The sequence below is a fragment of the Alteromonas infernus genome, from assembly GCF_902705815.1.
Genome location: NZ_CACSIG010000008.1, coordinates 1 through 115343, shown reverse-complemented (window position 1 = coordinate 115343; position 115343 = coordinate 1). Strand labels below are relative to the sequence as shown.

General features: G+C 44.8%; 105 protein-coding genes and 8 pseudogenes (1 of these 113 running past the window's edge). 78 read left to right on the top strand and 35 right to left on the bottom strand.

All coding sequences use genetic code 11. The features are described 5' to 3' along the window. From ACX5J7_RS02430 to ACX5J7_RS02410, 5 genes are all read left to right on the top strand, one after another. Positions 1–145 carry the 3' portion of a hypothetical protein gene (locus ACX5J7_RS02430; protein WP_287149317.1) on the top strand. 68 nt of this gene lie to the left of the window's left edge, so the window shows 145 of its 213 coding nt (coding positions 69–213); its start codon lies off the left edge, out of view; the stop codon is at positions 143–145. A gap of 222 nt (positions 146–367) precedes the next feature. Further along, the gene (locus tag ACX5J7_RS02425) at positions 368–751 is read left to right on the top strand and encodes a MerR family transcriptional regulator (RefSeq protein ID WP_159120560.1); all 384 of its coding nucleotides are present in this window, start codon (positions 368–370) and stop codon (positions 749–751) included. 75 nt (positions 752–826) lie between these two features. After that, positions 827–1171 carry a mercuric transporter MerT family protein gene (locus tag ACX5J7_RS02420; protein WP_287149333.1) on the top strand — a complete coding sequence of 115 codons (345 nt, stop codon included), beginning with the start codon at positions 827–829 and terminating at the stop codon, positions 1169–1171. A 32-nt stretch (positions 1172–1203) separates the two neighbouring features. After that, positions 1204–1479: a mercury resistance system periplasmic binding protein MerP gene (gene merP, locus ACX5J7_RS02415; RefSeq protein WP_474376600.1), complete on the top strand. Its 276-nt coding sequence runs from the start codon at positions 1204–1206 to the stop codon at positions 1477–1479. Positions 1480–1511: 32 nt separating this feature from the next. Further along, the gene (locus ACX5J7_RS02410) at positions 1512–1739 is read left to right on the top strand and encodes a GDCCVxC domain-containing (seleno)protein (protein ID WP_498705966.1); all 228 of its coding nucleotides are present in this window, start codon (positions 1512–1514) and stop codon (positions 1737–1739) included. A 14-nt stretch (positions 1740–1753) separates the two neighbouring features. Here ACX5J7_RS02410 and ACX5J7_RS02405 read toward each other — a convergent pair whose 3' ends face one another. Continuing rightward, positions 1754–2176: a Cd(II)/Pb(II)-responsive transcriptional regulator gene (locus ACX5J7_RS02405; protein WP_024017201.1), complete on the bottom strand. Its 423-nt coding sequence runs from the start codon at positions 2174–2176 to the stop codon at positions 1754–1756. 79 nt (positions 2177–2255) lie between these two features. Between ACX5J7_RS02405 and ACX5J7_RS02400 the strand changes: the two are divergent. The 18 genes and pseudogenes from ACX5J7_RS02400 (at position 2256) to ACX5J7_RS02315 (ending at position 21565) form a co-directional block, all read left to right on the top strand. After that, a pseudogene (locus tag ACX5J7_RS02400) lies at positions 2256–2883 on the top strand (cation efflux transmembrane domain-containing protein). Continuing rightward, complete coding sequence (locus ACX5J7_RS02395; protein WP_024017199.1) at positions 2880–3245, top strand: DUF3703 domain-containing protein; 366 nt, start codon at positions 2880–2882, stop codon at positions 3243–3245. The pseudogene ACX5J7_RS02400 and the gene ACX5J7_RS02395 overlap by 4 nt, the downstream one beginning before the upstream one ends. Next, positions 3232–4133 (top strand): annotated as a pseudogene (locus ACX5J7_RS02390) (cation diffusion facilitator family transporter). The gene ACX5J7_RS02395 and the pseudogene ACX5J7_RS02390 overlap by 14 nt, the downstream one beginning before the upstream one ends. 19 nt (positions 4134–4152) lie before the next feature. After that, positions 4153–4530, top strand: a pseudogene (locus ACX5J7_RS02385) (hypothetical protein). Between the two features lie 71 nt (positions 4531–4601). Then, a complete protein-coding gene (locus tag ACX5J7_RS02380) occupies positions 4602–5999 on the top strand; it encodes a TolC family protein (RefSeq protein WP_498705963.1) in 1398 nt (465 codons plus the stop codon). Then, the gene (locus tag ACX5J7_RS02375) at positions 5992–6921 is read left to right on the top strand and encodes an efflux RND transporter periplasmic adaptor subunit (RefSeq protein WP_024017195.1); all 930 of its coding nucleotides are present in this window, start codon (positions 5992–5994) and stop codon (positions 6919–6921) included. The genes ACX5J7_RS02380 and ACX5J7_RS02375 overlap by 8 nt, the downstream gene beginning before the upstream one ends. A 60-nt stretch (positions 6922–6981) precedes the next feature. Next, positions 6982–10092 (top strand): efflux RND transporter permease subunit, encoded by a 3111-nt coding sequence (locus ACX5J7_RS02370; RefSeq protein WP_024017194.1) that lies wholly within the window; start codon positions 6982–6984, stop codon positions 10090–10092. A 108-nt stretch (positions 10093–10200) separates the two neighbouring features. Further along, complete coding sequence (locus ACX5J7_RS02365) at positions 10201–10833, top strand: cation diffusion facilitator family transporter (protein ID WP_024017193.1); 633 nt, start codon at positions 10201–10203, stop codon at positions 10831–10833. 255 nt (positions 10834–11088) lie between these two features. Then, a complete protein-coding gene (locus tag ACX5J7_RS02360) occupies positions 11089–11568 on the top strand; it encodes a permease (protein WP_498705962.1) in 480 nt (159 codons plus the stop codon). Continuing rightward, complete coding sequence (locus tag ACX5J7_RS02355; protein WP_498705961.1) at positions 11540–12301, top strand: permease; 762 nt, start codon at positions 11540–11542, stop codon at positions 12299–12301. The genes ACX5J7_RS02360 and ACX5J7_RS02355 overlap by 29 nt, the downstream gene beginning before the upstream one ends. A 187-nt stretch (positions 12302–12488) precedes the next feature. After that, positions 12489–12866 carry a hypothetical protein gene (locus ACX5J7_RS02350; RefSeq protein ID WP_024017191.1) on the top strand — a complete coding sequence of 126 codons (378 nt, stop codon included), beginning with the start codon at positions 12489–12491 and terminating at the stop codon, positions 12864–12866. A gap of 103 nt (positions 12867–12969) precedes the next feature. Then, complete coding sequence (locus ACX5J7_RS02345) at positions 12970–13467, top strand: DUF411 domain-containing protein (RefSeq protein ID WP_024017190.1); 498 nt, start codon at positions 12970–12972, stop codon at positions 13465–13467. After that, on the top strand, positions 13467–14852 hold the full coding sequence (locus tag ACX5J7_RS02340) for a TolC family protein (protein ID WP_474376596.1): 1386 nt from the start codon (positions 13467–13469) through the stop codon (positions 14850–14852). The genes ACX5J7_RS02345 and ACX5J7_RS02340 overlap by 1 nt, the downstream gene beginning before the upstream one ends. Next, positions 14852–16606, top strand: coding sequence for an efflux RND transporter periplasmic adaptor subunit (locus tag ACX5J7_RS02335; RefSeq protein WP_348681811.1), 1755 nt, complete (start codon positions 14852–14854; stop codon positions 16604–16606). Before ACX5J7_RS02340 ends, ACX5J7_RS02335 begins: the two co-directional genes overlap by 1 nt. A 15-nt stretch (positions 16607–16621) precedes the next feature. Continuing rightward, positions 16622–19783, top strand: coding sequence for an efflux RND transporter permease subunit (locus ACX5J7_RS02330; protein WP_024017187.1), 3162 nt, complete (start codon positions 16622–16624; stop codon positions 19781–19783). A 38-nt stretch (positions 19784–19821) separates the two neighbouring features. Continuing rightward, positions 19822–20169: a copper resistance CopC family protein gene (locus ACX5J7_RS02325; protein ID WP_009575238.1), complete on the top strand. Its 348-nt coding sequence runs from the start codon at positions 19822–19824 to the stop codon at positions 20167–20169. An 18-nt stretch (positions 20170–20187) separates the two neighbouring features. Continuing rightward, entirely contained in the window at positions 20188–21081 is an 894-nt protein-coding gene (locus tag ACX5J7_RS02320) for a CopD family protein (protein WP_498705958.1), read from the top strand. Positions 21082–21094: 13 nt separating this feature from the next. Then, a complete protein-coding gene (locus tag ACX5J7_RS02315; protein ID WP_040816290.1) occupies positions 21095–21565 on the top strand; it encodes a YybH family protein in 471 nt (156 codons plus the stop codon). A gap of 168 nt (positions 21566–21733) precedes the next feature. Here ACX5J7_RS02315 and ACX5J7_RS02310 read toward each other — a convergent pair whose 3' ends face one another. After that, a complete protein-coding gene (locus ACX5J7_RS02310; protein ID WP_147402509.1) occupies positions 21734–22171 on the bottom strand; it encodes an ion channel in 438 nt (145 codons plus the stop codon). A gap of 147 nt (positions 22172–22318) precedes the next feature. Here ACX5J7_RS02310 and ACX5J7_RS02305 point away from each other — a divergent pair, with 147 nt between their 5' ends. The 7 genes and pseudogenes from ACX5J7_RS02305 to ACX5J7_RS02275 all read left to right on the top strand — a co-directional run bounded on the left by ACX5J7_RS02305 (position 22319) and on the right by ACX5J7_RS02275 (position 28521). Continuing rightward, entirely contained in the window at positions 22319–22849 is a 531-nt protein-coding gene (locus ACX5J7_RS02305; protein ID WP_024017182.1) for a DUF305 domain-containing protein, read from the top strand. A gap of 52 nt (positions 22850–22901) precedes the next feature. Beyond that, positions 22902–23129 (top strand): annotated as a pseudogene (locus ACX5J7_RS02300) (glutaredoxin family protein); the annotation flags it as partial. 176 nt (positions 23130–23305) lie between these two features. After that, positions 23306–24292: an LLM class flavin-dependent oxidoreductase gene (locus ACX5J7_RS02295; RefSeq protein ID WP_012520010.1), complete on the top strand. Its 987-nt coding sequence runs from the start codon at positions 23306–23308 to the stop codon at positions 24290–24292. A gap of 123 nt (positions 24293–24415) precedes the next feature. Then, a complete protein-coding gene (locus ACX5J7_RS02290) occupies positions 24416–25438 on the top strand; it encodes an ABC transporter substrate-binding protein (RefSeq protein ID WP_023559972.1) in 1023 nt (340 codons plus the stop codon). Between the two features lie 19 nt (positions 25439–25457). Continuing rightward, positions 25458–26735 carry a histidine kinase dimerization/phospho-acceptor domain-containing protein gene (locus tag ACX5J7_RS02285; RefSeq protein WP_498705954.1) on the top strand — a complete coding sequence of 426 codons (1278 nt, stop codon included), beginning with the start codon at positions 25458–25460 and terminating at the stop codon, positions 26733–26735. Next, positions 26701–27384 carry an ATP-binding response regulator gene (locus ACX5J7_RS02280; protein ID WP_498706145.1) on the top strand — a complete coding sequence of 228 codons (684 nt, stop codon included), beginning with the start codon at positions 26701–26703 and terminating at the stop codon, positions 27382–27384. Before ACX5J7_RS02285 ends, ACX5J7_RS02280 begins: the two co-directional genes overlap by 35 nt. A 72-nt stretch (positions 27385–27456) precedes the next feature. Next, the gene (locus tag ACX5J7_RS02275) at positions 27457–28521 is read left to right on the top strand and encodes a GGDEF domain-containing protein (protein ID WP_024017179.1); all 1065 of its coding nucleotides are present in this window, start codon (positions 27457–27459) and stop codon (positions 28519–28521) included. 78 nt (positions 28522–28599) lie between these two features. On the opposite strand, the gene ACX5J7_RS02270 is transcribed toward ACX5J7_RS02275, so the two are convergent. Continuing rightward, positions 28600–29598, bottom strand: a complete 999-nt coding sequence (locus ACX5J7_RS02270) for an NADP-dependent oxidoreductase (RefSeq protein WP_020746774.1) — start codon at positions 29596–29598, stop codon at positions 28600–28602. Positions 29599–29986: 388 nt separating this feature from the next. Here ACX5J7_RS02270 and ACX5J7_RS02265 point away from each other — a divergent pair, with 388 nt between their 5' ends. After that, a complete protein-coding gene (locus tag ACX5J7_RS02265; protein WP_015068403.1) occupies positions 29987–31342 on the top strand; it encodes an OmpP1/FadL family transporter in 1356 nt (451 codons plus the stop codon). A gap of 126 nt (positions 31343–31468) precedes the next feature. On the opposite strand, the gene ACX5J7_RS02260 is transcribed toward ACX5J7_RS02265, so the two are convergent. Further along, positions 31469–32353, bottom strand: a complete 885-nt coding sequence (locus ACX5J7_RS02260; RefSeq protein WP_020744503.1) for a LysR family transcriptional regulator — start codon at positions 32351–32353, stop codon at positions 31469–31471. Positions 32354–32561: 208 nt separating this feature from the next. Next, complete coding sequence (locus tag ACX5J7_RS02255) at positions 32562–33005, bottom strand: DUF2721 domain-containing protein (protein ID WP_012520003.1); 444 nt, start codon at positions 33003–33005, stop codon at positions 32562–32564. 279 nt (positions 33006–33284) lie between these two features. On the opposite strand from ACX5J7_RS02255, the gene ACX5J7_RS02250 reads away from it, so the two are divergent. Both ACX5J7_RS02250 and ACX5J7_RS02245 read left to right on the top strand, forming a co-directional pair. After that, positions 33285–35171, top strand: coding sequence for a TonB-dependent receptor (locus ACX5J7_RS02250; RefSeq protein WP_498705949.1), 1887 nt, complete (start codon positions 33285–33287; stop codon positions 35169–35171). Positions 35172–35351: 180 nt separating this feature from the next. After that, a complete protein-coding gene (locus ACX5J7_RS02245; protein ID WP_020744501.1) occupies positions 35352–36644 on the top strand; it encodes an NAD(P)/FAD-dependent oxidoreductase in 1293 nt (430 codons plus the stop codon). A gap of 66 nt (positions 36645–36710) precedes the next feature. On the opposite strand, the gene ACX5J7_RS02240 is transcribed toward ACX5J7_RS02245, so the two are convergent. Continuing rightward, the gene (locus ACX5J7_RS02240; RefSeq protein ID WP_012519999.1) at positions 36711–37277 is read right to left on the bottom strand and encodes a YceI family protein; all 567 of its coding nucleotides are present in this window, start codon (positions 37275–37277) and stop codon (positions 36711–36713) included. Between the two features lie 23 nt (positions 37278–37300). After that, complete coding sequence (locus ACX5J7_RS02235; protein WP_043959934.1) at positions 37301–37828, bottom strand: cytochrome b; 528 nt, start codon at positions 37826–37828, stop codon at positions 37301–37303. Positions 37829–38102: 274 nt separating this feature from the next. Here ACX5J7_RS02235 and ACX5J7_RS02230 point away from each other — a divergent pair, with 274 nt between their 5' ends. The 3 genes from ACX5J7_RS02230 to ACX5J7_RS02220 all read left to right on the top strand — a co-directional run bounded on the left by ACX5J7_RS02230 (position 38103) and on the right by ACX5J7_RS02220 (position 39711). Continuing rightward, on the top strand, positions 38103–38426 hold the full coding sequence (locus ACX5J7_RS02230; RefSeq protein ID WP_020744498.1) for a hypothetical protein: 324 nt from the start codon (positions 38103–38105) through the stop codon (positions 38424–38426). Between the two features lie 44 nt (positions 38427–38470). After that, a complete protein-coding gene (locus ACX5J7_RS02225) occupies positions 38471–39034 on the top strand; it encodes a CBS domain-containing protein (RefSeq protein ID WP_015068397.1) in 564 nt (187 codons plus the stop codon). Positions 39035–39276: 242 nt separating this feature from the next. Next, positions 39277–39711, top strand: coding sequence for a hypothetical protein (locus ACX5J7_RS02220; RefSeq protein WP_020744497.1), 435 nt, complete (start codon positions 39277–39279; stop codon positions 39709–39711). A 17-nt stretch (positions 39712–39728) separates the two neighbouring features. Here the strand turns inward: ACX5J7_RS02220 and ACX5J7_RS02215 are convergent, their stop codons facing one another. Next, positions 39729–40661, bottom strand: a complete 933-nt coding sequence (locus ACX5J7_RS02215; protein ID WP_498705940.1) for an alpha/beta fold hydrolase — start codon at positions 40659–40661, stop codon at positions 39729–39731. Between the two features lie 144 nt (positions 40662–40805). Here ACX5J7_RS02215 and arfB point away from each other — a divergent pair, with 144 nt between their 5' ends. The 6 genes from arfB to ACX5J7_RS02185 all read left to right on the top strand — a co-directional run bounded on the left by arfB (position 40806) and on the right by ACX5J7_RS02185 (position 44686). After that, positions 40806–41222, top strand: coding sequence for an alternative ribosome rescue aminoacyl-tRNA hydrolase ArfB (gene arfB, locus ACX5J7_RS02210; RefSeq protein WP_020744495.1), 417 nt, complete (start codon positions 40806–40808; stop codon positions 41220–41222). 126 nt (positions 41223–41348) lie between these two features. After that, complete coding sequence (locus tag ACX5J7_RS02205; protein ID WP_015068393.1) at positions 41349–42026, top strand: hypothetical protein; 678 nt, start codon at positions 41349–41351, stop codon at positions 42024–42026. 125 nt (positions 42027–42151) lie between these two features. Next, entirely contained in the window at positions 42152–42340 is a 189-nt protein-coding gene (locus tag ACX5J7_RS02200) for a hypothetical protein (protein ID WP_498705937.1), read from the top strand. Between the two features lie 39 nt (positions 42341–42379). Next, positions 42380–42940 (top strand): hypothetical protein, encoded by a 561-nt coding sequence (locus ACX5J7_RS02195; protein WP_498705935.1) that lies wholly within the window; start codon positions 42380–42382, stop codon positions 42938–42940. 233 nt (positions 42941–43173) lie between these two features. Further along, the gene (locus tag ACX5J7_RS02190; RefSeq protein WP_498705933.1) at positions 43174–44175 is read left to right on the top strand and encodes a hypothetical protein; all 1002 of its coding nucleotides are present in this window, start codon (positions 43174–43176) and stop codon (positions 44173–44175) included. Continuing rightward, the gene (locus ACX5J7_RS02185; RefSeq protein ID WP_024017167.1) at positions 44165–44686 is read left to right on the top strand and encodes a CC0125/CC1285 family lipoprotein; all 522 of its coding nucleotides are present in this window, start codon (positions 44165–44167) and stop codon (positions 44684–44686) included. Before ACX5J7_RS02190 ends, ACX5J7_RS02185 begins: the two co-directional genes overlap by 11 nt. 200 nt (positions 44687–44886) lie before the next feature. Here ACX5J7_RS02185 and ACX5J7_RS02180 read toward each other — a convergent pair whose 3' ends face one another. From ACX5J7_RS02180 to ACX5J7_RS02145, 8 genes are all read right to left on the bottom strand, one after another. Beyond that, positions 44887–45078 carry a CsbD family protein gene (locus ACX5J7_RS02180; protein ID WP_012519989.1) on the bottom strand — a complete coding sequence of 64 codons (192 nt, stop codon included), beginning with the start codon at positions 45076–45078 and terminating at the stop codon, positions 44887–44889. Positions 45079–45272: 194 nt separating this feature from the next. Further along, positions 45273–46046, bottom strand: coding sequence for a siderophore-interacting protein (locus tag ACX5J7_RS02175; RefSeq protein WP_024017166.1), 774 nt, complete (start codon positions 46044–46046; stop codon positions 45273–45275). Between the two features lie 371 nt (positions 46047–46417). Further along, a complete protein-coding gene (locus ACX5J7_RS02170) occupies positions 46418–47638 on the bottom strand; it encodes an MFS transporter (RefSeq protein ID WP_024017165.1) in 1221 nt (406 codons plus the stop codon). A gap of 800 nt (positions 47639–48438) precedes the next feature. Continuing rightward, on the bottom strand, positions 48439–49125 hold the full coding sequence (locus ACX5J7_RS02165) for a GGDEF domain-containing protein (protein ID WP_498705931.1): 687 nt from the start codon (positions 49123–49125) through the stop codon (positions 48439–48441). Between the two features lie 247 nt (positions 49126–49372). Next, positions 49373–50170, bottom strand: a complete 798-nt coding sequence (locus tag ACX5J7_RS02160) for an HAD family acid phosphatase (RefSeq protein ID WP_474371852.1) — start codon at positions 50168–50170, stop codon at positions 49373–49375. 63 nt (positions 50171–50233) lie between these two features. Then, a complete protein-coding gene (locus ACX5J7_RS02155) occupies positions 50234–50452 on the bottom strand; it encodes a GTP cyclohydrolase, FolE2/MptA family (RefSeq protein ID WP_278383470.1) in 219 nt (72 codons plus the stop codon). Further along, positions 50385–50792 (bottom strand): YybH family protein, encoded by a 408-nt coding sequence (locus ACX5J7_RS02150; RefSeq protein WP_024017163.1) that lies wholly within the window; start codon positions 50790–50792, stop codon positions 50385–50387. The genes ACX5J7_RS02155 and ACX5J7_RS02150 overlap by 68 nt, the downstream gene beginning before the upstream one ends. Before the next feature lie 320 nt (positions 50793–51112). Then, positions 51113–51289 (bottom strand): hypothetical protein, encoded by a 177-nt coding sequence (locus ACX5J7_RS02145; RefSeq protein ID WP_167539669.1) that lies wholly within the window; start codon positions 51287–51289, stop codon positions 51113–51115. A gap of 115 nt (positions 51290–51404) precedes the next feature. Between ACX5J7_RS02145 and ACX5J7_RS02140 the strand changes: the two genes are divergently transcribed. Next, a complete protein-coding gene (locus ACX5J7_RS02140; protein WP_333970010.1) occupies positions 51405–52175 on the top strand; it encodes a sulfite exporter TauE/SafE family protein in 771 nt (256 codons plus the stop codon). An 83-nt stretch (positions 52176–52258) separates the two neighbouring features. Here ACX5J7_RS02140 and ACX5J7_RS02135 read toward each other — a convergent pair whose 3' ends face one another. From ACX5J7_RS02135 to ACX5J7_RS02125, 3 genes are all read right to left on the bottom strand, one after another. Further along, positions 52259–54376 (bottom strand): TonB-dependent receptor, encoded by a 2118-nt coding sequence (locus tag ACX5J7_RS02135; RefSeq protein WP_498705929.1) that lies wholly within the window; start codon positions 54374–54376, stop codon positions 52259–52261. 70 nt (positions 54377–54446) lie between these two features. Further along, positions 54447–54857 carry a hypothetical protein gene (locus ACX5J7_RS02130; RefSeq protein ID WP_012519980.1) on the bottom strand — a complete coding sequence of 137 codons (411 nt, stop codon included), beginning with the start codon at positions 54855–54857 and terminating at the stop codon, positions 54447–54449. Positions 54858–54919: 62 nt separating this feature from the next. Then, positions 54920–56242: a sigma-54 interaction domain-containing protein gene (locus ACX5J7_RS02125; RefSeq protein WP_498706142.1), complete on the bottom strand. Its 1323-nt coding sequence runs from the start codon at positions 56240–56242 to the stop codon at positions 54920–54922. 151 nt (positions 56243–56393) lie between these two features. On the opposite strand from ACX5J7_RS02125, the gene ACX5J7_RS02120 reads away from it, so the two are divergent. The 6 genes and pseudogenes from ACX5J7_RS02120 (at position 56394) to ACX5J7_RS02095 (ending at position 63848) form a co-directional block, all read left to right on the top strand. Further along, positions 56394–56996: a Tll0287-like domain-containing protein gene (locus ACX5J7_RS02120; RefSeq protein ID WP_278384551.1), complete on the top strand. Its 603-nt coding sequence runs from the start codon at positions 56394–56396 to the stop codon at positions 56994–56996. Positions 56997–57364: 368 nt separating this feature from the next. Further along, on the top strand, positions 57365–58945 hold the full coding sequence (locus tag ACX5J7_RS02115) for a cytochrome ubiquinol oxidase subunit I (RefSeq protein WP_020744488.1): 1581 nt from the start codon (positions 57365–57367) through the stop codon (positions 58943–58945). Next, a complete protein-coding gene (cydB, locus tag ACX5J7_RS02110; protein ID WP_012519976.1) occupies positions 58942–60078 on the top strand; it encodes a cytochrome d ubiquinol oxidase subunit II in 1137 nt (378 codons plus the stop codon). The genes ACX5J7_RS02115 and cydB overlap by 4 nt, the downstream gene beginning before the upstream one ends. 10 nt (positions 60079–60088) lie before the next feature. Next, a complete protein-coding gene (cydX, locus tag ACX5J7_RS02105) occupies positions 60089–60202 on the top strand; it encodes a cytochrome bd-I oxidase subunit CydX (protein ID WP_012519975.1) in 114 nt (37 codons plus the stop codon). A 284-nt stretch (positions 60203–60486) separates the two neighbouring features. Beyond that, positions 60487–62188: pseudogene (locus ACX5J7_RS02100) on the top strand (ABC transporter transmembrane domain-containing protein). Further along, entirely contained in the window at positions 62181–63848 is a 1668-nt protein-coding gene (locus tag ACX5J7_RS02095) for an ATP-binding cassette domain-containing protein (RefSeq protein WP_498705927.1), read from the top strand. Before ACX5J7_RS02100 ends, ACX5J7_RS02095 begins: the two are co-directional and overlap by 8 nt. Here ACX5J7_RS02095 and ACX5J7_RS02090 read toward each other — a convergent pair. Genes ACX5J7_RS02090 through ACX5J7_RS02080 form a run of 3 tightly spaced genes read right to left on the bottom strand, consistent with a single transcriptional unit; the run spans position 63838 to position 67794 of the window. Next, the gene (locus tag ACX5J7_RS02090; protein ID WP_498705926.1) at positions 63838–65412 is read right to left on the bottom strand and encodes a sugar porter family MFS transporter; all 1575 of its coding nucleotides are present in this window, start codon (positions 65410–65412) and stop codon (positions 63838–63840) included. The two genes, ACX5J7_RS02095 and ACX5J7_RS02090, sit on opposite strands and share 11 nt — an antisense overlap. A 1-nt stretch (position 65413) precedes the next feature. Continuing rightward, complete coding sequence (locus tag ACX5J7_RS02085; protein WP_015068383.1) at positions 65414–66415, bottom strand: LacI family DNA-binding transcriptional regulator; 1002 nt, start codon at positions 66413–66415, stop codon at positions 65414–65416. A gap of 20 nt (positions 66416–66435) precedes the next feature. Next, entirely contained in the window at positions 66436–67794 is a 1359-nt protein-coding gene (locus ACX5J7_RS02080; RefSeq protein ID WP_015068382.1) for a GH1 family beta-glucosidase, read from the bottom strand. 206 nt (positions 67795–68000) lie between these two features. On the opposite strand from ACX5J7_RS02080, the gene ACX5J7_RS02075 reads away from it, so the two are divergent. From ACX5J7_RS02075 to ACX5J7_RS02065, 3 genes and pseudogenes are all read left to right on the top strand, one after another. Continuing rightward, positions 68001–69263, top strand: a complete 1263-nt coding sequence (locus ACX5J7_RS02075; RefSeq protein WP_498705925.1) for a sugar MFS transporter — start codon at positions 68001–68003, stop codon at positions 69261–69263. Between the two features lie 12 nt (positions 69264–69275). Further along, positions 69276–71828: a glycoside hydrolase family 3 protein gene (locus tag ACX5J7_RS02070; protein WP_498705924.1), complete on the top strand. Its 2553-nt coding sequence runs from the start codon at positions 69276–69278 to the stop codon at positions 71826–71828. Positions 71829–71947: 119 nt separating this feature from the next. Further along, a pseudogene (locus tag ACX5J7_RS02065) lies at positions 71948–72421 on the top strand (Na+/H+ antiporter NhaC family protein); the annotation flags it as partial. Positions 72422–72585: 164 nt separating this feature from the next. Here the strand turns inward: ACX5J7_RS02065 and ACX5J7_RS02060 are convergent. Next, on the bottom strand, positions 72586–75534 hold the full coding sequence (locus ACX5J7_RS02060; protein WP_024017147.1) for a TonB-dependent receptor: 2949 nt from the start codon (positions 75532–75534) through the stop codon (positions 72586–72588). A gap of 67 nt (positions 75535–75601) precedes the next feature. Next, positions 75602–78284 (bottom strand): annotated as a pseudogene (locus tag ACX5J7_RS02055) (family 16 glycosylhydrolase). Between the two features lie 393 nt (positions 78285–78677). On the opposite strand from ACX5J7_RS02055, the gene ACX5J7_RS02050 reads away from it, so the two are divergent. After that, on the top strand, positions 78678–79640 hold the full coding sequence (locus ACX5J7_RS02050; protein ID WP_024017145.1) for a cation diffusion facilitator family transporter: 963 nt from the start codon (positions 78678–78680) through the stop codon (positions 79638–79640). Positions 79641–79686: 46 nt separating this feature from the next. Here ACX5J7_RS02050 and ACX5J7_RS02045 read toward each other — a convergent pair whose 3' ends face one another. Next, complete coding sequence (locus ACX5J7_RS02045) at positions 79687–80439, bottom strand: sulfite exporter TauE/SafE family protein (RefSeq protein WP_015068376.1); 753 nt, start codon at positions 80437–80439, stop codon at positions 79687–79689. Positions 80440–80734: 295 nt separating this feature from the next. Between ACX5J7_RS02045 and ACX5J7_RS02040 the strand changes: the two genes are divergently transcribed. From ACX5J7_RS02040 to ACX5J7_RS02030, 3 genes are all read left to right on the top strand, one after another. Continuing rightward, the gene (locus tag ACX5J7_RS02040; RefSeq protein ID WP_012519962.1) at positions 80735–81817 is read left to right on the top strand and encodes a methyl-accepting chemotaxis protein; all 1083 of its coding nucleotides are present in this window, start codon (positions 80735–80737) and stop codon (positions 81815–81817) included. A 79-nt stretch (positions 81818–81896) separates the two neighbouring features. Then, positions 81897–83402, top strand: coding sequence for a sensor histidine kinase (locus tag ACX5J7_RS02035; RefSeq protein WP_498705921.1), 1506 nt, complete (start codon positions 81897–81899; stop codon positions 83400–83402). A 155-nt stretch (positions 83403–83557) separates the two neighbouring features. Continuing rightward, positions 83558–85141, top strand: a complete 1584-nt coding sequence (locus tag ACX5J7_RS02030; RefSeq protein ID WP_012519960.1) for a methyl-accepting chemotaxis protein — start codon at positions 83558–83560, stop codon at positions 85139–85141. Positions 85142–85164: 23 nt separating this feature from the next. Here the strand turns inward: ACX5J7_RS02030 and ACX5J7_RS02025 are convergent, their stop codons facing one another. The 3 genes from ACX5J7_RS02025 to ACX5J7_RS02015 all read right to left on the bottom strand — a co-directional run bounded on the left by ACX5J7_RS02025 (position 85165) and on the right by ACX5J7_RS02015 (position 87723). Beyond that, a complete protein-coding gene (locus ACX5J7_RS02025) occupies positions 85165–86475 on the bottom strand; it encodes an ABC transporter permease (RefSeq protein WP_498705919.1) in 1311 nt (436 codons plus the stop codon). After that, the gene (locus ACX5J7_RS02020; protein WP_474376174.1) at positions 86475–87239 is read right to left on the bottom strand and encodes an ABC transporter ATP-binding protein; all 765 of its coding nucleotides are present in this window, start codon (positions 87237–87239) and stop codon (positions 86475–86477) included. Before ACX5J7_RS02020 ends, ACX5J7_RS02025 begins: the two co-directional genes overlap by 1 nt. Positions 87240–87435: 196 nt before the next feature. Beyond that, complete coding sequence (locus tag ACX5J7_RS02015) at positions 87436–87723, bottom strand: YebG family protein (RefSeq protein WP_012519957.1); 288 nt, start codon at positions 87721–87723, stop codon at positions 87436–87438. A gap of 255 nt (positions 87724–87978) precedes the next feature. On the opposite strand from ACX5J7_RS02015, the gene ACX5J7_RS02010 reads away from it, so the two are divergent. From ACX5J7_RS02010 to ACX5J7_RS01990, 5 genes are all read left to right on the top strand, one after another. Beyond that, positions 87979–89205, top strand: coding sequence for a GAF domain-containing sensor histidine kinase (locus tag ACX5J7_RS02010; protein WP_498705917.1), 1227 nt, complete (start codon positions 87979–87981; stop codon positions 89203–89205). A 141-nt stretch (positions 89206–89346) separates the two neighbouring features. Beyond that, positions 89347–89748 carry a 30S ribosomal protein S6 gene (gene rpsF, locus ACX5J7_RS02005; protein ID WP_012519955.1) on the top strand — a complete coding sequence of 134 codons (402 nt, stop codon included), beginning with the start codon at positions 89347–89349 and terminating at the stop codon, positions 89746–89748. A gap of 11 nt (positions 89749–89759) precedes the next feature. Beyond that, on the top strand, positions 89760–89987 hold the full coding sequence (rpsR, locus tag ACX5J7_RS02000; protein WP_012519954.1) for a 30S ribosomal protein S18: 228 nt from the start codon (positions 89760–89762) through the stop codon (positions 89985–89987). A gap of 26 nt (positions 89988–90013) precedes the next feature. Then, entirely contained in the window at positions 90014–90466 is a 453-nt protein-coding gene (gene rplI, locus ACX5J7_RS01995) for a 50S ribosomal protein L9 (RefSeq protein ID WP_012519953.1), read from the top strand. 354 nt (positions 90467–90820) lie between these two features. Beyond that, positions 90821–91873, top strand: coding sequence for an MBL fold metallo-hydrolase (locus ACX5J7_RS01990; RefSeq protein ID WP_043960357.1), 1053 nt, complete (start codon positions 90821–90823; stop codon positions 91871–91873). A 513-nt stretch (positions 91874–92386) separates the two neighbouring features. Here the strand turns inward: ACX5J7_RS01990 and ACX5J7_RS01985 are convergent. Continuing rightward, positions 92387–93031 carry an MOSC domain-containing protein gene (locus ACX5J7_RS01985; protein WP_015068370.1) on the bottom strand — a complete coding sequence of 215 codons (645 nt, stop codon included), beginning with the start codon at positions 93029–93031 and terminating at the stop codon, positions 92387–92389. Between the two features lie 296 nt (positions 93032–93327). Here ACX5J7_RS01985 and ACX5J7_RS01980 point away from each other — a divergent pair, with 296 nt between their 5' ends. The 5 genes from ACX5J7_RS01980 to dnaB all read left to right on the top strand — a co-directional run bounded on the left by ACX5J7_RS01980 (position 93328) and on the right by dnaB (position 97671). After that, positions 93328–93903, top strand: coding sequence for an RNA polymerase sigma factor (locus ACX5J7_RS01980; protein WP_015068369.1), 576 nt, complete (start codon positions 93328–93330; stop codon positions 93901–93903). Beyond that, positions 93896–94408, top strand: coding sequence for a hypothetical protein (locus ACX5J7_RS01975; RefSeq protein WP_278385965.1), 513 nt, complete (start codon positions 93896–93898; stop codon positions 94406–94408). The genes ACX5J7_RS01980 and ACX5J7_RS01975 overlap by 8 nt, the downstream gene beginning before the upstream one ends. A gap of 13 nt (positions 94409–94421) precedes the next feature. Continuing rightward, entirely contained in the window at positions 94422–95432 is a 1011-nt protein-coding gene (locus ACX5J7_RS01970; RefSeq protein WP_498705913.1) for a DUF4097 family beta strand repeat-containing protein, read from the top strand. Between the two features lie 267 nt (positions 95433–95699). Next, positions 95700–96170, top strand: coding sequence for a hypothetical protein (locus ACX5J7_RS01965; RefSeq protein WP_015068366.1), 471 nt, complete (start codon positions 95700–95702; stop codon positions 96168–96170). 115 nt (positions 96171–96285) lie between these two features. Then, positions 96286–97671 carry a replicative DNA helicase gene (gene dnaB, locus ACX5J7_RS01960; RefSeq protein WP_015068365.1) on the top strand — a complete coding sequence of 462 codons (1386 nt, stop codon included), beginning with the start codon at positions 96286–96288 and terminating at the stop codon, positions 97669–97671. A gap of 151 nt (positions 97672–97822) precedes the next feature. On the opposite strand, the gene ACX5J7_RS01955 is transcribed toward dnaB, so the two are convergent. From ACX5J7_RS01955 to ACX5J7_RS01935, 5 genes are all read right to left on the bottom strand, one after another. After that, positions 97823–99019: an OmpA family protein gene (locus tag ACX5J7_RS01955; RefSeq protein WP_015068364.1), complete on the bottom strand. Its 1197-nt coding sequence runs from the start codon at positions 99017–99019 to the stop codon at positions 97823–97825. A 101-nt stretch (positions 99020–99120) separates the two neighbouring features. Then, positions 99121–99480, bottom strand: coding sequence for a secondary thiamine-phosphate synthase enzyme YjbQ (locus ACX5J7_RS01950; RefSeq protein ID WP_498705911.1), 360 nt, complete (start codon positions 99478–99480; stop codon positions 99121–99123). A 65-nt stretch (positions 99481–99545) separates the two neighbouring features. After that, the gene (locus ACX5J7_RS01945) at positions 99546–100010 is read right to left on the bottom strand and encodes a chemotaxis protein CheX (RefSeq protein ID WP_015068362.1); all 465 of its coding nucleotides are present in this window, start codon (positions 100008–100010) and stop codon (positions 99546–99548) included. Then, positions 100000–100473 (bottom strand): transcriptional repressor, encoded by a 474-nt coding sequence (locus ACX5J7_RS01940; protein WP_015068361.1) that lies wholly within the window; start codon positions 100471–100473, stop codon positions 100000–100002. The genes ACX5J7_RS01945 and ACX5J7_RS01940 overlap by 11 nt, the downstream gene beginning before the upstream one ends. Positions 100474–100508: 35 nt before the next feature. Then, positions 100509–100973 carry an Rsd/AlgQ family anti-sigma factor gene (locus ACX5J7_RS01935; protein ID WP_015068360.1) on the bottom strand — a complete coding sequence of 155 codons (465 nt, stop codon included), beginning with the start codon at positions 100971–100973 and terminating at the stop codon, positions 100509–100511. A gap of 163 nt (positions 100974–101136) precedes the next feature. Between ACX5J7_RS01935 and nudC the strand changes: the two genes are divergently transcribed. From nudC to ACX5J7_RS01920, 3 genes are all read left to right on the top strand, one after another. Beyond that, a complete protein-coding gene (gene nudC / locus ACX5J7_RS01930; protein ID WP_015068359.1) occupies positions 101137–101970 on the top strand; it encodes an NAD(+) diphosphatase in 834 nt (277 codons plus the stop codon). Between the two features lie 279 nt (positions 101971–102249). Next, entirely contained in the window at positions 102250–103341 is a 1092-nt protein-coding gene (gene hemE, locus ACX5J7_RS01925) for a uroporphyrinogen decarboxylase (RefSeq protein WP_015068358.1), read from the top strand. A 24-nt stretch (positions 103342–103365) separates the two neighbouring features. Further along, complete coding sequence (locus tag ACX5J7_RS01920; protein WP_498705909.1) at positions 103366–104010, top strand: hypothetical protein; 645 nt, start codon at positions 103366–103368, stop codon at positions 104008–104010. Positions 104011–104053: 43 nt separating this feature from the next. Here ACX5J7_RS01920 and queG read toward each other — a convergent pair. After that, positions 104054–105196: pseudogene (gene queG, locus ACX5J7_RS01915) on the bottom strand (tRNA epoxyqueuosine(34) reductase QueG). A 6-nt stretch (positions 105197–105202) separates the two neighbouring features. Here queG and ACX5J7_RS01910 point away from each other — a divergent pair. The 9 genes from ACX5J7_RS01910 to hflC all read left to right on the top strand — a co-directional run bounded on the left by ACX5J7_RS01910 (position 105203) and on the right by hflC (position 115281). Then, positions 105203–106702, top strand: a complete 1500-nt coding sequence (locus tag ACX5J7_RS01910; RefSeq protein ID WP_071952934.1) for a bifunctional ADP-dependent NAD(P)H-hydrate dehydratase/NAD(P)H-hydrate epimerase — start codon at positions 105203–105205, stop codon at positions 106700–106702. A 74-nt stretch (positions 106703–106776) separates the two neighbouring features. After that, positions 106777–107259 (top strand): tRNA (adenosine(37)-N6)-threonylcarbamoyltransferase complex ATPase subunit type 1 TsaE, encoded by a 483-nt coding sequence (gene tsaE / locus ACX5J7_RS01905; protein ID WP_015068354.1) that lies wholly within the window; start codon positions 106777–106779, stop codon positions 107257–107259. A 74-nt stretch (positions 107260–107333) separates the two neighbouring features. Next, complete coding sequence (locus tag ACX5J7_RS01900; protein ID WP_041703639.1) at positions 107334–108677, top strand: N-acetylmuramoyl-L-alanine amidase; 1344 nt, start codon at positions 107334–107336, stop codon at positions 108675–108677. Between the two features lie 100 nt (positions 108678–108777). Then, positions 108778–110604, top strand: coding sequence for a DNA mismatch repair endonuclease MutL (mutL, locus tag ACX5J7_RS01895; protein WP_020744469.1), 1827 nt, complete (start codon positions 108778–108780; stop codon positions 110602–110604). Next, on the top strand, positions 110588–111541 hold the full coding sequence (gene miaA, locus ACX5J7_RS01890) for a tRNA (adenosine(37)-N6)-dimethylallyltransferase MiaA (protein WP_278385961.1): 954 nt from the start codon (positions 110588–110590) through the stop codon (positions 111539–111541). The genes mutL and miaA overlap by 17 nt, the downstream gene beginning before the upstream one ends. Before the next feature lie 78 nt (positions 111542–111619). Further along, positions 111620–111868: an RNA chaperone Hfq gene (gene hfq, locus ACX5J7_RS01885; protein ID WP_014951092.1), complete on the top strand. Its 249-nt coding sequence runs from the start codon at positions 111620–111622 to the stop codon at positions 111866–111868. Between the two features lie 17 nt (positions 111869–111885). Further along, positions 111886–113175 carry a ribosome rescue GTPase HflX gene (gene hflX / locus ACX5J7_RS01880; protein ID WP_015068350.1) on the top strand — a complete coding sequence of 430 codons (1290 nt, stop codon included), beginning with the start codon at positions 111886–111888 and terminating at the stop codon, positions 113173–113175. Positions 113176–113242: 67 nt separating this feature from the next. Further along, on the top strand, positions 113243–114394 hold the full coding sequence (gene hflK, locus ACX5J7_RS01875) for an FtsH protease activity modulator HflK (RefSeq protein ID WP_020744468.1): 1152 nt from the start codon (positions 113243–113245) through the stop codon (positions 114392–114394). A 5-nt stretch (positions 114395–114399) separates the two neighbouring features. After that, positions 114400–115281, top strand: coding sequence for a protease modulator HflC (gene hflC, locus ACX5J7_RS01870; protein ID WP_015068348.1), 882 nt, complete (start codon positions 114400–114402; stop codon positions 115279–115281). The last annotated feature ends 62 nt before the right edge of the window (positions 115282–115343 follow it).

The window sequence follows — 115343 nt, the reverse complement described above, 5'->3', positions numbered from 1 at the left end:
GGCCGAACTTTTGAGTAATGGAAATGATTTGTATGAGCCTAGTCAGACAAGTAAGAAACTCAGGCGAATTACACCCAATGGTGAAATCTCCGAAGGCTATCTTAAGGAAAACCGATTCGTCGTCGAAAAAATCTTTACCGCTTAACGCGATAGTTGAGTTTTTTGCGCAAATGGCTAACACTCTCCTCAGATGTACTAGTGTGATCAGGAAGGGAAATTATCAGTCTAATTACCGAGCGAGTTTGTCGCATGAAACTTAGCAGTTACTGTTATTATCCGCCATGAATCAATGAAAACTTGCTTTAAAGTATGACTTAATGCCACTTTTTGCTTAATGAAGATAGACTCAGACTATGCGGGGCAATTAATGTACACAATAAGTAAACTTGCGAAAGAAGCAAATGTAGGTGTAGAAACCATTCGTTTCTATGAAAGGAAGGCCTTATTGGAACAACCGATAAAACCATTGCAAGGATACAGGCAATATACACAGCAGGCACTTACCAGAGTGTTATTTATAAAGCGTGCTCAGTATTTAGGTTTTACATTGGCTGAAATATCATCACTATTAGTCTTGAGTACCAGCAGCTGTGACGACGTCCAGTCCCTCGCTGAGCATAAACTGGATATTATTGAAGATAAGTTAAAAGATTTAAGTCGTCTTAAAGGCAGCCTTGAATCCCTCGTATCAGACTGTAAAAACAACCCGAAAAACAAAATCTGCCCCATCATTCAGTCACTCCAGCCGTAAAATAACACTACCACTTGACTCCGTACCTAGATACGGAGTGTATGCTTCAGATTGTTTAAAAAATTACGTCATAATATGGTAAAAAGTAGTCAACTATCTATCTTAGGCGGTCTTGTTGCCGCCATCGGTGCTAGTGCATGTTGTGCTGGGCCGCTGGTGCTTCTTTTAATGGGTATTAGCGGAACGTGGATCAGCCATCTAACGCTTTTAGACCCTTATCGCCCTATTTTTATTTTTGCCGTAGTAGTTTTATTTGGGTTTGCAGGGTGGCAAATCCATCGGCCCATAAACGACTGTGCAAAAAGTGAGTCATGTTCAATCTCTAAAGTAAGAGCGCGAAGAAAAGTAATTTTCTGGTCTACCGCGCTGTTGGCATTTCTTTTTGTCACCAGTAATTACTGGATTTTATGGCTAGTATAGCGACTATCACCTTAATTTTATCGGAGAAAAAAATGAAGAAAATTTTAATCACATCACTGTTGTTAATAAGCAGCACTGCAACATTCGCGAAAGATGTAACACTTACTTTAGAAGTGCCCTCAATGGATTGTGCTACATGCCCGATAACAGTAAAAAAAGCGCTTGAGCGTGTTGAAGGTGTAATGGAAGTGGATGTTACATTCGAAAATAAACTTGCTGTTGTAAAATTTGACGATGAAGTAACTAGCCCTGATGTACTAACGAAAGCGACAGAGAATGCTGGTTTCCCTACACGAGTAAAATCGTAACTTATTTTCGAATTGTTCTTTTTAACATACATGTGGAGCACCGCGCTTTGGCGAAAGTAGAGCTTTTATCGACAATTACATGTCCTCAATGCAATCATAGCCAGCAAGAGGAAATGTCAACCACTGCATGTCAATTTTTCTATGAATGCACTCACTGCAAAATAGTGTTGAAACCTCTTAGCGGAGACTGCTGTGTTTATTGCTCATATGGAACAGTTAAATGCCCCCCAATTCAAGAGGGTAGCGGTTGTTGCAGTTAGCAGATTAGCTGAGACTAATTATCCGTATTAGAAGAACACGCCTCTGCAATGCTATCTAACTGATGCAATACCCCGCACTCCTTAACCTTCTTATTATGATCACAAGCAGAACGAATGGAAACCAGTGTTTCTTGTAGTGATTTTAATTCAGCTATCCGATGTCCAATATCGTCAACATGCTTATCTATTGTGGTATTAACGTTTTCGCAGCTACTCTCTGGATTGGCTCGGGTTTCCAGTACTAACTTGATTTCCTTGATTGTCATATCTAGGGCGCGGCATTGCTTAATAAACAATAATTGTTTCAGTGCATCTTCAGAGTAGCTTCGATAATTCGATAGCGTTCTCTCAGGTGCAGCCAATAGTGATTTGCGCTCATAAAAACGAATTGTCTGAATACTTACTCCTGCTTTAGCCGCTAAAGCTCCAATTTTCATCTCAACTTACTCATTGCTTGACCCTATACCAAGTATAGAGTTTACACTTTTGTCATAAGTGAGCAAAGCGAGTGTTTTTATGAGTGGTTGTGGGTGCGAAATAGAGATAAAAGACCAAGAACAAAAGGCAGTTCTCTACTGGCTATTGGGCATCAATGCTGTGATGTTTATCATTGAAATGAGTGTAGGCTTTATCGCTGACTCAACAGCGCTTATTGCAGACTCCCTTGATATGCTGGCTGACGCAGTCGTTTACGGTGTTGGTATATATGCAGTAGGGAAAACAATTGTTCACAAAGCCAATGCTGCAAAGGTAAGTGGATATTTTCAATTGGCATTAGGTCTGTTAATTTTGTTTGACATAGCTCGTCGCGCAACCTTTGGAAGTGAGCCTGAATCTATGCTTATGATGAGCATGGGTTGTGTTGCACTTGTAGCCAACGTTATATGTTTGGCCATAATCAGGAAGCAAAAAAAATGGCGAGGTGCATATGCGAGCCAGTTGGATATTTTCTGCAAACGACGTCATCGCAAACATGGGAGTGATTTTAGCGGGTGCAATGGTTTATCTGTTTGATACTCGTTGGCCTGATTTGGTCATAGGTTTTATTGTTTCTATCGTTGTGTTACGCGGCGCAGTCTTAATTCTAAAAGATGCCAGACAGGAACTCCGTGAAAACAGCTCAAAGAAGGGAGAGATCGTATGAATTTCACTCAAGCAGCAAAGCCTTACATACTTCAAAAACTGAGCGCCGCGCATAAATCCTTCTCGACCAATGACAATGAAGCAGGATTTAAGGCCTTGGAGGATGCGCATGTTATCGGTCAGCACTCTACATACCACCACACACGAGTGCATTATGAGATGCTTAAGTTTGGAATAAAACGCCGCGACCTTAAAGAGGTATCTGGGCAAATTTTCAGAATGCTAGGTGCGCTCACTAAAACAGCAATTGGCTTGTTGCCTGAGGGCAATACTGGTGGGGCAAACGTGAGTCCATTCAAGCCAATGCCCATTTCGCCCGAAAATAAAGCCATACTGGAAAAAATTAGAAATGCACAGTCATAACCATTCACACTCGCATGGGAATTCAGCCGACGCGTCGAAACGTATCGGCTGGGCGTTTCTCTTGAATGTGGTGTTCACTGTTATTGAATTCATTGGTGGATGGCTTACCAACAGCACCGCTATTATGGCTGACGCAGTGCACGATTTGGGCGATAGTCTGTCAATTGGTACAGCGTGGGGATTAAATAAGCTTAGCGATAAAGATTCTAATCAAACATTCTCATACGGCTACAAACGGTTTTCCTTACTAGGTGCATTGATTAACGGTATTGTGCTGACGGTAGGCTCCATTTGGATATTGTTTGAAGCGATACCTCGTTTGGCTGAGCCTGAAATGCCCCAAGTTGAAGGGATGGTTTTATTGTCTATCTTTGGGATGGCAGTAAACGGCTTTGCGGCTTACAAACTGAGTGAGGGAGACTCATTAAATGAGCGAGTCCTCAACTGGCATTTGCTGGAAGACGTGCTTGGTTGGGTAGCAGTATTTATCGTGTCCATCGTCTTAATGTTTAAGCCTTGGCCTATTTTAGATCCAATCTTATCCATTGGCTTTACTTTGTTCATCCTTTTCAATGTGTTTCGCAATCTCAAAGAAACCCTAATGCTGTTTTTGCAAGCAACGCCCGATGAAGAACAGCTTTCAAAGATTCGAAGCGATTTACTGGCAAACGATAAGGTAAGTGATCTTCATCATTTTCATATTTGGTCTCTAGACGGTGAGCGTAACGTAATGACGGTCCATCTTGTTCTTGATGGAGATGTCAGTCTTGAGCACATCCAGTCACTCAAAGAGAGCATACACAGTTCGTTAGAAAAATATATAAATTCGAACATACGACTGTTGAGCTGGAGTTTGCTAATGAACAATGTCGTGACGAAGTGAATTAGGCTTGGTAGACTTTCATACATGAAAAATCTAAAACGCTTAGGTTACATCGTGATCTCGCTGATACTCTTTCAGTCGTTTTCTGCTGTGGCGAATTCGTTAGATTTTCATGCAATAGACACTCAGCCCCTGTAACACGAGCATAAGCATTCAGAACACAAGCAAGAGCAGTCTGAGCTGTCTGCCAATGAAACCAGTGATAAAGTAAGTACAGAGCACCACAATCCTGCTGATTGCCACCATTGCGGCCACTGCCATGGCACACATGCACAATGGGTCAGTCAGAGTCATATCAACAGTCTGAAAACAGTGGTTTCAGTCCACAATTTCAACTATTTAGATGCGGTAATTGACGCACCTATTAACCGATTACTTCGCCCACCCAAAATTACGTCCTAGTACTTTTTTCGATAGTGCCGCGCCGATAATACTCGCGACGCTAAACATTGATAAATTATTAGGATATTCCAATGAAAATGTTTCCTATTTTCGAGCATGCACCTGTCATTGTGTGCAGTTGCATACTGGGCTTATTACTCAGTCCACCGACCGCACATGCGGTGCAAGCTAACAGATTTGTAGACGAAAGTGTTCAAGCGCCCATACGAGAAACGCTGACTCTTGAAGACACTATTAGAATGACACTTGCCAACAATCCAAGTTTGTATGAATTTGAATTTAAACAACGTGTTATAGACGGAGAGTCAAAAACGGCAGCGCTTAAACCAGCACTGAGTGCCGGGGTTGAACTAGAGAACCTTTTGGGAACCGGCGAGGTATCGGGTATCAAAGAGCTTGAAGTTACCTTGACACTATCATCAGTATTACAGCTCAATGATAAGCCAGCAGCTAGGTTGAATGTACTCTCTGAACGGAGAATACAGCAAGATGTTGAAAAGCAAATACGCACCTTAGATATCCTCGGTGAGCTTAATCGTCGATACATCAAAGTACTCGTATTGCAGGCGAGCTTAGAGGTAATAAAAGATGCAGAGACACTTGCACTTTATACATTAAATGCCGTAACGAAACGCGTTGAAGCAGGCGCATCCCCCTTGTTAGAACAAAAACGCGCCCAAGCTGCGCTTGCCCAAGCAAAGCTCGATGTTAGTCTCGCTCAACAAGACCTTCGATTTGGCCTGCGCAGTTTATCCATCATGTGGGGTGAGCAGACACCAAGCTTTAAGCGTGTGGAAGGCGATCTTTTTGCTTTTAACAAAATTGCGTCGTTTGATGCGCTGGCAGTCGCAATCCAAAGTGGCCCTCATATTAATCTCTTCGCCAAACAAAGCCGTGTGCAAGCTGCGCAGCTTCGTCTAGCGCAAGCGAATAACCTCGCTGATATTGAGTGGTCAGCCGGGCTTCGCAGAATGCAAGGTATTGATGAAACCGCACTAGTTGCCGGAATAAGCGTTTCATTGTTTCAAAAAGAACGAAACCTTGGTGAATACGAAGCGCATAGGGCACGCCTTGACGCAATAGAGCTGCAAAAACAAAGCAACCTTCGCAGTCTATTACATTCAGTTAATCAAGCGTTAGGCGAACATACACGTGCATTGCTAGAGGTTGAAACTATTCAGCTCAACGTAATTCCCCCCTTAAAGGAAGCGTTAGATTTAGTAGAGAGCGCATATTTAGAGGGCCGTTTCAGCTACTTGGAATGGGTAACTACTCGACAAGAATTTCTGACAACCCGCCTGACATTAATAGAGGCTGCTTCTCAAGTTCATTTAAGCAAAACAGAAATTGAAACACTCACAGGTCTCGCGCTGAAGACTGAACACAATGATGACTCAATGCACTCAAGTCACCAAGACAATTTGCAGCAGTCATCTAACATTTCGATAAGAAGTCATGATTATGAATAAATTCACACTACAAAAAGTACTTATTTCCATCTTCACCCTTAGCCTTTATAGCTTCACCGCAATCGCAGGTGATAAACAAATTGATGCAAATTCCAACGATAGAGACAATCACGCAAGTGAAGTCGTAAGGATGAGCAATGAAATAGCAATTCAGAACGATATTTCCGCCACTCCCGTGCTCGCTAGTGAGATTGCGGTAAAAACTACACTTTATGGGCGAATTAGTGCAGACCCCGCCTCATTAAGTCATATAAGAGCACGGTTTGACGGTGTTATTAAGGATGTAAAAGTCAACATTGGAGACCCCGTTAATAAAGGCGATATTTTAGCGATTGTGGAGTCCAATGAGAGTTTGAAAAGTTATCCCATCACGTCACCTTTTGATGGCAATGTGATTGCGCGACATGCAAATAATGGTGAGCTATCAAACGGACAAGTACTCTTTTCGTTAGCTAATTATAAAAACGTATGGGCACAACTGACTGTATTTTCGCAGGTGCTTAGCAGCATCAAGGTTGGACAGTCAGTTGAACTAAGCCACGCAGGTTTCAATCAAACCTCCAAAATTGCCTACATTACGCCTTCTGCTGATGGCAATCCGCACTCTCTTGCCAATGTAAGTATCGACAATAGTACTGGATATTGGCCACTCGGTACGCTGGTCAAAGCACAGGTTACGACATCAACTAAGTCAGTCAATCATGCTGTTCCTCTATCTGCTGTGCAAGAGTATGAAGCCAAGCAAGTTGTGTTTGTGGTTGAGGGTGAAGAGTATAGGCCCAGAGCGGTCGAGCTTGGGGTCTCAGATGGTCGCTATATCGAGGTCATCAGTGGTCTTGAAACAGGCGAACGTGTCGTGGCTTCCAATAGTTACATGATTAAAGCAGATTTGGAAAAGTCGGAGGCAGGTCATGATCATTAACGCTTCACCCAATCAAATGTTTCCATGTCAATTGGCGTGCAGTTTTAAGGGAGGCTTAAGATGCTAGCTTCCATTATTCGCACCGCAATCGAAAAGCGCGGCATTTTTCTTATGCTTTGTTTTTTGATAATTGGCTTTGGCCTATTCAGCTATCAAAAGCTGCCTATTGATGCCGTACCCGATATCACTAATGTTCAGGTACAAATCAACACACAAGCAAAAGGCTATTCACCGCTTGAAACCGAACAGCGCATCACCTTTTTGGTAGAAAACGTCTTGGCAGGTTTACCAAACTTGGACTACACACGTTCACTATCGCGCTATGGCTTGTCACAAGTGACGGCCGTTTTTGAAGAAGGCACTGATCTCTTTTTTGCCAGAAATCTCATAAACGAACGGCTAGGCATTATCAAAAGCCAATTACCCGATGGTATTGAGCCTGAAATGGGGCCGATTGCCACAGGTTTGGGTGAAATTTACATGTACACGCTTAGCGCGAAGCCCGGCACAGTAACTGCCGATGGCAGAAAATTTGATGCGATGGCGCTTCGTGAGTTACACGATTGGGTGGTGAAACCTCAACTGGCCTTGGTGAAAGGGGTAACAGAGGTTAATGCTATTGGCGGTTTTACCAAACAATATCATGTAAAGCCTAACCCTCAACTCATGCTTAATTATGGCGTTAGTACTGACGATTTATTGCGGGCATTGGAGCGAAATAACGCTAATCAGGGCGCTGGGTACATTGAACGCAACGGCCAACAAATACTAGTACGTTCACAAGCGAGACTATCAAGCGTTGAGGACATCGGTAACGTGGTGGTAACGCTTACAAACCAATCTCCCGTTACGGTAAATGATATTGCAGAGGTCGCCATCGGTAAGGAGCTTAGAACGGGCGCTGCAACACTTGAAGGACAAGAGACTGTGCTTGGCACAGCGATGATGCTAATAGGCGAAAATAGCCGAGCTGTTGCGCTAGACGTGGCTGATAAAGTGGATGAAATCCAAGCAAGCTTGCCAGAGGGCGTGCTTATTCAAAGTGTTTATGATCGCACTGCGCTGGTAGATAAAGCCATCAACACAGTACGAAAAAACCTTATTGAAGGCGCATTGCTGGTTATTGTCGTCCTATTTTTACTATTGGGCAACATACGAGCTGCCATCATCACCGCTGCTGTCATCCCTCTTGCTATGCTTGCCACGATAACAGGTATGGTAAGAACGGGCGTAAGCGCGAACCTAATGAGCTTAGGCGCGTTAGACTTTGGACTGATTGTCGATGGTGCAGTTATTATTGTGGAGAACTGTATTAGACGGTTAAGTGAATCGCAGCGGCGAACGGGTGCAATACTGCCTCTTAAAGAACGGCTGGAAGTTGTATTTGAGGCAACGAATGAAGTGATAGGCCCAAGTCTTTTTGGCGTGATGATAATCACGATTGTGTACATTCCTATCTTTAGCTTAACAGGTGTCGAAGGGAAGATGTTTCACCCAATGGCGGCTACCGTAATATTGGCATTGTTAGCGGCAATGGTATTTTCAATCACCATCGTGCCCGCAGCCGTTGCTATGTTCATGTCAGGCAAGGTTAGTGAAAAAGAGAGTCCAATAATAACAGGGGCTAAATCAGTTTACCGCCCTGTATTGGAGTGGGCATTAAAATTACGATGGTTAGTCGTAGGTGCTGCGACATTGCTTGTTATCATCAGTGTTTGGTTTGGGATGCGTCTAGGCTCTGAATTCGTGCCGCAACTTGATGAGGGTGACATCGCCCTTCATGCAATGAGAGTGCCCGGCACGGGAATTGAGCAGGCTGTCGATATGCAAAAACGGCTTGAACAGGTCATTATGCAATACCCACAGGTAAGCACCGTGTTTGCTAAAACGGGTACTGCTGAGGTGGCTACTGATGCTATGCCACCCAATGTCACCGACACTTTTGTCATGTTAAAACCAATTGATCAATGGCCAAACCCTGCATTATCGAAAGCGAAGTTTGTCGAGCAATTAGAACGGGATCTTCAAAATGTGCCCGGCAATAACTATGAGTTTACGCAACCCATACAGATGCGCTTTAACGAATTGATTAGTGGCGTTAGAGCAGATTTAGGGATCAAAATTTATGGTGATGATCTGGATAAGCTGCGGGATTCAGCTGGTGATGTCTTAGCCGTATTACAAGGTATTCCGGGCGCTGCTGACGCACGAGTAGAACAAGTAGATGAGATCCCCATCTTCAAGGTGAACCCGAAACCTTATGCGCTGGCGCGTTACAACTTAGACGTAACTGACTTGCAAACATGGTTAAGTGCATCCATTGGCGGCAAAGTAGCAGGCTTAGTATTTGAAGGTGACAGACGTTTTGAGATTGTTGTTCGTTATTCTGAAGATATTCGCAATAACTTAGAAGCACTGGGAAATATACCCATCATGACCAATGATGGTGAGTATGTGCCAATCGCCGAGGTGGCTGAGCTTGAATATACCAATATACCCAGTCAAATAAGTCGAGAAAACGCAAAGCGCCGTATCGTAGTCACAGCAAATGTGAGAGATCGTGATTTAGGCTCTTTTGTGAATGATGCTAAAGAGCAGATCGCAGCCAATGTGGTACTGCCAAGTGGCTACTGGATAAGTTATGGCGGTACGTTTGAGCAATTGGAAAGCGCAAGTCAGCGACTGAATTTGGTTGTGCCCGCAACGCTTTTTCTGATCCTTACATTACTTGTGATTGCATTCGGCTCAGTCAAAGACGCCTTGATAATTTTTACAGGCGTCCCTTTGGCATTAACTGGCGGCATCTTTGCGCTTTGGATCAGAGATATGCCTCTTTCAATATCCGCAGGGATTGGTTTTATCGCGCTCTCTGGTATAGCTGTATTGAATGGTCTGGTGATGCTATCTTTTATCAGGCAGAGGATGGAAGAAACTGGCGAGTTAGTAAACTCGATTATTGATGGTGCAATGACACGTTTGCGGCCAGTGCTGATGACCGCGTTAGTGGCGAGTCTTGGTTTCGTGCCCATGGCGCTTAACGTAGGTACTGGCGCAGAGGTGCAGCGACCTCTGGCAACGGTGGTCATTGGTGGGATCATATCCTCTACCTTATTAACTCTGGTTGTACTACCTGTACTCTACAGACTCGTTCACAGCAAAACTGCGATCTAATGTTAAGGGCTTTCTGATTAATGACGAAAGCCCTTATTTCGAATTAACCAGAACGGCGAAACTAGAATATTGTCGTGTCGTTCATTTTTTGACGTTGCAGGAAAAAGTATGGAACCAACAATAAAAAGGGATTTAAAAAAGGCGAGAACGCTTCAAATATTAAATGTCATCTATGATGCAATTGAAGTAATAGTCGCCTTAGTAGCAGGGATAACTGCCAATAGTTCAGCGCTCATAGGGTGGGCATTGGACAGCACAATAGAGGTGGTAAGTGCTGCCACCCTTGGCTGGCGTCTACACGGTGAGCTTAAAGGAATTGATGAAGATCAGGTAAATAGACGGAAGAAAATTACTCTCTACGTGATTGCAGTATCATTTACTTTGGTCTGTATATTTATATCTTATGATTCAATTACAAAACTTCTTAGTCAGCAAACTTCAAGCTGGAGCACTATGGGGTTAATCATTTTAGTTACTTCTTTGCTTATCAACCCTATTCTTATTTATTTCAAAAGAAAATATGGTCGTAAGCTGGACAGCCCAGCGTTACTTGCCGATGCCAAAGATACCTTTATCTGTTTATACCAGACTATCGTTGTTCTTGCTGGTTTGCTATTGGTAAATTGGTTAGGTTGGTGGTGGGCAGATCCTGTGGCGGCGTTGCTCATTGTACCTTATGCAGCAAAAGAAGGTTGGGAGGCCTACACTAAAGCAAGAGAAATCAACGTTGATAAGAAGTAACTGGCGAATACAATACTTTCTCTCAAAACTGACTTAATTCATAGTATAGAAACTATAATCGTTTTTTAGTTACTTAGATTTTTATCAGGTAATGCTGTTAACTGAGCAGATAAAACGAAGCGCCTAGTCTTCGGAAGACTACACAGAGTGTACGAAGCCATTTAGCCAATGTTTAGGATATAAAAATCAACAGGAACCCATAAAGCTTTTAACTGAATCAGGGTTAGATTTACATCGTGCGAAAGGAGGGGAAACATGAGTGAGTTTTTAACGCAATGGCAAGAGGCCGCCCACACTACTTTGGGCCTATTTTGGATGGCTTTTTGGGCCTTCGCGCTTGGTTACCTAATAAGCTCAATGATCCAAGTTTTTGTCACCAAAGAGAGAATGCAAAAATCCATGGGAAAAACCGGACCCAAAAGTGTCGCATTGGGCACTTTCTTTGGTTTTATTTCCAGTTCCTGTTCCTTCGCAGCTTTATCTACAACGCGTGCTCTATTTGTAAAAGGTGCAGGCTTAATCCCTTCTCTTGCTTTCATGTTGGCGTCCACCAATTTGGTGGTGGAATTAGGCATAATCATTTCTATTTTTCTTGGGTGGCAGTTTGTTGTAGGAGAATATGTCGGTGGTATTCTACTTATCCTAGCCGTTTGGCTGTTGGTCAAACTGACGTGTAAAAAAGAGTTTGAGGAAAAGTCGCGAGAGCATGCAAAAAAAAGCAGAAGGTGGCGATAGCCAAGCGAATAGCAAGGAAAAAAGCTGGAAAGATAAAATAGTGAGTAAAGCGGGATGGCACCAAGTTGCTAGCCGCTACACGATGGAATGGAAGATGGTATGGAAAGATGTAACCATTGGATTCACTGTCGCCGGTATCATTGCGGTATTTGTTCCCACTGAATTTTTTCAATCACTTTTCATCGGAGCCGGGCAAGAATCGAATTCCTTTTTGCAAATTCTTGCGCAAACCATCGTTGGCCCCGTCGCGGCCTTTTTTACTTTTATCGGCTCCATGGGCAACATTCCGCTAGCGGCCGTGTTATTCGGGCAGGGGGTAAGTTTCGCTGGAGTAATGGCGTTTATCTTTAGTGATCTGGTGGTATTTCCAGTGTTGCGGATTCAGGCGCAGTACTATGGCTGGAAAATGGCCATTTATATACTGATTGTATTTCTATGTGCGCTTGTGGGCGTATCGCTCGTCATGCACTATGGACTCGATCTCTTGGGACACTTGCCTGATGCTTCAGGATTTCAGTCAATGACAGATCGTGAGTTTTTTAACATAGACTACACGTTTTTCTTGAACTTGCTCTTTCTCGCGCTAACCACTGCATTCATCGTTTGGCAGTACTATAAAAAAGAAAAATCGATGTCAACTAATCGAAGCCTTGGCGACTGGTTACTGCTGTCGCTTTCGATTGTCGCGTATGGATGGCTTGCAATTGGTGTGGCTGTGCTTCCATTTTTCTAATCTACAAGCGCATTTTTCTTAAATTGGGCGACTTGCATCGATCCTACTTCTAGCCTCGTCTATACAGTCACATCTGAATTGCTGATAACCGTTGTGCTCAGTTAGTTTTTTTGAGAGGGAACGCTCTGTATCATTTACACAAACACAAGTTTAGATTATCATGATAAGGTATTTTTAAGAGAACTGTATGTTTAAACCACTTTCAAAAGTCTTAGTTGTTGTTGCCATGCTTACTGCCTTTGTTGGGCAAGCATTGGCTTATACATCTATGTCTTGTGAAATGTCGGCAGATTCTCATCAATCTCATATGACTATGGAACACTCTTCAATGAAGTCTCATGAAGGTATGGAACATGGTGATATGAAGGCTAGTGCTTCAAGTTCAAAAGACTGCTGCGACGTAGACTGTATTTGTCCTGCAAATGCATGTACATCAGTCACATTTTTGAATTCAAACAATGGTTCACCTGATATTTTGGGCTTTACTGAAGCTATAGTGAACCAAGGCGCTGAACACCCAAAGTCAATGTCTACTTCCCTTTTCCGTCCACCAATATTTGCCTAACACAGGGTTAGTGCGTCCAAAATTTACGCACAGAATAACTTTTCTTGTTAATTAATTAAGCGCTATTGCGCCTATATTTTATCCAGCATTGTCTGGGGGCAAAATGATCAAATTATTTTTTAAGTTAGCGGTAGCTATACTGCTAATACCAGCGTTTACTCACGCTACCGAGCATAATCATGAAAGTCATGTCGAAGCAAAGCTAATCGAGTTATTAGTTTACAAAACTCCGACTTGTGGATGTTGCAAAAAGTGGATAACCCATATTGAAGATGAAGGGGTGATTGCGCACTCCAAAGATTACCGCAACATCTCCAATATAAAAACTAAGTACGGTATCAAACCTAATTATCGCTCTTGTCATACAGCCGTTACTAGAAATGGCTTTGCGTTTGAAGGGCATGTGCCTGCCAAATTCATAAAACAATTTTTAGCTGAAAAACACAACAACGCCATTGGTTTGTCAGTCCCAGCGATGCCTGTTGGCTCTCCGGGGATGGAAGTAGGTGAACGTTTTATGCCTTATAACGTGTTGATTCTATTTAAAGATGGTACTAGCGAAGTGTATGCAGAGGTGAAAACCTATGAGGAGCAATTCTAATGAAATTTGGAATTCCAAGTCTGTTAAAGATTACTGTTAGTTTAATGATCGGGTTTTCTGCATTTTATGCCCAAGCAGAAAAGATCATTTCACTTGATCAGGCGATAGCATTAGCACAGCAAAATGACCCTTGGCTGCACGGCAGCAAGTTGAAACAGCAAGCTGTTGAGTATAACAGTATAGCTTCTGGAACCTTGCCTGACCCTATTATGTCTGTGGGCATGATGAATTTACCAACAGATACATGGAACTTAGATCAGGAAGGTATGACTCAATTTAAAGTTGGAGTTTCTCAAATGTTTCCTAGAGGAGATAGTTTGGAACTCAAACGACAACAGCTAAAAATCGAATCAACTAAATACCCGCTGTTACGCGAAAATCGTAAGGCGAAATTGAAAAGTGAAGTTTCCCAACTTTGGTTAGACGCTTTTCTAGCGCAACAAACCATTAAGTTAATCGAGAACGATTGGGAACTATTTGAGCAGATGGCGGAGATAGCAAAAGCCAGTTACTCAAATGTGATTGGAAAAACAAGACAACAAGATGTCATTCGAGCACAACTAGAAATCGTTCAATTGGAAGATAGGTTGACAGTCCAGAGGCAAAAATTAGAAACCTCAATTGCTCGTCTAAACGAATGGCTTCATCTTTATGATGACAGTAACTATGAAAAAGCGTTTGATTTTGACGCGCCACCAATGGCATTCAATGTCTCAGAAACTCTACCTGAAATTCGATTGCAAACCCCCGCATTTTTAAAGAAGGCTCATTATTCGCGAAATGCTCTGGCATTAGAATTAGAAAATCACCCTGCGATTCGCTCAATTGATGTTCAGAAAAAAGTGACTGAAACAGCTGTTGATATAGCCAAACAACAATATAAGCCCCAGTGGGGAGTAAACGCCAGCTATGCCTATCGTGATGATATGCCATCAGGAGATAATAGAGCAGACTTGTTTTCTGTTGGTGTGACGTTTGATTTACCGTTATTCACTGAAAATAGACAAGATAAACAAGTTGCCGCATCAATCGCGGAAACAGAAGCTGTCAGAACAGAGAAATTGCTGTTAACAAAACAAATGATTAGCGAAATTGAAAAAGAGCTAAGGCAGCTGAAAAGACTATCAGAAAGGCAGTCAATATATAAAGAACAATTGCTTACGCAAACCCACGACCAAGCAGAAGCTTCGTTGACTGCTTATACCAACGATGATGGTGATTTTTCTGAAGTTGTTCGAGCTAGAATCGCAATGCTTAATGCCAGAATTTCCGCACTAAAAATAGATGTTGATGCATTGAAAACAGTAACTCGTATCAATTATTTCTTCGCACAGTCACATTCAAAATCAGCACCCGCACACACTGGTAAATTCGGAGAGAAATAATGTCATCTAATACAAAAATAATTATCGCGATCATCATTGGTGCAGCAATAGGTGCTGGGACATTGGGTTTATTCCTAAATCCTAACTCTGAAGGACCGAAAACAAATTCTGAAGAGAAAAAGCCGCTTTATTGGGTTGCCCCGATGGATTCTAACTACCGCCGGGACAAGCCCGGTAAATCTCCTATGGGGATGGACTTAATTCCTGTGTATGAAGATGAATCATCAACTGATGACTTCGGCCCCGGTGCTGTTAGGGTCGCTCCTCATGTGGTGAATAATCTTGGTGTTCGTACCGCACCTGTTGAGCTAGAAAATATGCACACTGAAATCTCTACGGTGGGTTATGTACAATATGACGAAGATAAACTAATTCATATCCACCCACGTGTTGATGGCTGGATCGAAAAACTATACGTTAAGGCTGAGGGTGACCCTGTAGAAAAAGGTCAACCCCTTTACAGCTTATATTCTCCCCAGTTAGTTAATGCTCAAGAAGAATTGTTAATCGCCTTAAAGCGCAATAACGGCTCGTTAGTTACGGCAGCTAAAGATCGTCTTAAAGCCTTACAACTTTCAGCAGGCTTGATTAAAGAACTAGAGCAAACAAAAAAAGTTCAACAAACAATTACCTTTTATTCGCCTCAAGCAGGTGTTGTAGATGGGTTAAAGATACGAGAAGGTTTCTATGTGAAACCGGGAGATACTTTGCTTAGTATCGGCAAACTTGACCAAGTATGGGTAGAGGCTGAAGTGTTTGAACGAGATGCAGCGCTTATCAAAGAAGGGTTGCCAGTATCGATGACTCTAGACTACTTGCCCGGAGAAGATTGGACAGGTGTGGTTGACTATGTTTACCCAGCATTAAACAGTAAAACTCGCACACTTAGAGTTCGCTTGAAATTTGGTAATCCTGATTTTCAATTAAAGCCCAATATGTTCGCACAAGTTTCGATCCATGCGAATCAAGCCGACAGTGCGATTATTGTTCCTAAAGAAGCGGTCATACGCACAGGCAAGCAAGACAGAGTCGTCCTCGCCTTAGGTGACGGACAGTTTAAATCAATTGAGGTAACTATTGGTCGAGTTGATAAAGATAGTATCGAGATTCTGAGCGGTTTAAATGAAGATGATGTTGTTGTTACGTCTGCTCAATTCCTAATTGATTCGGAATCAAGTAAGTCATCAGACTTTAAGCGTATGACACATGATGAGGTGCCGAACTCTATCTGGATGCAAGGTGAAGTAAACAGCGTCATGACAGGACATCGTATGGTCAATATTACACATGGCCCGGCTGAAGCTTGGGATTGGCCGGAAATGACAATGGACTTTAATGTGGCTGAGAATGTTGATGTTGACTCTTTAAAGTCAGGTCAATCTTTACACTTCGAGGTGTCTAAAACCGAAGATAGTGGATATGAAGTAACTGGTATTCATATCATGAGTCAGCCAGAAGTATCCTCTGCAACAGTCTCAGGTTTAATTAATGAAATAACCTTAGGCAATCGCACTTTCAATATTAGTCGAGGCCCAATAGAGAAGTGGGATAGACCTGCTGCGACGATGGATTTTATCGTCGCGGAAAATATAGAAATAGCTGACTTTAATGTTGGTGACAACGTCACTTTCACGTTTGAAGTGAGAGATGAATTGGTTATCACTGAAATTTCCCTTGAAGCAAATGAAAAAAACAGCGACGAACATGAGACAAATCATGAACAGAAAGCTGTTGTCGATCATTCGAACCATTAAATAGGGAGATTAGTAATGATTGAATCAATAATTAGATGGTCAGTGGGTAACCGTTTCTTTGTGTTATTAACCACGCTTATCATCGCATTTGGTGGAATATTTGCGTTAAAAAATACACCTGTCGATGCGCTTCCTGACTTGTCAGATGTTCAAGTAATTATCAAAACGAGTTATCCGGGACAAGCACCTCAGGTAGTACAAGATCAAGTAACTTTTCCTTTAACTACTGCGATGCTTTCAGTACCGGGAGCACAAACGGTTCGAGGTTATTCGTTCTTTGGCGACTCATATGTCTACATCATATTTGACGACGACACAGACCTTTATTGGGCAAGGAGTCGTGTGTTGGAGTATTTGAGTCAAGTTGCTTCGAGTTTACCAGATGCAGCAAAACCACAGCTAGGGCCTGATGCAACAGGTGTGGGCTGGGTTTATATATATGCGCTCACTGATAAATCTGGTAATCATGATCTTAGTCAGTTGCGAAGTATCCAAGACTGGTTTTTAAAATACGAGCTTCAAACGGTTCCGGGAGTTTCTGAGGTCGCTGCAATTGGTGGCATGGTTAAACAATACCAAGTTCAAGTTGATCCAGATAAGTTGCGAGCCTACGGCATACCATTGACTCACGTTCAAATGGCGCTGAAAAGAGGTAACCAAGAAACAGGTGCGTCTGTTGTTGAAATGGCCGAAGCTGAGTACATGGTAACTGCCACTGGCTATATTCAATCCGTTGGTGACATCGAAAAAATACCGTTAGGCGTTAATGAGCAGGGTACGCCATTGCGTATTGGCGATATAGCTGATGTTGGATTGGGTCCACAGATGCGCCGAGGGATAGCGGAGTTAAATGGTGAAGGCGAAGTTGTTGGTGGCGTCGTGGTAATGCGCTTTGGAGAAAACGCACAGCAAACAATTGACGGTGTAAAAGAAAAACTTGAATCATTAAAAGCCTCTTTGCCTGAAGGTGTTGAAGTTGTTCCTGTTTATGACAGATCTAAGTTAATTGAACGAGCGGTTAGCAATCTATCAGATAAATTGATTGAAGAGCTAATTGTGGTTGCACTAATTTGTGCGGCATTTTTGTTTCATCTACGTTCTTCCATTGTCGCAATTATTACCTTGCCTTTAGGAATTTTGGTGTCTTTTATCATCATGTACATGCAAGGTATCAATGCCAATATTATGTCATTAGGTGGGATTGCAATAGCGATAGGAGCCATGACGGACGGTGCAATTGTAATGATTGAAAATATGCACAAGCACATGGAAGCTCTTAATAAAAAGGGCGTGCCATTGACGGATGAAAACCGTTGGCAAATTGTTGCTAAAGCTGCAAGTGAAGTTGGTCCAGCATTGTTTTTCAGTCTACTTATTATCACAGTGTCATTCTTACCAGTCTTTATTCTAGAAGCTCAAGAAGGAAGAATGTTTGCCCCTCTTGCATACACTAAAACCTATGCGATGGCTGCATCCGCTGGATTGGCAATAACTCTGGTTCCCGTTCTTATGGGATATTTTATTCGTGGAAAGATTATATCGGAAAAGAAAAACCCATTGAACCGCGTACTGACCGCTCTGTATATGCCTGTGTTAAGACAGGTTATGAAATTCCCTAAATCAACCATTGTAATTGCGTTATTGGTTACCGCCGTGGGTTTTTGGCCTGTTAATAAGATTGGTAGTGAATTCATCCCGCCATTGGATGAAGGTGACCTGATGTATATGCCAACAACTTACCCCGGCATATCCATTGGTAAAGCTCGCGAATTATTACAACAAACGGACAAGTTACTTCGCACAGTGCCTGAAGTCGAGACCGTCTTTGGCAAAGTTGGTCGTGCTGAAACCGCCACTGACCCTGCCCCTTTAACGATGATTGAAACATTCATTCAGTTGAAACCACAAGAGCAGTGGCGAGACGGAGTAACCACTGAAAGTTTAAAAGCTGAATTTGATGAATTGGTTAAATTACCCGGCTTAACAAATGCTTGGGTGATGCCAATAAAAACCCGGATAGATATGCTAGCGACGGGTATCAAAACTCCTGTTGGAATAAAGGTAGCAGGACCTGACCTTGATAAGATTCAAGAAATAGGTCAGCAAATTGAACAATTGTTACCAGCGGTAGAGGGAACAGCATCGGTTTATTCCGAGCGTGTAGCTGGCGGCCGTTATATCAAGATAGATATTTCTCGTGAAAAGGCGAGTCGATTCGGGTTAAATATTGCTGATGTTCAGCAGGTGGTATCGACGGCTATTGGAGGCATGAATGTCACTCAAACTGTGGAGGGACAAGAGCGTTACCCTGTCAATTTAAGATATCCACAAGACTATAGAGATTCGCCTGAGCAACTCGCTAGATTGCCTGTTATTACTCCGAATGATCAGCGTATCGCATTGGGAGATGTAGCAGATATCCGTGTTGAGAATGGCGCTCCGGGAATAAAAAGTGAAGACGCTCGCATTAATGGCTGGTCATTCATTGATATCGAAGGCGTGGATGTCGGGACATATGTAGAGAATGCTAAAGAGTACCTTGAGCAAAATCTAGAAATTCCAACAGGTTACTCAATCTCTTGGGCTGGGCAGTATGAATATATGGAAAGAGCAAAAGAAAAATTGACATTTGTTTTGCCCTTAACGCTAGCCATTATTTTGATCTTGCTCTATTTGAATTTCCGCTCGTTTAGCGAAGTAGCCATTATTGTCGTGACATTACCTATGGCAATGATTGGTGGCTTATGGCTAATGTATTTGGAAGGATTTAACTTTTCCGTCGCTGTAGGTGTTGGTTTTATTGCGCTAGCAGGTGTTGCCGTAGAGATTGGAGTCATCATGCTGGTTTACTTGAATCAAGCTCTTACAGATCTCAAGGAAAAAGCGACCGAGCGAGCAGAACAGATTTCTGACGCAGATTATCAAGATGCCTTGTTACATGGCGCTGGTTTGCGTGTACGCCCTGTCATGATGACCGTGGCAACAATCATCATCGGTCTATTACCTATTTTATATGGAACAGGCACTGGTTCGGAGGTCATGAGTCGCATCGCAGCACCTATGGTCGGTGGGATGACGAGTGCAGTGTTACTAACTCTCATTGTACTGCCTGCTATTTATTCAATTGTTAAAAAGAGAGAAATAAATTTCTTTAATCAAGAGTTATCAAAAAGCTAAATTTAGTCGTCAAACCATAAATTTTAAAAGAGGTAAATATGAAAGCATTAATCAAAATCTTAGCGGTAATCAGCGTTGTTATTAGTAGCGCTGTGTTCGCACACGTAAATCTTGAAAAAAGTTCGCCTTCGGATAATGCAATGTTAATGACATCCCCAGAGGAACTTACACTTAAGTTCAGTAAAGAAGTGCGTTTAGTCAAAGTATCGTTAAAAAATAAGCAGGGAAAAAAAGTAAAGTTTGGCTTTCAACCTTCAAAAGAAGCGAGCAGTGAATTCTCATGGAAGCTACCTCAGTTGGCTCCAGCCAATTACATCGTAGATGTCACTTTCTTAGGTAAAGATGGTCACAAGATGAAGGACAACTTTGGCTTCATGGTTCATTAATTAAGTAGAGTAATTACTATGGAAATTTATATCTGGAATACGGTCATAGTGCTGACGAAAACTGCGTTCTACGTTGGCTTTGCCTGTATTGCTGGATATACATTTTTTGGCAATGTGTACGGCGGTAATACTTTGGAAAATGGAGAAAGAAGATCATTTAGTCAGATAACCCTTATTGCCGCCTTAATAGCTTTTCTAGCAAATGCAATTTGGTTCTTTGCTAACACTGGCGCAACGGTTGAAGAAGGAATAGTAGGAGCGCTAGACCTAGATATGATTAGTATCATGTGGGATTCGTCAATAGGCGATACCACACTATGGCGCTTGATTGGCCTGATTGGGGTTGCGATAGTAGTAATTTCTTCTCAATTTTGTGTTTGGACGCTTACTAAATATGTCTTAAACGCCGTGCTTGTCATATGTCTATTTTTTCTTTCTTATTCATTTACTTTGGCTGGACACGTTTCCGTCATGGGGGTCTTTGAAAAAGGTCTATTAATGGTGCATGTCATTGTAATGGCGTGGTGGTTTGGTGCCCTTTACCCTCTTAAAAAAGCCTGCAATAAGTTGGAATTCGAAAAGCTTTATCAATTGATGGAAAGGTTTGGAAAACAAGCTAGTGTCATGGTAAGTCTGCTCTTAATCGCTGGCTTATTATTGGCAATTCAGTTGGTGGGTGGATTAGATGCTCTGCTATTTACTAATTATGGACAAACCATATTAGTTAAATTGTTGTTAGTGATTTGCGTAATGAAGATAGCCGCTACACATAAATTGAAATTAGTCCCGCAGCTCAAAAATAATGATGGCAGAAAAACATTATCCAAATCAATCTCAATTGAAATGTTTGTAGCTATTGCCATTTTATCTGTAACAGCAGTGCTTACTAGTATTGTCGGCCCTGTAAATTAAACCTGAAAAGAGAATGAAAATGAAAAAAAGAAATATACTACTCGTTTTATTAATGACGGTTAGCTTTGTAGTTCACGCTCATGGTGACAAACAAAAAGATAAAGGAATGCTTAAAGGGCTGGATACCCCAGCTGCAAAAGTTGTATTAGCTTTTCATGAAGCGTTAGAAACAAGTAACAAAGAGCTTGCGCGTGCTCAATTAGCTGATGATGTCACCATTTATGAGGGCGGTCGTGTTGAAAGAAGCGCAGACGAATACGCTCATCATCATATGTTGTCTGATATGAAGTACTTGGCGGCTATGAAGAGCGAAACATTAGAGCACCAAGTGACAGTTCTTGGTAATACTGCGATATCGGCCTCGCGTAGTCATACTACAGGCTCTTACAAGGGTAAAGAGCGCGATTACGAAGGTATGGAAACAATGGTGCTGGAAAAACAAAATGGTGAATGGAAAATCAAGCACATTCATTGGTCTCATTAATTTATTGGTAAAAAAGACTGAGAATAAAATTGACTTCACCACAGTGTTATCTGTGCGAAGCTTTGAGAAAAAATGGAACCCAGTATTATCAGGAGTGCGCTAAAGCTTGTCGCAACTTAATTGATATATGTCGGAAAACCGTGAAATCGTGCTGTTGTTCGTAAGAGTTTAATTGCTTTTTTTGTTTGGAATTTCTTGCGAAAAAAGTTTGTAATAAAACGTAGCAGACCATGTCAGCATCATAAAGCCTAGAAGTGATTGCATCGCTGTGATGAATTTAATATGGCCTTCGGGGTTGAACTCACTCAACCCTAGGGTCGTCATAGTCACTAATGAATGGTAAAAGTAATCTCTGAAAATTGGTTTAAACGCTTTAGTAAATTCACCAAGCTCAAGGAGTTGGTGAGCAGCCCAATATATGCCTGTAAAGTAAAATGACTCAACAATATGTACTGCAAATATTATAAGTAATGCAAGCATCGCCTGCCATACCGAAAGACAGCAGTCACATTTTACATAATACCGTTGAAGTCCGTACAGTACATAGTAATGTGTCAAACAGGCCGCTAAGACGCCAACTAGTGCGATTAAAACTGCTAAAACCATTGATCCCCTCTGCTTAACTCAAACTGTCAAACCCTCATAGGTTCATAATGTTGGTTCGTTATTTGCTAAAATTCAAGAATTTGGTTTTAAATGGCTTAAGTACGGCCAGATTTATGTAAAGTTTACAAATCTTAATAAGGATTGCTAATGAAATATTCCAAGTTTGCAGCGATGATTATCACCTCTACTACTGCGATGTTCATTATGATGTATCTTAACACCTATACTGTTTCGCATATTTGGTTCAGCGAAACACGCTCGTATATGGCGCTCTATATGGGGGCGGGGATGGCCATAATTATGTTGGCGTTTATGCTGGGAATGTACACCAATAAGAAAATAAATACAGCGATTTTTATTGGGGCGGCATCTGTATTCTTGGTGTGCGTCTATTTGGTTCGCTCTCAGACAACGGTCGCAGATTCTTCTTACATGAAAGCGATGATACCGCATCACTCAATTGCAATATTGACTAGTGAACGTTCAGGCATTGAAGACGTTCGCGTCAGGGAGTTAGCCGATAACATTATCAAGGCCCAGCGCAAGGAAATTAAAGAAATGGAATGGTTAATTAAAGACATTGAAGCCAATGGTAAGGCGATCACACAGGCTGAAGCATCCCAAAGACCAGTTCCATCGTTTGAGGGTAAAGTCGGAAAAGGAGGGGAAGATGAGTAAAACAGTTAAACTATATAGAATGGTGACTGATGAGCATATTTGTCCCTAAGGTTTGAGATCCAAAGACTTGTTAGAGAGACAAGGATATGAAGTAGAAGATCATGAACTCACCTCTAGACAAGAAGCTGACGAATTTAAAGCCAAGCATGATGTACAAACGACCCCACAAGCTTTTATCGACGGCCAACGAGTTGGCGGGTACGATGATTTGAGAGAGTATTTCAATAAAGGCGAAGCAGGGCAAACGGGTACTACGTATACGCCTGGCTTTTTCGTGTATTGATTGCGGTCTCTGAGAGAAAGTAAAACGGCATGGTGCCTACACACCTCTTTATTGTTCGCCACTTCATCGACAAACCCTACCCGCCCGTCTTACATAACTAAAACAACCGTTGTAAAACGTACGACACGTTCATACTTATAAGTCATTACCAATTTTCCACATTGCGAGGCAACATGGCTATACCCTATTCATTGCTAGATTTAGCGCCAATATCTGAAGGGTTTGGCGTTAAAGACGCGCTAAACAACTCGAAGCTGATGGCAGTTGAAGCTGAGCGCAGTGGCTACGAGCGTGTATGGTTGGCCGAGCATCACGGCATGCACGGTGTGGCGAGTTCAGCTACCTCTGTCGTGCTAACCCACATTGGCAATGCTACCTCTAGCATTAAGATTGGTGCAGGTGGCATTATGCTGCCTAACCATGCACCTTTGGTAATTGCAGAGCAATTTGGCACCTTAGCGGAGTTGTTTCCTGGGCGTGTAGAGTTAGGTCTTGGCCGCGCTCCCGGCACGGATATGGCCACTGCAAGGGCACTTCGTCGTAATTTACAAAGCGATGTGGATAATTATCCTCAAGACATTCAAGAGCTACAGCACTATCTTGGCACACCACAAGACAGTCAGCCAATTGTGGCCGTACCAGGGGCTGATACCCACGTACCGCTATGGCTGCTAGGTTCTAGCCTTTACAGTGCGCAAGTAGCGGCGAAGATGGGCTTGCCTTATTCGTTTGCCTCCCATTTTGCGCCCGATGCGCTATTCGATGCACTGCATGTCTACCGCAATATGTTTAAGCCTTCATCGCAATTGTCAGCACCACAAGCCATGGCAGGTGTCATGGTGGTGATTGCAGAGACTGATGAAGAAGCTGAGCTTTTATTTACTTCGGTCAAACAGCAGTTTATGAATATGCGCCGGGGCTTAAACAAGCCCTTTGCCAAGCCGATGGCAGACTTTGATAACTATTGCACTGCATCAGATGAAGCAATGCTAGCTAACGTACTTAGGTACGCCTTGGTGGGGTCCAAGGAGACGGTGAAGGAAAAGCTCAACGACTTCGTAGAGGCGACACAAATTGATGAGATTATTGTTTCTATGCCAATTTACGACATAGATGCTCGTTTGTTCAGTGTTAAGGCGTTTGCGGACATCGCTACCTAATTCACGGACCGTTATTACCAGTTCTCGCTCGTTGGTTATAACTTCTCCTATGCATAACCGTCGAATAACTTTATGATACGACTTTAGTCGCGTTTTTCAGTTGTTTGTTTAAGGTTCACAATCATGACAAAGGTCAGCGTTTCCTTGTTGTTTACGTTCTTTTCTCTCGTGTTAAGTGCAAGGGCTGCATGGGCGAGCGAGACGATTGACCTTGTTATAATAGAAACCCTACCTGTCCCCATTGTTACCGAATCGCGTGTGGAATTCGAAAAAGAATTAGCGCGTATCATGCCAGACCATGAACTCAATATAACGATATACAACGCCGAAGGTTCAGAAATTCGAGCAAAAGCTATCCTAAAAGAACTGGCGGATAAGCCGGCACCCGATCTTATTGTTTCGGCAGCTACACTTGCTACTCGTGCGTTAAATGCGTCAGATGACTTTCTTGATGTGCCAAAACTATTCATGGTTGTTTCGGCGCCGGTGGAAGAGGGCATAGTGCCGGCGATTGGCGCAATCAGTAAGCGCAATATGACGGGTGAGTCCCACGTGCTAGATGCAAAAGTAAAGCTTGATATGTTGGAAGGTGTGCTAAAAGCATCTAAACCGGATACACCGCTGACTATCGGGTTAGTACATTCTACCTACCCATCTTCAAGTAATTTGGTTAATCAACTGCTTACGATAGACGGTCAATATAAAAACATTAACTTGGTGCCCATCAGTACCCCATATTTAGAGGGTGATGCAGGGCTTCTAGAAATGACGGATAGAATTACTGATATTTTACAGGAAAAAGCGATTGAGCTGGATGGTTACTGGCTTTCTTCAGGTCCACTGGCCGTAGCCTCCAATTTGGTGAAAAAAGTAAAAAAAGAAACCGGGTTACTCCCTTTGTTCGCAGAAAGTATTGCAGCGGTTAAAGAGGGTGCGCTAATTGGCGTGGTTTCAGAGCCAAGCAGCATAGGAAAGTCAGCGGCAAGAAAAGCGAAACTGATATTAGAAAAAAAATCGGCGATGGAGATTCCGGTGGTGAAAATGGACACCTACTCAGTAGCCGTAAATGTCTCTACGGCAATTCAGCTGCAATTGCCCATCCCCTCAAGCTATTTAAAGCTTTCCAAAGAACATGTGTATCAATAAGGCCTAGTTAGAAGTAAGTATGCGTATTAAATCGAAACTATTGATTATTTACATTCCAATTTTGTTAATTGGAATGGCACTTACAGGGTATTGGGCCTACTTAACGGCGTACGACTCGGTAAGAGAAAGAGAGTATCAGCTGCTTACTCAAACGCTCTCGTTAAACGTACTTGAAATCATTGATGAGCGGCGTGACTTGCTTATTGAATCTGGCTTAGAGAACGTGCCGGTATTTAGGGATGCCTATCAAAAAGAGGTATTTGAAGAATTAAAGTCACTTCATCAAACCACTGATAGACACTTCGCAATAACCGATAAAAGCACTGAAACGGTAATTTTTAGCACCATGACGCGCCCGTTGGTGCTTGATGTTGAAAACGCCAATAAGGCTACCATTGCAAATCGCAGCGTGGCGTTCGGAGAGTCTAACGTCAACGATGCTGACGTGCTGTTTGCCTGCGCTGAATTCGCGCCCTGGAATTGGAAAGTTACGATTTTACAGCCGGCCGATTCGCTTCAATCTTCTTTGTCTACCATCGCGTCGCTCACCTCTTTAGTTACGTTGTTTGCGGTGGTTATTGTCAGCCTTTTAATGGGCAAAGTGACGCAAGTCTTTGTGGTATCTCCCATCGAGAAAATTAAATCTGCTGCAAGTCGAATTGCTTTAGACCATAAGAAGGTCAATATTGACCTACAGCAAAATGACGAGTTAGGTCGCCTTGCTAGAGACGTAGAAGCGATGTCTGGTGAGATTGAGCAGTATGTTGCACAAGCGCAGCAAGCTAACCGCGCGAAGACCGATTTTCTTGCGGTAATGAGTCATGAAATACGTACGCCACTTAATGGAATACAAGGGCTTGCAACACTGCTTCTTGATACCCCTTTAACAGAAAAGCAGCATCAATATGCAAGTGACCTCAAGTCATCAGCCTCAATACTTGCTACGGTAATTAACGATGTGCTGGACTTGTCTAAAATTGAATCGGGTATGTCAGAGATAGATGTTACTGAGTTTGCTCTTGATAATATGCTCCGCGATTTGATTACACTATTAGGTACCAATGCAAGCGCTAATAATACAAGGCTTGTTTATACCAGCAAAAATATGGACTCGGTGGCGGTAACCAGTGACATCACGAAGCTTCGCCAAATCATTATTAACTTAGTGAGTAACGCGATTAAGTTTACTCACAAAGGTACGGTAAGTATCTCTGCCAAACTAAAAAAACCCGTCCACAGAAGAGGTGTGCGAAAACCGTTTGGTGGTTGCCGTCAAAGATACGGGTATTGGTATTGAACCAGACCGCTTAGAGCATATTTTCGATAAATTTACGCAATCAGACTCTTCAATAACCCGCGAATATGGCGGGACCGGGCTTGGGCTTGCCATTGCAAGACAGCTAACACAGCTGTTAGGTGGTGATATTAAGGTCGTCAGTAAAGTCGGCGAAGGGTCGTGCTTTACGGTTACCGCAAATGTACAGTCTCGATTGAAGGTTGAATCTTCTATGCATTTAGATGAAGGGCGTGATGTGCAAGGTGCTAGCGTACTAGCGGGGCTAAAAGTTTTGTTAGCAGAAGACAACGCAATTAACGCTGTTGTAGCTCAAGCCCTTTTAGAGCAGCTTCAGTGTGACGTTGAGCATGTTGATAATGGGTTGAAAGCCACCGCGCGCGTTGAAGAGGGCGGCATAGATGTGGTCTTTATGGATGTGCACATGCCGGTTATGGACGGTATAGAGGCCACTAAGCGCATTCGAAAGCTTGATGGTACACTTGGCCAGATCCCGGTGATTGGGCTTACCGCAGAAGCCTTCAAAGAGCGTCATATCGCATTTAAAGAAGCGGGTATGGACGATATTGTAACGAAACCTGTGACTATTGAAGCGTTACAAGAAAGTCTATTGAAACTGGCGATTGGGCAAGAAGTTACTGATAATAGTTAAGGTTATGCAAGCGTAAACCAAATAAGCCAATGGGCTTACGTTCAATTTTAACTTTGTTGCTTAGGGTGGCATGTGCAGATAAATAGACCAAGTGAGTTAAAGCGCCTGCGTATCGCGCTAATTATTGGTGCTGTGCTTATCGTTGTTTTCATGACAGCCGATCTCATGCTGCTGCCTAGTACTATGTACGAGCTGTACATATTCGACCGCTTATTACTTCAACTCCCTATTGTATTTGCGGTGGTGGTGGCCTCTTATTGGCGTAAGTTTATTCAGCACAGAGCATACGTATTTGCGGGCTTACTCGCGGCCCTCACCTATAGCAACTATTGGCTTATTTTTGTGTGCTGGCAAGAGCACAGCTTCATTTTCCCTTACGAGGGTACAATTTTATATGCCTTCTTCTGTGTTTTTGCCCTTGGCATTCCTTTCAAACTAGCAGCCTCGGTAAACGTAATTAACATTTTAGGTTTTTTGGGGTTAATGTGGATTACGCCTGTTTATGGTGATCGAGTGCCCATCTCTGCAGCCTTTGTTGCGGGCTCTTTGTTTATCTGCGTGTATGCCAGATATCGGTTAGACCGCAGTGTACACCTGCTTAAAGAGACGAACGAGAGACTGCTTAAACTGAGTAAGTTTGACCCACTTTCTGATTTATTGAACCGCCGAGCGCTGCGCGAGCAAAGCGAAAAGCTTGTGGCACTCAGTCAACGTCACAAGGTGTCGATGGCGGTAATGATGCTCGATCTAGATGACTTTAAAAAGTACAACGACAGTTTTGGTCACCAGCAAGGTGATGAAGCCATAAAAATACAAGCGCGCATCATGAAACAGGTTTTCAAGCGCGAAACCGATATTTTAGGGCGCTACGGCGGTGAAGAGTTTATTGTGGTACTAAGCGATATAGAAAAATCACAAGCAACAACGCAAGCGAAAGCACTGTTAGATAAGTGGAAAGAAACGGCAATAGAACATGCGCAAGGCGCTAAGCACCCGCTAATGAGTTGCTCCATTGGGGTTGTATTCGCCGAATCGGTCACTGATGTTTCAATTGACTGGTTAATTGATGAGGCCGACAAAGCACTGTACGAGGCCAAAGCAAACGGCAAGGCCCAGTTCGTAATCACTCAAGTTTGAAGTGTAGTGATGAAACGTTAAACAATGGCATGTAGCGCGCATCGCGATGCAATGCGCGCTATATCTTATGCTTAGCCTTTATAGCTTAACAATCATTTTTCCGGTGTTCTTACCTTCGAAAAGCATATTTAACCCTTTCTCTGCATTATCGAGGCCTTCGATAGTATGTGCACGGTATTTAATTTTGCCTTGCTGCACATAAGGCGTCAGTTTTTCTAGGATCTTTGGAATTTCACCCCAGTGATCAGGCATAGCGAAGCCGCGAATATTAATACGTTTTTTAATTAATGGTATCCAGTTCGGGCCTGGTGACGGGTTGTCCGCCTGGTAGTCGGCAATCATTCCGCACACTACAATCCGTCCATGCGTATTCATTCTATTGACGATGTGATGTTGAATGGGGCCGCCGGTATTTTCGAAAAACACATCAATTTTGTCTGGCGTAAGCTCAGTGAGCTTTTCTTCTAAATCATCGGTCTTGTAATTGATTGCACCGTCAAATCCAAGCTCGTTGACAATCCAGTCTGCTTTTTCCTCGCTACCTACAACGCCAATAACACGTAACCCGTCAGCCTTCGCAAGCTGGCCTACCATTGAACCTACAGAGCCCGCAGCGCCGGTTACGATGAGTGTTTCGCCTTCCTTTGGTTCACCAAAGTTATAAAGTCCAGTGGTGGCGGTTAAACCCGGCAGAGCGAAGACACAGAGCGCCATTTCCTCTGTTACCCCGTCCTGAAGCTTATTAAATCCAGAGCCGTCACTAAGCACATATTCGCTCCAGCCGGTCATGCCCATTACTTTATCGCCAACCGAGAAGTCAGGGTTCTTAGATTCAACGACTTCACCAACCCCACTTGAGCGCATTACATCGCCAAGTTCTACCGGAGGAATATAGCTTTCTCTGTCTTCACTCATCCAGCCAAGCATTGCTGGGTCTAACGACATATGGGTCTGCTTAATAAGGATCTGGCCGTCTTTTGGTGTAGGGACTTCTAACTCTTTGGTTTCAAAGAGGTGAGGGCCAATTTTCCTATCGTGGGGGCGTTGAACCAGCGTAATCGCTTTGTAAGTTGACATTGTATCCTCCAGTAACACGTTAAACATTGTTTGCCTTCTTGGCACTTTAGATAGCGAGGCCACCTGTTATGGGACAGCTATCTGCTTATAAAAGTGTGGGGCTGATGGTTATAAACTCAACCGTATATAGACCTACTTTATAAATTTGAGTGAAACAGCATAGTAGTACCAATAGATACTAGTTATAGATTATTAAAATGAAATTAACATTTTTGTTATCTCAAGTTAACCTGAGGTTATCAATTGTGCTTATAAAATCGTCGAAGTTGTAGCTAAAATTGTAAAAAATGCGATAAAAGTGCGTAAATAGCGTTTACTTGCATTGAACAAAAGTACTCATATCCGTAAAATGCCCGCTGCAATTTTCCCCTATTACAATGAGTATCTTATGAAGCAACAGTTTTCTTTACGTGCCTCAGTTTGCTTAGCGCTTGCTACTTTAGCCTCTTCTTCTGCGCTGGCAGCTGGTTTCCAAGTTAATGAACACAGTGCAAATGGCCTTGGCCGCGCAATGGCGGGTCAAGCAGCTAAACCAGAGAACGCCTCTATCTTAGCAACTAACCCAGCAGCAATTGGTGTATTTAAAGAAGCTGAGTTCAGTGCATCAGTAAGCTTTATCGACCCTAATGTAGACATCAATGGTGCGGTTACTTACAACCTTGGCGACACTCCAGTTGGTGGCGCCGCCGCGCAAGAAGACGATATTGCCGATACAGCCTTTGTACCTGGTTTCTTCTATGTGTCACCTATTAACGATGAAGTTTCTGCTGGTGTTGGTGTATTCACTACATACGGCCTTCGTTCAGACTATTCAGACGACTTTGGTGCACTTCACTTTGCGGATACTGCTGAGGTTAAAACCGTTACGTTAAACCCGGCTGTTTCTTACAAAGTAAACAAACAGCTTATGATTGGTTTTGGCTTGAACATCACTTATGCAGAAGCTGAGATTGGCTCTGGTGTATCAAACACGCTAGCAGGTACTGTGGCAGGCCTTGCGCCAACGGCTGAAGCTCTAGGTATCACCTTACCTACCCTTACTACTGGAAACTCGTTGTTTAGCATGGAAGGCGACGACTGGGGTTATGGTTGGAACGCGGGTATTTTCTGGCAGCCAACTGAAATGACAAATATCGCGCTTTCACACCGTGCAGAAACCAAACTGGAACTAGACGGTGCGGTTTCATCTGAAACGCCGGTATTCCCAATAAATCTTAATCAGCCTGGTAGCCTTGATTTAAATCTTGCTGCTATTACAGAACTTGCTGTTGATCAAAAGATTGATGACCAGTGGTCTGTTCAAGCAAGTGTTACTTTCACCGACTGGAGCACTTTCGAAAAGCTAGAAGCTAACCTTGAAGACGGTGTAGACTTCCTTATTAAAGAGGAAAACTTCGATGATTCTTGGCGCGCGTCTATTGGTGTAACTTACATCTTAAATGATGAAATTACCTTGCGTGCGGGCTATGCTTATGACGACGGTGTGGTATCGGTTGAGAACCGCTCACTTAGTATCCCTGATACTGACCGTCACTGGGTTTCTGGCGGTATGACTTATACCGTAAGCGAAGATACGTCAGTTGACCTTGCGTATGTATTTATTGATGGCCGCGAAGCAGATATTAATAAAGACAGAACCATCATTCGCGATGTACTGCCTGAAACTGACTTTACTACCAACTTTACCGGTACTCAGTCAGCTACTGCACACATTCTAAGTGTTCAGCTTAATACGCGCTTCTAATTAGCCGTTAGGGTAGAGCACCTGAAGTACAATAGAAAAATGGCAGCGTTTAACGCTGCCATTTTTGTTTCCGTGTTGTGTTGTCCACCGCAGGCAATGAGAACTCGTTGACCCTTTTTAGCAGGTCTATATTTGGGCGAATAAATCTTGCAAGCAAGTGATTGCTGCACTGATTTTGGCGGGTACCAACTCTCGCTTAGGGGTAACCGCATAAACGGTATAGTCAGGCAATTCCCATTCTGTGAAAAGCTGCTTCATTTCACCTGATTTGAGTAAGTGTCTTACTTCCGGTTCTGGTAATATCGCGTAACCTACCCCGTCTTGCGTTAGCTTAATCAGTGTCTGCATCGAGTTTACGTCTATACGCTGGGTATCCAATTCATATTCACCTTCGCTATCATGTTGCATAACATAATCTTCAATATGGCGATGTGTGATATAAGCATGACTATTTAACTGTGCCGGAGAACTCAGGGCTTCATTCGCTAGAGGGTGTCGTGCTGATACGCATAAAATGCGCTTCCAGGTAGCAAGTTCTAAACTGCTGAAGTTAGTATCTGAAACAGGCGCAAAGCAGAGAACTAAGTCTGCACTCGAAGCAATAATATCTTTCGGTTCGTCGGTTACCGTAAGTGAGATAGTAATTTTGGGAAACTCTTCACATAGCTTTTTAAGCGGCTCACTGAGTAAACCGCCGCCAAACCCTTCAGGGGCAATGATATTTATCTTACCGGTAGGGTCATCTTGCAAACTTTCTATTTTTTGCTGTGCTAGCTCTGCGGTTTCCAGCATTTGTTTACTGGTTTCGTAATAGATGCGTCCTGCTTCTGTTAAGCTCAAGCTTCGCGTATTTCGATTGAAAAGGCTAAGACCGATGTCGTGCTCTAGCTTTCTCAGCTGTTGGCTAATCGCAGACACTGTCATGTGAAGTTCTCGGGCTGCGACACTCATGCTTCCACTGTCTGTAACCGAAATAAAAACCTGTAGGGAGCGAAGTAATTTAGTATTCATGGCGCTAGTTTAATCCTTTCTATTGGCCGCAGTATCGTTCCCTTCTATTAGTAACAAATTAGCAGCCTAAATAGATGAATTCTACCGTATTTTCACGTTGACCGGCGTTTTTAAGCAGGCGTTTACACAATGCTTACCGTTACTTTTTGTGCGCCCACAGTACAAATTGCCCGCCTATTAAATTATTAACCCAGTAGGCCAACACCTGCTATCTAATGGTGCGCACCATATTGATGGTGTTAGTCGCAAGCTTCACCTCTACAAGAAAAACAACAAGCGCACTAATTAGAAACATCATTGCCAGTATAAACAAAACAATAATTGGGGTTTTTAAGTCAACAACCCAAAGTGACCCTGAAAAAAGCGCCATGATAACGGTGCACACCATAAGCCCTGATGCCACGCATAGCCCAATCGCCCAATTGATCACCTTTACCCTGCGCCACAGCACTTTTATCTCTTTTTTGGAGCGATCTACAATGTGTGGGTCTGACAGCGTATGAATTTGTCGCTCCGCTACTCTGACTCGGTCAGATATACGCCCAAGACGAGATGACATCACATTAAGAAAGCCTGCTATACCTGTAAGTAAAAATACAGGCGCTACGGCAAATTCAATAAGTTGTGAAAGGCTAGGTATAAGTGTGTCCAACGGGTCCTCCAGCGAACAAGACTGATTCAAACTGACTTCAGGCTCAATGCATTCCTAGCTTTCCACCACAAGTAGCGGTGTGTAGCGGTTTTTGCATAGGTCATGTCGGTATATTAATGCCAATACAAAGCAAAGTGTAAGCCAATGCTTATAGCAGGTAAACGAAATGATATGTAGCAACTTACATGAGTTTAGCGGTTTTGAACCCATCTAAGTCTCAATTAGCGGTACACTAGTACTTTGAGTTACGACACTTTTTCTTCTGCATAAGGATAGATAATGCGCTTACCCTCTTTGTTTCCTATGTCTTTGTTTACCACATCGCTTTTAACGACAATGGCAGCTGCACAGGAAGCCAATGAAATAGAAAGAATAGAGACCACATCTTCACGAATTCAAGGCCAGATAACAGCAACGGGCTATGCGGTATCATCTATTTCAGAAGAAGCGCTCTCAATGCTTTCTTTTCAGCATATACAAGAGTCGCTTAATTACATTGCGGGCGCCGGTGTTCAAAGAGGAAATGGACAGGAGTATTTGCCTGCGTTGCGCTCACCGGTTCTCACAGGTGCAGGGGCATGCGGCGGCATACTGGCCGCTGAAGACGGCATACCATTGCGCGCTGCCGGCTTTTGCAACATTAATGAGCTGTTTGAAGCGCATGGCGAGGTTGCAGAGCGTATCGATGTAATTAAAGGCCCTGCGTCTGCATTGTATGGCTCTAATGCTATCCACGGGGTTATCAACGTGATTACACCAGACACTACGCAAGGCACTGGTCAGCTCGCTTTGGATTACGGCTCATATGGTTTTCACCGCGCTAAACTTCAACAAGGCAAAGACTTTGGCAGCAGTGGCGTGGGTATTGCTGCAAGCTTAACCCGTGACACTGGCTATCGAAATGACGAAGGTGTCGACCAAGAAAAAGTCTCGTTGCGCCACCGTATTGAGTGGGACAGCACGGTGATAACCAGCGGCCTAACCTATACACACTTAGACCAAGAAACGGCAGGTTATATAGAAGGTTTTGAAAGCTATAAAAGTACCGAGCTTGCCAGAAGTAACCCAAACCCCGAAGCGTTTCGCAATGCAAAAAGCTTAAGGATATGGAGTAAGTTCAACACGTCCTTTGATGGTGGGCATGGATTATCAATTACCCCTTACCTACGCAATCAAGATATGCGTTTTCGCATGCACTTTCTACCTGGCAAACCCCTTGAAGAAAACGCACAGAAGGGCGTAGGGGTGCTGTCGCAGTTTAATTATATCGTTAACGATTACGTTTCCTTAGATATAGGCATAGATGCCGAATACACCGAAGGCGAGTTAGTGCAGTCTCAACAAGGCGCTACCGAAGGTTCTGCTTTTTTAGTTGAAACCATACCGTCTGGTAAGCACTACGATTACGATGTAGATGCAGTGTTAATTGCGCCGTTTTTCGCTTTAAACTGGCAACACGAAAAATGGGATGTTTCTTTAGGCGGGCGCTTTGAATCGATGCAATACGACTACATCAACAATATGAACGTAGGGCGTGTGCGAGAAGATGGTACCCAATGTGGTTTTGGCGGTTGTCGTTATTCTCGCCCAGCCGATAGCAGTAACGACTTTGACAGTTTTAGCCCTAAGCTTTCTTTGCGCTATCAGCTTAACGGGTCTACGCAATTATTCGGCGGCCTTGCGCGGGGTTACCGTGCGCCACAAGCCACTGAATTGTACCGTTTACAGCGGACTCAAGAAGTAACAGAAATTAGCGATGTTTTACGCGTAGACTTCGCCGGTACTTACGCAAGGCATACCTATGAGCACAGCCAAATCACTGGTGAGCTAGATATTAAAGGCAACGATATGGATACCGCGCCCAAGGTGCAGTTAAACACCCGCTTAAACTATGACGTCACAAGGAATATTCAGGCGCAAATAGAATGGCAGCATGTGGCAAGCTACTATACTGACGCGGAAAATTTAAACGAATATGATGGCCATGACTTAGTGCATGCGCGAGTGCGTTTTAACGTTAATAATGACATTACGCTTCACGCACGTATCAACAACGTATTCGATACCAAGTACGCTGAGCGTGCAGACTTTACTAGTTTTACAGGCCCTCGTTACTTCCCTGGTCGCCCTCGAAACTTCATGCTAAGCGCTACTTTCGCACTGTAAATTAAAATAAGTGCATGTTATAGGTCACTATTAATCTCGAAAATGCAGACTATCGCCGCGATTCGCTTGTAGGGCATTTGCTTCAGGCGTAGTCTGTAGAGGTCAGCGTGGGTGCAGTCATGCCACGTATAGCCCTTCTAGCAGGTGATATACGTGGAATGATTGTTAATAGGTATACCCATGCAAAAAATAGTAATAGTTGGTGGCGGTGCTGGTGGTCTTGAATTAGCCAGTCGCTTAAGCCGCACCCTCGGGAGAAAGAAACAAGCTGAAATTACCCTTGTCGACCGCAGTCGAACCCATATATGGAAGCCCCTACTTCATGAAGTGGCAGCGGGTGTCATAGATAAACATTCAGACGGTGTGGATTACGCTATTCACGCTGCGGCCCATCACTATCGCTTTCAGTTAGGTGAGATGTGTTCCTTAAACGCAGACGCACAAACCATTTCCTTAGCACCATTAGTTGATGAAGAGGGAACCCAGGTTTTGCCCGAGCGGGAAGTTCACTATGACCAGTTAGTATTGGCTATTGGTAGCGTAAGTAATGACTTTGGCACACCGGGGGTGGCAGAGCATTGTTATTTTCTCGACTCGTTGAAGCAGGCAGAACGTTTTCATCGTGCCTTGCTTAACCAGCTTATTCGTATTAACCAACAAGAAGATAAAGACGCAAGATTTGAGGTTGCTATTGTCGGCGCAGGGGCAACCGGCACTGAGCTGGCGGCTCAACTTCACCATGTGGCAAACTTATCTAAAGCTTACGGCATGCCAGAGATGTCGGCATCCCGTTTAAAAATTACAATTGTTGAAGCAGGTGAACGTATCTTGCCGGCTTTGCCCGAGCGAATAGCGAACTCGGCACGAAAAGCGCTGCACAAGCTCGGTGTAGACATAAAAGAGCAAACCATGGTTGCCGAGGCAGATGCAAAAGGGCTGATTACCAAAGATGGCGGCCGTATTGATGCTGATCTCATGGTGTGGGCCGCCGGGGTTAAAGCGCCAGACTTCATAACACAATTAGACCTTTTTGAAACGAATCGCGCCAATCAAATTCTGGTCGACAAGCAATTGCGAAGCTCTACTAATAAGAATATCTGGGTGTTAGGCGACTGTTGTGGTTTCCAGCAAGAAAACGGTAAATGGGTTCCGCCACGCGCCCAGTCTGCGCACCAAATGGCAGATATTGTGGGGCATAATATAACTGCGTTATTTACCCAAAAAGAGACCAAGGTTTTCACCTATAAAGACTACGGCTCGCTAGTTCATTTGAGCAAGTACAGTACGGTGGGTAGCTTAATGGGGTCGTTATCTAACAGCAGTATGTTTATTGAAGGGCGTCTTGCAAAACTGGTCTATGTTTCGTTATACAACATGCATCAATTTGCAGTACATGGAAAAGTTAAAGGGGCGCTTAAGCTTCTGGTGAAAAAGTTAAGCCAAGCGATTAGCCCAAAACTCAAACTCCACTAATTGCGCATGAGCAGAAAAGCCCCGAGGACGGGGCTTTATTTTAATGTGAGTTTGTAAAAAAAAACGCTATTGCTCAACGCCTTCAACATGAAGCTCTAACTCAACGGTTTGTGACGCTGGGCCTAGATCATAATCAATACCATAGTCTTTAAGTGCAATGGTCGTTGTGCCCATAAAGCCTGCGCGGTAACCGCCCCATGGATCTTTACCTTCACCAATTTTTTTCGCTTCAATAGTGATAGGTTTTGTGACGCCATGCAGTGTGAAATCACCCATTACATCCATCGTTCCATCGCCTTTATCGACCACTTTTGTACTAACAAACTTAGCTTCTGGGTAGTCATCAGTATTTAAAAAGTCATCGCTTTTTAGGTGTTTATCACGCTCTGCGTGGTTAGAATCGATACTGTCTGTATCAATGGTCACCATGATTTTTGCTGCAGTTGGGGCATTGTCGTCGTAACTAAAGGTGCCTTTAAAATCGTTAAAGCGCCCGGTCAGCCAAGAGTAGCCTAAATGCTGAATTTTGAAGTTGATAGATGCGTGAGCACCTTTGCTATCAATTACATAATCTGCGGCCTGAGCAGTGCCAAGTGACAAAGCTGCAGCCAAGGCAAGTGTTAACTTCTTCATAATTTCTCCTATTTCCTTAAGTATCAACGAAGCCGTAACATCTGCTTCAGTGTGTCGTCTTTGCTTAAAAAGTGATGCTTTAATGCTGCTATGACATGTATCGTTGATAGAACAATAAGCGACCATGCAATATAAAAGTGAGCATCCCCCGCTATCACTTCTTGGTTCTCGAATAATTCCCCGAATGCAGGCACAGAAAACCAATTGAATACATCAATAGCTCTGCCATCGGCAGTCGAAATCAAATACCCGCTAATAAACAGTGCAATCATCAGCGTGTATAAAAGTGCGTGTCCAACGTGACTCAGTGTTTTCTCAACAGTATTACCGAACGATGGTGGACGTGAAGTTACTGCGCGCGCCATTAATCGAAGCGCGGTGATAGCAAATAACAGTAAGCCAACGCTCTTGTGCCAATGTGGGGCGGTTTTATACCAATCGCTGTAATAGGTGAGGTCGACCATCCACAACCCTGAAGCAAACATACCGATAACAATAAACGCACTTACCCAATGAAGAATGACGATACGTCGCGGCCACCTAAAATTCATGTTCGCTCCATTGGTAATAAGTTGCATTAAGTCTATTGCCATTCTTGCCAACTAAAAATCGCATAAAATGAAAGCATTTATTCTTTTTTTTTAGAACGATGCATCGGCGATTAAACCTTTAACACTCATTAAGCATTGAAAGCGCTGTCGTTTAGTGGTCGATATACTGCGCTAAACACCCCTGTTAAACGGGGCAAATGCGCTTATAGTTTAAAAAGGAAGTCACAAATGTGGCGTTTCATTATCAATTTTTTAGTACGCTGAGGTTTACGTATTGCACGCATCACGCGTTTTGTTGGCGTTAATTCTGCCAGCTTTATTTTCATCACTGGTTTCCATCTCCGCTCTAGGAGAAGGGCGGAGTGTACGAAATATAGCGGGGCAATCGCCCAGTGAAGCGGCGTTATCTGTGCTTGTTAATGAATGGGAAAATACCGTTCATGAGAGCGCAGGTGACGACATAGATGATGGGGTACCTGCACTTAATAGTATCAATGGTATTGAGAAATACCGCTTACTTGCACGGCGTATCGCTAATTCAAAGCACTATGTTAAACAGCGCGCGAATATTATAAGAGGCCCACCTTCTAACGCTTAATCAACAAGAAACCGTTTTATCACTTTTTGATTAGGAGAGAAGGTATGCACGCCTTAAATCTATATAAAACCGAAGCAATTGATACATTGGCATGGCCAGTTGTTGAAAACACCATTACCGTAAATTCATCAGCCATGGCGGTATTTACCGACTTCAAGCAACATTTACCCCACGTGATTGATGCGCGTACTCCGGCGACCAAAGTTGAGTCTATTATGCGGCAGTCTCACGTGCGTATGATGCTGGTGGTTAATAGCCACAACCGATTTATTGGTATAGTCACGAGTCATGATGTCAGTGAACAGCAGATCATAAAGCGTATTAGTGAACTTAAAGCGACACGCGAAGAGTTAACGGTGCACGACTTTATGCGCCCTAAAACGTCGCTAATGTCTTTTGACTTTACTGAACTGACCCATTCATCGGTAGGCGATGTTATTGAAACATTGAAAGACTATGGACAGCACCATTGCTTGGTGATGGACAGAGACACTCATGAAGTGCGTGGTGTTATCAGTGTAAGTGACATTGCCAGAGAGTTGCGCTTACCCCTAGATATTCAAGGGCGACCAACATTTGCTGAACTTATCACTATCCTCGCCGCTTAATTTTCATTTTTTTTAATACTGAACCATACTTTTACTGCGCATGTTGGGCATGCGCAGTAAAAAAGTTTATGCCCACCAGTAACACGGTTACGCCAATCTTTAGCAGAGGTTTACAAGCGTTTTTTAGGTAGCATGCTTATGGCGAATTCATTGTTACTGAATTTGATTGCTTCAAGTTGGTATGCATTTCGCTTTATCTCATATCAACTGTACAACCTTATGCGATGAAGCGAGGCAATACCATGAAGAGATCACTATTTCCTACCAGTGTTGTGACCAAAGCATTTACTTGGGCGTATCAAGAGTTGGGCTTAAATGTTAAACAAGCATCTGAAATACTAGGGATTTCTCCATCATCTCTAGCTCAAACTACCCTGCTAGGTTTTGAAAGCGGAACCACCGAGTACCGAAAGCAGCTCGCGTTCATCCGTATGTATCATTTACTCATTTCATTGTCAGATGGGGACAGTGAGCAAATGAAAGTGTGGTTTAGAAGCTATAATGTCAGCTTTGAGATGTCACCGTGTGATATGTGTAAGCAGTACGATGGAATTGAGTCTGTCGCCGACCAACTTCGCACGCTTAAACAATCTTCACAAGACCGAGAAAGCGCACTTACAGTCGTCGAATTTCCATATAAAGAGCGCGAAACCAGAGCAGGTTCTACCATTCACTAACCCCATAAGCAGGCCGTTTATCGGGCCTTAGCGTCGATAGCACAGATAAAGTCGGCACAAGCCTGTACTTGGGTTACGGGGATCATGTGCCCAGCATTAGGGAGTATCTGATACTCTGCTGCGTCGATAGCGTCCGTCACCGCATTAATGTGCTCACTGGGTTTTAAAATCGTATCTTTTTCGCCATATAAAACGCCTACGGGGCATTGAATTTCGCGATATCTTGTCTGTTGTTTATACAAGCTCCCCTGTGCTGACACCGTATCTCTACTTCCTTCGTAAAAGCTACGCGAATGAAGCGCTAGCAAACCGCCGCCTTCTACAGAGAATGAAGCGGGAACGGACTCGGGGTGGAATATTTGCGCTACCTGTTTACGGCCTAATCTAGCCCTAAGTGGGCTGGCAATAGTTTTTGCTACGCTACTGCGTACAAATTCATTAGGAATGTAAAGCACTGACAAAGGGCCTGCGCCCCCTTTTAATGGTGTAGTAAGTGGGCAAAGTAGTGAAACCGAAGTAATCTTACTTGGCGCATCGATGGCCATTCGCAGGGCAACACCCCCTCCCATTGAATGCCCTGCTACGCTTACACATTCAATTCCTTCCTTGTCCATCCACTCTAAAATCATTTTACTTTGTTGAGCGAAGCTTGCCGACGTCCCCTTATAACGGCTTGAAAACCCGCTACCAGGCCGGTCAATACTGTAAACCGTATAACGGTCAGCAAGGGTTTTTGCCAATTCGTTAAAGTTGTTACTATTGCCGAGTAAGCCGTGTATAAGCAAAAGAGACGGGCCGCTTCCTTGTTTCTGCCAGTGTATAATTCCGCCGGACACTGGCGTTAGTTTTCCTGCGGGTGTAAATGCAGATTCAATATTGCCATCCATTTTGGCAGTAAACCAAATAAGGCCCGCAAGGATACAAATGAAAACAAGTAGTGCAACAATCATGATGTATGTCCCATAATAGAGTGAAATTTAACCTAGCGGCTAACGCAAAGGGCGTCAAGTCAGCCATAGTGATAGAGCGCGATAACCCCAACAACAGCGGGTTAATGCAAAGCGTGTAAAGACAGCAAAATTTTAGGAACCAAGATGGAATTAAGAATTAGCCGCACTATTGCGATAGATGAGAGCGAAGCTGATCTGCAGGCTATTCGTGCGCAAGGGAGTGGTGGGCAGAATGTCAACAAAGTAAGTAGCGCCATTCATTTGCGGTTTGATATCCATGCCTCTTCTTTGCCCGAAAGATTGAAAGAAAAGCTGCTTCAAGCGAAAGATAAAAGGGTGACTAATGAAGGTGTTTTTGTGTTGAAAGCACAGAATTATCGTACCCAAGAGCAAAACAGAGAGGATGCTTTAGCGCGCTTAGTGGAATGGATAAAAGCAGCGACGATTGAACAAAAACCGCGTATAAAAACTAAGGTAAGCCGTGCGGCAAAAGCACGTCGGGTTGATGTAAAAAAACAACAGGGCGCAAAAAAATCAATGCGTAAGAAAGTGGAATTTTAGTCAAAACTAATCTAAAGTATGAGGCTCAAAAAAGGTCATTTCGCAAGACAACGGAAAATTCTTAAAACAATAAATGAATGTGTCTTGTGTTCATGCTAAATATTGGAACTTAGGGAAGCATACAAAGTGACGCGTTCGAACGTTATTCCTATGGTGCTATTTGCTGCCATAGTCATTTCGCTTGGGATTAACACACCGCAAGCTGCAAACGAGATCATCGCTCGTTTGTTCAATAAATCCATATCCAATACCGAGTTGCAACCATCGCAAGCTGATGTAGATCGTTTTCAATCTATTCTTACTGATAAGTCTGAAAAAGAAGTACGCACCATTTTAACTCAGCGTGCCCTTGGTAATAAAATTACAGAATCAGTGTTGGCTGACTTTGCAGACAAAAATGCCATAGAGCCAAATGAAGGCGAGGTGCAGTCAGCGTACTCGGTAATTAAGCTGTGGACAGTGGATCTGGACGGCAATAGTGAGTTTTTAGGTGAAGAGCTTGAGCGCTATCGTCTAGCTATGGCCCACGGTATGGCGAAAAGTTGGAAAGTTTCTAAAGCCTTGTACGAGGCGTATGGTGGCGACGTGGTTTTTCAGCAAGATAACCCGTTAACGCCGGTGGGCGCATACCAACAATTGTTTGAGCAATACCGCGAAAAGGGTGAGTTTGTTATCTATGATCCGGTATTCAAAGCAGCGTTTTGGAGCTCAGTTAAAATGAAATACGCCAAAACTTACGACCCAGACAATATTGATTTCTCACTTCCTTGGTGGGAAAAGAGCATGACTGCTGCAGAAAAATAAATTTTGAAAGCCCTGTTTTTACAGGGCTTTTTTTATTATTTCTAAAAAAAATTCTAAACTGCGGAATAAAGCCTTTTCTTCATTCGTTATCTCAGTGTCCTTTATGAAAAAACGGAGATAAACGGATGAAAAAGTTAAATACAGCAATTGCACTTGCTTTAGGTATTGCATCAACGTCAGTGATGGCTCAAGAAGCCGAAATTTCTTCGAATGCCTCAGTTAATGCATCAAGCTCTACCTCTTTATCACTAGCTACAAACTCAAGTGATGAAACGAGTAATCAGGCCTCTACGCAAAATAACGTATCAGCGTAGGGCTCAGCTAATGCTAATGGGCAAGCCACAACCGCTACTATGGAAAATGAAGCACCGTCTGAGCAAGAAGAGGCCGATAACACCACACAAGAGGCTGCACAAGCTTCATCGTCGAACGCCAGCCTGTTAGCCAATGGCGCACAGTCGCTGTCTACTGAAACCGCATCTAGCGTAACAGCAACGGCTGAAACCGCGCTAAACGGGACATTATCAACGGCAACTAATTCTGCAACATCGACGGCAGCCGCTGCGTCAGGAATGCTTACAAACAGTGTCTCTGGCTCACTTTCAACGCTAAATGCAAGTGGCGCTGCATCTAACGCGCTATCTTCTAACGTTAATGGTGCATTAGCGGGCACCGCACAAGGAACCGTTGCGGATACCGTTCAAAGTACGGTAGCTGGCTCAGTTGAAGGGGCAGTATCAAGCACCGCACAAGGAACCGTTGCGGATACCGTTCAAAGTACGGTGGCTGGCTCAGTTGAAGGGGCAGTATCAAGCACCGTCGAGCAAACGGTATCTACTACGGTTGAAGACGCGGTGACTACAACGGTTAATGAGAACGTTGCGTCAAGCATCTCAGGGGCGCTTGGTCTTTAGTACGGGATAACCACAACGGTTCACCTAAAGGAAAGACTTGAGTAACCTCAATGCGGCTTGCAAAGGTATTGACGCAAGCCGCAGCTTCGTAGGGGCTACGCAACGATTCGCTCTTTTGCGTTGTCACTCAAGTGATGCCAAGCCTATTCCACTCATGTTTCACCTTAGGTCTACTACATCACCAAAATCAGCTCCCATAGAACATTAATATTTATTTGTTGTAGGTAATGACGATGAAAAACCAATCTGCCCAATGCACACACATCAATAAACCAACGCTTGGCTCACACACAAATAGCACAATGCAAAAGCGAGTCTCCTTTATCGCAACAGCGGTTGCTTTATGCTGCAGCACAGCCTACGCCACCGTGATTTATGCTGAAGAAAAGGATGAGGAGCTGCGAGTTGCTGAAAGCGCCGCGGGCGATACCGGAAATCGTGCCGCGAGCGATATCGGAAATCGTGCCGCGAGCGATACCGGAAATCACGCCGCGAGCGACACAGATAAAAAAGCGGTAAATAATACCAACAAGCACAAAGCAGTATCACTGACAGCGTCAGGCTACGTGGGCTACCGTCACGATAGCAACGTGAGTGTCAGTGAGCTTGATACTAATTCAGATGTGGCTGATGAAGCGCTGCAAACTGAAGCGCAGTTAACGCTTACTGTAAAGCCAACGTCTAAGTGGCAAAGCGTACTGTCTGTGAGTCAAGCGAATACGAACTACCAAACACTGAGTGAGTTTGATCTTGGGCTGACTACGTTATCAGCAAATACCAGCTACGCTTTTGACTTTGCCAAACTCGGTGCTCACTATTACCACGCCAATGCCAAACTAGACGGTAATGATTTTCTAACCTATCAACAATATGGGCTGTCAGCAGGCAAACTATTTGGGCAAAACACCTACCTTCGACTAAGTACAGACCTTATCGACAAGCAGTTTGATAACCCGCCGGAAGACGCGCCTATCCGCGACAGCGATGCTGTGTCTTTGCGAAGCGACCTTTTCTACTTTTTTGAAGGTCAAGACTTTGTGCAGCTTACCGCTAGCAAATTGGACTCGCGTGGTGAGTATGACGGGCAATATCAAACAGCCTCAAGCGCAAAGTTAATGGAAGATGAGTTAGATAAAATGATGGCCTCTGCGCCATTAAACCGAGAGCAAGAAAAAGACGCAATTGAAGCAACTTGGCAATCTAAAAAGGCCAAAGGAGTAGATGATGAAAACTAAAATTATGTTCGTACTTGCGGTATTAGTCATGGCTGGGTGTGCGAATCAGCCTGATTACAGGCAGGCCCAGAAAGGTGGTTTTGGGTATACAGAAAGTAAACTCAGCGATACGCAATATCGCGTGCACTTTAAAGCGAAAGGGTCAGACAAGGGTAAAGCGATGGATTACGCTATGCTGCGCGCTGCCGAAGTTACTCTATTAGAGGGCTACGACTGGTTTGTAGTGACTGATCGGGAAACCCTCGTAGATAAAGAGACCGTGCAAACTACGCCCACGGCAGGTTTTAGTCAGCGTTACGCAAGAGTTACAGATTGTGGCGTACTAACGTGTCGTACCTCGTATCACCCTACTACGCAATTTGAAACTGGAGTATTTGTGGGTGGTTCACAAAAAAGTGAAATCGAAAGTATTTTGAGTATTGAATTAGGCAAAGGCACCCGCCCGTCATCGGCAACGAGTTTTGACGCTAGGGAAGTCCGCGATAACCTACAGCCGAAAACAGAAGAGTAAGCAAAAGGTTAGCGTTAAAAAGAAGCGGGCTTGCCCCCTTCTTAATATGCGCGAACGATAGGCAGTAAAAAGGGCCACAATATTCATGTTGCGGCCCTTTCTAATTTTAGCTTATTTCTAGCTCCCTTTACTTACCCTATATATCGGGCAGCGAATAGTCGAAGCTCCTCTTGCTAAAAGTTTAAGCGTAGGTGAGGCAATTAATTGAAATATGCATCCACTTCTTTCTCAGCTTCATCACGGCTTTTACCGTATTCTTGCTGAATTTTACCTACTAGTTCTTCACGGCGACCGTCAATAACATCTAGGTCATCATCGGTAAGCTTGCCCCATTTCTGTTGCACCTTACCTTTCATTTCTTTCCAATTACCTTCAATACGATCATTGTTCATAACGTGCTCTCCTTATCTAAACAATTGGCTAAAAAACTGGTCATAGAAAACCGGCCAGTTACTTTAACTGTAGCAAGTCATATTCCAATGTGTAGGCTTCTGAAATATAAAGATTTTTAATAAATTTAAGGGCGGAAGCTTAGGTGGTTTTATGCAGGATTTACAACGCATTGCAAACCCTACATGGGGCGAGACTAGTTTAATGTCTTGGCAAAAGCGTCACTATCCTGCTTTTTATCTATCTTATGCTGATCTTCACTGCGCCCTTTTTTCCAATAGCTACTAATATAGATATGCTCATGAGCCACTTCCTTATCATCTTTGAGCCAGGTTCTTATTGCCCTCATATCTGAAAACTCGCATGCTACCCATATGCTTGGCGTGCCGTCTAGCCAATCGAGCTCTGCAAGACACATTGGGAGTGATTGGGTATGTTCCCATATTACAAAGACGCCTTCAGGTTTACTTAGCGCAACCTTATCGTTTTCATCTTCAATTTGAATGACGGCGTACCCTTTTGCGTTTGATGGAAGTTCGGCAAGGTGGTTTCGAATACTTGGCAGTGCGGTCATATCGCCGGCGAGTAAAACCCAGTCATAGTGGTCGTTTAGGCCTTTGCTAGTGCCAGGGCCTGCCAACGTAATGGTATCTCCAGGCTGGGTTGAAACAGCCCATGCTGAGGCGGGGCCAGTAATACCATTGTCGGCATGCATAACCATATCAATTACCATTTCTGGTTTTGTCGCGTCAAAGCTGGCAACGGTGTAAGTACGCATGGCAACTTTACTCATTTCTGTAGGGTGCGGTAACGGGTTCCCGTTAAGATCAAACATAAGCTTTACATACGCGCCCGCTGATACAGAGGGAAAGGTGCGTAAGTCGTCACCACTTAAATAAACCCGCTGCATAGTGGGGGTTATACGAACAGATTTGGTCACTGTAGCTTGACGTGGTTGCGGTTTAGCCATTCACTTCTCCTTTAAACTAGAAAAGTTATTTTATTTGTTAATGATTCTCATTACCATATCTAAAGGTGGAACGAAAAAGAATATTAAATTCGGGTTTATCGATTGATAGAAGGAAATACTAATAGGCTTGGGAGTAAACTCGAGACAAAGAAAAAGGGGCATGAAGCCCCTTAAAAAACCACAACATAACTTGGAAAACACATTTACACACCACAAAGACGCACACTCAACGACTTCATGTATAAGATAAGATAGCCTAAATCACAAAAGGTTCCGCTTAATTAAAAATAAAAGGTAAAAAAAATAAATACCTTTCGTATTTGTAAAAAAAGCGGACCCCAAATGGGTATAGCCAAGCCCTTGCTATTGCACTACTTATTAGTAGATTGTTTGACGTGCCTAAGCGTGATGAAAGTCATGCAGGCCGTTACCGCTAATAAAAGCGATGCCGCTGCAAAAGGGTAAGCGATATTTATTTGGTAGATAAATGCGGCGAACGGAGGCCCTACGATATAGCCCATGGCGGTCGTTGCCGTAATCAGACCCGTGATCCTAGCTTGTTGTCCGGGCGCACAAAAGGTGGTTGCCGCAGCGGCAAGTGACGGATAGGCCATACCCATACCTAAGCCCATCAGAGCCATAGCCAAGTACAAAATAGTCAGTGAATGTTGTAGAAATAGAAGTAAATAAGCAAGAGCTAGTAAAGGTAAGGCAAGGGTAATCATGGTTTCTTTACTTATTCGCCCTTTTTGTACCCATCCAAATTGCACGGTAAGTGAAGTAGCAGCACTCACCATCATAGCAAAGCCAACCTGTTGGGCTGCATCTACAGGGGTAAAATGATAGTAATCAATGAAGAAGAACCCCAGGGACTGTTGCATCATTGCCATGGCGCAAAACACACAAATACACGCCGCCACAAATATATACGGAACGATAGTTTTTGCTTCTTCATCGCGTTTCAGATCAGCAGATGTCTTTTGTGCACCTAAGGGCGGAAGGTCGGGGAGCTTAAAATAAACAAGCGTCAGTGCTAACAGCGTTAACAGCACGATACTGTATAAGGGGGCGAGTAGGCCAAAACTCACCAGCAGTCCAGCGTAAGCGGGGCCGATTATTTGGCCTACGTTACTTGCGGAGGTAACCTTACTGATGGCGCTCACACGTGTTTCGGGTGTGCTTATTGCTATGGCATAGCCCACCGCCGAAGGGGGCGTGGCAGACATAATAGTTGATTGCATGCTGCGACTTATCAACAAGGCAAGAAATAAGTTAGTGCCGCTTATTAACCCTGAAAACCCTGCCATCCAAGCGCTTGCGAATGCAAACGTACCTAAGCTATAGCCGGTAAGGCCTACCATAAGAATACGCTTAAACCCTGCTCTTTTGGACACTTTGCTCCATACATTGGTACCAAAGGCGAAAATAAATGCTGAACTCGACATAATCGTTGCGATGTGAAATTCAGTAAGATTTGCTTCACGGCCCATAGATGGCAGGGTGGTAAGCATAACGCTTTGCCCCACAGACGTGGCAAGTAAGGCGCAAAAAAGCACTTTAAAAACAAGGGTGGAAGACGGTGGCAGTGGCACGCTATCGGCTCTTAAAATAAGGCTATAGAACCCGAGTATTCTATCATAAGTACAGATAAAAAAAATGCCCGCCAAAGGCGGGCCAAAATCAGAGGTATGTAAAGGCCGGGATGGGCCTTTGAGGGGAGAGGGTAGTCGTCGAGTGACAACTCACTAATAACGTCGACGACATTACCAGTGTCCTCACTATGGTTCTGCCGAAACAACACACATGTATTTCAACAAATCCAAATAGGGTCAACAATCCCTTGCTGCACGAGACATCACTGTCAGTGCTTACGATGTAGGTACTCCTGAACTTGTTTGCAATCCCTATGAAACAAGTGCGATGCATCCTGCGAGTTTATCTAGGTTTTCTTTTACCTAACCTCATCATCGACCAGCAAATAACGAACCTTCAACAGTCATCCTAAAGCTATAATACTGACGTTTCCGTTTATCCTTGGCGACCATTCCATGCACTTCCTATGTCGTCACCTTCAGTATTTTTTCACTTACGCAGTTTGGCCTCTCCGTCGCTAAAGCCTTCCTGGCTACAAGCTGCGCTCTATCATTATCCGTTAGTCTAATGTATGCGTGATCTGTGCCAAATAACTAGATTAGGATTAAAATTGTTTAATATTTTGTTTTTAAAAGTTTTTTTGCGTAGGGTGGGAAGTGTGAGCTGAGTGAAGGTCACGAGAACGCAAATGACAGTGTATTTTTTTCACATCAGGTTGTATGAAATTACAAACAGGTAAATACGACTATTTTGTCTCTACCGGTTTCTTTAGCTTCGTAAAGCGCGCCGTCGGTTTTCTCTAAAACAGAAGAAATGCTTTGCGCTTCTGTAAGTAATAAGACACCCGCTGAAAAAGTGAGTTTGATTTCCAACCTAGTGCTTTAATAGAAGCGTCTTTCAGTGATTGACTGAAGGTTTCAAGATGCTTAACGGTCTCGCTTACATCGACACCTTGAAAGATAAAAAGAAACTCTTCGCCACCTAGCCGTCCCATATCAACACTCGCCGAGAAGTTTTGCTTTGCTGTAGCAGCGAAGAGTTTTAGCGCATCGTCGCCCACACAATGGCCATACTTATCATTAATAGTTTTAAAAAGGTCGATATCTAACATTGCCACTGCGCATTTATTGCTTTTATGCGGTAATTCATTCATACGAGCTTCAAGTAGCTCTATCGTCTTACCCCTGTTGAACAAGCGAGTTAATGAATCCGTGGTGGCGATTTTCTCCAACTTTCTTTGATAGCGCATACGCTTTCCTAAGGCATATAAATAATTCCATTCATGGCGTTTGGGGCTCGGCTGCTGTGAAGCGAGGAGTAACTTTAAACGCGCCATTTCTTTCTCTGGCGCGCGATGCAGTGCCTTTATGCCTGCAATGACATCGTCATTAGGCGCTGAATTGAGTGATGGCAATGCAAGGGTTGATGGACTTGATATAAAAATAGCTACAATCAATAGTTTGATAAGTAGCCTAAACTTCGTCATCGGTACGCAATCCTTTAGCATGTATCTTTCTTCAATAACAACTATAGGTCATTTTTGCGCGTTAGAAAGAATTTATAAAAACTCATTTTGTATAAGGTGACTATTCAGCCAGCGGTGGTAGACGTATCAAGGTGTTTAACATAAACGCCACAACATTATTCTCTTAGCCGTACATTGCGTAAAGCACGTAGAGCGTATCTTGAAAGTCAGCGAATGAGAATCCGCTGACTCGCTATTTCTGGTGTTGTTACCAAGAGCCGTACATTGGGTTGGGAAGAATGAAAATCTCTGTGCCCACCCGAGGCATGAGCGTCTCAACATTGGCAGACTCTTGGGTTACGCCGCCCACGTCTTCAATGTTGTCGCCAATTTGCATGATAATAGTGTGAGGCGCTGCCCAGGTTGATGCCGTGTCTGTCGACGTATTTGAACAAGTGATCTTGCCTTGGGTGAGCTGCATTCTTCGCAAGTCTTTGTCATTAACCATACCTTCTTGGCCCACCGCTTCTTTGTCTTCAGCAGTTCGGCCGACAACACACGTATTGCTGACGGTAAGCGGCAAACCATGCGCCAAGAGGTTATTCCACGTGTGGTTATCAAGCTGCTTGTTACGATTCGTAATAAGCGCAACCTTGCCATTTCGCTGAATAACCTCGTCGATAAAATCAGCGACACCAGGAACCAATGTTGCTTCTTCACGTTTTACCCAATCAGCCCAGCTTTTTGAAGAATACCCCAAGCCGGCACTTTCCCGTTCTTTTTGGTAGGTGCTGTTGTCTAGTACGGTTTCATCAACATCCATGACTACAACGTCGCCATTCTCAAAACGCGTAGGAAGCGCTGCAATAGCTTGGTTATACACAAAGCTTGAAAGAACAGGGTACTCTTTGCTGCTAGTCTGATAAACCACGGCGTTTGAAAGGGTATGCGCTTTTTCACCAGCAAGCGGGGTTGATGCTGTAGACGAGCACGCCGCGATAGCTGATACTGCAGCGCTGATGCACACTGCTTTACTGATATCAGAGAGTTTGTCTAAAGATAACAATGGTTATTTTCCTTTTATCGTTTCTTCTGCCTACCGGTTTCAACACCCAAATTATGCCTGAATTTATCGATGTACTGAGCTTGATATTTCAGCAACGGCGTTGTGTGCACGCAGACTTTCTTGATGTTCTACTTTTACACGAAAATGGGGTGCTTGGTAATACGTACTTAACGCTCCAAGCAGTCGCCTTACCGAATCCTCCGCGCCAAAAGATTTATGCAAAATCCAGCAAATCAGTACCGAAGAAGTTATCGATGATACAGCGCCATTCACCACTCGCATCTTTTTGTAAGACATAAACGGCCCGTTTGCCCTCGCAGGGTAGGGCGTTGGGCGTGGCTTTGGGAACAAGATAAAGCTTGGCGATCACTAGCGCCACATCACCGGCTTGTATAACCCGCTCATCCCCTGTTGTGACAAAATGTTCGGGCATAAACTTCTTTTGAAATTTAAGTAGGGCGTCAATGCAGTCGCGTTGACTGGCATGTTGATGATTATCTGTCGACATGGGGGTGGCTACCACTTTTGCGTCGTTAGCATAATATTGGGATAAGGCGTCTTGATCGCCACGGTTTACTGCGTCGTGAAGCTGCTGTAATACGTGAGATATTGGATTGTTCATGGCTGTCGTTCCGTTTTTTAACCGCAAGACGAGCCAATAAAAAACCCGCCTTTGCGGCGGGTTTAGTGAATTCTATTTACGCACTAGCTAACCCGCCCATTCCTTAGAATAGCGAGAATAATAATCAGCGCAGACGCTGAGAAAGCAGTATGTATATTAGTGTTTTTAGGCATAGTGGTTAAAAACAGTGTGCTGCTAGTGAGTATTTAATGACCTGAGTATCCTGCGCACGAAAAAGAAAGTCAACGTGTTTTTCAGGTGAATAAAATAGACCCGTTTGGCTTGGTGGTTAAGCGGTGAGAATTGGGTTTGATGCTAGTTTAGGCTTCAAATATGGTAATGCGAATAGTGGAGCCTAGCTTTAAACAGTCACAAATATCTTTATCAGTAAAGCCACTGTCATGGAGAATTTGCCTAGCAACAAGCTTGGCATCTTTTGTACTATCCCTATTACTCAATATTTGAAGTGCTTTGTTTAAGTAGTTAACTGAAGGCATGATAACAACCTTATATACCACACTTTGTTGCTGATTATTAATTGAACGAATAAAGGTGGCATTGTGATCACGAAAACGTCGTAAAGGCATCACAAATTATGATGGAGTTCAAATCTTGGATTTACTTTATAACTGGTTAACGGCTAATGGCGCGTTGTCGATGTCAACGTCGGTGGTGCTTGTTGTTTTGTCGTTCTTTACATCAATGATGACCGCAACGTTGGGTATTGGCGGCGGGGTGTTATTACTGGCAGTAATGGCTGGTACTATGCCGGTTAGCGCACTGATCCCCGTTCACGGTCTGGTACAGCTTGGTTCAAACGGAAACCGAGCACTGATGACGGTGAAGCATATCGACTGGCGTATGCTGAAGTATTTTTCTTTGGGCGCAATCGCTGGTGCTTTCTTGGCATCGTTTATTGTGATTCAACTGCCGCTGGTTGTTATTCAATTTGCAGTCGCGGTATTTATTTTGTTTCTAGTGTGGGGGAGCAAACCTAAAGCACAAGAAATGAGACCCGCGGGAAGGACGCTGGCGGGGTTGGTGACCACCTTGGTTTCAATGTTTGTAGGAGCGACAGGGCCTTTAGTGGCGGCATTTGTACACCGAAATAACTACAGTAAAATGCAGATAACCGGCACCTTAGCCAGCTGCATGACACTCCAACATGGCCTTAAAGCATTTGTCTTTACTTTCGTGGGTTTTTCCTTTGCACAGTGGGCTGGGCTTGTCATTGCAATGATCGTCAGTGGCGCACTTGGCACGTTTTTAGGGCTCAAAGTGTTAAAGCGTGTGCCGGCTGAGAAGTTTATGCTGACGTTCAAAATCGTGGTGACGCTATTAGCCCTACGTCTTTTATGGCAGGCTACAGAGAGCTTACTTTAATTGAAAAAACGAGAGCTTAAGAGGCCTGCCTCTTAAGCTCAATAAGTTCTGTCATTTACAGTTTATCGCTTTCTTTCCACTATTTAGAAACGATAGCTCAAAGACAAATGCCACTCGCGCCCAGCACCGGGCACCCGCTCACCTACTTCTACACCAGCATTCATTACGCGGTTAATTCCGGCTGTATGTGGGGCATACTGTTTGTCAAACAGGTTATGAATACTGGCCGTAAGCTGAAGATTTGTGTGCGCATTATCAAAAAGTGCTAAAAGCCCAGAGATATGAAATAAACCATAACCTGCAGTCGATGCTTCATCTTGCAGTGCTGAAACATGATTTTGTGCGCCGACTAACTCAGATGTAAGCTGCATTTGAAGTGGCGCATCAAATACCTGAGTATTCCATTGAACTGTTGTTGTTAAATGCTCTGGCGCAATGCGGAACAAAGCATCGTCAATGTCATCACGGTTACCATGCTGGACGGTTGCTACTGCTTGCACACTCAAGCTATCGGTAAGCTGGCCTTGTATTGTCATGTCGGCACCCTTGATAACAGCATCGGTATTCGTCCACTGAAACGGCTCAGTACCAGCCATCATAGAAGACACCATGTTTGCCGCCATATTCGTACTAGGTGAGCCGGTGATGTAATCCTCTATATCTTGGTAGAAAAGTCGGGGTGATATGGTCCAACTTTCATAGTTGTAATCAATTCCTACCTCTATTTTGCGCGCGGTCTCATTTTCTAATTCAAGGTTGCCAATGTAATTAAATCCGTCGGCCATACCCCCGGAAATGCCAAGCGGTAGCCAGGTGTAGCGCTCGAAATAGGTTGGATCGCGATTTTTCTGAGAAATACCAATTACGATATCAAGCGATTCGCTCGCATGGTATCGGGTGGTAGCGGCCAGATCTAACATGTTGTAGTTTTCGTCACGCTCAGCAGCATTAAAATTACTGACTAACGTAGCAATTGCTGGATTCATCATCACCATGTAAGAACCCGCTTCTCCAGCATCCATAGTAGTAAAGGTGTATCGCGCACCATAAGTAGACGAATAGGCTTCTGTATTTACTGTCCACTGGGCATAAACACTCGCGGTATCTCTTTTTGCATTAGTAAAATTATCGACAAAGAACATACCGTTGTTGGGGTTAGTAATTACAGAATTGTTTCGGCTGTGATGTAGGTAAGCGCCAAATTCAAGCTCGCCACTATTTAACGGCGTCACGTACTTGGCATCCAACCCTTGAGCAATAGCGTCAGCGTTGTTTTCGCGGACCATGCTCTCAGACATCACCATGCGCTGGGAAAAGTTATCCATGGCATGTTGGTTACTGTTGCCAAACCAATTTATAGCAAAGTATTCAGACTCCCCAGCGTTGTAGCGATAACCGACCCGGTACCATGCAGCATCGATGAAACCTATATCCATAGCGAGGGCGGGCGTACCGCTTTCATTCGTATTTAGCCGTTGGTAGCTGGCGTCGAATTGGTGTTTTCCCCATTCATAGCCAAGTCTAAATTTACCGCCATTTCGCTGATAATAGCTGTTGGGTATAACGATGTTATTACCAGACTCTCGTTCGTCACGCTGCTGATGCATAAACGCGCCACTAAAGAAAGCCTGGTCCGTTTTGTAAAGTACATTGCCCTGATACTGTTGCCCGCTACCCGGGCCAATTAAGCTTGCATTTACACTGCCAGTAATGCCGCTTCCTAAGGCAAAAAGAGATGCCGCATTGGCGCTAATACGCAGTTTGCCGCCTAGCGTTTGTACGCCAGTACTCACCGGTATAATACCGCGATATAAAGTAGCGGTAAGCCCAGGCTCTGGCAGTACGTGAGATAATGGCGAGTCCATTGAGTTGGGGCCAGCGCCTGTTATGTCGACGCCGTCGATGGATACGCCGACTCTATTGCCAAACAAGCCTCGATATTGAATGAGGCCTGTAACCGGGCCGTTTCGCGAGATAGAAACTCCGGGCAGTAGTGCTAACTGATCGCCAAAATCAGCGTCTATGTTGGTTGCGGCAGTTACCGCTTCTCGCTCTATTTCCTTCACATCATCATTAAGCGAAGAACCAATCACTGTAATCACTTCTGTTGAAGCGCTATCAATGAACTCAGATGTGTTTGCATAAACGTGTGCAGATGTGCAGGCAGCTGTAACAGCGAATGCCAATAAAGAATACTCCATAACAATTCCATTAAATAAACGAACTATATGCACGGCTAAACCATGCGTGTTAAGTGTGTTTTAGGTGTTGTTATGCGAGAGGTGGGGCGCGGCCTAGCGGCGCCGCAAAGGCAAAAGATGTGTAGGGCGCTGCTGCAAGGCGAGACGCTAAGGCGCGATAGCGCACAAGCGATATCACTACCCATGCATCTGCGGGTACGTTGTCAATATGAGGGAGGTCGGCCAACGTGCCGTTGGTACAGTCTACGTGCTCAACAGGCGCTTTTAGTAGCTCGGGGCTTATAAATACAAATTCACCTTCAAGCTCTGTTGCACTTACCGATATATAACGCATGGTTTTGCCAGTACAGATAAGTTCAATATCATCGCTCACGAACCCACGGGCATGCTGCATAGTATGCGAAGCAAGGCCTATTGCTAATGCATTTTGCAAGAGCATACAAAGGCAGAGTGTTAAGGCTGTCAGGCGTTTATTCGACATTATTTATCTTTTTACGGAGCGCATTTTTATCATAGCGTGCTATGGACGAATATTTCCATATTTTAATTAAGTTCTTTAACACCGGCTTTTTTTAGTTTTCGGTAAAGCGTGCGGGTACTCACGCCTAGTGCGTCTGCGAGGCTGTTTATATCGCCTTTAAAGGTGCTTGCTACCTGAGCAAGATAAGTGTCTTCTACCTCGTTCAGAGTCATAATATCCTTGCCAAGATTAACTCCGTTTGTTGTTAGTGGGTATTGATCATTTCTACCCTCCATTGAAGCGTTATCCTCGCCGATGAACTCGTCTAACACGGGGAGGTCCGACTCGTAGATCACGGGCTCATCGGCAAGTAATACTGCTTGATCAACGATATTGCGCAACTCGCGAATATTGCCCGGAAAGGCGTAGCTGCTTAATTTTTCGAGGGCTTTTTTATGGAAACGCTTTTTCTCGTGGGACTGGGCTAAAAAATGCGCTGCAATCAGTGCAATATCTGACTTTCTTTCTCGTAAGGACGGAAGATTGATAGGGAAGCCGGCTATTCGATAGTAAAGGTCACGCCTGAATTCCCCCTTTTCTACCATTTGCTTTAAATTTTTATGCGATGCGCACACCAACCGAAAATTGGCTTTCTTCGAGATCACGCTTCCCACAGGGCGGTAAGTTTGGGTTTCAAAAAGCCTTAGCAGCTTCACCTGCATGGCAAGTGGAATATCGCCTACTTCGTCGAAAAATAGAGTGCCACCCTCAGCCGCCTCTACCAGTCCTTTTTTATTGGTGGTTGCGCCCGTAAACGCTCCTTTTTCATAGCCGAATAACTCGCTTTCAAGTAAAGCATCAGACAACCCAGTGCATTCAATAACAACGAAGGTTTTTTCAGCCCGATGGCTACTTGAGTGCAGTGCTTGGGAAACCAGTTCTTTACCGGTTCCGGTTTCACCAAAAAGTAAAACGGATATATCTGAGTTCGCAGCGCGGTTAATTTTATTCAGCATCGTTTTAAATGCCTCTGACTCGCCAATCATTTTTCCAGCAGAGGGGCGGTTAGACGCAAAGGCAAGCTTATCTAGAATCTCCAGATAACCTATTAAATCCCCGTGACCGTCGAAGATTGGGCGCATCAGAATGTCGCAGTAGCTTTGGCCCTCGCTGGTGGTATGTATATGAACTACGCTTGAAGCTCTACCAGTCTTTCTGCTTTCCTGCATAGGGCACTGCTCGCCGCATTGGTCACAGGGCTTATTGTTTCGATGAGATACCTGATAACAGGTGCTATACCCGAGCTTTATATCGACAGGGTAAGTATCTCTGTAAGGCGCATTGACCGCCTCAATAATGTAATTTTGATTGATGAAAATAGCGGGCTTGTCTATTGCATCTATCATTGCTTGTACAATTGATATGTTCATTGTCAGCGTATTAGTTAATGCTACTTTTATCCTGCCAACTTAACATATTGGCATAGAGCTTGTTCATTGTTTTAGTTGAATCACAATGTCTGAGTGCCAATACTTCAGTCAATAGGAGAGTTACACAATGAAAAAAAGCATCTTTTTAATTGCGTTAGGGTTAGCCGTAAGCGCCGGGTGCCCTTTCGCTAATGCACAAAACGATGAGCTGGCTGACAGCGAAGTACAAACAAAAGTGAAGCAGGCAAGAGTTCACGCTAAAGCCCTTGGTGGAGCGCTTAAATCTAGGCTAAAACAGGCAATTCAGTCTGGCGGTTTGGAAGCGGGTGTAGAAGAGTGCAAGTTGGCCGCCGAGCCTATCGCCGAGGGGCTTAGCCAAAATGGGTGGGAGGTAGGACGTACTGCACTTAAAGTGAGAAACCCGAATAACGCGCCAGACGAGTGGGAGCGCGAGCAACTAGCGCTTTTTGCCTCTCTATTGGAAAAGACTAAGCTAGAGGAAAAACAGCCGTCTACGCCTATAGATACTTATAAGTATGACAGTGACAGTGGCGAATTCCGGTACATGATGGCTATTCAACAAGGCCAGGTTTGTATGGCGTGCCACGGCGCCCAAGTTGCACCTTCAGTAAAGGAAACCATTTTAAAGCATTACCCTAAAGATGAGGCCACTGGGTTTGAACTTGGTGAATTGCGCGGCGCGTTCACGCTGACCTATTCGCCGCAGTAACTTAAGTTAATTTTGCATCAGCTAAAGCAAAAGCTCTTTTCTCAACCGTTTTAAACAACGATACAACGTCCCCGTCTCCTTTTTATTTGTGTCAATTTTGTCGCCAATAGTGACAAAATTGGCGCAAGATTCATATTAGATCCTTGCGATGGATCAAAGTGCGCAACTTTTCGCCATGGAATAATTGTCCTGCACAGTACGAATAGACTGTCATTCATCAGCTGTTGGTTCAGATTAACGAGAAAAGTGATGAATGGCATAAACCGTGCTCTAGCTGTGTTGAATGTTCATGTGATAACCACTGAATAACCAATAAATTCACTTAAGGTCAAGCGCTTATCGCGCACGAGAGACGAGGGAGATAACCCATGAGCGATACGTTAATAGAACTATCGCGGTGGCAATTTGCATTAACTGCGATGTTCCACTTTATTTTTGTACCCTTAACACTAGGGCTAAGCTTTCTACTTGCCATTATGGAGTCAGTTTATGTAATGACAGGTAAAGAGATATACAAGCAAATGACCCAGTTTTGGGGAAAGCTGTTTGGTATTAACTTTGCTATCGGCGTAGCCACAGGCTTAACCATGGAATTCCAGTTCGGCATGAACTGGTCATACTATTCCCACTATGTCGGCGATATCTTTGGCGCGCCTCTGGCTATTGAAGGGCTGATGGCCTTCTTCTTGGAGTCTACCTTCGTGGGCCTGTTCTTTTTTGGCTGGGACAAAATGTCTAAGGTGAAGCACCTTATGGCTACTTGGTTAGTTGCCATTGGTTCTAACTTCTCAGCGCTTTGGATCCTAATCGCTAATGGCTGGATGCAGTACCCGGTAGGCGCTGAATTCAACTTTGAAGCTATGCGTATGGAAATGACCAGCTTCGCAGACGTTATTTTTAATCCGGTAGCACAGGTTAAGTTCGTTCATACGGTTTCAGCAGGCTACGTGACCGGTGCCATGTTTGTATTGGCAATTTCTAGCTACTATCTACTGAATCACAAGCATATTGCGTTTGCCCGTCGTTCGTTTGCGATTGCAGCTAGCTTTGGCTTAGCGGCTACCTTGTCAGTTATTGTTTTAGGTGATGAAAGTGGCTATGAACTAGGTGACGTGCAAAAAGTGAAATTAGCTGCAGTTGAAGCTGAATATGAGACGCATCCCGCGCCAGCACCCTTCACTGTTTTTGGTATACCTAACGATGAAAAAGAAGAAACCGAATACGCCCTTCAAATTCCCTGGGCAATGGGCATTATCGCAACACGCTCGTTAACCGAAGAAGTGAAAGGTATTAAGGATCTTAAAGAAGAGAATCGCGAGCGTATTTTAAGCGGCATCAAAGCTTATGAAGTGCTTGATGACGTAAGAAATGGTACCGCAACGGCTGAGCAGCGCGCCGCATTTGAAGCCAACAAAGACAGTCTTGGTTATGCAATGCTGCTTGAACCCTATACTGACGATGTTTCAAACCCATCAGAAACGGCAATTCAACAAGCTGTTGATTATAGCATTCCACCGGTGGCCCCGCTATTTTGGAGCTTCCGCATCATGGTTGCTGCAGGTTTTATTATGCTAGCACTTTTCTTATGTGCTTTTTACTACAGCACAAAACACAAAATCACCAAGCCTCGCTGGCTATTAAAAGGTGCACTGTATGGCCTACCACTTCCATGGGTTGCGTGTGAAGCAGGCTGGTTCGTTGCTGAGTATGGTCGTCAACCATGGTCTATCGCAGAAGTATTGCCAGTGCATACCTCGGTGTCTAACTTGGCAATTAGTGACGTGGTAATCACCATTATAGCCTACACCGTTTTCTACACAGCAATGTTCATCATTGGCTTTTACCTAATGAAAAAATTCGCGAAGAAAGGTCCTGTGCCTCCGGAAGATACAAAGACTGAAACTGAACTCGACCTTATTGACCTTGATGAGCAAGGAGCAAAAGCATGATTGATTATGAACTGTTACGCGTCATTTGGTGGTGCTTAGTTGGCGTGCTGCTGATTGGTTTTGCCGTCACTGACGGCTTCGATTTAGGGGTGGGCGCACTGCTTACCCTCATCGGAAAAAATGACAAAGAACGTCGCGTGATGATTAACACCGTCGGGCCTCACTGGGACGGAAACCAAGTGTGGTTTATTACGGCTGGTGGCGCCATTTTTGCGGCGTGGCCAATGATTTATGCTACCGCGTTTTCAGGTTTTTACCTTGCTTTAGCATTGACGTTAATTGCTCTATGGATGCGTCCTATTGGTTTTGATTACCGCAGTAAACTCCCAAACCCACAGTGGCGCAAAGCGTGGGACTGGGCGTTGTTTGCTGGTGGCATCATTCCTTCGCTCATATTTGGTGTGGCGTTCGGTAACCTGCTGCTAGGTGTGCCCTTTGAATTAGATAACACGCTTAAGTCAACGTATACAGGGTCATTCTTTGGTCTTTTAACACCGTTTGCTTTAGTGAGTGGCCTACTTTCAGTCGCTATATTGCTAAACCACGGTGCAACCTGGCTACAAATGAAAACCGATGGCTTTATTGAAGTTAGAGCCCGCGCCGTGTCAGTAATATTAAGTCTGGTAGGCGTTGCATTGTTTGTCATTGCAGGTTTTTGGGTAGCATTTGGTTTAGATGGCTTTGTCATCACCTCATCAATTGACACCATTGCTACATCGAACCCGCTTAAGAAAGAGGTAGCTATTGAAGCGGGCGCTTGGATGAGCAATTACAGCAAATATCCTTTCATGGTGATAGCACCTGTATTAGGTGTAGTAGCTGGCCTTGCCTGCGCGTTCTTCTCTAAGAAGGGAAATGCAGGTATGGCGTTTGTGTCAAGCGCACTATTTATCACAGGCGTAATTTTAACAGCGGGCTTCTCAATGTTCCCGTTCTTAATGCCAAGTATCACCATGCCAGAAGCTAGCCTTACGGTATGGGATGCAACGTCTAGCCATATGACGCTAAACGTTATGTTCATCGTTGCCTGTATCTTTGTGCCTATTGTACTGAGCTACACTGCCTATAGTTTTTATGTGATGCGCGGTCGTATCAAAAACGACGACCTCGACCAATCTCACACTATCTATTAAGGAGATATTTATGTGGTATTTCGCTTGGATATTAGGTGTTTTACTGGCGTGCTCTTTCGGCATTATTAATGCGATGTGGTTGGAAGCAACGGAAAACATGGATAGACCCGAAGACCAAGAGTAGAAGTGGAGGTAGGCTGGCCGCAAGAACACGCCGTGAACCCATCCGTGGGGGCTTCGCAGCGGCATCCCTGCCGCTGAGAGTTCTTGCAGCCAGTCCACCACCACTTCGAAGAGAAAGTGAAAAAGAAGCGCGGAATTATTGAGAGGTGGAGGAGGGCTTTTTTGCAGCCAGCCTACCACTTCAAAAAAAGTTAAAAATAAACGAAACAACAAAAAAGATAGAAACGAACAGTGACTAAAGAAAAGATTCCCAGCAGACAAACACTTACTAAATGGTGTAAGGAAATGGATAGCGCGCAATCGCTTGGCTTGCGCCGTTCGCTTATGTCACAGGTAGCGGTTAAGTGTTTGTCGCTTTTTTCTTTAATTATTGGCTTTTATTACTTTTCTAATATTGCTCAAGACTGGGTGGTGAATAAAACGCCCGCTACCCGTGGCGATATAGTAGGGCTTTCTATCTGTTTAGCGTTGTGCTGGTTATTCCAAGGCGCGTTTAACGCCCTTTCCAGTAGGGGGAAGGTGAAGGTACTTGATAAACTTGAAGCACATTTGAAACAGGTGTTTGTGGCGCGTCAGCATGCGCTAATTCGCCAGCACTCTGTTTATTACTGGCAAACCCTTTGGCTGCAGCACATACAGGCTTTTACTGATTGGGCGCTAGAATATCGCGTGCAGCAAATGATCGCTGTAATAGTGCCACTGCTGGCTTTGGCCGTTATTTTCTATGTAAACCCCGTGATTGGGCTTGGTTTGCTACTGACACTGCCGGTTGTGCCACTTTTTATGATCATCGTGGGGAAAGGAGCGGCAGCCTTGCATCGCAAGCACTTTGTTGCGCTTGAACGACTGGGCAGTTTGTTTACTGACCGCTTGGCCGCACTGCCCATGTTGGCAAGTTTTCAGGCCCATCAAAAACAAACTGACCTGCTGAAACAAGCCAGTGAAAACTTAAATGCGCGAACCATGAAAGTGGTGAGTGTGGCGTTTCTATCTAACAGCGTCCTCGATTTTTTCGCCACGCTTGCCGTGGCCTTAGTGGCAGTATTTATCGGTTTTTTCATTGCTGGGCGAATTAACTATTGGGCCAGCAATAACATTACAGCAAGGTTTGTGGGTGCTGCTTACTGTTCCCCTGCTATTAAGTGAAATGAAAAAGTTGGGTCAGGTATATCATCAAAAAGCACAGGCAGAGGCCGCGCAAGACGAACTATATCCTTTATTTTCTATTCCTATTCAAGATAAAACGCATTCAGACGAAAAGGTGGGAAGCTATTTTGAAAGTATGAATAAACGACCAAGTGAATCTTTGCTTGCAGCCTCTCACTTTAACGTTTTTGAGATGGACGCGTCTCTTTATAGTTCATTATCTTCTTGTGAAAGCGAAACCCCAGTGCTGCTCTGCGCAGATAGCCTTAATGTTTCTAAAGGCGATAAAATTTTACTCAGTGGCGCTTCAGGCTCAGGAAAGACGCTACTTCTAGAAGCACTGGGTGGGCAGCGCCCCGCTTCCCACAAATTTAACGAACCGGTTGTGTGGATCACTCAGCACCCGGTCGTTACTCCGGGTACCGTGCGGGAGAATTTGTGCCTTGATGATAGCTATACGGATGAAGCGCTTAACGAGGTACTGCAAGCGGTAGAACTCGGGCCGTGGCTAGCGTTATTGCCTTATGGGTTAGACACGGTAATGACAGACTACCCATTACTTTCTGGAGGCGAAGCGCAGCGTCTGTCATTGGCTAGAGCATTGCTTAGAGAAGTCAATATATGGCTATTGGATGAGCCAACAGCGCATTTACCAGATTCCCAGCATCATAGACTGGCCCAACTCATCAACCGCTTAGGTGAGAATAAAACGCTTATATGGGCTTCACACAAAGCACTGCCCGCCAATTGGTTTACACACTTCTGGGCTATTAAAGACGGTAAGGTAAAAGTCGCTTCAATGGTTAGCCAAAACGAAAGGCAGGAGGCAACAAATGAATAATACGAAACCTGCCTATATAACGTTATTGCTCGCGCTACTGCATGGTGTAGCAGGCATAAGCATCTTGGTTATTTCTTCTTGGTTTATTGCCGTCAGTGCAATTGCGCCTGTGGGCTTTAACTATGTCATTCCTGCTGTTGTTATCCGCGCACTCGCGCTACTTCGCATTGCATCAGGCTACGCCAGTATGTGGGTAGGTCATAACGATTTGCTGGCGCGGATAGCCAATATAAGGTTGTCTGTATTTAGTCAGCTTGAAAACACGCAAATTAATGAAAAAGCATTAACGACAGAAGCGCTAGCACAACACACAGAAGAGCTTGCTAGCCTCTGGATTGCGTGGATAGCGCCACTATCTAGCGCAACGTTTATTTTTACGTGTCTTTGTGTCGTGGCTGTGGGGTTTGGCTTTCCTGGGGCAGGATTGCTTATTGTACTGTTTGTTGTGTGGTCAATCGCCTTGGTATTACAAGGGGTAGGGGCGCTTCGTATCGCTAAGCGTGCGACTCACGCCAATGCCCGATTTAGACAAGCGTCAACCAACTTTCTAAACAGCAGTGCTATCTGGCATTTAAGTACAGCGTTTACGAATACACGCGAAGGCAAAACGACCTGCGCAGATGAAAGTCATACTTTGCAAAGTCCAGAACGCGACGTTGCCAGAAACTTAGAGACCGCAGAGGCAAGCGCCCCAGATATAAATATAAAAGACGTGAGTGCTAAAGTAGTATGGCTCGAAAAGATAGCGCAAAAAAATACCGCGAATCGCACGGCGTGGTGGTTTCAAGGGATGGCGTTTCTATTGGTTGTGTTAACGATGTCTGGGGCCTTTTCCATCACACAGACGCTGCTTTTTGCACCCATCGCGATTGTCGTGCCCATGGTATTACTTGCGGCGCCCGATTGGGCGGGAAACGCTTTTTCAAGCATATCTAAGTTTGCACAATACAAGCAAAGCGTAAAAGCGCTTCAGCAGATGAAAGCGACACCCATTAAAATGCTTAGTGAAAGAGAGATAAATATCGCGATAACCTTAACGGATTTTTCGATAAAAGGTCGTCGCACGAGCAAGGTGAATACTAACTTGCCAGCAAGAGGTGTGGTTTGTGTCTCAGGTGCGTCTGGTTGTGGAAAGTCATCTTTTCTTCAGGGCCTCGCGGGGTTGCTTCCTGCTCACGGGAAACGAGAGATTGATGGTGTTAATATGCCACCTGGCTTAGTGACAAACTGGCGCTATGTTGAGCAAGAACCCGTTATATTATCCGGCAGTCTTGCCTTGAATTTAGACCCTGCTGGAAGGTGCATATCACACAGTGAATTCACTACGCTAATGCAAGAGTTAGGGTTGGAAAAGCTTTTGCCTTTAACGACGTGGGTAGGCAAAGCCGGAAGACCATTGTCTGGTGGTGAAAGAAAGCGCGTCGCGCTAGCTCGGGCTATTTTGGCTAAACCACGGGTACTACTTGTTGATGAGCCGTTCGAAGGCTTAGACATTCACACACAACAACGTGTCTGTACCGTGTTAAATCGCTATGCAAAAGATAATCTAGTGATTATTGCTTCACACGTTACCCCTACTGCACTTGTGGTGAAGCAAAAAGTGCAGTTAGACGAAGCGAATCTTCATACCGTTAATGGTAAACATCGCGCTACTTTGTAGCGAACTGCTCGAAGTCTTTTGTAATGTCTTCCAGGCTTCTGCCCTTCGTTTCGGGGAAGAATTTAGCCACTAATATTAAGCTAAGTAGAGCAAAGCCGCCGTATATTGCAAACGTTGCGGCGGCCCCCAAATTGGCGAGCTCCCATGGAAATATCACTTGAACCAAAAAGCTGGTAAGTGAGTTCACCATGCCCACCAACGAAATGGCCAGGGCACGGGTTTGGTTGGGAAAAATTTCGGCGAGCATTGCCCACATGACGGGGCCCAAAGACATAGCAAAAGACGCAACGAATGCAATAATGCCAAACAGCACTAAGGGAGCATTCATATTAATGCTGCTGGTAAGTAACGGCTGTTGATAAGTGTCGAATTCGTCGCTTGAAAGCACACGCTTAAGAGCGCGTTTAAACGCCACGTCTGAATAATAGGTATCGCTGGTTAACGGGGCTAACTTACTTGCTGAAGCGGGCGCGCTATGTTGAATTTCAACAATGGCCGATTGCTGTATTTGGTAAGTCGCTTGTTTAAAGCCATAAGTGCAAATAGCCATGCTGATAACCACGCCGGTTAGTCCTATTATCAACAAGGGTTTTCTGCCCCACTTGTCGATAGTAAGCATGGCCACAAGGGTAAACGCCACGTTTACCACCCCAATCAATACAGCCTGCATAAAGGCGGCATTCGAGCCTACACCGCTTTGCTCAAATATAGTGGGGGCGTAAAAAAAGATAACGTTGATGCCGGTAATTTGTTGGGCAATGGCAATGATGATGCCCACCATCAAAGGAAAACGCATGGCTTTGGTTTTTAGAAAGCCGAGGCGTTCGCGCAGTGGCCACGATTTTTCTTTAAGGGACGAGGAAATGTCTTCGACCAGCACCTTTGCCTGTGCGTGGTCGAGCAAGCGGTTTATGACCTGCTCAGCTTCTTGGTGCTTGCCCTTTAACACTAACCAACGAGGGCTACGAGGTATAGTGAACAACAGGCTAAACCATACGATGGCAGGCACAATTTCTAGGCCCAACATATAGCGCCACAAATGGGTATCAATGCCCCATTCATTCACCCAAGGCGCACCGCTGTTACTAAGCTGCAATAAATAGTAGTTAGTGAAGTATGACAGAGCAAAACCAAACACGATATTAAGCTGATTGACCGAGACCATTTTGCCGCGGTTTTTTGGCGCACTGATTTCTGAAATATAGAGTGGCGCGATAATAAGCGAGCAAAATGCGATGCCCCCAATAAAGCGAGAGAGCACGAGCAGCTCAAAATTAGGCGCGAGGGCAGAACCCACCGATGAAAGCAAATAAAGAAAAGCAACAAGAATAAGTGCTTTGCGTCTGCCAATAGCATCGCTAACGCCGCCTGCAAATAACATGGCGATAAGAGCACCGAGCGTAGGCGAACTTACCACAAAGCCTTGTTGCCAATCGCTTAAGCCAAATTCTGCATCAATAAACCCATTAGCTCCTGCTATTACACTGGCATCGAAGCCGAATATAAACCCTCCTAGAGAGACAATAAGTGTGTAATACAGCGACGGAGACAGGGCTTTATTCATTTTATAAGTTGCCTAATGTGTCCCTATCAATCATCTCTGGAACGAATAGATGCTCAATCGGAATGGGGCTTTTAATGTCGTAAACATGTTCTAGCACCCAGAAAGCCGCCATTTCGCCCATTGCGTTAATAGGGTTATTGATAGTCGTGAGTTTAGGGTAAAGGTAGCGTGAAAAAAGCACGTTATCGAAACCGATAATGGAAAGCTGATCTGGAATATCAAACCCCGCTTCCCGTGCGGCTGTCATTGCGCCTGATGCCATTTCATCGTTTGCACAAACAAGTGCAGTTAACTCAGGGTAGTTTTCCTGTAGATAGAGCATGCCTTCTTGGCCCGAAGACTCATGGAAGTCACCTTCAAACATGCTAGTTTTGGCAAAAGGAATTCCAGCCTCTTCTAGCGCTTTCTTGTGGCCAGAGAGACGGTCGCTCGCGTCTTTTTTAAACAGCGGGCCGCTAATATAAGCAATGTGTTTGTGGCCGGCGTCGATAGCCGCTTTTGTCGCTAGATAGCCACCTTGCTCATTGTCGACGACAAAGCAGTTTTCATCTAGTTCATCTACTTTGCGATTTATCACAACAACAGGAATTTTACTGTCGACAAGCTTTTTCAAGTAGTCATCGGACACGGCTTCCGCGTGTAAAATTAGCGCGTCACAGCGGCGGCTTTTTAAAAACTCAATGGCCTCGTGCTCTCGCTTTTCGTCAACGTGCCCAGCAGTAATAATGACGTGTTTGCCATTTTGTTTGAGTACGTTTTCAACGGTACTCATCAAATCACCGAAGTAAGAGCCATGCAGTTCCGACACAAGCAATCCAACGCTGTTGGTCCGGTTCGATGCCAGAGACTGCGCAATAGCGTTAGGCTGATAGCCTAGCGATGCCATTGCGTCTTCTACCTTTTTACGGGTGCGTTCGCTTACCTTCGCGTTTCCATTCATAACACGAGAAACGGTAGCGAGAGATACGCCTGCTGCTTCTGATACTTGGTAAATTGTTGCCATACGGTTTTTAGTACTTGTCCTTATTTGATACCGCTAATGTACCCATTTATCCGGCTCTTCACCAGTTTTGAATAAGCCAAAGCACTTTGTTTTAACGTGCGTTTTTGGGTTTTGTAATCGACGTAAACAATGCCAAAGCGCTTTTTGTAGCCTAGCGCCCATTCGAAGTTGTCCATTAAGCTCCAAGCAAAGTAGCCTCGAATATCAACACCTTTTTCGATAGCACTATTCACCGCATTAAGATGGGTATGAAAGTATGCAGTGCGATCGTCATCATTTACCTCGCCATTAACAAGCTTATCATCCATAGCGGCACCATTTTCAGTAATGTAAATAGGTGGCAAGGTGTAACGTTGGTGAAGGTCTACGAGTAATTCGGTAAATGCATCAGGTGTGATTTCCCAGCCCATTGCGGTTAATTCCGTGGTTGTTGGTGGAACCACTTCAAACCAATCGTTATCAGTACCTTCGTACACTGTACGGGTGTAGTAGTTAATTCCCAAATAGTCGATGGGTTGCGAGATGATCGCCATATCACCTTCGTGAATATCAGGCTTATCTGCATCATCAAGTCTATCGATTACCTCAGGATACTTACCTTCGACAATGGGCGTTAAGTACCATTGGTTGTGATAATCGTCAGCGAGCTGTGCTGCACGCTTGTCTGCTTGAGAATCAGTGGCGCCATGACAGGTACTGAAATTAAGAACGATGCCGTTTTGGCTATTAGGGCAATACTTATTCAGTACCTTTAAAGCTAAACCGTGAGCTAGAAGCAAGTGGTGGGCAGCTTTTCGACCGTTGCCAACACCTGTTATTCCAGGTGCGTGGATACCGACTTCATAACCTAGGTAGGCTGAGCAAAATGGTTCATTTAACGTGGCATAAGCATGCACTTTTTCGCCCAGCGCGTTTGCTACCACTTCAGCATACTGTGCGAATGCGTAGGCTGTATCTCGATTTAACCAGCCCCCTTGGTCTTCTAAATACTGAGGCAAGTCCCAGTGGTAAAGCGTAACGAACACTTTCATACCGCGGCGCTTAAGCTCATCAACCAAGTTGATATAAAAACGAATGCCTATTTCATTCACGGTACCGTCTTGGTTCATCACACGAGGCCAAGAGATAGAGAGTCGGTAAGCGTCCACACCTAAATTATCGATAAGCGCAACATCTTGTTTCCATAATTCAATGTGTTTACATGCTTCATCGCCGTTAGTGCCGTCCTCGATGGTATTTTCTTGGGCGCAGAACGTGTCCCAGATACAGTCTAAGCGGCCGTTCCGGTCGCCCTCTATTTGAAAGCTAGAGGTAGCCACACCAAACAAAAAGTCTTTCGACAACATCATTGAGTTGGAGGGTAAGTTAATTTCTTGCATCTTAGGGGTGTCCTGGCATTAACAAACTTTTCATATTGGCCGCATAATCATTTGGTCAAATAACATGATATTTACATTGAATTAGAAAGCGCTTCATGTAATTATTTACTTTATGTAAGCGCTTACAAAAAATTTTAAGATGAGATGTAAGCGCTTTCAAATGTAAATGTAACATTAACTAAAAAAAATAGCAACAGAGGTTACCCGTGGACATACCAGCGCAACCGAATACGCAAGATGGCGACAGCACTGTTTCTAACGGTAATTATCGCTTTGCTCTTATCTCTCTCACTACACTATTCTTTATGTGGGGTTTCATCACTTGCCTAAATGACATTCTGATCCCTTATCTCAAAGGGGCTTTTAATTTAAGTTTTACCCAAGCAATGCTTATTCAGTTTTGCTTTTTTAGCGCCTATTTTATTGTCTCTCTTCCAGCGGGCATGGTGGTGTCGCGAATAGGGTATCAAAAAGGCATTGTACTAGGGCTTGGCATCGCGTGTGTGGGCTGTTTGCTTTTCTTTCCTGCTGCTTCTAGCCAAGTGTATGCCGTTTTTCTCTTAGCGTTATTTGTTCTGGCATCGGGTATTACTATTTTACAGGTGTCGGCAAACCCTTATGTAACCGCGTTAGGAAGCCCCAAGACTGCGTCTTCTAGGCTAACCATGACACAAGCTTTTAATGCTTTTGGTACAACCGTCGCCCCCTTCTTTGGTTCGTACCTAATGTACGGCGCGACAGGGGAACACGGCGCAGGCTCACCGAGTGCTTCTGATGTGCAAGTGCCCTACCTTATCTTAGCGGGCACCTTGCTGCTACTTGCGCTTATTTTTATGTACTTGAAACTGCCAAAGCTAAACCACACCAGCTCTAATACCGGTGTGTTTAAAGGAGGAGCCTGGCATCACAAACACTTGGTGTTAGGTGCTGTTGGTATATTCATGTATGTAGGTGCTGAAGTTGCTATTGGTAGTATGTTGGTTAATTACTTGGCTAGCCCTGCTGTTGGTGGGCTAACAGAAGCGAAAGCAGCGCAACTTCTTGCCTATTACTGGGGCGGCGCTATGGTAGGTCGCTTTATTGGCGCTGTCGTTATGCAAAAAGTTTCCGGAGGCTACGTGCTAGCCTTCAATGCGTGTATCGCTATTGCATTGATATTGTTGTCGCTTTCAAGCACGGGTGGTTTAGCGCTGTGGAGTATTTTGGGTGTAGGTCTGTTTAACTCAATTATGTTCCCTACCATATTTAGCTTAGCGCTCCATCAACTGGGCAAAGACACGCCACAAGGTTCAGGCATTTTATGTTTGGCCATTGTCGGCGGTGCCATTATTCCGCTATTACAAGGAATGCTGGCCGACTCGATTGGGGTCACATTGTCATTCCTATTACCCGCTTCGTGCTATCTCTACATTGCTTACTATGGCCTTGTAGGAAGTCGCGTATCTAAATTTCAAACCACTGAAAAGTAACGAGGATTAATCATGCGAAAAAGTCTAATCGCGAAGGTTGTTACAGGCGCATTAGTAGGTGTTTTAGTCAGTGCTTGCGCAACCGATGAAGACGCTTCTTCAGTTAACAGTGCCTTAGAGAAAACGAATAAAGCCAGTGAGATCTGGCCCAAGTTAGATATCGAAGTAAAGCCAGACTCTGCTGTTGAAAAAAAGGTTTCAGATATTCTTTCTACCATGACCCTGGAACAGAAAATTGCGCAGATGATCCAGCCAGAAATTCGCAATATTACTGTTGAGGATATGCGTAAATATGGGTTTGGTTCTTATCTTAACGGCGGTGGTGCGTTTCCTAACAACGACAAGCATGCAACCCCTGAAGATTGGGTTGCGCTTGCCGAGAAACTCTATCAAGCCTCGGTGGACGACAGCCTAGATGGTTCAAGTATTCCTACCATGTGGGGTACCGATGCCGTGCACGGTCATAACAATGTTATTGGTGCGACCTTATTTCCCCATAACATTGGTTTAGGCGCGGCTAATAACCCAGATTTAGTAGAGAAAATAGCGCATATTACCGCGAAAGAAGTGATGGCAACGGGCATTGATTGGGTATTTGCGCCCACGGTTGCCGTTGTACGCGACGACCGTTGGGGCAGAACCTATGAGAGCTACTCTGAAGATCCTGCGATTGTAAGGGAGTATGCTGCTTCAGTTGTTAAAGGTCTTCAAGGTGCTGCTGACAAAGATTTCTTAAGCGATCAGCGTGTAATCAGCACAGTAAAACACTTTGTGGGTGATGGCGGTACTGTTGGCGGCGACGATCAAGGTAACAACGTGGCTAGCGAACAAGACCTGTTTGATATTCACGCGCAAGGTTATGTGGGTGGTCTAACGGCTGGTGCGCAGTCGGTTATGGCATCGTTTAACAGCTGGAATGGCGATAAGCTTCACGGCCATAAATATCTACTAACCGACGTGCTGAAAGATCAGATGGGCTTTGACGGTTTTGTGGTAGGCGACTGGAACGGCCATGGGCAGGTGAAAGGGTGTAGCAACGAAGATTGCGCCCAAGCTATTAATGCAGGTTTAGATATTTTCATGGTGCCAAATGACTGGAAGGTACTATACGACAATACCCTTGCACAGGTGAAAGATGGCACTATAGCGATGTCGCGCATTGATGATGCAGTGCGTCGTATTCTGCGTGTAAAAGTGCGCGCAGGCCTTTTTGATAAGCCAAGCCCAGCAAATCGTCCATTATCTGGCGATCGTTCTTTAATTGGTAAAGCCGAGCATCGTGAAATAGCGGCCCAGGCGGTACGTGAATCGCTAGTGCTACTTAAAAATAAAAACAAAACCCTGCCATTATCTGCGGGCAAGAGCATATTGGTTGCCGGTGACGGCGCTGACAACATTGGCAAGCAGTCCGGTGGATGGAGTATTACGTGGCAAGGTACCAACAATACTAACGAAGACTTCCCGGGCGGCACCTCCATTTACGATGGTATTAAGCAGCATGCTGAAAGCGCCGGAGGAGACGCTATCCTTTCTGTAGACGGTTCATTCGAAGAAAAGCCTGATGTTGCCATTGTGGTATTCGGTGAAGAGCCTTATGCCGAAGGGCATGGCGATAGAGAAACGCTAATTTACCAACACGGCAGCAAGAAAGACTTAGCACTACTTGAAAAGCTGAAGTCACAAGGTATTCCAGTTGTATCTGTATTTATCAGCGGCCGCCCTATGTGGGTAAATGCAGAACTTAATGCCTCTGATGCGTTTGTCGCCGCATGGCTACCGGGCTCAGAAGGCGCGGCAGTCGCAGATGTGCTTTTTGGTAAGCAGGACTTTAAAGGCAAGCTTTCATTCTCATGGCCGTCTGAACCACAGCAAATTGTGAATAAAGGCGATGAAACCTATGAACCGCTTCTGCCTTATGGCTTTGGGTTAACCTTTGACGCTGAAAATGTATTGAGCGATACGCTAAATACCGAAATTAAAGTGAGCACTGACAGCAATACGCCAATGGAAATCCTAAATGGGGCGGTTCAGTCTCCATGGGTGCTATGGCTTTATTCGGGTGATGACTCACTAACGGTTAATGCAAGTACACATACCGTTGGTGCCCTTACTTACCGTACTGTCGACAAAGAAGTGCAAGAAGATGCCCGTAAAATTACCTTCGATGGGTCTGAATTTGCCGCTATGCGCTTTGCAAGTAAGAGCTTCTTCCGCGAAGATTTAAGCGCACAGCTACTTACTGAAGGTGCGTTAAGCTTTAACGTGAGTCGTCACTCAGATATCACGCAGCCTGTAACGGTTGGTATGAACTGTGAAGGCGAAGGAGATACTGCGGGCAGTTGCTCAACGCAGATTGATATTAGCGAGCAGCTTAAAGCAATACCTGCTGATACGTGGACGAACGTAAGCATTGACCTGCAGTGCTTTGTTGACGAGGGCATTGACTTCACCGGTCTTGTTGTACCATTTGAACTAGGCAGTGCAGGGCAGGCCAGCTTAAGCGTAGCAGATATTCAATTTACGCCTGATTCTGCTAAATCAGCGAGTATAATCTGCCAAGAGTAGATTAAAGCCTTACCGCTCGTTCTCAAACAACGTCGCCAGCCTAAAACCTGGCGACGTTTCTGTTTTTGGTCAACAAACCTCTGCCCACCTACCTATTTACCGATCTAATCTGTATTGCGCTGCGAAGCATTATCAACGCTATAAAAAGTAAAGCCAAAACCTTTGCCGGTACTAAAGTTGCGGCGGTAGGAACGGCGTTTGCTACTAACCTAGTAGCTGGCGACCCATATCTATCGGTGGCTTTACCTGGACGGATGTATTCCCCTGTTTATCGCGGTATGGGCTACTCTACGCTTAACTTGTCGCGGGGTATTGAAGAGGGGGGAACTTTGATGTCACCGCTTATTCCTTGGAATGCCGGTGGTGCCTTTGTGATATCGGCGCTAGGTCTCGGTATTTCAGGCGCCAACTTGGAAAATTTGCTGTATATCCCTCTTGCTTTTGCCTGTTGGACGGCTCCCCTGATAGGGATATTTTACGCCTTCGTTGGATGGTTTTCGCCTAAAGCTACAGACGAAGAGCGTGAACAGTGGAAAACGTCAGGCGCGGCAATTGCGAAGTTTAACAAAGACGGCACACCGGTTACTGATTAGCGTTATTGCAGAACGGGCGAGTTAAACTTCCGTTGGCCTTCTTACTAATGATGGGTATTACCTAACCGGTAAGAATAGCGGGCCTAAACGTGTATTTACAAATAGATATAGCAGGTACAAAAAAAGGGCCTTAAAAAGGCCCTTATCGTAAGTGCTTATTAAACTTAGAAGCTGTATCTAGCACCTAGCGTGTAGCGAGGGCCATACTGACGAGCAAATAAGAATTGCTCTTCAAAGCGGCCGTAACCACGCTCGGTTTCGTCGTTGATGTTTACACCTTCTAAGAACACGGTTAGGTGCTCATTCACATCGTAGTTGATGCTGGCGTCAACCTGACCAAACGTATCGAACTGAGTCGCTGGGTTATCCGCCGAGCCTTGTGCTTGGCCAATGCCTACTACGTAGTCTGAACGCCATGCGTAAGTGACTTTTACAGACAGGCCTTCTTTCTCGTAAAACACTTGGAAGTTAGCTGAGTCACTGATACCTACTAGCGGGTTTTGTTGCTCTAGGTTGTATGGGTCGTACTCTACGTCACCATCAACCAGCGTCGCGTTGGCACCAAAACCAAAGCCCGTTTCACCAAATGTGTGTTGAACAGCAAGTTCGATACCTTCAACGGTTTTAGAATCATCAAGGTTACGCGGCTTAACCACATTCCACTCGATAAGCGGGTCGTCTGAGTTAGGCTCAACAACGCCGTCTGCATCAGCGTAGCCCGCTTCTCTGAAGTAGTCGTAAATGTTACTGTCGGTCGCCTGAATGCCTTCTGCCTGAAGCGCAGAAACAGCTTCTTGCCATCTTGGGCCTTGGTAAATATCGTTAAGGCCGTCAAAGGTTTCAAGCCTACCTTGGGTGTCGATATAATTCTTCACTGACTTTCTGAACAGGCCTACTGACGCATAGCTTGCTTCGTCATAGTACCATTCGAAAGATAAGTCTAAGTTAGTCGACTCATAAGGTTTAAGGTCGGTACTGCCTTCAGATACTACCCTCGAGCCAATTTTAGGACTCCCGCTAAATGAACGTCCGCCTTGTAAAAAGCCGATAGGTGCACGGGTAATTGATTTACCCCAAGAGAAACGGGCAACAATATCGTCTGTCACATCGACTTTTACGTCGAACATAGGCAGAAGCACGTCGTACTTACCGGTGAAGTCTTGCTCTTCAACACCCTCTTGGAATACGGTAATCCATTCACCCGCTGCAACCCAGTTTACTTGGATAGGAACGCGAACTTCCGCGGTGCTAGGTACCTCGGTTTCTTCGTAGCGAAGACCTGCATTAACCTGTACATAGTAATCGCTAACTTCAAAGTCCCACTCTGTTTGCACATAGATTGAATCTGTTGTTTCTTCTACGTTGCTTACTGAAGGATCGCCGCTGAAATACGGGTCGATGGAATACGCGTTGCTCTCACCCACCACGTCAGCAGTGATGAATTGAAGTTGACGAGCAATGGCTTCATCGAAGTCAAAGGTGTAGTAATAGCCAGGGTTCATGCCCGCGCCACCACCATCAAAGGCATCTAAGAAGCCTGACGTATCATTGCGAACGAACATGCTGTCTGGGAATATTTCTGTAAACGATGGGCTGAAGCCAGGTCCGCCGCGTAGTCCGCTCCATGCGGTAAAGCCAGTCAAAGACTGTTCTGTGCGAGCTACACCGAAGTCGATTTTGACAAGCGGGATATCCCACGCTGAGTTATACCAAGTACCGTCTAACTGCAGCTGTTCAATGTCAGAGCGCCCTGGTGAATAGATAAACTGGCTGAAGTTAGAGTCAATCTCGCCCGGCATGATTTCGTTAGTGCCGTTATTCCAGTTAACATAGACTTGTGGAATTTCACCTTCGCGATAGTCATAAACTTTTGAATCCAGTTGATTTGAACCCAAAATAATTTGTCCGGCGCTACCTAGCCCTTCATCATAACCGTTGTCAGTTTTGTTGTACGAGTCGTGATAGTCGAGACGTAGATGCCAGTCGTCATTTACCATCCAATCTAGGTTTACACCCAATGAGCGAGCGTCAACGCGGGTAGTGTTTCGGCTTGCGGTGAACGAACCGTCATCGCCGCTGATATCAGCATAAACGGCCGTACCGTTTTCATCGAGTTCGTAGGCATTGATATTTGCACCAAAGTTATTCCAAATACCCCAACCCACACTGTTAGTGCCGGTGGTTGCGCGAGATGCTGTGTAGTCGATGGTCGCGGTAAACTCGTCAACAGGACGGAACTGGAAGGTTACTTGGCCGTTTTGACGCTCACGCTGCACGTCATTGATGCTGTAGTTCATGTCTTTTGGAAAGAACGCCGCATTAGTAATGTTAGTGCGGTTATCAACAACATTGCTTGGGTCTATGTTTTGAGGCAGATCGTCGTTTTCTTGCAGTACCCACCCTTGAATATTTGCTGACTGCTGCTGGAAATCACGCTCTTGGTGTGAGAATGACACGCCGAATCCGAACATATCATCTGCAAAGGTATTAGTGTAAACGCCTGCAATCTCTGGCGTTACATCGTCACCCGCTTCGTTAGACGTATCGTAAATGCCCTTAACCGAAATAGTCGCATTTTGGCCTGACTGAGCCAGTGGCTTCATAGTGATGATATTTACCGTTGCACCTAAGCCGCCGCTCGGGTTTTCTGCGCGGGCCGTTTTCTGAAGCTCTAGCGTGTTTACGCCTTCAGATGAAAGGTTGGCAAGGTCGAAAGAGCGAGTAAAACCTGTGCCTGGCATTTGGCGTCCGTTAAGGGTTACCAAGTTGAACTCTGGGCCAAAACCCCGCACGGTAATTTGGCTACCTTCACCGTTGTTTCGGCTGATAGTTACACCCGTAATGCGCTGCAATGCTTCAGCGAGGTTAGTATCAGGAAATTTACCCAGTTCTTCTGCTGATATAGCGTCAACCACACCGCTTGAACTGCGTTTTAAGTCCATAGAACGGATCATACTGCCGCGAATACCGCTAACCTGAATAACTTCTACTTCGCCCTCTGCAGGTGTCGCTGTCTCAGCGTCTTGCGCGTAAGTAGGTAGTGCGAGTGTGGAGCCCATCAACAACGCCATTGATGTGGCAAGCTGGGTCTTCTTAAAAGATGTGTTTTTCATAATTGCCCTACTAATTCTTATCAAATGGAGAGTGCCGCTTTAGGGTGCTAGAGCGGCATCCGCTTTGTTACTGTGCGGCTATTTCTGCATTATCAACGCGGTATACTGCGCCTTCACCTGAACCCCATGCCGGGAACATCATAATGACGTTGATGGCGCTGATGTCTAAGCCCGCGTCGTACAGGGTTTGAAGCGGGAATGTATAGGTTTGCCATTCGCCTTCAACAGGATCTACACCTTCAAGGCTTGCTGAAATCGGTAGCTCAACCGCCGATGACACATTGATAGACTCAATTTTAAATAACCAAGGCGCCGATGCGTCGTTAGGCATTGAGCTTACTTTCATCTCAAAGCGCACTACACCGTTTGTTAGTAGCGCAGATGCGTCGTACGAATGACCGTCATCAGCAATAATACCCATTACTGTTGGCGTTGCGCCGATGCGGAATTCAGCTACCGTGCCGTGCTCTGCATCGTCTACTTCTTCAGTGGGTGTTGAACCGCCACAGCAATCCCAAATGCGCCATTGATCAGCAGCTGTATCTGCAAATAGAGTAAGGCCGCCAGCAGGTGTTTCTGCGCCGTTGTCAGGGTGGAAAATTTTAACGTTGTCTAAGCGATAGACTGCACCTTCACCAGTGCTCCAAGCAGGGAATACCATGATGACGTCAATCGCGCTTACGTCTAAACCACGGGCCTGTAAATCTGAAATAGGGAAAGTGTATGTTTGCCATTCACCTTCAACAGGGGCTTGGCCTTCAACGCTATCGGCTAAAGGAAGTTCTACCGCGGTTGATGCACCGTTTGACTCAACTTTAAATAGCCATGTTGAATCTGGATTGTTTGGCGCACTCAACACCCGCATTTCAAACTGTAGTAAACCACCGTCTGTTAGCGCTGTGGCATCAAATGGGGTATCGCCACCGCCAGATTCAGAGCGAGTAATAAAGCCCATTACCGTTGGCTCTGCACCAATGCGGAATTCTGCAGTTAGGCCATGCGCTTCATCATCCATTTCTTCAGTTGGCGTAGAACCACCACAGCAATCCCACATAGGCCAGTTAGGGTTTTGACCGTCCTCGAAGATAACTAACTCAGGGTAGCTAACGCCACCTTCCTGAGAAATTTCTACGTTCGCCATGCGATACACAGCACCGTTACCTGTATCCCATGCAGGGAAAACCATAATGACGTCGATGGCACTGGTATCAAGGCCGGCTTGTGCTAGCGCGCTCAATGGAAATTCATAAGACTCCCACACATCTTGTTCTGGTGTCGCGCCGGCCGTGTCTGCTGGGCCTACGTAGCCGTCCATCAAAGGCAGCTCAGCAAAGGTCGAACCTTCTGAGCTTTCTACTTTAAATAGCCAGTTTGTCGTTGCATTGTTAGGAAGTGACGTCACTTTGAGGTCAAATTTAACGCTGCCCGTCTCTTCGATTGGTGAGGCGTCGAATGGCGAAGCTTCTCCTTCTGGGTCAGTAATAAACTGACTGCGGCTTATAAAGCCCATTACCGTTGGCGCTTCGTTAATAGTAAACTCGTAAACTTGTCCCTGCTCTGAATCTTCTACAAGTTCAGGTGTAGTGCCACCACAGCAATCCCATGCTGGCCAGTTAGGGTTCGGCGCACCGTCAAAAATCGTTAGGTTTTGAGGAATGCCGGTCGAAGGCGGAGTAGGTACTGGCGCAGCGCCTTCCACTAGTGCATCGTCTAATGAATCGTATCCAGGGCGTACAGTTTCACAGCCCTTTTCCAGTATCTGGGTCTGACGCACATTCATATACGCGTACATAATCTACTTCGAAGGTTTGACCTTCTGCGAATGCTTCAGCATCAATACCGGTTTCATTTACATTGGCTGGCCAATCGCCACCTACCGCAAAGTTTAGAATCAGATAAAACTCTTGGTCAAATGGCGCATTATCCCAGTGTGTTGTTAGCTCGCCTGTGCCTTGTTCGTAATATTCAGCGTACCAGCCACGATGGGACAGGCCAGAGGCTTCACCATTGGCGTTATAACGTACTTCAGAGCGACGCTGGGTAGCATAAAGATACCCATCCATATACCAGCGAATTTCCCCTTCTTGCCATTCTACCGCGTAGGTATGGAAGTCATCGGCAGGGTTAGCGCCGTCGGGAAGCGAATAAGCTTGGCCAGAACTATCATTGTTTGGCCATTCCTGACCATAATGAAGGGTACCGTAGATATGGCTCTCTGGGTTGCCTTCAGCATCAGCAGCTTTTAGGTTCACGGCTTCAACAATGTCAATTTCACCAGAGCGCGGCCAACCGCCATACACTTCATCAGTAGGCATCATCCAAAACGCCGGCCAACTTCCTTGCCCTTCAGGCATTTTTGCACGCATTTCAATGCGTCCGTATTTAAAGTCGGCTTTGTAACGTGTATTAAGACGGGCTGATGTGTAAGGTTTTGGCGCACCTTCTTCGGCAGGGAGCGCAACAATTTTTAAGCTACCGTCAGAAACGAATGCGTTTTCTTCGCTGTCGGTATAGCACTGCGCCTCATTATTGCCGCCGCCGTTACAATCTACTTCATGGGTCCAGTTATCGTCATCGATACTAGCCCCATCGAATTCGTCGCTCCACACCAGCTCCCAGTCGGAAACGGGTACCGATGCGTTAACAACGTCAATATCTGTAGAAGTTGTTGAACCGCCTCCACAGCCAAATAGGGTAGTGACTGAGAGCGCGGCAGCTATCCGCGATAGTTGAGATGCTTTTTTCGTCATTGTTTTCAGCCCTGATCTAATGAAATTGGGTTTTTATGTGTGGCAACGGCCACGTAAAAAGCTTTTGTAAGCGCTTACAATTTACGCCAAATAAAAATGGCTGTTTGAAAGCGCTTACATTACATTAAGCTACTGGCGTGTAAAGATCAATACTGTTCTCATAAATTTAACATTCTACTTAAGCTGAAAAATGCGCTGTTAAATTTTATTTTTGTTTTAATACAATGATTTATTTGTTTTCTTATACCGAAGTATAGATTTTTGGTAAGTGTGTTCACGCAGCATTTACAAAAGGATTAGTGCACTTGTTAACAAGCTGTGTAAAAGTTTCTATTCGCAGAATTTTAGTCTTCAGGTATGCTCTGATTCAGGCCCAACTTGTGGATCTTCATTATGCATCACCACCATAGCGCTCGCGATAATCCTCACTCGCACAGCCATGATTTAGAGAACGCTGACTCTACGCGTATAGGCTGGGCTTTTTGGCTTAACTTTACTTTCACCATTATTGAATTTATTGGCGGGTGGTTAACTAATAGCGTAGCTATTATGGCCGATGCGGTGCATGACTTAGGTGATACCTTATCTATAGGCTTAGCGTGGTATTTAAGTAAACTAGGTAAGAAGGCATCCACTGAAAAGTACACTTACGGTTTCAAACGCTTGAGCCTAATGGGGGCCATGATAAATGGTGTCATTTTGGTCGTTGGTGCTGTGTGGATACTTTCTGAAGCTATTCCTCGACTAGCTAACCCAGAAATGCCTGTTACTGAGGGTATGATGGGCTTAGCCGTACTCGGTATTTTGGTAAATGGCCTTGCTGCCTACAAGCTTCACGGCGGGCATTCAATGAATGAAAAGGTGCTTAACTGGCATCTCATCGAAGATGCCATGGGATGGGTAGCTGTTCTTATCGTTGCTATTGTACTTCATTTTGTAAATTGGCCCATCCTCGACCCTATTTTATCTATCGGATTTACCCTCTTCATACTGATTAACGTCATCAGGTATGTGGTGCAAACTATGTCGCTATTTCTTCAGGGAGTGCCTGATTTGGCGACACGTAATGCCATAAGTAAGCAGCTATTATCAATTAAACACGTTGAAGAAATACATCACGTGCACTTTTGGTCTTTAGATGGCGAGCAACACGTTCTCACTGCTCATGTGGTAATTAATTGCTTAATAGACAATGAAAAGTTGCGAGCTTTAAAGCAGGAAGTTAATGAGCGGCTGACCCCGTTTGGTTTATCTCATACCACGATTGAGTTTGAGCTGCCCGGTGAGCCGTGTAGAGATGATAAAGACCATTTACACGCCCATTCACACAGCCACGCCCATGAAGAAATAAACTAACAATTATGTGTGGAAGTGGTGGCTTCTATAAATAGCCTAGTAAGGTTTAAATTTTAACGTTTTGCACGATAAGCGTTACGCCGCTCATTGCCAACATGGTTAGGGCTAAAAGCCTTACAGTTGCCGCGGGAACTCTCACCGCCAACAGCCGACCTATTCGAGTAAAAACAAGGATTACGGGAACTGCGCATAAAGCAGAAATAACCACTTCGCTAGATGGGAGGGTGCCTAGTGGCACTATAGCAAGTCGAATAAGAGAAGTGACGCTAAATACTGCCAATAGCGTAAATCTAATTTCGTTTATAGACCATGCTTGCCGGTAACACTGAAAAACAACAGGTGGTCCAAACGTAGAAAAAAGCCCGCCGAGTAGGCCGCCTAGCGCACCTGCTATAGAAAAACCATAAGCTCGCTCAGACGGCGTTGCCTGCTTTCTTTTTACTAAAAGAAGGCCGCAGCAACTTAAAATAGCTACGCCTAGCAATAGGTTTAGCCATGTAGTCATGCCAGCAGAAAGGTACTCAAGTAATGCATATCCTAGTGCCATAAACGGAATGCCGCTCACAAGTAATAGGGTGAAAGCACGCTTGTTTATATGGTCTATATTTCGGGCAACCAAGCTAACGGAATTGAACAGACTAAGGAAGCATACTACGAAGGTGGTAGCAGTAAGCGGTAAAATATTAAACAAGGTAAAGCTAGACACCACCATAAGTCCAAAGCCAAACCCGCTTAATGTTTGAAGAAGCGTTGCAAGACCTAAAAGCGCGAACATGGGAAGCAGTGTTTCTAAAAGCATTCTGTGTAATTCCTAATGTGAGTGCGATTTATGCCAAAAATGCGCTAAGAGTCTGGTTTTTCAGGCTAGTGCCAAAACGTCGTTGAATTGATTAAGGTGCCTAGTGAAAAGCGCAGATAGAAGCTTATACTGCCTAAAAACTAGTGTATTTAAGTTTTACCTAATTAATACTCTAGTTTTTTGTTTTTTCTCCGATACTTATAATACAACGCTACTTCAGACTAATGGTTAAGAGGTATTAACATCTGTTAGTCTGGTAAAAATAATTCTATAAAAAATCTACCGGTAACTACACATGTTTGTATCTCGCAGTAAATACGAAGAAAAAGACGCTGAAGTTCGTCAACTAGAAGTGAAACTTGAAGAGGCTCTAAAGAGAGTTGAGCTGCTTGAGACTGAAAACAGCGATTTACATTCTGCTATTGAAACGGCGACTAATCAGCAAGTGTCGGTAACTGAATCGGTGGTAGTGAAGTGCTTAATCGATGCACTGGGCCAGCTAGAAGGGGTTCGAGAAACGGTTCTGCATTCCTACGAACGCATCAACGCTGAGAGCCAGTCCATCGTTAATATCAATGAACTATTCAGTGAGTCAGCGTCGACATTAAATAAAATTGTTTCTGATATGAGTGGCCTAAATGTACAGATGGGGAGCATGAGCGAGCGTATTTCCGGCCTTTCCACTACTGCTGATAACATCAACAAGTTTGTTACCACAATTACGAGTATTTCTGATCAAACCAACTTGCTGGCTCTTAATGCCGCCATAGAGGCTGCCCGCGCAGGTGACGCTGGGCGAGGGTTTAGTGTTGTTGCCGATGAGGTTCGCGCACTAGCAACGGAAACGAACAAATCCGCCACGGAAGTTTCTGAGCTTGTAAACGGAATTATTCAATCTACGTCCAAGGCTGTTTCTGGTGTGAATGAGCTGCGGGGCAATAACGAGCAGTTAGAAACTGGTATTAACCAGCTTAACGGTAGCTATGAAAGCATGGTTCAACATTGCGATAGTATGAAATCTACAATCAGTGAAGGAGCTATGGCTACCTTTATCCAAACGGTAAAACTAGACCATGTTGTATGGAAATCAGACGTTTACGCAGTGATGTGCGGTTATAGCAGTAAAACAGCAGCGGAATTTAGTGACCACGTAAACTGTCGGCTAGGCAAGTGGTACAGTGGCAATGCAAGTACAGCGATCGGTCAAACAGCCGCATTCAGAGAAATCGATATTCCCCACGCGAAGGTGCACAGTAGCGGTATTGCGGCAGTGCAAGCTAAGCAAAATGGGAACAATGCTGAAGCTGATGCTAAGCTCATAGAAATGGAACAAGCAAGCGAACGGGTTATGACATTGCTTGACCGACTGATAAATTAACGCCCGTTAAGTATTATCGGGCCCTGTAAATTTAAGCGGCGTCACACAATGTGTGACGCGTGAATCTTGAGGCTGCTTAGTGAGTGAGATACCAAGTTCAACAGAACACGAACGTATTTTAGCGCTTGAAGCCCGCGTGAACTCTTTAGAGCGCCAGTTAAAGCGCCAAAAGATTGCGCGTAAAAATGCCGAATCCTTTCTAGAAACATATTCTCAAGACGCTTACCTTGCAAATCAAGCGCTCAGAAAAGCATTGAACGACTCTAAGCAGCGTGAGCGCGAACTGCTTTACTTAAACCGCACCGCTTCTCAGCTAACCCAAGCAAAATCTGGCGTAAGTTATATTTTTTCAGCGCTTGAATCGGCGGTTGAGTTTAGCGGCGCTTATTGTGGTAAAGCTTTCACCGTTAAGGACGGCAAATTATCGATAGGCGATGATGATCGAGTTCTTGCTAATGGCCAAGGTTGGATAACCTCTCATGACCTTGCAAAGTTAATTTTAGATGAGACGCCGTTAGATTTACGAGAAAGCTATTCCCACTGGTGCGTAAGCGCAGTCATACGGCCTGATACGCACAAAGAGGCACGGTTACTTCACTTTATGCATGAAATGTCACAGGGTGAATATACGTGGCTGGTGCTACTTACTAACGATGATAACCTTGAAGAAGAAACACTCTACGTTTTAGATACCACTAAACACTATCTCAATATTACCTCTCGATACCAAAATAAGAAAAGCGAGTTAGATAATCGTCAGCTTGAACTAAGCAACGTCAAAAAAGATCGTGACTTCTTGGAAGAACGATTAGTTAGTGCAGATAAAATGGCAATGTTAGGGCAACTTGCCGCAGGTATTGCTCACGAGATTAACAACCCTATTGGCTATGTACGAAGTAATACGATGGTTGCGAAAGACATCTTTAACGATTACCAACGTGCGCTTGAAGAAATTGGCAACTTGTGTACCCGGGCAGGTGGTGAGATAGAAGAACAATTTACAGCGCTTGAAAAGCGTTTTTCGCTTAAAGACAGCGCAATAGAAATAGCACAAATGTTCGATGAATCCCATGAAGGGATAGAACGCATCATAGAAATTGTTAAAGCCTTACGCAGCTTTTCTTACCCTGGTTCTGGTAAACATACCCAGATAAGCGCTATTGAAGCGATGAACACGGTTATTAAACTTACTAACAACTTACATCGTTATCGCAATAATGTGGTTTTCGAAGTGCCAAGAGAAGACGTTTTCTTTAACGGTAACTCAGGGCAGATTCAGCAAGTTCTCATGAATTTCTTAACTAACGCCATATATGCTACACCACAAGGCAAAGGCATAACGTTGAAGGTAGAAAGGGATGAGCAGAACGTCATTCTTGTTATAGATGACGAAGGCGAGGGGATGTCTAAAGAAACGCTGAGCAAAATTTTTACGCCTTTTTTTACCACTAAACCGCCGGGGGAGGGCACTGGCTTAGGCATGTCTATCTCAATGACAATTGTTGAACAGCACAACGGAAAAATTAATATTGCCAGTGAAGAAGGGAAGGGAACAAAAGTATCGGTGATACTTCCTGTAGCCTAAAGTATAAATTACTTTTCTAACGCTCTGATAAATTATAAAATTTCTCTAATTTTTCCCGTTTCACTAGACAGCAGATGTTTATGTTCTAGTCTAAGGGGAGAGCGATGATTCCCGCTTTGACGGACGAACGCTTTGCATAACGGAGAAAGCACTGCATGAGAAACAACCAGCCGGTTACTCAAAAAGAATACAAGTTTCCTACTCACCATCGACTTATTTCCTCTACCGACAAGCGCGGAGTTATACAGCATTGTAACGACGAGTTTGTTGAAGTAAGTGGGTTCAGTAGAGATGAACTAATCGGCAAAAATCACAATATAATAAGACATCCAGATATGCCATCGCCAGTGTTTAAGGAAATGTGGCGTACATTAGAGTCTGGCCAAAGCTGGTTAGGCTTGGTTAAAAATAGAAGAAAAAATGGCGACCATTACTGGGTTTCTGCTTTCGTAACGCCTGTTTACGAAGGAGCGACGATAGTGGGCTATGAGTCTGTTAGGGTTCCTGCTTCGAATGCAGAGACCAGGCGAGCATCGGGCATTTACGCGAGGTTGCAACAAGGAAAGTCTGCGGTATCTGCCACATCGCGTTTTACGCAAATGCTTATGCATATGGCGCCCTCGTTGTTAATAAGTGCGCTTTTAGTTGTCGCGCTTGGATTAACTCATGGCTTAGCTGCTGCGGGCATTGCGTTTGTCGGTACGTTAGTTTTAGTCACTGTTCAACAAGCGAAAGGTAAAAAAGACTGGAATGCGCTGCTTTCTTTGAGCCCTAAAAGTTACGCAAACGATACCGTGGCCCAAACCTACTATGACGACGCCACGCATATTGCGCAAGCCAAGCTTGCGCTTGCCTGCGAACTGGCACGCAATAGAACGGCATTAACGAGAATTAAAGATGCATCAGCAAGTCTAGAAAATATCGCTAATACCACCCACCAACAAGCAGAAAGCACAAGCGCAGCGGTGGTTCAGCAAAACCAAGCAACACAGCAAATTGCATCGGCAGTTACACAAATGAGTCAAGCCATTCAAGAAGTGGCAGAGCGGGTGGAAAGTAATGCTATAAGTGCTCGGTCTGCGGCGGAAAACGTGGCAACGGGGAATGAAAAAGCCGAGCAGGCAATGCAGGCAATTGTTGCGCTGCGTGAAGCCGTAGAGTCAATTTCAACAACGGTAACTGAGCTTGCTCAGTCCACCAGTGATATTGGCGAAGCAGCCAATATCATCTCTACAATTGCAGAACAAACCAATTTACTAGCGCTGAATGCTGCTATTGAAGCCGCAAGAGCCGGTGAGCAAGGCAGAGGCTTTGCTGTAGTTGCCGATGAAGTCAGAACGCTAGCCTCAAAAACCCGGGAATCTACAGACAAAATTCACAATATTATTAATGAATTAGCAGAACGCTCTGAGCGAGCCGTACGTGTCTCGAATGAAGGGTTAACATCGGCTGAACACGGCAGCGCTATTGTTGAAGAGACCCGTGGGGCGCTATTTGAGATAAACAGCGCGGTGAAAGGGATAGCTGATGCTACGGTTGAAATGTCGTCGGCGGTTGAAGAGCAAAGCACGGTAGCAGAACATATCAATCAGCAGCTAGTTGAAGTTGCCGATGGCGCCTCGGAAACACAGCGTTCGTCAGAGGCCTCATTGGCGGCGAGTCACGACTTGCGTGCTACTGTAAATCAAGTTCACGAGCTAATTCTTCGTTTTAGTACAAACGAGAAAGAGGGAGAGTAACTTCTCCCTTTCTAATGTCGTGACTAATTACTGTTAAGCCCAGCGTGCAGGCCCCGCTTGTAAGCTGCGATGGCTGGGAACAACGACACCAAGTAGGTACAGCCTAATATGAGCAATACTATGATGACACTGCTTTGACTAAATAGTGGGCTTGATAAAAATAACCCGTACGTACTGCTTAGCCAAGGTTTGAACATGCTCATTAATACGGCAACCAGTGCGATGCTTAATGCTGCGCTAACAATAGTGAGTAGCATTGCTTCTAGCTGGATCAGTAACAGTAGAGTAAACGGGCCAGCGCCAATTGTACGCAATACGGCAATCTCCTGATAGCGCTCTCGCATTGTTGCTAACAGCATGGTTGCCAGGCCAATAAGGGCGCAAATCACTATTAAACCTGACAAACCTAATAGCAAGGCCTCTACATTTCCCATTATCTGCCACAATTCAGCCAGTGCCATACCAGGTAAAATTGCCATTAGTGGCTCTTTTTTACTCTGATTAATTTGATATTGCAGTTGTAATGCGGCTGCGCGGTTTTTCAGTCCTAGCATGACGACAGACACAGATTCAGGTGTAAATGCGTCACTATCATAATTGTCTTGAGTAGGCTCTTTATGTTCATGTTCATGTTCATTTGTGCTGTGACCGTTAAGAAAAGCCGTTTTTTTACGTAACCGTGATGTATGCGCAGACTTAGGGCCTGAATGGGCTTTCTCTAACCCTTGTAATGTGACATACACCGCTTTATCTACTGGCGTTCCCGTTTTCTCGAGGATACCTGAAATAATAAAAGGGTGATCGTCATGGTTATTAAAAGAGACACTTCCAAGGCCGTGAGAAACAATTATCTTATCGCCAACCGTGTAGCCTAGTGAATCCGCAACATCAGCGCCTACAACGGTAGATAAAGGCTGCTCAAATACACGCCCTTCTGTCAGGGCTAAAGCTTGCTTGTCACCGTATTTAAAGTGTTCAAAAAAGCGGTTTGTCGTTCCTATAACTCTGAACCCTCGGTGAGTGTCACCTAATGAGAGGGGAATTAGCCAAGAAACCTGTTTATTCGATTTTAGCGACGCCACACTTTTGTAATCAATACCTTTAGTAGGCGTACCGATATTGAACACTGAAGACAGCAATAAATTCAACTGGCCGCTTGGGGCGCCAACAATTAGGTCAACGCCAGAAACGGTGCGTGTAAAGCTTGTTTTTACTTGGCTGCGAACAATATCTACACACAGCAGTAAGCTAATGCTAATGGTTATGCTTAAAAGGGTGAGTAACGCGGTTGTTTTTCTGCGTTTCAAGCTTTCGATGGCAATAGTGCTTAGCATTACAGGCTCTCCTGCTTAGGTTTGCTTGTATGCTTTACTGCGTGCGGTGGTTGTGTCGTTGATGGGAGGCTTAGTTCAGAAATACGACAATGGCGGTCAAAATAGCGTTCCATCGCGTTATCATGACTTACAAATATCATGGTGCTGTCACTAGCGACCTCTTTCAGTAATGCCATAAAACTGTCACGGGCATCTGCATCAAGCGCTGATGTTGGCTCGTCCACAATTAATAGTTGAGGACTATTGATAAGCGCACGGGCTATTGCCACACGCTGCTGCTGTCCAATACTTAGTGCATCAGCTTTGGCATGTAAAACATGGGAAGGTAGCTGTAACCTATCAAGTAACTCACAGGTATTAGCCAGAACCTTTTGGCTACTATTGCCTTTACCTGAGAAATACGCGGCTGCGCTAATGTTTTGTGCAACCGAGAGGTAGGGGATGAGATTGAACTGCTGAAATACCACACCAATATTACGTGCTCTAAACTTGTCTCTTTGTCGATTAGATAAAGACGAGAACGGCTGTCCTAGCAAGGCAATGCTGCCTGCCGTTGGAGTAAGGGTGCCACAAAGTAAATTCAGTAACGTACTTTTTCCGCTACCAGACGGGCCGGAAAGAAACATATGCTCACCGCGTGATACTTGCCATTTTTCAATATTGAGTATCGGAGTGCTTTCTTTCGAATACGCAAAGTTTACATGACTAACTTCAATGGCGCTTTTACACTGAGTAAGAGCGCTCTTATTATTTATTATATTCACGCTAAGCCCAACCTAGGTCTTTGTTGTTATATATTGCAAAAGCAAACGATGCGCTCACTTGTACTAAAAGCAAGTTACCGCTTTGAAGTAATGCTATCAAATCACAATTGTATCAAATAGCATTTGGGTAAAGCGGCGCTTGCTCTTGTTATTTGCTCATTATAACGACGTGTTAGGCAAGTTAGCTTAAGGAATGTTAGCCATTAGCTTGAAGCTTTACCACTTCGGCGCTCTCATCTTCTAACACGCTTTCTGCCGTTGCGCCTTTAAAGATTTTGCTAATTTTATCTTTGTTCTTCGACAGCATAATAGTGAGCTCTTCCACAGTGCTATCGTCTAATTTGATACCTTTAGCCTGAATGTAATCAGCTAAGTTGTCTGCTGCATCGAGCATTTTGTCGTACTGATCAGCCTCTTTTTTATCGGTAGTTACCAATTTCTCTACCCCTTTGTGCGTAACAACATATTGTGTGGTAATGGCCATGGTAGGTCCCCCATTAGTTAAAGACATAAAAACTGTACAGCATTTAACTGTATAAATAAACAGTATTAAGGGGAATGTTTAGGTTAAATTTAGTCCGAAGGTAGCGTATTATACTTTAGTCTAGGCTGTGTGAACTTGTCACATTTACACGTTACGCTTCAGAATGCTTATGTAAGCTGAGGAAATTAAGTATATAGGGGCGGGCTTGAATCTTGACCGTATTCCATAAAAAGGACTTCTTTAAAGGTAATGGCAATGAACGAAGCAATTCAGCGCGATATTCAAGCTATAAACGCAATTGAAGCAATACCGCATATTATGGAAATCTTAGCCAGTACGCTTCGTTTACGGTTTATCTGTGTAGCCAGAGTAACTGAAGAGGCGTGGACTATGTGCTCAGTATTAGACAATGCTGAGTTTGGGCTGTCGCCTGGCGATGAATTAGAAATAGAAACCACATTTTGTCGAACGGTTCGGGCAAACAGAAAAGAAATTGTCATCAATCATGCGTCTGCAGATAATGAATATCGTGAAAACCCTATTCCTATTATGTACGGGTTTGAAAGCTATTTCTCCTATCCTCTTTACGATGCGAAAGGTGAATTCTTTGGCACATTATGTGGGCTAGACCCTGAGCCCCGTGAGCTGCGAACCGAGGCGGTTCACGGCCAAGTCAGTGCTTTTGCGAAACTGATATCCAATCAAATATTGTTGAACGATCATATTGAGCAAACGCTTACGCAGCTTAGTGACGCAAAAAATATGGCTCGTCTGCAAGAGCAGTATATCGCCATTCTAGGCCACGATATCCGCACGCCTCTGTCTTCTATTCAAATTGGTATAAGCTTTCTAGATGACGTAATCAAAGACAGTGAGGTTGCAAGTACGGTACAAGTACCGGTTTTTAAAGCGGTATCTCGCATGAAAAATAGCGTGCAGAGAATTTCGCGCTTGATAGAAGATACGATGGATTTTACGCACACCAGAGTAGGGCAGGGCTTACCGGTCAAATTAGCAGTATCTAATAACCTTAGTCAGCAGATAAATTATACCGTAGAAGAGTTAGCCACCGCTTTCCCCAAAAGCTCAATACGTATTCATGTTGATATTACGCGACCGTTAATTTGTGATGACAAACGGATTTGCCAATTACTATCTAACCTTTTAAAAAACGCGTTAATTCATGGCGATTTGTCATACCCTGTTTACGTGAAGGTCCTAACCAATAGCAACGACTTCATTCTTAGTGTACAAAACAGCGGAACGCCCATTTCTGATGATTCTAAGGCTCGTTTATTTCAACCGTTTTGGCGTAAAGAAAGCAATAGGCAGAATGAAGGTTTAGGATTAGGTTTATTTATAGCGTCAGAGATAGCAAAAGCCCACAAGGGTACGTTGGGGGTTAATTCTGACTACAATGGTACGGAATTCACGCTGCGTTTCCCCTTGCAAACCGTTTCTTCAAATATTTTCGAAAGCTAAGCCTGAAAACGCACTGGTTGATTAACACTTGTGCAATTGCGCCAGTGCACGTATAATGCGCGCCCTTACAGCCAACCTAACTCGTTCCTTGTCTCCATACAGTCGGCTGTACTGTCGAGGCTACAACCGTAAGGAGCTATAATGCGTCATTACGAAATCGTATTTATGGTTCACCCTGATCAGAGTGAACAAGTACCTGGTATGATCGAGCGTTATACTACAATTCTTAAGCAAGACGGTGGTCAAGTTCATCGTTTAGAAGATTGGGGCCGTCGTCAACTGGCTTACCCAATTGAAAAGCTGCACAAAGCCCACTACGTACTAATCAATGCTGAAGCGACTGCAGAAGCTGTTGACGAACTGGAAAATGCTTTCCGTTTCAACGACGTGATCCTACGTAACATGGTAATGCGCACTAAGACTGCTGTGACTGAGCCTTCTCCAATGATGAAAGAAGAGCCTCGTCGTGAGCGTCGTGACGATTCTGCACCTCGCCAAGAACGCGCAGAAAAGAAAACTGAAACCACTGAAGACAACGCTTAAGGAGATCACCCATGGCTCGTTTTTTCAGACGTCGTAAGTTCTGCCGTTTCACTGCAGAAGGTGTGACTGAGATTGATTACAAAGATATCGCTACTCTTAAGAACTACATCACTGAGAGCGGTAAAATTGTCCCTAGCCGTATTACTGGTACAAGCGCAAAATATCAGCGTCAGCTGTCTTCTGCGATCAAGCGCGCACGTTTTCTTGCGTTGCTTCCGTACACTGATTCACACAAGTAATTTGGCGAATATAAGGGTTAGCTAAGATGAATATCATCCTACTAGATAAAATCGCCAACCTTGGCGGCCTGGGCGACCAAGTGACTGTTAAGTCTGGTTACGCTCGTAACTTCCTTTTCCCACAGGGTAAAGCGGTTCCTGCAACTAAAGACAACGTTGAAAAGTTCGAAGCACGTCGTGCTGAACTTGAAGCGAAGATCGCTGAGCAACTAGCTGCTGCAAACGCACGCGCTGAAAAAGTTGCTGAGCTTGCTGAAGTTACAATCGCAGCTCCTGCTGGTGACGAAGGTAAACTATTTGGCTCTGTTGGTACTCGTGACATCGCTGATGCAATCACTGCAGCTGGCGTTGAAGTACAAAAAGCAGAAGTTAAACTACCTACTGGTACTCTTCGTGAGACTGGTGAGTATGACATCGACTTACAACTTCACTCTGACGTTATCACTTCAATTAAAGTGATCATCATTGCTGAAGCGTAATCGCTGACGTATTTGAAAAAAAAAGCCGCTCTTCGAGCGGCTTTTTTTTTGGCCTAAATTTCATGTCGAGTATCTTGTTGCTTAAAAATAAGGGTAAAGCGAAAGTATATTGGTAGACAATTTTAAAAGTGCTTTCTGCAAATCAACTATCTAAATAGACAAGTCGTCACTACTCACTCTTCCACTCAATTACACTCAACGATACCTTCTTATTGGCTTGTTACAAATAATGGGTGGTGAATTGCAACTTACTGTTTAGACTGTGGACTTCCGTCACAAAGCTTTTATAAGCGAAGAATTAAGGGACTAAAGCAAGTGAAGCAGTATATCGCCATCTTTTTTATATCAACCTGCATGCTAGCTGGGTGCGCAACACCTAATCGAATAACAAGAGTTGATGATAGCAATGCGATAGTCGTTTACACCGATGAAAGCGGGTACGAGGACAGATTCAGCAATATTTACGACGGTTTTAAAGCATACCCCGTCACGTGCACTAATGATTGCTACCCGGCGTCTGCCGATATTGAATGTGAAAGCGACATGCAAAATTGTCAGTTTGTTGGCAACAACCCGACAGTGAACACGCACACCGGCTTTAACGTTACCTGGTTAGGGCACGCCAGTTTTCTGCTCAACACCGCAAGTGGTGAGCAAATACTTATCGACCCTGTGTTTGGGCAGTTTGATTGGCCCGTTAATTGGGCTTTTCGATTGGCGGAGGGGTTCAGCCGCAACGAACCCGCTGAGGTAGGTGAAGACAAACTCGCTCAAACCGATGCGGTAGTCTATTCCCATATTCATTATGATCATTTTAATAAAGCCGATATTGCCGAATTAGGCACAAAGCCCGAATATCTTGTTCCGTTAGGTTTCGCAGAGCACTTCCCTAATAGAGGCTATACGATTAAAGAGATGGCGTGGTATACGAGTAAAAAAACCGGCAAAACCGCTATACATTTTGTGCCCGCTCATCACTTCAGTAACCGGATTTGGGTGCCCTATTTATACGAGGATGACAATGCAACATTGTGGGGCGGTTGGGTCTTTGAACATGAAGGGAATACTTTGTTCTTTGCGGGGGATACAGGGTATTCACCACATTTCAAAGATATTAAAGCCCGCTTTGGTGACATAGATGTTTGCCTGTTACCCATAGCGTCTTATTTCAGCGAAACCTCACCTAAATGGTATCGCAAGGTTCACACCACGCCAGAGGACGCTATTGTTGCTTCCCAAGACCTTGGCTGTAAAGTCGTCGTGCCTTGGGGCTTTGGAAATGCTAGTTGGATGATGGGAGATAAAACCTCGCATTCTGCGCTATTTCGATTGATGAAAATGAAGCAACAGCTAAATACAACAATACCGTGGGTTATTCTAAATGAAGGCGAGCAGGTATCTTTTTGACAGCTGATAAGATTATCTTGCGTAGCTCTAACGGAGTGGTTATTCTTTAATCTAATAAGGAATGCTTTTATATTCAGGGGATGAATTTGTTAAAGTTTGGAAGTGCCGCTTTAATTTTGTTTTCGATAGCGCTCTGCACTTACGCAGGGGTTTTCATTCACTTATCTAGCCAGAATCCCACTCGCGCGCCTGCCCCTTTCACCACGTGCTTAGATAATTGCACTATGAATTTGGAGTACCGGGTTTCTGAACCCTTTCAGCGCACAGTGGTGCAAAATACACTCAATCAAATTTTTACATCTTATATTGAAGAAGATGTGGGGTATTACGTTTCTTGTAGCGACAAACGCTGTAGGCTTTGGGTGTATGTAAACATGCCAGCAAAATTAGATCCGATTCTTCACCGTTTGGAAAATGAAGTGACACCATTACTGGACACAGATTCGCGCTATCACATTGATAACGAAGATAATGAAAGGTACTCCTTATATACCTATAGTCCAAAGCACTCGACTAACGCGCCTTAAGCGCGATTTTCGCGCACTTCTCACGCCATTCATCATCCAGAACAGTGAGTTGAGCCAGCTTTCCAGCGAGTGCTTTGTCGGCTTTGGTGTGAGCACACTGCATTAAAGTGTGAATGTTAACGGTGTCGTCTTCACGGTGAAGCAACGCTACCTCGCCACCCACGTTAATAACTCCTGTTTTAATAACACGGTAGTACCAACCAGTAATACCGCGCTCGCCCACAAATCTGTCTAAATTCGGAATGTTAAAACGCTGAGAAATCTTACTGCAAGGTGCCCGAGGCGCACTGACTTGTAACTCAACGTCGCCAAATTTCCAGATATCGCCGATATAAACGGTGGCATCGTCCATGCCCTCTACACTTATATTTTCGCCAATACTTCCTAATGAGAAGTCGCCCTCAGGGAAATGTTTTCTTAATGTAAGATAATTGGTCGGGTTGAATTGATGCAGTACCTTTTCAGGTCCTCCGTGAAGGCGTGTATTAGCTTGTTGGTCTTCATCGGTTCGATCTATGTGAACCGTAAGCGAGTTAACCGGGCTTTTGACAATGCTGCTTGGGGCTCCGCGAGGGCCCAGTGGCTTTGGCTTTCCGGCAAATAAGGCGTCAACACTAAAGGTAGGCAACATGGTCTCTCCCCAAAAATATTTTTGTCTATTTAAACCTTTCTACTATAGGGTACGACTAACCTTATAACACTCTTATACCAGTCCGCATAGATAATTACACAATCAGCGAGACTTAAAATGTTCGTAATCGCGACGTGTTACCGCAGGTATAGTGGTTCTACATCAAGGTGACACAACAAAGAATACGGACATTTTAAACTCGCCCTTCGGGAAGGTCTGGCAAGCTTCTGAGTGGGCAATTATCTATGCGGATTGGTATTTTGCTAATCAGTACCACGAATAACAAAGAGAAAATAATGGAACACACACAACAACGTGTTGTACACGCCAATGTGGTGTTCGGTAACAAAAGCGAAAATGAGCTGATATTAAAAGCGAAAAGTGGCGATAAACACGCGTTTAGAGCACTTTACGATGAGCATATTGGGCGCGTATACGCATTGTGTTATCGGCTTACCGGTGAAAAAGGGATGGCAGAAGATGCCGCGCAAGAGGTCTTCATTCAGCTTTGGAGAAAACTGAATAACTTTGATGGTCAAAGTCAGTTTTCTACGTGGCTGCACAGCGTAACCGCGAACATCACTATTTCTTACATGCGCAAGCAAAAGGGCTGGGTGCAACGCATGTTCAATTTAGAGAGTAGCGGTATCAGTGAGATGACAGCACAAAGCAGCAGTACTGACATAGATTTAGAAGCATTGGTTATTCGCCTTCCCGAAAGGGCAAGAATGGTGTTCGTACTGCACGCCCTTGAAGGTTACCGCCACGAAGATATTGCAAATATGTTGAATATGGCAGTGGGGTCGAGCAAGGCGCAGTTTTTCCGTGCCAAGCAATTATTGAAAGGCTTTATGGGAGTCGATGATGAGTGATTTTGATCAAAAGCTTGCTCAGCATATTTCTGGGTTATCCAAAGAGAAGCAACCCGAGCGGGACCTGTGGCGAGGTGTAGAGCTAGGTATAGCATCGGCTCAAGACGCCCCTTCAAGCGATGACGCTTCGTCATCTACGGTTACATCAAGACAGTGGATGGCGATAGCCGCAAGCGTTTGCGTAGTCACGGTATTATGGTTCGCTGCCCCCTTTGCGTTTAACGCTGATGAAAGTCGAAGCGATGGCTATGCGCTGATTGACGCAATGAGCATGCAACAGCAGCAACAAGTAAACAGTCTGCTAGCAAGCTATCAAAGTACGCCTGCACTTACTCAGGACTGGCAGGAGCAGTTAAAAGAATTAGACGATGCCGCAGATGTTATTAAAGCGGCGTTGAAAGACGATCCAGATAACTCAGCATTGATCAAAATGCTGCATCATGTATATCAACAGCAAATTGCCTTAATTGAGCGAGTGCACGCGCCAAAGTGGCAGCAAATTTAATAAGGGCTTTAAGATGAATATAAATATGAAAAATACATTATCGGAAACATTTACGCACACGTTCAGCGCGTCTATTGGAGCTAAGCTTGTACTGGCTACTACACTGCTAAGTCTTGCCACAGCAGCGTTTGCAGGTGAAAAGGTTGATAAAACTATCGATACATCGTCATCGCCTAAAGTCGATATTGAGCATATAGACGGGAAGGCTGATATCCGGGTGTGGGATAAACCCCAAGTACGGGTGACGGGAGAACTTGGCGATCAAACGGAAGAGTTTATTTTTGAAAAACGCGGCGATGTGGTCGTTATTCACGTAGAGGTAGAGCGCCACTCAAAGAGTTGGTACCAGAAAGGTCGAGATGGAGATGACCTAATTATTTACGTGCCGGCGGCGAGCGACCTTCACTACACTGCAGTGAATGCAGATATAAATGCCAAAGGGATAACCAAAGCGGTAGATGTAGAGGTCGTAAACGGCGACGTTACCCTTGAAAACATTGGTGAGCGCGTTGAGGTTGAGTCTGTAAATGGCGATATTGTGTTAAAGAACATTAGAGGTCGGCTAGAAGCAGGAACGGTTAACGGTGATATTGAAGCTACGCACGAAGGAAGCTCGCCGGTAAGTTTTACATCTGTGAATGGTAAGCTTGATATCGCATCGAGTAGCCCGGACTTGTCAGTAGAAACGGTGAATGGACGAATTGACCTCTCTTTGCAAGATGTTGATAGCCTTCAAATAAATACGGTTAATGGGCGTACCTTTGCGAAATTGGGGCTGAATGCAAATGGCAGTATTAAAGCGAATTCGGTGTGGGGCAATGGAGTCGTTTTCCAAAAGGGAGTATCAGTACAGTTTGATATCGAGACTCACGCAGGCGGTAATATTGTGAATAATATTAGCGATGAAAAAGCACAAAAGCCTAAGTACGGACCTGGAAGCTGGCTGCGCTTTATTCATAACGGTGGTGATGCAAACGTAGACATTTCTACAGTACATGGCCGCATAGAAATAGACCAAAAATGAATAAGCTATAGATAGTCTGATTGAAGCTTTAGCTTGAAAAAAGCAATTTAGTCCATATTTCTTAATCATAAGAAGTAGTGATAGTAGAAAAGCTGCGCGAAGACGCAGCTTTTTTTATGTCGGCGCCAATTGGCGATGTTTGAACGTTTAATCAGAACGATAAGGAAACGAGAAAGCGCGATATTCACGCGACGTTAAGTGAACCTTTTAGAGAGCTGTTACGTTAAACTAGCTGATTTTTATAATGTTTTTAATATGGAGATAAACTTGAGTATTGTTGGACACGTCAAAAGGTTTTGGCGCTTTCATAGCTTAATCATTGGCGCGTTTGGGATATGCGCGTTCACATTAGGCTGCGCCGTTCAAGAACCTGCGTACTACGAAGGCACTTGGGTGGTTACCAAAGCTTATAACGTAGGTGTTTCTGCGCACTCGTCATCTGAGTCGGAGCAATTTTTAGGGCGCTCGGTAACGTACGCATCCGATTCCGCTAAGCTGGATCAGGCGCTTTGTGCCTCACCTGTCTATTCGTCAAAAGAAATAAGCGGCGAAGAATTTCACACAGCGTTTAAGGTCTCCCCATCTTCATTAGGCTTTAGCGACGATAGCGTGACCGAGGTAAGCTTATCTTGTGCAGAAGAAACGGCAAACATGGGGGCCACTATTTTATTCCAGGAAAATAGCCAAGCGTATACGTTAGTAGACGGCACATTTTTAAAGCTAGAGAAAACCCTTTAAGCGCTGTCCCCTTTTTAGGCTTTTAAGAGAAAAGACCCGCTTCCTTTGTTGAGAGATCAGCGTTAAAAGCGCATAATATCCAACTGACTTTTGTGCATTGGTATAGGTTTCGCTTGTGGCGTCTGCGTCTAAAAACGACAATAATGTCGAAAAATTGAAGGTTCCACCTCATAGTATAGAGGCTGAGCAGTCCGTTTTAGGCAGTATGCTCATCGACCCAGAAAGCTGGGATAAGGTTGCCGAGCTCGTTACCGATAACGATTTTTACAATCGTTCACACCAAATTATCTTCCGGGCTATCACTCGCTTACTTAACAGTAGCCAGCCTATAGACCTTATTACCGTGTCTGAAGAGCTTGAAAAGCATGACGAGCTTGAAGATGCTGGTGGCTTTGCTTATCTAGGCGAACTCGCGAAAAATACCCCAAGCTCTGCAAACGTGGTGTCGTACGCGCAAATTATTAGCGAACGCGCTATTACTCGCGAGCTTATTGGTGTAGCCCATGAAATTGCTGAAGTAGGGTATAACCCAGAAGGCAGGGATAGTGCCGATATACTCGACCTTGCTGAAAGTAAAGTCTTTGAAATTGCCGAGCGTCGAACCGGTGAAAACGAAGGCCCTCGAGACGTCGAGTCTGTGCTAGGAAAGACAATTGATCGTCTTGAAGAGTTAGTTAAAACCAATAAAGAGGTTACCGGTGTAACAACGGGCTTTACTGACTTGGATAAAATGACCAGTGGTATGCAGCCATCGGACCTAATCATTGTAGCGGCCCGTCCATCGATGGGTAAAACAACGTTCGCCATGAACTTGATTGAAAACGCGATGATGGCAGAAGAAAAGCCGGTACTTGTTTTCAGTCTGGAGATGCCCTCGGAACAAATCATGATGCGTATGTTGGCTTCATTAAGCCGCGTCGATCAAACCAAAATTCGTACCGCTCAGTTGGATGACGAAGACTGGGCCCGCATTTCTAATACCATGGCGATGCTAAAAGACAAAGATAGTTTATTTGTCGATGATTCTTCCGGCCTAACGCCTATGGATGTGCGAAGCCGAGCCCGTAAACTCGCACGAGAGCGCGGTGGTATTAGTCTTATCATGGTGGATTACCTTCAGTTAATGCGTGTGCCTTCTCTTAGCGATAACCGTACGCTAGAAATTGCGGAGATTTCACGCTCACTGAAAGCACTGGCTAAAGAGCTAGAAGTGCCGGTTGTGGCACTTTCTCAGCTTAACCGTACGCTAGAGCAACGTGCCGATAAACGCCCAGTTAACTCTGACCTTCGTGAATCCGGTTCAATTGAGCAGGATGCCGACCTTATTATGTTTATCTACCGTGATGAGGTATATCACGAAAACAGTGAATATAAAGGCATTGCGGAAATTATTATCGGTAAACAGCGTAACGGCCCTATCGGTACTTGTCGCTTAACCTTCCAAGGCCAGTTTTCACGCTTTGATAACTACGCGGGTCCCGCGATAGCCGACGACTACTAACCTTTTCTCTCTAGCGGTTAGCCTCTATGTTAGCTAGCAAATCACATGTAATAAGTAAGGTTTGTCCGCCGCGATACTGATACCGCTAGTTAAAAACTACAGACACAAAAAAGGCGCCGTTCGGCGCCTTTCTCAATTCATATCAAATGAATTATTTCTCTTCAGGTACTTTAACCGTGTCTTTAACTGTCACTGAAATGCGACGGTTTACACGATGAGCTTCGGCGTTGTTACCTTCGTCAAGAAGACGAGTTTCGCCGTAACCGATTGTATCTAAGCGAGAAGAATCGATACCATACATGTCTACCATTACTTCTTTGAAGTTAGCAGCACGACGGTCAGAAAGGTCCATGTTGTATGCTTCAGAACCTGGTGCAGAAGTGTGACCTTCAATTACCGCAGTGGTTGAAGGATACTGCTTCATGAACTCAGCAAATTCTGAAATTTCTGGATCTTTAGGCATTTTAACAACAGCACTTTCGTTGTCGAAAAGAACGCGTAGTGTAATTTCTACTGTCTCTTCGTCAAATACTGTACAGCCTTTAGCGTCTACTTTAACACCAGCAGCAGTATCTGGGCACATGTCTTTGCTATCTACAACGCCATCGTTGTCTGCATCTTTAATTGCACAGCCAGTAGCGTCTACTTTAGTGCCTGCAGGTGTATTAGGACATTGGTCAACACTGTTTAGTACACCATCGTTGTCATTGTCTACGCTACAGCCAGTTGCATCAACACGAACACCTGCTGGTGTCATTGGGCACTGGTCTTTACCGTCTACAACACCATCGTTGTCGCTGTCTTTAGGCGCTGAAGGCGTTGATTTACCGAATGGTACTGCAATACCTAACTTGATGCTGTAGTCGTTGTAGTCTTCACCAAAGTCGTGGTAAGCCGCGATTTCAGTTACTAGCTTAACATCTTCATGTATGTCCCAGTGTTTACCGATACCAATGTTACCTAGTGTTGTTGACTCACCTACTGCTTGGCGTTTAACACCACCAAATACGAACCATGCGTCGTCAGGCATGAAATATAGCGCATCTACGCCAACCATTTCACCGCTTTCGTCGCCGCCGCCTACGTAGTCAAGATCAAGTGCTGTAAATTCAACACGTGCTGCCCAGCTTTGAGTGAAACGGAAACCGTATTCAAAAGCTACGCCGCGACCGTCATCATAAACACCGTCTTCAGTTAAAGAAAGTGGACGAGAGTCGTCAGTGTTGTAGTACATGCCAGATAGACCAAACCAGTTTTTGTACTCTGGTTCAGAAGAATCTTGTGCGAATGCACTTGTTGAAGAAAGCACAGCAAGAGATAGCGCTGCCATTTTAAAGTGTTGTTTCATAGTCACATCCTGTTTAACGTTGAGTGATTATCGATTTTTGATAATTTTTTATCGTGCTTAACGTAAAATGTTAGCACAAACTATGCCATTTATAATATGGGTTAGGCTGCGATCCCTTGTAATGTGGCAATAATTGTTCGTCTTCCACCATGATCTCGGTGTTCACCGAGCATGATACCCTGCCATGTGCCAAGCGCAAGTGCGCCTTGTTGGACAGGAATAGTAAGCTGACACCCTAGTATACTCGATTTTAGGTGAGCTGGCATATCATCTTTACCTTCATAAGTATGCCTGAAAAAAGAAAGCTCTTCCTTTACACTATGGTTGAAGAAAGCCTCCATATCTTGTCGAACAGTAGGGTCGGCATTTTCATTAATGGTTAAGCTCGCACTGGTGTGCTGAAGAAATAAATGTAAAAGCCCAACTTCCACACGACGAATACCAGGTAGCGCGGCTTCCACTTGTTGTGTGATTAAGTGGAAACCTGGGATAGCTGTCGAGTGTAATTTTTTCAGACTGCCAGAAATTATTTATCAAAACAGATTTCCAAGTGCGCGAGCCCTTCATCGCACATGAAAGGCAGAATAATTTTTGCACCGTCTACTTGGTGGCTTATCGTGTGTTGCTTTCCCGACACGACAATAGGCGTGGCCATGCCGAACTCATAACCGCGTTCTGCAAGATCTCGTTTTGCGTTACCGCAAATCATGTTGGTGACCTCGCCCACCATATCGCCCACTTCTGCGTCGAGTTTCTCAGGGCGTTCTCCTACCATTCTTTCCATAATGGTAAGGGCTAGCGACTCATCAAAAGTAATAGACATTGAGCCCCGTACGTCAGGACCTACCATGCCAATCAAGCCAGAGACATCGCCTTTGGCAATATCGCTCTGCTTACGTTTCGGCTTTCCCGGCGTTAGCTTGGTTTGTGCCATGGTTTCAAGCACATTTAACAGCCCACCAATAAACGGGTTCACAAAATCAGCATTCATTTACACTCTCCTGGGCAGCGTGATCTTCCGTTTGTTGACAATCGGCGCACAATCCATGGGCCTCAATAGTTTGTTTCGATACTTTGAAGCCATGCTGCTGAGCTTGACTCTCTAGTGTGTCTTGTAATCCTTCAGACTGTATCTCAGCTACGTCGCCGCAGCTATCACAAATTAAGAACTGAACGGGGTGGTTACAACCAAAATGGTAGCAGGCTACAAAAGCGTTAGTAGACTCCAGCCGATGAATAAACCCAAAGTCGAGTAGGAAGTCGAGGGCGCGATAGACTGTCGCTGGTTTGGCACTAGATTCTGTTTCTTTTAAAGAGTCGAGAAGTTCATAAGCACCCATGGGGCCGTGCTTTGAAACAAGAATTTCGTATACTTTCTCTCGAAGCGGAGTAAATCTGGCGCCGCGTTGTTCGCAGTACGCTCGTGCCTTATGAATAAGTGTGGTTTTGTTCATTGATAATAACCGTAAACTCGACTTTCATTGTTATATTAAAGCGTTACTTCTGGATCACGTTTATTTGTGTGTACATGAGCAATTAACTCATCTTCCAAGGCAAAGCGCTCTTCTAATGTTTCACCGAGCTGAGCTAATGCAGCGTCAAACCCAGCGGCCTGCTCAGGTGTTACTGCTTGCGCAAACGTATCATTAAATGCGAGTGCTGCGTCGGTGGTTTTTGTCAATTTGGGGTAAAGCTTATCTTTTAAATCAAGGCCTTCGTCGTCGTCTTCTACGAGAATATCGAAAACTTCAAAGTGCCCTGCAGACAGATAATCGAGTAGTGCGCTGCAAAAATTAGCAATCTCATCGGCATCGGGTAAAGATTCGCTCTGCTTGTTGATGCCAGCTAGTTCACAGAACGAGACCAATAATGCCTGTCTGTCCATCAACCAGCGGTCAACTACTTGGCTTTTTCCACCCCATCTGGATTTAACGCTTTCTAACTGTTGCAACATTTCGATGTGCTACCTGTTTAGCGACAATAAGCTTCAGTATAACACTGTGCACTAGTGACACAAATTTTGCTCGAAAAAGTTCGTTGTTAAAACACGGCGTTGCAGACCAAGACTGTGCGTATATAGTGTACTATGGTTCGCAAGAAGACAGGAGTATTGTGCAATGATGATAAAGTTAGATGAAATGAAATTAACCTCACAGCAAGCTATGTGGGTGGTATTTAGTCGCGGTAAAATCGTGATCCAAGAATCATCTGAGTCTATTCCTGTCGCCTATTTAAGTGAAATTCCTTTTCTTGCTTCTTATATAGATGATATTCATCAGTTGCCGCCGCTTAATGAGACCGCGCAGCGTGATATGCCTGTTTTTGTCGTTGATTTAGGGGCCGAGCATATTGAAGAGCCTGGCTGGGAGCGCGTGTCGTTGCGACAGCTTCTTTTTGCAGATTACGAAAATGCTTTTTCGGTAATTGGTAGAGCTTGGCAGTACATTCACTTTCTGCGTACCCATCAATTTTGCGGTCAATGCGGCGCAAAAACAGAACGAGTTGATTGGGAAATGGCCATGCACTGTCACCGCTGCCAGCATCGCAGCTATCCGAGAGTATCGCCGTGTATTATTGTTTCTATTCACAATAATGAGAAAATTCTTTTGGCCAAAGGCGTTCGCCACCGCGAGTCTAATATGTACTCAACCTTAGCTGGCTTCGTTGAAAGTGGAGAGAGTCTTGAGCAAGCGGTACATCGGGAAGTGTTTGAAGAAGTAGGCGTAGAGGTTAAAAACCTGCGTTACTACAGCAGTCAGCCGTGGCCGTTCCCACACTCTTTGATGGTAGGCTTTATTGCTGAATATGAAAGGGGGGAGATTCGTTGTCAGGAAAACGAGATAGACGATGCACAGTGGTTTGATATCAACGATCTTCCTACTATTCCACCGAAGATATCCATTGCCGGGCAGTTAATAGCAGAAACCGTGTCGCTGATCACAGACAAATAAAAAACCCTGCCGAGGCAGGGTTTCAATACGTTTAGCACGGTCCCATTTAGGGCTTCTTTTCTTTAACGTGTCTATTATTAGCAAACACTTACTTTAAGTGCAAGCGTCTTTTTCAAGATATGTTCGTCTTTAATTATCGACACTTGAACTAACGGTAGTGGCGCATTGCGCTGAATTGTCGATTAAACGTCGATTTTTTAATACAGGTTTTAGCGCACCTTTTAGATAATGCTGGTATACTTCGGCGCTCTATTATCTTCAGTTATTCAGGTGAGTTATATGTCGCAAAATGTCCCCAGTGTTGATAAACCCGCGTTAAAGAACGATCGCTATTTACGTGCGTTACTTAAACAGCCGGTAGATGTCACACCTGTATGGATGATGCGACAAGCTGGGCGTTATCTTCCTGAATACAAAGCAACTCGCGCGGTGGCGGGTGATTTCATGTCGCTTTGTAAAAATGCTGAACTTGCGTGTGAAGTTACGCTTCAACCTTTGCGTCGTTTTCCCCTTGATGCAGCCATTCTTTTTTCTGATATTTTGACTATTCCCGATGCCATGGGACTAGGTCTTTACTTCGAAACGGGTGAAGGCCCGCGCTTTAAGAATCCTATCACCTGCAAAGCTGATGTAGACAAAATTGGTCTTCCAGATCCAGAAGGCGAATTACAGTATGTAATGAACGCGGTTAGAACTATTCGTCGCGAACTGAAAGGTGAGGTGCCACTAATCGGGTTCTCGGGAAGTCCATGGACGCTCGCAACCTACATGATTGAAGGTGGCTCTAGTAAAGCATTCACTAAAATTAAAAAGATGGCCTTTGCTGAGCCTGCCACGCTTCATGCGCTATTAGCAAAGCTCGCCGATTCGGTTACCGAGTACCTTAACGCACAAATTGCGGCAGGTGCGCAATCGGTCATGGTCTTTGATACATGGGGTGGCGTTTTATCACCTCGCGATTACAAAGAATTCTCGCTTCAATATATGGAGCGTATTGTAAGTGGTCTAACTCGTGAAAATGAAGGCCGCAAAGTGCCAGTAACACTGTTTACTAAAAACGGTGGCATGTGGCTAGAGTCTATCGCAGCAACAGGCTGTGATGCAGTTGGCTTAGATTGGACTATCGATATCAAAGAAGCCCGTGCACGTATTGGTGATAAGGTGGCGCTACAAGGCAATATGGACCCGTCTATGTTATATGCACAGCCTCAAAGAATAGAGCAAGAAGTGGCTTCAATTCTAGAGGGTTACGGCGAAGGCAGTGGTCATGTATTTAACTTAGGACACGGCATCCACTTAGATGTTCCGCCTGAGAATGCCGGCGTATTCGTAAATGCAGTTCACGAATTAAGTAAGCAATATCACAAATAAGCAAACCGTAATAAAGGAAGCTTAATGAAAACGTGGCTTGTGATATTGCTAATAGCGTTTGCGTTAATAGCAGGGCATAAATTCTCTGGCTATCAACATCAACTTAGCGAATCCAATGCAGATAAGGCGCGACTAACCACAGTGTTAGCGCGCTCTCGCGCCACGGAAACGAGCGAGCTGAAAGTTATTAAGCCAGCCGCTAAACTGGCTACGGGAAACACAACAACCGGCAACACAGCAGCGGACAAAAGTAAAGACAGCCAACTTGCACAAAGCCAAGCTAGGGAGGCGATGCGAGCAGGAAAAAATGATTCCTCCTCAAAAGCGCCCGCTGCTTTCTACGCAGAAACTGAAGGCTCGCTTGCTACGTTTTTTGCCCTCCCCCCAAACAATGAGCTTTTTGTTTTAAACTCGGTAACGTGCCGCAGCGGCCTTTGCGAAGTTGTCGGTGAGTACGATGGTTCTGAAACGGAGCTCTTTTTAGTTATCAAAGCTCTTGAGCAAGAGCCATGGTGGCAATTCGGTTCGCCTATTGTCTCTACTCAATTAGCCCAGCGCGGTTTGAAGCTTAACGTTTCTTTTGCCGCTCAGCATCAGCCTAACGCTAATTTGAAGTACAAAGAAAATATGCAGGCAGAGCTAAAGCAAAAGGTCGCTTCTGCCGGTTAAAGCGGTTGCCTTCCTCGTAGAGCTTTGATGCGTAATACGTCAATTATGCGTCTCTCGGCAAACCTTTCTCAATCACTCGAATGAGTCGCTGCTGCTGTCGGTTTGCGCTTCATAGGCCGTCTGGTTTTTTTTGTTGTTGCTGCAATGCCCAATCAATGTGTCTGTCTACCAACTCACTCACCGTGCCATGCCTTTCTTTTAACAACTGAATACTTTCTTCGTTGTAAGGCGCGTTACCGAGTGCAACAGCAATATTACGCTGCCATTTTTGATAGCCTATACGCCTTATCGGTGAGCCTTCGGTGCTTTGTAAAAAGGTTTCCTCTGACCAACTAAATAATGTATTTAAGCTTTGGCCATGAAGCACTGTTCTAGGGTGGAAGTCTTCCTCTTCGGTAATGTTAGCAAACCGATTCCAAGGGCACACTAGCTGACAATCATCACAGCCGTATATGCGGTTGCCCATCAAGGGTCTGAGTTCTTCTGGTATGTCTTTATCAGACTCGATAGTAAGGTACGAAATACATTTACGTCCGTCTACCTTATAAGGCTCGACAATAGCGTTAGTGGGGCAAATAGTTAAACAGGCTGTGCAGCTACCGCAGCCTTCTTCAATTGGCGAGTCCACAGGGAGCGGCACATTGATAAAAAGCTCCCCTAGAAAGAACCACGAGCCCGCTTCTTTATTGAGCGTAAGACTATGTTTGCCGGTCCACCCTATACCGGCTTTTTCAGCGATAGCATGCTCTAGTACGGGGGCGGAATCCACAAAAGGGCGGTACTGAGTACTTGCAAGAGAAGCGGTAATTTTCTCACCTAGCTGTTTTAATCGTTTTCTTAACACCTTGTGATAATCGCGGCCTAGTGCATAGCGGCTAATATAGCCAATGTGGGGCGCTTTTAAATGTTGAGCGAACGACGCATCAGGAGGGAGGTAGTTCATGCGAACACTGATAACTCTTAACGTGCCAGGCACTAACTCAGCGGGCCGAGCACGCTTCATTCCATGGCTTTCCATATAAGCCATGTCACCGTGATACCCCTTGTCTAACCAGGCTTGAAGGTGGGCTTCATGCTGATGTAGATCAATATCACTGATGCCAACCTGCTGAAAGCCTAGCGCTGTACCCCAAGCCTTGATATTGTTGGTTAATTCACGAAGGTCGATAGAATTAATTTCGGACATTTGCTTATGCTAGATACTCAATTAACGTCAAGTTTATCATACAAACTATTTCGGGCCGATCAGGTTAGAGAAAATGAAGCGCAAGCTGCTGCAGACTCTGGCTGCGATATGTTTACTTTGATGCAACGGGCAGGGGACGTAGTATTTAAGCAATGCTTAGAGCTGATGCCAAATTCGGATACCTATTTAGTATTGGTAGGCCAAGGAAACAACGCCGGAGACGGCTATATTGCAGCAATTAACGCCAAACTTGCGGGTAAGCAAGTTCATCTTTGTGCGGTAGAGCCACAGCGTACGCTTGAAGGGGATGCCGGTACGGCGCAGCAGCGCTGGCTTGACTCGGGAGGCAGTATTGATGGTTTCGAACCTGCTTTATTAGAAAAAGCGGATGTAGTGATAGACGCTCTTCTTGGCACGGGTATCAATAGTTATATCCGCAACGAATTTGCCGATGTTATTGATGCGGTGAACGCATCAGCAACCCCCGTTGTGAGTGTGGATGTGCCTTCTGGCTTAGATGCTAATACCGGGCAGAGTTTGGGCCGGTGTGTACAGGCTGATGTTACGGTGACCTTTGTAGGTATCAAGCCAGGGCTTGTCACAGGTGCAGGTAAACAGTCTTGCGGCAAGCTGGTTTATGCCGACTTGGGTATTGGCAAAGCGTTTCAGGCGCTCGCGAAGGCGAGTGCAACCATGCTCAACATTGAGCACTTCAAAGGCATGGGGCCGCGCGATATAAATAGCCACAAGGGAACCTACGGAAGACTATTGTGCATTGGTGGTAACCGCGGTACAGCAGGCGCTATCCGCCTAGCCAGTGAAGCGGCGTTGCGAAGTGGTGCGGGTATGGTTCGCGTGTATACCCATGAATCGTCGGTCGTTCAGGTTAGTGCAGGGCGCCCCGAGTTGATGGTGACTGACTATAATTTAGAAGATGCGCTCGCGTGGGCAACCTGTGTGGTTATCGGGCCAGGTTTAGGTCAAGATGAATGGGCTGAAACCGTCTTTGAAACCACAATGAAGCACTGTCAAAGCAAAAATAAGCCGGTTGTTATCGATGCCGACGCGTTAAATTTACTGTGTAAGCAGTCGACGGCTTATACATTGTCAGACAGTATCCTTACCCCTCATTCAGGTGAAGCCGCACGCTTACTGGGTGTTTCTATCGATGACGTAGAAAGCGACCGGTTTAACTATGCAAGGCAGTGTTCACAGCGTTACCACGCCGTCTGCGTGCTAAAAGGGGCGGGTACGCTTATTGATAACGAAAAGAAAACCTGGGTTTGCCGTCATGGTAATCCGGGGATGGCTACCGCGGGAAGTGGAGATGTGTTAAGTGGCATTTTAGGGGCATTGCTCGCTCAAGGTGTAGAAACAGATATTGCTGCAAAATACGGCGTAGTGCTGCACGCGAAAGCGGGAGATGATATTGCCCAACTCTATGGTCAACGTGGTATGATAGCGAGCGATTTGTTTGACGCAGTACGTGCATTAATAAACCACTAGTTAGCGTGGTTTTGTCTTAAACGGGCAGGCATCTACTGTGTTTTTCGGCTTACAATTACTGTGGAATATTGTTGATGTCTTACCCGCACACCTCTTTTTTTGCTAATGAATTAGACGATACCGCGCAGCTTGCCAAAGACTTAGCGCAAGCCGTTTCAAGTCAACTCCCGGCTCACGCCGTTATTTACCTAAATGGCGATTTAGGTGCAGGTAAAACCACGTTTAGCCGCTATTTTATTCAATCTTTAGGTCATTCAGGCAGCGTTAAAAGTCCAACGTATACATTGGTTGAACCTTATGAGTTGGATGACGTCAATATTTATCACTTTGACCTATATCGCTTAGCCGACCCTGAAGAGCTCGAGTTTATGGGTATTAGAGACTATTTTGGTTCTGGTGCCATTGCGCTTATCGAATGGTCTGAAAAAGGCGGGGAATACTTGGCAACGCCTGACTTAGTGATTAGTATAAATATTACTCCATCTGGAAGGCAGTTCAGTCTGGACGCTAAAAGTGTACACGGTGCAAAGATACTCCAGCAGTGCAAGCGCGTATAGCGCAAAAGATAACTAAAAATAACAGTCGCTCCGGGGTTTACGAGGGCGGCAATACAAGAATACAAAGGCTAATTATGGTGCGCAGTATAGTTTCGGTATTATTATTGTGTTTCGTGGTGCAATTCGCACACGGCGCGCAAAATAACATCGACGGAGTAAGAATATGGCCGTCGCCTGACAATACTCGCGTTGTTTTCGATATGAAAGCCGAGCCTGAGTTTAGCTATTTCACGCTTAAAAATCCGCTACGACTGGTTATTGATTTAAAAAACACCAGCAATTCAACCAAACTATCAGGTGTAGCGAATAGCGGCGATCTTATTAAAAAGCTTCGCTATTCAACGCCGAAAAAACCTTCATCTGCAAGGGTAGTGGTAGAGCTAAACCGCAATACAAAACCTTCTATATTCGCTGTCGCGCCTCAGGGAGCACTCGGTCACAGGCTTGTGGTTGATTTACCCGATAAGGGCTCATCGAAAGCACCTACACGTGCGGCGTCAACGGGCACCGTCGTTATGGATGACTCAAGCAGCGCCCGGGATAGGGATATCATTGTTGCTATAGATGCTGGCCATGGCGGTCACGATCCGGGCTCAGTAGGGCCTGCGGGTACATACGAGAAACATATCACCCTTAGCATAGCGAAAAAGCTTGAAAGCATGATAAACAAAGAGCGTGGAATGCGCGCCATCATGACGAGAAGCGGTGATCACTATATTTCTCCTAATCGACGCCCTGAAATAGCGCGAGAGAAAAAAGCGGACCTGCTTATTTCTATTCACGCGGATGCGTTTAGCCAACCTCAACCGCGCGGTGGTTCGGTATGGGTGCTTTCAATGCGCCGTGCTGATACCGAATTAGGGCGATGGCTAGAAAAATCCGAACGCCATTCTGAGTTACTCGGCGGGGCTGCAGAAGTCATAAATGATAAGTCGAGTGAACGTTATCTCACTGAAACCATACTCGGCCTATCAATGGATCACAGTATGGCGACTAGCCACGACTTAGGTAATAAGGTAGTAGAAGAGCTAAAACAAGTGACGAGCCTTCACAAAAGAAAGCCCCAAGCTGCTAGCTTCGCTGTGTTAACGGCTCCAGATATCCCATCAATATTGGTGGAAGTTGGTTTTATTTCTAATCCTCAAGAAGAAAAGAACCTAAATTGGTCAAAACATCGCGAGCGTTTGGCTAATGCAATGTTCAAAGCCACCAAGCGTTACTTCAAGCAAGTTCCGCCTGATGGTACACTATGGGCTCAAGAACGATCGAACAACAGGCGGCATAAAGTAAGAAGCGGAGAGTCGCTTTCTTTATTGGCGCAGCGCTACAACGTAAAGGTAAGTAGCATAAAAGCTGCAAACGATCTTTCAAGTGATGTTGTGCGTGTTGGGCAGGTGTTAAATATCCCTCGAACATAGCCTGGCGCGGGCGTGGTTGAGGGGAAAGCCCCCTTTTGCTTACGCAATTACATTTTAAGTCACCATATATCTATTCAGCCAATATCAATAGGGTAGCCCTTTGCCTATACAGCTTTTATCTCCACAATTAGCCAACCAAATAGCCGCAGGTGAAGTAGTAGAACGCCCCGCATCTGTGGTTAAAGAGCTGTTGGAAAATAGCCTAGACGCTGGCGCAACAAAGATAGAAATAGACATTGAGAAAGGTGGCCACAAGCGAATTCGTATTAAAGATAACGGCTCTGGAATCGAGAAAAATGAACTACAGCTGGCGCTAAGCCGCCACGCAACCAGCAAAATTACGACGCTAGATGATTTGGAGCAAATTTTATCTTTGGGTTTTCGTGGAGAAGCCCTTGCTAGTATTAGTTCGGTAAGCCGGCTAACGCTTACATCGCGTACGCAAGCACAAACAGAAGCGTGGCAAGCGTATTGCGAAGGCCGTGAGATGGCAGTAAATATACAGCCCGCCGCACACCCCGTGGGAACAACGATTGATGTGGCGGACCTTTTTTATAATACACCTGCTAGACGCAAGTTTTTGCGCACTGAAAAAACCGAATTTCAGCACATCGAAGAGGTAATTAAACGTATCGCGTTAAGTTACCCTAGCGTATCTTTTGTGTTGAAACATAACGACAAAGTGGCGAAACGGTTTATCGCTGATAAAGAAGGGAGTCTAACCACGCGAATCGGTGCTGTGGTTGGGCAAAAGTTCATTCAAAACGCGGTGCACATTCATGCTGCTTACGAAGGTCTTCAAATTGATGCGTGGTTAGGTAATGAAGCGATGTTGCGCAGCAGCAATGACTGCCAGTTTAGTTTTGTTAATGGGCGCGGTATGCGGGATAAACTGATCATGCACGCTATACGTCAAGCATACGAGAGCGTATGGGGCGTTATAGAGCAGCCAAGCTTTGTAGTCTACTTAACCGTTGACCCTAAAGATGTCGATGTGAACGTTCATCCCGCAAAACACGAAGTTAGATTCCAGCAAGGGCGGTTAGTACATGACTTCATTTGTAAAACCGTCAGTGATGCGCTTCATGCGATGACAGATGAAGCGTCCCTGACAGGTATGGATAATAAGCGTCACTTAGAAAGTGACTTTATGTCCCATGAAGTTGAACACGACTACATCAGACCGCTTCAAACTCAAGCTGAAAGTAGTACTCGTGCGTTTAATGAGCAAAGCGCGTACCCGTCATCGTATTCACCGTCAGGCAAAACCGCAAGTAGCGGGGTTGGGAGTTCAGGCGTAAGAGCAGGGGGAATAACTCAGCGACAAAGTAGGGGCCCAAGCGCTGCATATCAGTCTAGCTATAATGCTTTGATGACGCCAAATAGCGACAATTTGACCGGCGACGGGAATGAGTCATCAATACTTGAGTGTGTAAATCTCTCCTCACTGTGCAGAATTTACCCAAAAGAAGAAAAAATTTACCTTATTAGTGCGACGAAAGTTGTAAATATCTGGCTAAGCGAACTATTTTTAAAAGCACAGCACAGTCAACCTTTGTTAATGCCAGTGGCTGTTTCCCTCGATAATGTGGAAGAAAAACTGGTTTCGATGCTAAATGAAGCGCATTTTGAAATAAATAAGGTTGCGGGAAAATATCGGTTACAGCAGGTTCCGGCAGGAACTCGACATCTTCCGTGGATTAAATGGTTTGAATCTCTTCTAAATGTGAAGTTCGGTGACACCATTAATAGTCTTGAAAGCGCGCTAAAATTATTGTCTTTACCTGAAGCTTTGATAGACGATGAAGTAACAAAAGCGCTGTGGTACTGGTTGGATCAGCAAAGCGCAGTTAAACAATGGGAAATTATAGAGCAATTTGCTAAAGTGCGCCCCTTGAATTTAGTGCTCGATGTGTGGGGAGAATAAGGTGTCCGATGGCATAAATTCTGCATTGCCTGTGATTGCTATTATGGGCCCCACGGCATCAGGCAAAACGGGCTTAGCGCTAGAGATAGCTGCTCAGGTTGAAAGTGAAGTGATCAGTGTCGACTCTGCCCTTGTGTATAAAGGGATGGACATTGGTACTGCGAAACCTTCAATCGAAGAGCGCGCAGGAGTGGTACATCATTTAATTGACATTATCGACCCTGCTGAAAGTTATTCAGTGTCGCAATTTGTTAACGATACAAATCGTTTAATTGGCGATATATTAGCGCGTGACAAGGTACCAATTTTGGCTGGAGGTACAATGATGTACTTCAATGCCTTGATAAATGGTATTTCGCCACTACCTAAGTCAGATGAAAAGATACGAGATGAAATAACACAGCAGGCACAACGCTTGGGCTGGTCTAAATTACACGACGAACTGCGTAGTGTAGACCCGGTTAGCGGTGAGAGAATTCACCCTAACGATCCACAGCGTATTACTCGAGCGCTTGAAGTGTATAGAAACACCGGCAAAACGTTGACCTATTGGCAGCAGCAAAAGGGCGAAAAGTGCCCTTACAACATTGCCCAATTTGCCATCGCGCCCGAAGACCGTGCCGTGTTGCACAACCGTATTGCTACCCGCTTCGACATGATGTTGGAGCAAGGGTTCGAGAAAGAAGTAGTAAAACTCTACGAACGCAGTGATCTTCATGAAGATTTACCTTCTATTCGTTCTGTAGGGTATAGGCAAATGTGGCAGTATTTAGACGGCCATTTGAGTTACGCAGAAATGCGGGAAAGAGGCATTATCGCCACAAGACAACTCGCAAAGCGCCAGCTGACTTGGCTAAGGGGCTGGGAGCAGGTTACGTGGTTAGACACATTTGCTAACGATAATTTGACTAAAATTACAGCGAAAGTCACACTTTAAATGTTTGAGTGTGGTATATTTTAGACGTGCAGTGGTAGTGTAATTATTATCACGAATAATAAAAACTAAGGATATCAAATGGCTAAAGGGCAATCTTTACAAGACCCATTCTTAAACGCTTTGCGTAAGGAACGTATACCAGTATCAATTTATCTGGTAAACGGTATCAAACTTCAGGGGCAGGTTGAGTCATTCGACCAGTTCGTTATTCTACTGAAGAACACAGTAAGCCAAATGGTGTATAAGCACGCAATTTCTACTGTTGTTCCAGCACGCGCTATCACAATGCCAAGCGCAGGAGATTCTGAAAATACTAAAGGTGAATAATTTAAAAGGTAACGCGCTTGTTTGACCGTTATGAAGCCGGTGAACAGGCTGTACTTGTTCATGTTAATTTTTCCGACGAGAACAGTAAAGAAGACTTAAGTGAGCTTGAATTGCTTGTGTCTTCGGCAGGGGTGAACGCGGTAGAAGTCATTACTACTTCGCGCAGCGCTCCTCATGCTAAGTTTTTCGTTGGTTCAGGTAAAGCAGAGGAAATAGCAGCGGCAGTTAACGCACACGATGCCAACGTTGTTATTTTCAACCACGCGCTGTCTCCCTCCCAGGAGCGTAACTTAGAAGCCGTGTGTAAATGCAGGGTGTTAGACAGAACGGGGCTTATACTCGATATTTTCGCTCAAAGAGCGCGAACGCACGAGGGTAAGCTTCAGGTTGAACTAGCCCAGTTGAGACATATCTCAACGCGTCTTATCCGAGGCTGGACTCACCTTGAGCGTCAAAAAGGTGGTATAGGTCTACGCGGACCGGGTGAGACACAGCTAGAGACTGACCGACGATTACTTCGTGGTCGTATAAAAGCCATTCTTCGTCGTTTGGAAAAAGTGCAGAAACAGCGAGAGCAAGGTCGTCGCTCTCGTAAACGCGCTGAAATTCCAACGGTATCCTTAGTTGGCTATACGAATGCGGGTAAATCGACGCTGTTTAACACCATTACCGACTCTCACGTTTACGCTGCCGACCAGCTGTTCGCAACGCTAGATCCCACGTTACGTAAAATCGAGTTAAAAGACGTTGGCCCCGCTATTTTGGCCGACACGGTAGGGTTTATCCGACACCTTCCTCACGATTTAGTCGCGGCTTTTAAAGCAACGCTGCAAGAGACTCAAGAAGCTGACTTACTGCTCCATGTCGTTGATATCGCTGATGCGAAGTATCGAGAAACCATGGACGAAGTAAACGACGTACTTGAAGAAATTGAAGCTGGGGATATTCAACAATTACTAATCTGTAATAAGATTGATAAACTAGAAGACGTTAAACCTCGTATAGAAAGAAATGACGAAGGGGTGCCCGTTCGCGTGTGGTTGTCTGCACAGACGGGGGAAGGGACAGAGTTGTTAAGCCAAGCTTTAACCGAGTGTTTGAGTAAAAGTATGGTGAATTACACATTAAAGATTCCCCCAGCTCAAAGTCGATTGCGCGGCGTATTATACGAACTAAACTGTATTTCTAGCGAAGAATACGACAGTCAAGGTGACTGGGTAGTCGATGTAAGAATGCCCGCTGCCGACTGGAACAGGCTTGAAAAACGTCTGGAAAACGGAATATCAGAGTATGTTGTGCGACATTAAGCAGTGCTAATCACTGTATTGAGCATGCGACATTTAAAAATATAACAGTAATCTATGGAGTATCAGCATGGCTTGGAATGAGCCGGGTGGCAATAATAACGACCCGTGGAAGAATCGCGGCGGGAAAGAGCAAGGTCCCCCAGATTTAGACGATGTGTTTAAAAACTTATTTGGTAAGTTTGGAAAGTCAGGTGGTAACGGTGGTGGCTCGGGCAAAAGCCTAGGCGGCATCGGTGCTGGTATTCTAGTAGGCTTGCTTGTAGTGATATGGTTTATCAGCGGCTTTTACACTATTCGTGAAGCAGAGCGTGGTGTTGTACTGCGCTTTGGCGAGTACTACCAACAGGTAGAACCCGGCCTTCGCTGGGCGCCGACCTTCGTTGATACAGTTATCCCTGTTGACGTGCAGTCAATCCGCGACCAATCATCTTCTGGTTCAATGCTAACAGAAGACGAAAACGTAGTAAGTGTTCAAATGGAAATGCAATTTCGCGTTGTTGACCCATACCGTTGGACCTTTGCCGTTGAGAGCCCAGAACAAAGCCTAAGCCAATCGTTAGACAGTGCAATCCGCTATGTAGTCGGTCACTCGAAGATGGATGACGTACTAACAGACGGTCGTGAAGTGACTCGTCAGCGAGTATGGGAAGAACTTCAGGGGATTATCGAGCCTTATAACATGGGCGTTTCTATTATTGATATGAACTTCCGTGACGCACGTCCTCCTGAGCAGGTAAAAGATGCGTTTGATGACGCCATTGCCGCACAGGAAGATGAGCAACGCTTTATTCGTGAAGCAGAAGCTTACGCAAGAGAAATCGAGCCTCGCGCACGTGGTCAGGTCAATCGCATGAACGAAGAAGCGCAAGCATATAAAGAGCAGGTAACGTTAGAGGCGCAAGGTGAAGTAGCCCGCTTTAACGAGTTACTTCCACAGTATGAGCGCGCGCCGCAAGTTACCCGTGAGCGTATCTATCTTGAAACGATGGAAGAAGTGTTAAGCAGCACCAGCAAAATCATGGTGGACAGCAAAGGCGGCAATAACATGATGTATCTACCGTTAGATAAAATCATGGAGCGTCAGCAGTCTACAACGAAAGCGCGTTCTCGTAACACGCTAGAAGGTTTGCAAGCGCCGGTGACTGATGCAGAAGGCAGAAGCCGCAACTCATCGCCGACCTCAGGCTTACGCGGCGATAGCTACAGAGAGGGGAGATAAGCACAGTGAAGAATTTATTAATTGCAGCATTCGTTCTTCTTGTTTTACTCGCATCAGGCTCTCTGTTCGCGGTTAAAGAAGGCGAGCGAGCTATTGTTATTCAGTTTGGTAAAGTTCAAAGAGATGACGACACTGGCGACACTAAGGTGTTTGAACCAGGTCTTCACTTTAAATTGCCATTTATTGATTCGGTACGTGTACTCGATGCGCGTATTCAAACACTAGACGGCTCACCTGACCGCTTTGTAACAAGTGAGAAAAAAGACCTTATCGTAGACTCTTATGTTAAGTGGCGCATTGATGACTTTGCCCGTTACTACCTATCAACGGGTGGTAACAAGCTGCAGGCTGAAGCGCTACTTAAACAAAAAGTAAACAACGGTCTACGTTCAGAGTTCGGTACCCGTACTATTGCACAAATCGTTTCTGGTGAGCGTTCAGCACTAATGAACCAAGCAATGGAACAGGCGTCTACATCGTCTGACGAGCTTGGTATTGAAATTGTAGACGTACGCGTTAAGCAGATTAACTTACCTACTGAGGTGAGCAACTCGATCTTCCAGCGTATGCGCGCAGAGCGTGCCGCCGTAGCTCGTGAGCACCGCTCAGAAGGTCAAGAGCAAGCTGAAGTGATCAAGGCAAACATTGATGCGAAAGTAACCGTAATGCTTGCCGACGCCGAACGAAATGCGCGACAGCTACGCGGTGAAGGTGATGCAATTGCAGCACAGATTTATGCTGATGCATATTCTCAAAACGCCGATTTTTATAGCTTCCTACGCAGTATGGACGCATACAAAAAGAGCTTTAACAGCAAGCAAGACGTTATGGTTATTGCACCTGATAGTGACTTCTTTAAGTACATGAATCAGTCTAAAGGTAACTAACCGAACGCCGGTTTGATGTAACAAAAGCCAGTCTTTTTAGACTGGCTTTTTTGTTTGCCCAG

Bases quoted from the DNA above. Each gene is read 5' to 3' on its own strand.
- hemE (WP_015068358.1), top strand. From the start codon at position 102,250: ATGTCGCAAAATGTCCCCAGTGTTGATAAACCCGCGTTAAAGAACGAT.
- ACX5J7_RS01910 (WP_071952934.1), top strand. From the start codon at position 105,203: ATGCTAGATACTCAATTAACGTCAAGTTTATCATACAAACTATTTCGG.
- ACX5J7_RS02305 (WP_024017182.1), top strand. From the start codon at position 22,319: ATGAAATATTCCAAGTTTGCAGCGATGATTATCACCTCTACTACTGCG.
- ACX5J7_RS02215 (WP_498705940.1), bottom strand. From the start codon at position 40,661: ATGATTGTTGCACTACTTGTTTTCATTTGTATCCTTGCGGGCCTTATT.
- ACX5J7_RS02290 (WP_023559972.1), top strand. From the start codon at position 24,416: ATGACAAAGGTCAGCGTTTCCTTGTTGTTTACGTTCTTTTCTCTCGTG.
- tsaE (WP_015068354.1), top strand. From the start codon at position 106,777: ATGTCTTACCCGCACACCTCTTTTTTTGCTAATGAATTAGACGATACC.
- ACX5J7_RS02375 (WP_024017195.1), top strand. From the start codon at position 5,992: ATGAATAAATTCACACTACAAAAAGTACTTATTTCCATCTTCACCCTT.
- ACX5J7_RS02380 (WP_498705963.1), top strand. From the start codon at position 4,602: ATGAAAATGTTTCCTATTTTCGAGCATGCACCTGTCATTGTGTGCAGT.
- ACX5J7_RS01980 (WP_015068369.1), top strand. From the start codon at position 93,328: ATGGAACACACACAACAACGTGTTGTACACGCCAATGTGGTGTTCGGT.
- ACX5J7_RS02165 (WP_498705931.1), bottom strand. From the start codon at position 49,125: ATGACGAAGTTTAGGCTACTTATCAAACTATTGATTGTAGCTATTTTT.
- ACX5J7_RS02180 (WP_012519989.1), bottom strand. From the start codon at position 45,078: ATGAACAATGATCGTATTGAAGGTAATTGGAAAGAAATGAAAGGTAAG.
- ACX5J7_RS01955 (WP_015068364.1), bottom strand. From the start codon at position 99,019: ATGAAACAACACTTTAAAATGGCAGCGCTATCTCTTGCTGTGCTTTCT.
- ACX5J7_RS02220 (WP_020744497.1), top strand. From the start codon at position 39,277: ATGAAGAGATCACTATTTCCTACCAGTGTTGTGACCAAAGCATTTACT.
- ACX5J7_RS02315 (WP_040816290.1), top strand. From the start codon at position 21,095: ATGAAAATGAAAAAAAGAAATATACTACTCGTTTTATTAATGACGGTT.
- rpsF (WP_012519955.1), top strand. From the start codon at position 89,347: ATGCGTCATTACGAAATCGTATTTATGGTTCACCCTGATCAGAGTGAA.
- ACX5J7_RS02175 (WP_024017166.1), bottom strand. From the start codon at position 46,046: ATGGCTAAACCGCAACCACGTCAAGCTACAGTGACCAAATCTGTTCGT.
- ACX5J7_RS02150 (WP_024017163.1), bottom strand. From the start codon at position 50,792: ATGAACAATCCAATATCTCACGTATTACAGCAGCTTCACGACGCAGTA.
- ACX5J7_RS02040 (WP_012519962.1), top strand. From the start codon at position 80,735: ATGTTTGTATCTCGCAGTAAATACGAAGAAAAAGACGCTGAAGTTCGT.
- ACX5J7_RS02045 (WP_015068376.1), bottom strand. From the start codon at position 80,439: ATGCTTTTAGAAACACTGCTTCCCATGTTCGCGCTTTTAGGTCTTGCA.
- ACX5J7_RS02345 (WP_024017190.1), top strand. From the start codon at position 12,970: ATGATCAAATTATTTTTTAAGTTAGCGGTAGCTATACTGCTAATACCA.
- ACX5J7_RS02270 (WP_020746774.1), bottom strand. From the start codon at position 29,598: ATGTCAACTTACAAAGCGATTACGCTGGTTCAACGCCCCCACGATAGG.
- ACX5J7_RS01990 (WP_043960357.1), top strand. From the start codon at position 90,821: ATGCTAGCTGGGTGCGCAACACCTAATCGAATAACAAGAGTTGATGAT.
- rplI (WP_012519953.1), top strand. From the start codon at position 90,014: ATGAATATCATCCTACTAGATAAAATCGCCAACCTTGGCGGCCTGGGC.
- ACX5J7_RS02225 (WP_015068397.1), top strand. From the start codon at position 38,471: ATGCACGCCTTAAATCTATATAAAACCGAAGCAATTGATACATTGGCA.
- ACX5J7_RS01970 (WP_498705913.1), top strand. From the start codon at position 94,422: ATGAATATAAATATGAAAAATACATTATCGGAAACATTTACGCACACG.
- ACX5J7_RS01900 (WP_041703639.1), top strand. From the start codon at position 107,334: ATGGTGCGCAGTATAGTTTCGGTATTATTATTGTGTTTCGTGGTGCAA.
- ACX5J7_RS01940 (WP_015068361.1), bottom strand. From the start codon at position 100,473: ATGAACAAAACCACACTTATTCATAAGGCACGAGCGTACTGCGAACAA.
- ACX5J7_RS02265 (WP_015068403.1), top strand. From the start codon at position 29,987: ATGAAGCAACAGTTTTCTTTACGTGCCTCAGTTTGCTTAGCGCTTGCT.
- ACX5J7_RS02325 (WP_009575238.1), top strand. From the start codon at position 19,822: ATGAAAGCATTAATCAAAATCTTAGCGGTAATCAGCGTTGTTATTAGT.
- ACX5J7_RS02295 (WP_012520010.1), top strand. From the start codon at position 23,306: ATGGCTATACCCTATTCATTGCTAGATTTAGCGCCAATATCTGAAGGG.
- ACX5J7_RS02050 (WP_024017145.1), top strand. From the start codon at position 78,678: ATGCATCACCACCATAGCGCTCGCGATAATCCTCACTCGCACAGCCAT.
- ACX5J7_RS02340 (WP_474376596.1), top strand. From the start codon at position 13,467: ATGAAATTTGGAATTCCAAGTCTGTTAAAGATTACTGTTAGTTTAATG.
- ACX5J7_RS02070 (WP_498705924.1), top strand. From the start codon at position 69,276: ATGCGAAAAAGTCTAATCGCGAAGGTTGTTACAGGCGCATTAGTAGGT.
- ACX5J7_RS02245 (WP_020744501.1), top strand. From the start codon at position 35,352: ATGCAAAAAATAGTAATAGTTGGTGGCGGTGCTGGTGGTCTTGAATTA.
- ACX5J7_RS02200 (WP_498705937.1), top strand. From the start codon at position 42,152: ATGAAAAAGTTAAATACAGCAATTGCACTTGCTTTAGGTATTGCATCA.
- ACX5J7_RS02010 (WP_498705917.1), top strand. From the start codon at position 87,979: ATGAACGAAGCAATTCAGCGCGATATTCAAGCTATAAACGCAATTGAA.
- ACX5J7_RS01920 (WP_498705909.1), top strand. From the start codon at position 103,366: ATGAAAACGTGGCTTGTGATATTGCTAATAGCGTTTGCGTTAATAGCA.
- ACX5J7_RS02080 (WP_015068382.1), bottom strand. From the start codon at position 67,794: ATGCAAGAAATTAACTTACCCTCCAACTCAATGATGTTGTCGAAAGAC.
- ACX5J7_RS02330 (WP_024017187.1), top strand. From the start codon at position 16,622: ATGATTGAATCAATAATTAGATGGTCAGTGGGTAACCGTTTCTTTGTG.
- ACX5J7_RS02125 (WP_498706142.1), bottom strand. From the start codon at position 56,242: ATGATAGATGCAATAGACAAGCCCGCTATTTTCATCAATCAAAATTAC.
- hflK (WP_020744468.1), top strand. From the start codon at position 113,243: ATGGCTTGGAATGAGCCGGGTGGCAATAATAACGACCCGTGGAAGAAT.
- ACX5J7_RS02310 (WP_147402509.1), bottom strand. From the start codon at position 22,171: ATGGTTTTAGCAGTTTTAATCGCACTAGTTGGCGTCTTAGCGGCCTGT.
- ACX5J7_RS02425 (WP_159120560.1), top strand. From the start codon at position 368: ATGTACACAATAAGTAAACTTGCGAAAGAAGCAAATGTAGGTGTAGAA.
- ACX5J7_RS02405 (WP_024017201.1), bottom strand. From the start codon at position 2,176: ATGAAAATTGGAGCTTTAGCGGCTAAAGCAGGAGTAAGTATTCAGACA.
- ACX5J7_RS02030 (WP_012519960.1), top strand. From the start codon at position 83,558: ATGAGAAACAACCAGCCGGTTACTCAAAAAGAATACAAGTTTCCTACT.
- ACX5J7_RS02135 (WP_498705929.1), bottom strand. From the start codon at position 54,376: ATGGAGTATTCTTTATTGGCATTCGCTGTTACAGCTGCCTGCACATCT.
- ACX5J7_RS02095 (WP_498705927.1), top strand. From the start codon at position 62,181: ATGAATAATACGAAACCTGCCTATATAACGTTATTGCTCGCGCTACTG.
- ACX5J7_RS01935 (WP_015068360.1), bottom strand. From the start codon at position 100,973: ATGTTGCAACAGTTAGAAAGCGTTAAATCCAGATGGGGTGGAAAAAGC.
- ACX5J7_RS02115 (WP_020744488.1), top strand. From the start codon at position 57,365: ATGAGCGATACGTTAATAGAACTATCGCGGTGGCAATTTGCATTAACT.
- ACX5J7_RS02360 (WP_498705962.1), top strand. From the start codon at position 11,089: ATGAGTGAGTTTTTAACGCAATGGCAAGAGGCCGCCCACACTACTTTG.
- cydB (WP_012519976.1), top strand. From the start codon at position 58,942: ATGATTGATTATGAACTGTTACGCGTCATTTGGTGGTGCTTAGTTGGC.
- ACX5J7_RS02130 (WP_012519980.1), bottom strand. From the start codon at position 54,857: ATGTCGAATAAACGCCTGACAGCCTTAACACTCTGCCTTTGTATGCTC.
- ACX5J7_RS01945 (WP_015068362.1), bottom strand. From the start codon at position 100,010: ATGAATGCTGATTTTGTGAACCCGTTTATTGGTGGGCTGTTAAATGTG.
- ACX5J7_RS02155 (WP_278383470.1), bottom strand. From the start codon at position 50,452: ATGCGAGTGGTGAATGGCGCTGTATCATCGATAACTTCTTCGGTACTG.
- ACX5J7_RS02185 (WP_024017167.1), top strand. From the start codon at position 44,165: ATGAAAACTAAAATTATGTTCGTACTTGCGGTATTAGTCATGGCTGGG.
- ACX5J7_RS02015 (WP_012519957.1), bottom strand. From the start codon at position 87,723: ATGGCCATTACCACACAATATGTTGTTACGCACAAAGGGGTAGAGAAA.
- ACX5J7_RS02335 (WP_348681811.1), top strand. From the start codon at position 14,852: ATGTCATCTAATACAAAAATAATTATCGCGATCATCATTGGTGCAGCA.
- ACX5J7_RS02365 (WP_024017193.1), top strand. From the start codon at position 10,201: ATGGAACCAACAATAAAAAGGGATTTAAAAAAGGCGAGAACGCTTCAA.
- ACX5J7_RS02355 (WP_498705961.1), top strand. From the start codon at position 11,540: ATGCAAAAAAAAGCAGAAGGTGGCGATAGCCAAGCGAATAGCAAGGAA.
- arfB (WP_020744495.1), top strand. From the start codon at position 40,806: ATGGAATTAAGAATTAGCCGCACTATTGCGATAGATGAGAGCGAAGCT.
- nudC (WP_015068359.1), top strand. From the start codon at position 101,137: ATGATGATAAAGTTAGATGAAATGAAATTAACCTCACAGCAAGCTATG.
- ACX5J7_RS02350 (WP_024017191.1), top strand. From the start codon at position 12,489: ATGTTTAAACCACTTTCAAAAGTCTTAGTTGTTGTTGCCATGCTTACT.
- ACX5J7_RS02260 (WP_020744503.1), bottom strand. From the start codon at position 32,353: ATGAATACTAAATTACTTCGCTCCCTACAGGTTTTTATTTCGGTTACA.
- merP (WP_474376600.1), top strand. From the start codon at position 1,204: ATGAAGAAAATTTTAATCACATCACTGTTGTTAATAAGCAGCACTGCA.
- ACX5J7_RS02285 (WP_498705954.1), top strand. From the start codon at position 25,458: ATGCGTATTAAATCGAAACTATTGATTATTTACATTCCAATTTTGTTA.
- rpsR (WP_012519954.1), top strand. From the start codon at position 89,760: ATGGCTCGTTTTTTCAGACGTCGTAAGTTCTGCCGTTTCACTGCAGAA.
- hfq (WP_014951092.1), top strand. From the start codon at position 111,620: ATGGCTAAAGGGCAATCTTTACAAGACCCATTCTTAAACGCTTTGCGT.
- miaA (WP_278385961.1), top strand. From the start codon at position 110,588: ATGTGTGGGGAGAATAAGGTGTCCGATGGCATAAATTCTGCATTGCCT.
- ACX5J7_RS02085 (WP_015068383.1), bottom strand. From the start codon at position 66,415: ATGGCAACAATTTACCAAGTATCAGAAGCAGCAGGCGTATCTCTCGCT.
- ACX5J7_RS02120 (WP_278384551.1), top strand. From the start codon at position 56,394: ATGAAAAAAAGCATCTTTTTAATTGCGTTAGGGTTAGCCGTAAGCGCC.
- ACX5J7_RS02320 (WP_498705958.1), top strand. From the start codon at position 20,188: ATGGAAATTTATATCTGGAATACGGTCATAGTGCTGACGAAAACTGCG.
- ACX5J7_RS02060 (WP_024017147.1), bottom strand. From the start codon at position 75,534: ATGAAAAACACATCTTTTAAGAAGACCCAGCTTGCCACATCAATGGCG.
- ACX5J7_RS02190 (WP_498705933.1), top strand. From the start codon at position 43,174: ATGAAAAACCAATCTGCCCAATGCACACACATCAATAAACCAACGCTT.
- ACX5J7_RS01985 (WP_015068370.1), bottom strand. From the start codon at position 93,031: ATGTTGCCTACCTTTAGTGTTGACGCCTTATTTGCCGGAAAGCCAAAG.
- ACX5J7_RS02395 (WP_024017199.1), top strand. From the start codon at position 2,880: ATGAATTTCACTCAAGCAGCAAAGCCTTACATACTTCAAAAACTGAGC.
- ACX5J7_RS02025 (WP_498705919.1), bottom strand. From the start codon at position 86,475: ATGCTAAGCACTATTGCCATCGAAAGCTTGAAACGCAGAAAAACAACC.
- ACX5J7_RS02090 (WP_498705926.1), bottom strand. From the start codon at position 65,412: ATGAATAAAGCCCTGTCTCCGTCGCTGTATTACACACTTATTGTCTCT.
- ACX5J7_RS02195 (WP_498705935.1), top strand. From the start codon at position 42,380: ATGGAAAATGAAGCACCGTCTGAGCAAGAAGAGGCCGATAACACCACA.
- cydX (WP_012519975.1), top strand. From the start codon at position 60,089: ATGTGGTATTTCGCTTGGATATTAGGTGTTTTACTGGCGTGCTCTTTC.
- ACX5J7_RS02145 (WP_167539669.1), bottom strand. From the start codon at position 51,289: ATGCCTTCAGTTAACTACTTAAACAAAGCACTTCAAATATTGAGTAAT.
- ACX5J7_RS02235 (WP_043959934.1), bottom strand. From the start codon at position 37,828: ATGAATTTTAGGTGGCCGCGACGTATCGTCATTCTTCATTGGGTAAGT.
- ACX5J7_RS02250 (WP_498705949.1), top strand. From the start codon at position 33,285: ATGCGCTTACCCTCTTTGTTTCCTATGTCTTTGTTTACCACATCGCTT.
- ACX5J7_RS02370 (WP_024017194.1), top strand. From the start codon at position 6,982: ATGCTAGCTTCCATTATTCGCACCGCAATCGAAAAGCGCGGCATTTTT.
- ACX5J7_RS02420 (WP_287149333.1), top strand. From the start codon at position 827: ATGGTAAAAAGTAGTCAACTATCTATCTTAGGCGGTCTTGTTGCCGCC.
- ACX5J7_RS01975 (WP_278385965.1), top strand. From the start codon at position 93,896: ATGAGTGATTTTGATCAAAAGCTTGCTCAGCATATTTCTGGGTTATCC.
- ACX5J7_RS02240 (WP_012519999.1), bottom strand. From the start codon at position 37,277: ATGAAGAAGTTAACACTTGCCTTGGCTGCAGCTTTGTCACTTGGCACT.